101 protein-coding genes and 6 pseudogenes (1 of these 107 only partly in view) are annotated in these 115,343 nt (G+C 47.4%); 43 read left to right on the forward strand and 64 right to left on the reverse strand.

Features of this window, described 5'->3' with window-relative positions:
* Window positions 1–5: 5 nt before the first annotated feature.
* The 3 genes and pseudogenes from AYY17_RS00290 to AYY17_RS00300 all read right to left on the reverse strand — a co-directional run bounded on the left by AYY17_RS00290 (window position 6) and on the right by AYY17_RS00300 (window position 2,834).
* Window positions 6–317 carry a cupin domain-containing protein gene (locus tag AYY17_RS00290; protein WP_067420366.1) on the reverse strand — a complete coding sequence of 104 codons (312 nt, stop codon included), beginning with the start codon at window positions 315–317 and terminating at the stop codon, window positions 6–8.
* Window positions 318–392: 75 nt separating this feature from the next.
* Window positions 393–1,299: pseudogene (locus AYY17_RS00295) on the reverse strand (DMT family transporter).
* Window positions 1,300–1,497: 198 nt separating this feature from the next.
* Window positions 1,498–2,834, reverse strand: a pseudogene (locus AYY17_RS00300) (aminotransferase-like domain-containing protein).
* An 88-nt stretch (window positions 2,835–2,922) separates the two neighbouring features.
* Between AYY17_RS00300 and AYY17_RS00305 the strand changes: the two are divergent.
* Entirely contained in the window at window positions 2,923–3,804 is an 882-nt protein-coding gene (locus AYY17_RS00305) for a DMT family transporter (RefSeq protein WP_067420368.1), read from the forward strand.
* A gap of 7 nt (window positions 3,805–3,811) precedes the next feature.
* Here AYY17_RS00305 and AYY17_RS00310 read toward each other — a convergent pair whose 3' ends face one another.
* The 6 genes from AYY17_RS00310 to AYY17_RS00335 form a co-directional block, all read right to left on the reverse strand.
* On the reverse strand, window positions 3,812–4,567 hold the full coding sequence (locus AYY17_RS00310) for an MFS transporter (RefSeq protein ID WP_235845221.1): 756 nt from the start codon (window positions 4,565–4,567) through the stop codon (window positions 3,812–3,814).
* Window positions 4,568–5,099: 532 nt separating this feature from the next.
* Entirely contained in the window at window positions 5,100–5,879 is a 780-nt protein-coding gene (locus AYY17_RS00315) for an aKG-HExxH-type peptide beta-hydroxylase (protein WP_067420370.1), read from the reverse strand.
* 467 nt (window positions 5,880–6,346) lie between these two features.
* Window positions 6,347–7,372 (reverse strand): threonine aldolase family protein, encoded by a 1,026-nt coding sequence (locus AYY17_RS00320; RefSeq protein WP_067420372.1) that lies wholly within the window; start codon window positions 7,370–7,372, stop codon window positions 6,347–6,349.
* A 30-nt stretch (window positions 7,373–7,402) separates the two neighbouring features.
* The gene (locus tag AYY17_RS00325; RefSeq protein ID WP_235843644.1) at window positions 7,403–8,062 is read right to left on the reverse strand and encodes a Crp/Fnr family transcriptional regulator; all 660 of its coding nucleotides are present in this window, start codon (window positions 8,060–8,062) and stop codon (window positions 7,403–7,405) included.
* Window positions 8,063–8,226: 164 nt separating this feature from the next.
* A complete protein-coding gene (locus tag AYY17_RS00330) occupies window positions 8,227–9,474 on the reverse strand; it encodes an adenosylhomocysteinase (RefSeq protein ID WP_067420378.1) in 1,248 nt (415 codons plus the stop codon).
* 121 nt (window positions 9,475–9,595) lie between these two features.
* Entirely contained in the window at window positions 9,596–10,060 is a 465-nt protein-coding gene (locus tag AYY17_RS00335; RefSeq protein ID WP_067420380.1) for an NUDIX hydrolase, read from the reverse strand.
* A gap of 462 nt (window positions 10,061–10,522) precedes the next feature.
* Between AYY17_RS00335 and AYY17_RS00340 the strand changes: the two genes are divergently transcribed.
* The 3 genes from AYY17_RS00340 to AYY17_RS00350 are packed head-to-tail and all read left to right on the forward strand — an operon-like array spanning window position 10,523 to window position 12,811.
* Entirely contained in the window at window positions 10,523–11,326 is an 804-nt protein-coding gene (locus AYY17_RS00340; RefSeq protein ID WP_067420382.1) for a class I SAM-dependent DNA methyltransferase, read from the forward strand.
* Window positions 11,310–12,455, forward strand: a complete 1,146-nt coding sequence (locus AYY17_RS00345) for a peptidogalycan biosysnthesis protein (protein WP_067420387.1) — start codon at window positions 11,310–11,312, stop codon at window positions 12,453–12,455. Before AYY17_RS00340 ends, AYY17_RS00345 begins: the two co-directional genes overlap by 17 nt.
* Window positions 12,456–12,466: 11 nt before the next feature.
* The gene (locus tag AYY17_RS00350) at window positions 12,467–12,811 is read left to right on the forward strand and encodes a hypothetical protein (RefSeq protein WP_067420389.1); all 345 of its coding nucleotides are present in this window, start codon (window positions 12,467–12,469) and stop codon (window positions 12,809–12,811) included.
* Here the strand turns inward: AYY17_RS00350 and AYY17_RS00355 are convergent.
* Window positions 12,795–13,709, reverse strand: coding sequence for an AEC family transporter (locus AYY17_RS00355; RefSeq protein ID WP_067420390.1), 915 nt, complete (start codon window positions 13,707–13,709; stop codon window positions 12,795–12,797). The genes AYY17_RS00350 and AYY17_RS00355 overlap by 17 nt on opposite strands.
* Before the next feature lie 103 nt (window positions 13,710–13,812).
* Window positions 13,813–14,841 (reverse strand): Mal regulon transcriptional regulator MalI, encoded by a 1,029-nt coding sequence (gene malI, locus AYY17_RS00360; protein ID WP_067420392.1) that lies wholly within the window; start codon window positions 14,839–14,841, stop codon window positions 13,813–13,815.
* Between the two features lie 196 nt (window positions 14,842–15,037).
* On the opposite strand from malI, the gene malX reads away from it, so the two are divergent.
* Complete coding sequence (gene malX, locus AYY17_RS00365) at window positions 15,038–16,660, forward strand: maltose/glucose-specific PTS transporter subunit IIBC (protein ID WP_067420396.1); 1,623 nt, start codon at window positions 15,038–15,040, stop codon at window positions 16,658–16,660.
* A 127-nt stretch (window positions 16,661–16,787) separates the two neighbouring features.
* Window positions 16,788–17,962 (forward strand): annotated as a pseudogene (locus AYY17_RS00370) (MalY/PatB family protein).
* A gap of 53 nt (window positions 17,963–18,015) precedes the next feature.
* Here the strand turns inward: AYY17_RS00370 and AYY17_RS21785 are convergent.
* From AYY17_RS21785 to AYY17_RS00380, 3 genes are all read right to left on the reverse strand, one after another.
* On the reverse strand, window positions 18,016–18,189 hold the full coding sequence (locus AYY17_RS21785; protein WP_202906364.1) for a hypothetical protein: 174 nt from the start codon (window positions 18,187–18,189) through the stop codon (window positions 18,016–18,018).
* A 1-nt stretch (window position 18,190) separates the two neighbouring features.
* Entirely contained in the window at window positions 18,191–18,982 is a 792-nt protein-coding gene (locus AYY17_RS00375; protein ID WP_067420398.1) for a PadR family transcriptional regulator, read from the reverse strand.
* Between the two features lie 322 nt (window positions 18,983–19,304).
* Complete coding sequence (locus AYY17_RS00380; protein WP_067420400.1) at window positions 19,305–20,315, reverse strand: NAD(P)H-quinone oxidoreductase; 1,011 nt, start codon at window positions 20,313–20,315, stop codon at window positions 19,305–19,307.
* Window positions 20,316–20,844: 529 nt separating this feature from the next.
* Between AYY17_RS00380 and fnr the strand changes: the two genes are divergently transcribed.
* Window positions 20,845–21,603 carry a fumarate/nitrate reduction transcriptional regulator Fnr gene (fnr, locus tag AYY17_RS00385; protein WP_067362491.1) on the forward strand — a complete coding sequence of 253 codons (759 nt, stop codon included), beginning with the start codon at window positions 20,845–20,847 and terminating at the stop codon, window positions 21,601–21,603.
* Between the two features lie 146 nt (window positions 21,604–21,749).
* Window positions 21,750–22,691: a universal stress protein UspE gene (gene uspE / locus AYY17_RS00390; protein WP_067420402.1), complete on the forward strand. Its 942-nt coding sequence runs from the start codon at window positions 21,750–21,752 to the stop codon at window positions 22,689–22,691.
* 102 nt (window positions 22,692–22,793) lie between these two features.
* On the opposite strand, the gene pntB is transcribed toward uspE, so the two are convergent.
* Together pntB and pntA are read right to left on the reverse strand one after the other, a co-directional pair.
* Window positions 22,794–24,185 carry a Re/Si-specific NAD(P)(+) transhydrogenase subunit beta gene (gene pntB, locus AYY17_RS00395; protein ID WP_067399818.1) on the reverse strand — a complete coding sequence of 464 codons (1,392 nt, stop codon included), beginning with the start codon at window positions 24,183–24,185 and terminating at the stop codon, window positions 22,794–22,796.
* A gap of 5 nt (window positions 24,186–24,190) precedes the next feature.
* Window positions 24,191–25,720, reverse strand: coding sequence for a Re/Si-specific NAD(P)(+) transhydrogenase subunit alpha (gene pntA / locus AYY17_RS00400; protein WP_067420404.1), 1,530 nt, complete (start codon window positions 25,718–25,720; stop codon window positions 24,191–24,193).
* A 466-nt stretch (window positions 25,721–26,186) separates the two neighbouring features.
* On the opposite strand from pntA, the gene ydgH reads away from it, so the two are divergent.
* Together ydgH and AYY17_RS00410 are read left to right on the forward strand one after the other, a co-directional pair.
* Window positions 26,187–27,143: a DUF1471 family protein YdgH gene (gene ydgH / locus AYY17_RS00405; protein ID WP_067420405.1), complete on the forward strand. Its 957-nt coding sequence runs from the start codon at window positions 26,187–26,189 to the stop codon at window positions 27,141–27,143.
* A gap of 268 nt (window positions 27,144–27,411) precedes the next feature.
* Complete coding sequence (locus tag AYY17_RS00410) at window positions 27,412–28,803, forward strand: basic amino acid/polyamine antiporter (RefSeq protein WP_067420406.1); 1,392 nt, start codon at window positions 27,412–27,414, stop codon at window positions 28,801–28,803.
* Window positions 28,804–29,113: 310 nt separating this feature from the next.
* Here AYY17_RS00410 and AYY17_RS00415 read toward each other — a convergent pair whose 3' ends face one another.
* From AYY17_RS00415 to hrpA, 7 genes are all read right to left on the reverse strand, one after another.
* Window positions 29,114–31,603: a tetratricopeptide repeat protein gene (locus tag AYY17_RS00415; protein ID WP_162271083.1), complete on the reverse strand. Its 2,490-nt coding sequence runs from the start codon at window positions 31,601–31,603 to the stop codon at window positions 29,114–29,116.
* Between the two features lie 89 nt (window positions 31,604–31,692).
* Window positions 31,693–33,159: a tetratricopeptide repeat protein gene (locus AYY17_RS00420; RefSeq protein WP_067420411.1), complete on the reverse strand. Its 1,467-nt coding sequence runs from the start codon at window positions 33,157–33,159 to the stop codon at window positions 31,693–31,695.
* Window positions 33,160–33,433: 274 nt separating this feature from the next.
* A complete protein-coding gene (locus AYY17_RS00425; protein ID WP_067420412.1) occupies window positions 33,434–34,960 on the reverse strand; it encodes an SEL1-like repeat protein in 1,527 nt (508 codons plus the stop codon).
* A 15-nt stretch (window positions 34,961–34,975) separates the two neighbouring features.
* The gene (locus tag AYY17_RS00430) at window positions 34,976–35,599 is read right to left on the reverse strand and encodes a hypothetical protein (RefSeq protein ID WP_156656599.1); all 624 of its coding nucleotides are present in this window, start codon (window positions 35,597–35,599) and stop codon (window positions 34,976–34,978) included.
* A 185-nt stretch (window positions 35,600–35,784) separates the two neighbouring features.
* Entirely contained in the window at window positions 35,785–36,048 is a 264-nt protein-coding gene (locus tag AYY17_RS00435; RefSeq protein WP_067420415.1) for a bacteriocin immunity protein, read from the reverse strand.
* 3 nt (window positions 36,049–36,051) lie between these two features.
* Window positions 36,052–37,797 (reverse strand): colicin-like bacteriocin tRNase domain-containing protein, encoded by a 1,746-nt coding sequence (locus AYY17_RS00440; RefSeq protein ID WP_067420417.1) that lies wholly within the window; start codon window positions 37,795–37,797, stop codon window positions 36,052–36,054.
* A gap of 258 nt (window positions 37,798–38,055) precedes the next feature.
* Window positions 38,056–41,949, reverse strand: coding sequence for an ATP-dependent RNA helicase HrpA (hrpA, locus tag AYY17_RS00445; RefSeq protein WP_067420418.1), 3,894 nt, complete (start codon window positions 41,947–41,949; stop codon window positions 38,056–38,058).
* Between the two features lie 211 nt (window positions 41,950–42,160).
* Between hrpA and AYY17_RS00450 the strand changes: the two genes are divergently transcribed.
* Window positions 42,161–42,766: an FMN-dependent NADH-azoreductase gene (locus AYY17_RS00450; protein WP_067399692.1), complete on the forward strand. Its 606-nt coding sequence runs from the start codon at window positions 42,161–42,163 to the stop codon at window positions 42,764–42,766.
* A gap of 81 nt (window positions 42,767–42,847) precedes the next feature.
* Here AYY17_RS00450 and AYY17_RS00455 read toward each other — a convergent pair whose 3' ends face one another.
* The 3 genes from AYY17_RS00455 to AYY17_RS00465 are packed head-to-tail and all read right to left on the reverse strand — an operon-like array spanning window position 42,848 to window position 46,025.
* The gene (locus AYY17_RS00455; protein ID WP_067420419.1) at window positions 42,848–43,198 is read right to left on the reverse strand and encodes a YdbL family probable chaperone protein; all 351 of its coding nucleotides are present in this window, start codon (window positions 43,196–43,198) and stop codon (window positions 42,848–42,850) included.
* Between the two features lie 8 nt (window positions 43,199–43,206).
* Window positions 43,207–43,398, reverse strand: a complete 192-nt coding sequence (locus AYY17_RS00460; RefSeq protein WP_067399696.1) for a YnbE family lipoprotein — start codon at window positions 43,396–43,398, stop codon at window positions 43,207–43,209.
* 17 nt (window positions 43,399–43,415) lie between these two features.
* Window positions 43,416–46,025, reverse strand: coding sequence for a YdbH family protein (locus AYY17_RS00465; RefSeq protein ID WP_067420423.1), 2,610 nt, complete (start codon window positions 46,023–46,025; stop codon window positions 43,416–43,418).
* A 191-nt stretch (window positions 46,026–46,216) separates the two neighbouring features.
* On the opposite strand from AYY17_RS00465, the gene AYY17_RS00470 reads away from it, so the two are divergent.
* The 3 genes from AYY17_RS00470 (at window position 46,217) to AYY17_RS00480 (ending at window position 48,754) form a co-directional block, all read left to right on the forward strand.
* The gene (locus AYY17_RS00470) at window positions 46,217–47,221 is read left to right on the forward strand and encodes a 2-hydroxyacid dehydrogenase (RefSeq protein WP_067420425.1); all 1,005 of its coding nucleotides are present in this window, start codon (window positions 46,217–46,219) and stop codon (window positions 47,219–47,221) included.
* A 593-nt stretch (window positions 47,222–47,814) separates the two neighbouring features.
* Window positions 47,815–48,078, forward strand: a complete 264-nt coding sequence (locus tag AYY17_RS00475) for a hypothetical protein (protein ID WP_235845222.1) — start codon at window positions 47,815–47,817, stop codon at window positions 48,076–48,078.
* A gap of 385 nt (window positions 48,079–48,463) precedes the next feature.
* On the forward strand, window positions 48,464–48,754 hold the full coding sequence (locus AYY17_RS00480) for a hypothetical protein (RefSeq protein WP_067420427.1): 291 nt from the start codon (window positions 48,464–48,466) through the stop codon (window positions 48,752–48,754).
* A 71-nt stretch (window positions 48,755–48,825) separates the two neighbouring features.
* Here the strand turns inward: AYY17_RS00480 and ytfE are convergent, their stop codons facing one another.
* The 3 genes from ytfE to norV are packed head-to-tail and all read right to left on the reverse strand — an operon-like array spanning window position 48,826 to window position 52,190.
* The gene (gene ytfE, locus AYY17_RS00485) at window positions 48,826–49,488 is read right to left on the reverse strand and encodes an iron-sulfur cluster repair protein YtfE (protein WP_067420428.1); all 663 of its coding nucleotides are present in this window, start codon (window positions 49,486–49,488) and stop codon (window positions 48,826–48,828) included.
* Between the two features lie 45 nt (window positions 49,489–49,533).
* Complete coding sequence (norW, locus tag AYY17_RS00490) at window positions 49,534–50,670, reverse strand: NADH:flavorubredoxin reductase NorW (RefSeq protein ID WP_067420432.1); 1,137 nt, start codon at window positions 50,668–50,670, stop codon at window positions 49,534–49,536.
* Window positions 50,667–52,190 (reverse strand): anaerobic nitric oxide reductase flavorubredoxin, encoded by a 1,524-nt coding sequence (norV, locus tag AYY17_RS00495; protein ID WP_067420433.1) that lies wholly within the window; start codon window positions 52,188–52,190, stop codon window positions 50,667–50,669. The genes norW and norV overlap by 4 nt, the downstream gene beginning before the upstream one ends.
* Window positions 52,191–52,369: 179 nt before the next feature.
* Between norV and norR the strand changes: the two genes are divergently transcribed.
* A complete protein-coding gene (gene norR / locus AYY17_RS00500) occupies window positions 52,370–53,890 on the forward strand; it encodes a nitric oxide reductase transcriptional regulator NorR (protein WP_067420434.1) in 1,521 nt (506 codons plus the stop codon).
* A gap of 241 nt (window positions 53,891–54,131) precedes the next feature.
* The gene (locus AYY17_RS00505) at window positions 54,132–56,180 is read left to right on the forward strand and encodes a TonB-dependent receptor family protein (RefSeq protein WP_067420436.1); all 2,049 of its coding nucleotides are present in this window, start codon (window positions 54,132–54,134) and stop codon (window positions 56,178–56,180) included.
* Window positions 56,181–56,343: 163 nt separating this feature from the next.
* On the opposite strand, the gene AYY17_RS00510 is transcribed toward AYY17_RS00505, so the two are convergent.
* Window positions 56,344–57,060, reverse strand: a complete 717-nt coding sequence (locus AYY17_RS00510; RefSeq protein ID WP_067420440.1) for a Crp/Fnr family transcriptional regulator — start codon at window positions 57,058–57,060, stop codon at window positions 56,344–56,346.
* A 99-nt stretch (window positions 57,061–57,159) separates the two neighbouring features.
* On the opposite strand from AYY17_RS00510, the gene AYY17_RS00515 reads away from it, so the two are divergent.
* From AYY17_RS00515 to AYY17_RS00535, 5 genes are all read left to right on the forward strand, one after another.
* Window positions 57,160–58,248, forward strand: coding sequence for an ABC transporter substrate-binding protein (locus AYY17_RS00515; RefSeq protein WP_067420442.1), 1,089 nt, complete (start codon window positions 57,160–57,162; stop codon window positions 58,246–58,248).
* Window positions 58,241–59,251 carry a FecCD family ABC transporter permease gene (locus tag AYY17_RS00520; protein ID WP_067420444.1) on the forward strand — a complete coding sequence of 337 codons (1,011 nt, stop codon included), beginning with the start codon at window positions 58,241–58,243 and terminating at the stop codon, window positions 59,249–59,251. The genes AYY17_RS00515 and AYY17_RS00520 overlap by 8 nt, the downstream gene beginning before the upstream one ends.
* Window positions 59,248–59,988 (forward strand): ABC transporter ATP-binding protein, encoded by a 741-nt coding sequence (locus AYY17_RS00525; protein ID WP_067420446.1) that lies wholly within the window; start codon window positions 59,248–59,250, stop codon window positions 59,986–59,988. Before AYY17_RS00520 ends, AYY17_RS00525 begins: the two co-directional genes overlap by 4 nt.
* Before the next feature lie 217 nt (window positions 59,989–60,205).
* Window positions 60,206–60,547 carry a cupin domain-containing protein gene (locus tag AYY17_RS00530; protein WP_067362542.1) on the forward strand — a complete coding sequence of 114 codons (342 nt, stop codon included), beginning with the start codon at window positions 60,206–60,208 and terminating at the stop codon, window positions 60,545–60,547.
* A gap of 9 nt (window positions 60,548–60,556) precedes the next feature.
* Window positions 60,557–61,327 carry a class I SAM-dependent methyltransferase gene (locus AYY17_RS00535; protein WP_067420448.1) on the forward strand — a complete coding sequence of 257 codons (771 nt, stop codon included), beginning with the start codon at window positions 60,557–60,559 and terminating at the stop codon, window positions 61,325–61,327.
* 101 nt (window positions 61,328–61,428) lie between these two features.
* On the opposite strand, the gene AYY17_RS00540 is transcribed toward AYY17_RS00535, so the two are convergent.
* The 5 genes from AYY17_RS00540 to hxsD are packed head-to-tail and all read right to left on the reverse strand — an operon-like array spanning window position 61,429 to window position 65,062.
* On the reverse strand, window positions 61,429–61,728 hold the full coding sequence (locus AYY17_RS00540) for a hypothetical protein (protein ID WP_067421264.1): 300 nt from the start codon (window positions 61,726–61,728) through the stop codon (window positions 61,429–61,431).
* Window positions 61,729–61,757: 29 nt separating this feature from the next.
* Window positions 61,758–62,312: a His-Xaa-Ser repeat protein HxsA gene (gene hxsA / locus AYY17_RS00545; protein ID WP_067420450.1), complete on the reverse strand. Its 555-nt coding sequence runs from the start codon at window positions 62,310–62,312 to the stop codon at window positions 61,758–61,760.
* Window positions 62,309–63,412, reverse strand: a complete 1,104-nt coding sequence (hxsC, locus tag AYY17_RS00550) for a His-Xaa-Ser system radical SAM maturase HxsC (protein ID WP_067420451.1) — start codon at window positions 63,410–63,412, stop codon at window positions 62,309–62,311. The genes hxsA and hxsC overlap by 4 nt, the downstream gene beginning before the upstream one ends.
* Window positions 63,405–64,796 carry a His-Xaa-Ser system radical SAM maturase HxsB gene (gene hxsB, locus AYY17_RS00555; RefSeq protein WP_067420453.1) on the reverse strand — a complete coding sequence of 464 codons (1,392 nt, stop codon included), beginning with the start codon at window positions 64,794–64,796 and terminating at the stop codon, window positions 63,405–63,407. Before hxsB ends, hxsC begins: the two co-directional genes overlap by 8 nt.
* Window positions 64,793–65,062, reverse strand: a complete 270-nt coding sequence (hxsD, locus tag AYY17_RS00560; RefSeq protein WP_067420455.1) for a His-Xaa-Ser system protein HxsD — start codon at window positions 65,060–65,062, stop codon at window positions 64,793–64,795. Before hxsD ends, hxsB begins: the two co-directional genes overlap by 4 nt.
* Window positions 65,063–65,514: 452 nt before the next feature.
* On the opposite strand from hxsD, the gene AYY17_RS00565 reads away from it, so the two are divergent.
* Complete coding sequence (locus AYY17_RS00565) at window positions 65,515–66,243, forward strand: ATP-grasp domain-containing protein (RefSeq protein ID WP_235845223.1); 729 nt, start codon at window positions 65,515–65,517, stop codon at window positions 66,241–66,243.
* A 79-nt stretch (window positions 66,244–66,322) separates the two neighbouring features.
* On the forward strand, window positions 66,323–66,745 hold the full coding sequence (locus AYY17_RS00570) for a hypothetical protein (RefSeq protein ID WP_235845224.1): 423 nt from the start codon (window positions 66,323–66,325) through the stop codon (window positions 66,743–66,745).
* A 68-nt stretch (window positions 66,746–66,813) separates the two neighbouring features.
* Here the strand turns inward: AYY17_RS00570 and AYY17_RS00575 are convergent, their stop codons facing one another.
* From AYY17_RS00575 to AYY17_RS00590, 4 genes are read right to left on the reverse strand one after another with little or no spacing between them, the layout of a single operon-like run.
* Window positions 66,814–67,260, reverse strand: coding sequence for a YcgN family cysteine cluster protein (locus tag AYY17_RS00575; protein ID WP_067399847.1), 447 nt, complete (start codon window positions 67,258–67,260; stop codon window positions 66,814–66,816).
* Window positions 67,261–67,312: 52 nt separating this feature from the next.
* Window positions 67,313–67,969 carry a fumarylacetoacetate hydrolase family protein gene (locus AYY17_RS00580; protein ID WP_067420459.1) on the reverse strand — a complete coding sequence of 219 codons (657 nt, stop codon included), beginning with the start codon at window positions 67,967–67,969 and terminating at the stop codon, window positions 67,313–67,315.
* A gap of 24 nt (window positions 67,970–67,993) precedes the next feature.
* Window positions 67,994–69,088 carry a lytic murein transglycosylase gene (locus tag AYY17_RS00585; RefSeq protein ID WP_067420461.1) on the reverse strand — a complete coding sequence of 365 codons (1,095 nt, stop codon included), beginning with the start codon at window positions 69,086–69,088 and terminating at the stop codon, window positions 67,994–67,996.
* A 34-nt stretch (window positions 69,089–69,122) separates the two neighbouring features.
* A complete protein-coding gene (locus AYY17_RS00590; RefSeq protein ID WP_067399855.1) occupies window positions 69,123–69,410 on the reverse strand; it encodes a YcgL domain-containing protein in 288 nt (95 codons plus the stop codon).
* A 160-nt stretch (window positions 69,411–69,570) separates the two neighbouring features.
* Between AYY17_RS00590 and minC the strand changes: the two genes are divergently transcribed.
* Genes minC through minE form a run of 3 tightly spaced genes read left to right on the forward strand, consistent with a single transcriptional unit; the run spans window position 69,571 to window position 71,392 of the window.
* Complete coding sequence (gene minC, locus AYY17_RS00595) at window positions 69,571–70,278, forward strand: septum site-determining protein MinC (RefSeq protein ID WP_067420463.1); 708 nt, start codon at window positions 69,571–69,573, stop codon at window positions 70,276–70,278.
* Window positions 70,279–70,300: 22 nt separating this feature from the next.
* On the forward strand, window positions 70,301–71,113 hold the full coding sequence (minD, locus tag AYY17_RS00600) for a septum site-determining protein MinD (protein ID WP_067399861.1): 813 nt from the start codon (window positions 70,301–70,303) through the stop codon (window positions 71,111–71,113).
* A gap of 3 nt (window positions 71,114–71,116) precedes the next feature.
* Complete coding sequence (minE, locus tag AYY17_RS00605) at window positions 71,117–71,392, forward strand: cell division topological specificity factor MinE (RefSeq protein WP_067399864.1); 276 nt, start codon at window positions 71,117–71,119, stop codon at window positions 71,390–71,392.
* A gap of 71 nt (window positions 71,393–71,463) precedes the next feature.
* Here the strand turns inward: minE and rnd are convergent, their stop codons facing one another.
* The 5 genes from rnd to AYY17_RS00630 form a co-directional block, all read right to left on the reverse strand.
* Window positions 71,464–72,615, reverse strand: coding sequence for a ribonuclease D (rnd, locus tag AYY17_RS00610; RefSeq protein ID WP_067420465.1), 1,152 nt, complete (start codon window positions 72,613–72,615; stop codon window positions 71,464–71,466).
* 261 nt (window positions 72,616–72,876) lie between these two features.
* Complete coding sequence (gene fadD, locus AYY17_RS00615) at window positions 72,877–74,568, reverse strand: long-chain-fatty-acid--CoA ligase FadD (protein ID WP_067420467.1); 1,692 nt, start codon at window positions 74,566–74,568, stop codon at window positions 72,877–72,879.
* A gap of 287 nt (window positions 74,569–74,855) precedes the next feature.
* On the reverse strand, window positions 74,856–75,455 hold the full coding sequence (locus AYY17_RS00620; RefSeq protein WP_235845259.1) for a Slp family lipoprotein: 600 nt from the start codon (window positions 75,453–75,455) through the stop codon (window positions 74,856–74,858).
* 89 nt (window positions 75,456–75,544) lie between these two features.
* Entirely contained in the window at window positions 75,545–76,246 is a 702-nt protein-coding gene (gene tsaB, locus AYY17_RS00625; RefSeq protein ID WP_067420471.1) for a tRNA (adenosine(37)-N6)-threonylcarbamoyltransferase complex dimerization subunit type 1 TsaB, read from the reverse strand.
* A gap of 99 nt (window positions 76,247–76,345) precedes the next feature.
* Window positions 76,346–78,274, reverse strand: coding sequence for an ATP-dependent DNA helicase (locus AYY17_RS00630; RefSeq protein ID WP_067420473.1), 1,929 nt, complete (start codon window positions 78,272–78,274; stop codon window positions 76,346–76,348).
* Between the two features lie 100 nt (window positions 78,275–78,374).
* On the opposite strand from AYY17_RS00630, the gene AYY17_RS00635 reads away from it, so the two are divergent.
* On the forward strand, window positions 78,375–78,719 hold the full coding sequence (locus AYY17_RS00635) for a RidA family protein (RefSeq protein WP_067399879.1): 345 nt from the start codon (window positions 78,375–78,377) through the stop codon (window positions 78,717–78,719).
* A gap of 73 nt (window positions 78,720–78,792) precedes the next feature.
* Here AYY17_RS00635 and AYY17_RS00640 read toward each other — a convergent pair whose 3' ends face one another.
* From AYY17_RS00640 to lsrR, 4 genes are all read right to left on the reverse strand, one after another.
* On the reverse strand, window positions 78,793–80,049 hold the full coding sequence (locus tag AYY17_RS00640) for a type II toxin-antitoxin system HipA family toxin (protein WP_067420475.1): 1,257 nt from the start codon (window positions 80,047–80,049) through the stop codon (window positions 78,793–78,795).
* A complete protein-coding gene (locus AYY17_RS00645) occupies window positions 80,046–80,360 on the reverse strand; it encodes a helix-turn-helix domain-containing protein (RefSeq protein WP_067420477.1) in 315 nt (104 codons plus the stop codon). The genes AYY17_RS00640 and AYY17_RS00645 overlap by 4 nt, the downstream gene beginning before the upstream one ends.
* Window positions 80,361–80,669: 309 nt before the next feature.
* Window positions 80,670–82,262 carry an autoinducer-2 kinase gene (gene lsrK / locus AYY17_RS00650; protein ID WP_067420479.1) on the reverse strand — a complete coding sequence of 531 codons (1,593 nt, stop codon included), beginning with the start codon at window positions 82,260–82,262 and terminating at the stop codon, window positions 80,670–80,672.
* Window positions 82,263–82,365: 103 nt separating this feature from the next.
* The gene (gene lsrR, locus AYY17_RS00655) at window positions 82,366–83,316 is read right to left on the reverse strand and encodes a transcriptional regulator LsrR (protein WP_067399885.1); all 951 of its coding nucleotides are present in this window, start codon (window positions 83,314–83,316) and stop codon (window positions 82,366–82,368) included.
* Window positions 83,317–83,624: 308 nt separating this feature from the next.
* On the opposite strand from lsrR, the pseudogene lsrA reads away from it, so the two are divergent.
* The 8 genes and pseudogenes from lsrA to AYY17_RS00695 all read left to right on the forward strand — a co-directional run bounded on the left by lsrA (window position 83,625) and on the right by AYY17_RS00695 (window position 91,362).
* Window positions 83,625–85,215: pseudogene (lsrA, locus tag AYY17_RS00660) on the forward strand (autoinducer 2 ABC transporter ATP-binding protein LsrA).
* A complete protein-coding gene (lsrC, locus tag AYY17_RS00665; protein ID WP_067420481.1) occupies window positions 85,209–86,213 on the forward strand; it encodes an autoinducer 2 ABC transporter permease LsrC in 1,005 nt (334 codons plus the stop codon). The pseudogene lsrA and the gene lsrC overlap by 7 nt, the downstream one beginning before the upstream one ends.
* Window positions 86,210–87,214, forward strand: coding sequence for an autoinducer 2 ABC transporter permease LsrD (gene lsrD, locus AYY17_RS00670; protein WP_067420483.1), 1,005 nt, complete (start codon window positions 86,210–86,212; stop codon window positions 87,212–87,214). Before lsrC ends, lsrD begins: the two co-directional genes overlap by 4 nt.
* 41 nt (window positions 87,215–87,255) lie before the next feature.
* Window positions 87,256–88,272, forward strand: coding sequence for an autoinducer 2 ABC transporter substrate-binding protein LsrB (gene lsrB, locus AYY17_RS00675; protein WP_156656600.1), 1,017 nt, complete (start codon window positions 87,256–87,258; stop codon window positions 88,270–88,272).
* Between the two features lie 65 nt (window positions 88,273–88,337).
* A complete protein-coding gene (gene lsrF / locus AYY17_RS00680; RefSeq protein ID WP_067399897.1) occupies window positions 88,338–89,219 on the forward strand; it encodes a 3-hydroxy-5-phosphonooxypentane-2,4-dione thiolase in 882 nt (293 codons plus the stop codon).
* Between the two features lie 3 nt (window positions 89,220–89,222).
* A complete protein-coding gene (gene lsrG, locus AYY17_RS00685) occupies window positions 89,223–89,522 on the forward strand; it encodes a (4S)-4-hydroxy-5-phosphonooxypentane-2,3-dione isomerase (protein WP_067420487.1) in 300 nt (99 codons plus the stop codon).
* Window positions 89,523–89,644: 122 nt separating this feature from the next.
* Complete coding sequence (locus tag AYY17_RS00690) at window positions 89,645–90,502, forward strand: hypothetical protein (protein ID WP_067420488.1); 858 nt, start codon at window positions 89,645–89,647, stop codon at window positions 90,500–90,502.
* Window positions 90,502–91,362: a hypothetical protein gene (locus tag AYY17_RS00695; protein WP_067420489.1), complete on the forward strand. Its 861-nt coding sequence runs from the start codon at window positions 90,502–90,504 to the stop codon at window positions 91,360–91,362. The genes AYY17_RS00690 and AYY17_RS00695 overlap by 1 nt, the downstream gene beginning before the upstream one ends.
* A gap of 66 nt (window positions 91,363–91,428) precedes the next feature.
* Here the strand turns inward: AYY17_RS00695 and mdtI are convergent, their stop codons facing one another.
* From mdtI to zwf, 3 genes are all read right to left on the reverse strand, one after another.
* Window positions 91,429–91,761 carry a multidrug/spermidine efflux SMR transporter subunit MdtI gene (gene mdtI / locus AYY17_RS00700; RefSeq protein WP_067399918.1) on the reverse strand — a complete coding sequence of 111 codons (333 nt, stop codon included), beginning with the start codon at window positions 91,759–91,761 and terminating at the stop codon, window positions 91,429–91,431.
* 1 nt (window position 91,762) lies between these two features.
* A complete protein-coding gene (gene mdtJ, locus AYY17_RS00705; protein ID WP_067362637.1) occupies window positions 91,763–92,155 on the reverse strand; it encodes a multidrug/spermidine efflux SMR transporter subunit MdtJ in 393 nt (130 codons plus the stop codon).
* 507 nt (window positions 92,156–92,662) lie between these two features.
* Window positions 92,663–94,138: a glucose-6-phosphate dehydrogenase gene (zwf, locus tag AYY17_RS00710; RefSeq protein ID WP_067420490.1), complete on the reverse strand. Its 1,476-nt coding sequence runs from the start codon at window positions 94,136–94,138 to the stop codon at window positions 92,663–92,665.
* Window positions 94,139–94,490: 352 nt separating this feature from the next.
* Here zwf and AYY17_RS00715 point away from each other — a divergent pair, with 352 nt between their 5' ends.
* Complete coding sequence (locus tag AYY17_RS00715; protein WP_067399925.1) at window positions 94,491–95,339, forward strand: MurR/RpiR family transcriptional regulator; 849 nt, start codon at window positions 94,491–94,493, stop codon at window positions 95,337–95,339.
* A gap of 256 nt (window positions 95,340–95,595) precedes the next feature.
* Window positions 95,596–97,038: a pyruvate kinase gene (gene pyk, locus AYY17_RS00720; protein ID WP_067420491.1), complete on the forward strand. Its 1,443-nt coding sequence runs from the start codon at window positions 95,596–95,598 to the stop codon at window positions 97,036–97,038.
* Between the two features lie 72 nt (window positions 97,039–97,110).
* Here the strand turns inward: pyk and lpxM are convergent, their stop codons facing one another.
* The 3 genes from lpxM to znuA form a co-directional block, all read right to left on the reverse strand.
* Window positions 97,111–98,091, reverse strand: a complete 981-nt coding sequence (gene lpxM, locus AYY17_RS00725) for a lauroyl-Kdo(2)-lipid IV(A) myristoyltransferase (protein WP_067420493.1) — start codon at window positions 98,089–98,091, stop codon at window positions 97,111–97,113.
* Window positions 98,092–98,281: 190 nt separating this feature from the next.
* Window positions 98,282–99,640 carry a murein DD-endopeptidase MepM gene (mepM, locus tag AYY17_RS00730; RefSeq protein ID WP_067421268.1) on the reverse strand — a complete coding sequence of 453 codons (1,359 nt, stop codon included), beginning with the start codon at window positions 99,638–99,640 and terminating at the stop codon, window positions 98,282–98,284.
* A 22-nt stretch (window positions 99,641–99,662) separates the two neighbouring features.
* Window positions 99,663–100,577 (reverse strand): zinc ABC transporter substrate-binding protein ZnuA, encoded by a 915-nt coding sequence (znuA, locus tag AYY17_RS00735; protein ID WP_067420494.1) that lies wholly within the window; start codon window positions 100,575–100,577, stop codon window positions 99,663–99,665.
* Window positions 100,578–100,653: 76 nt separating this feature from the next.
* Between znuA and znuC the strand changes: the two genes are divergently transcribed.
* On the forward strand, window positions 100,654–101,463 hold the full coding sequence (gene znuC / locus AYY17_RS00740) for a zinc ABC transporter ATP-binding protein ZnuC (protein WP_067420495.1): 810 nt from the start codon (window positions 100,654–100,656) through the stop codon (window positions 101,461–101,463).
* A complete protein-coding gene (znuB, locus tag AYY17_RS00745) occupies window positions 101,456–102,241 on the forward strand; it encodes a zinc ABC transporter permease subunit ZnuB (RefSeq protein WP_067399938.1) in 786 nt (261 codons plus the stop codon). The genes znuC and znuB overlap by 8 nt, the downstream gene beginning before the upstream one ends.
* A 238-nt stretch (window positions 102,242–102,479) precedes the next feature.
* Here the strand turns inward: znuB and AYY17_RS00750 are convergent.
* The 7 genes and pseudogenes from AYY17_RS00750 to aspS form a co-directional block, all read right to left on the reverse strand.
* Window positions 102,480–103,202, reverse strand: a pseudogene (locus tag AYY17_RS00750) (type 1 glutamine amidotransferase); the annotation flags it as partial.
* 215 nt (window positions 103,203–103,417) lie between these two features.
* Window positions 103,418–104,428 carry a Holliday junction branch migration DNA helicase RuvB gene (ruvB, locus tag AYY17_RS00755; RefSeq protein WP_067420496.1) on the reverse strand — a complete coding sequence of 337 codons (1,011 nt, stop codon included), beginning with the start codon at window positions 104,426–104,428 and terminating at the stop codon, window positions 103,418–103,420.
* Window positions 104,429–104,470: 42 nt separating this feature from the next.
* Window positions 104,471–105,085 carry a Holliday junction branch migration protein RuvA gene (gene ruvA, locus AYY17_RS00760; protein ID WP_067420498.1) on the reverse strand — a complete coding sequence of 205 codons (615 nt, stop codon included), beginning with the start codon at window positions 105,083–105,085 and terminating at the stop codon, window positions 104,471–104,473.
* A gap of 108 nt (window positions 105,086–105,193) precedes the next feature.
* Window positions 105,194–105,718, reverse strand: coding sequence for a crossover junction endodeoxyribonuclease RuvC (gene ruvC, locus AYY17_RS00765; RefSeq protein WP_067364693.1), 525 nt, complete (start codon window positions 105,716–105,718; stop codon window positions 105,194–105,196).
* 72 nt (window positions 105,719–105,790) lie between these two features.
* Window positions 105,791–106,534, reverse strand: a complete 744-nt coding sequence (locus AYY17_RS00770) for a YebC/PmpR family DNA-binding transcriptional regulator (RefSeq protein ID WP_067420500.1) — start codon at window positions 106,532–106,534, stop codon at window positions 105,791–105,793.
* Between the two features lie 65 nt (window positions 106,535–106,599).
* On the reverse strand, window positions 106,600–107,064 hold the full coding sequence (nudB, locus tag AYY17_RS00775; protein ID WP_067420502.1) for a dihydroneopterin triphosphate diphosphatase: 465 nt from the start codon (window positions 107,062–107,064) through the stop codon (window positions 106,600–106,602).
* 4 nt (window positions 107,065–107,068) lie between these two features.
* Entirely contained in the window at window positions 107,069–108,838 is a 1,770-nt protein-coding gene (gene aspS / locus AYY17_RS00780) for an aspartate--tRNA ligase (RefSeq protein ID WP_067420504.1), read from the reverse strand.
* Between the two features lie 332 nt (window positions 108,839–109,170).
* Here aspS and AYY17_RS00785 point away from each other — a divergent pair, with 332 nt between their 5' ends.
* The 3 genes from AYY17_RS00785 to cmoB all read left to right on the forward strand — a co-directional run bounded on the left by AYY17_RS00785 (window position 109,171) and on the right by cmoB (window position 111,387).
* On the forward strand, window positions 109,171–109,569 hold the full coding sequence (locus tag AYY17_RS00785; RefSeq protein WP_067420506.1) for an MAPEG family protein: 399 nt from the start codon (window positions 109,171–109,173) through the stop codon (window positions 109,567–109,569).
* An 83-nt stretch (window positions 109,570–109,652) separates the two neighbouring features.
* Window positions 109,653–110,408: a carboxy-S-adenosyl-L-methionine synthase CmoA gene (cmoA, locus tag AYY17_RS00790; RefSeq protein WP_067421270.1), complete on the forward strand. Its 756-nt coding sequence runs from the start codon at window positions 109,653–109,655 to the stop codon at window positions 110,406–110,408.
* A 1-nt stretch (window position 110,409) separates the two neighbouring features.
* On the forward strand, window positions 110,410–111,387 hold the full coding sequence (gene cmoB / locus AYY17_RS00795) for a tRNA 5-methoxyuridine(34)/uridine 5-oxyacetic acid(34) synthase CmoB (RefSeq protein ID WP_067420507.1): 978 nt from the start codon (window positions 110,410–110,412) through the stop codon (window positions 111,385–111,387).
* Window positions 111,388–111,536: 149 nt separating this feature from the next.
* On the opposite strand, the gene cutC is transcribed toward cmoB, so the two are convergent.
* Both cutC and AYY17_RS00805 read right to left on the reverse strand, forming a co-directional pair.
* Window positions 111,537–112,289, reverse strand: a complete 753-nt coding sequence (cutC, locus tag AYY17_RS00800) for a copper homeostasis protein CutC (protein WP_067420510.1) — start codon at window positions 112,287–112,289, stop codon at window positions 111,537–111,539.
* A 161-nt stretch (window positions 112,290–112,450) separates the two neighbouring features.
* A complete protein-coding gene (locus tag AYY17_RS00805) occupies window positions 112,451–113,005 on the reverse strand; it encodes a VOC family protein (protein ID WP_067420512.1) in 555 nt (184 codons plus the stop codon).
* A 172-nt stretch (window positions 113,006–113,177) separates the two neighbouring features.
* Between AYY17_RS00805 and argS the strand changes: the two are divergent.
* Window positions 113,178–114,909 (forward strand): annotated as a pseudogene (argS, locus tag AYY17_RS00810) (arginine--tRNA ligase).
* Window positions 114,910–114,970: 61 nt separating this feature from the next.
* Here argS and AYY17_RS00815 read toward each other — a convergent pair.
* Window positions 114,971–115,343, reverse strand: the 3' portion of a protein-coding gene (locus AYY17_RS00815) for a DmsC/YnfH family molybdoenzyme membrane anchor subunit (RefSeq protein WP_067420513.1). The gene runs 488 nt beyond the window's last position; 373 of the gene's 861 nt are visible here — the last part of the coding sequence; the start codon falls outside the window, past its right edge; the stop codon is at window positions 114,971–114,973.

Below are 115,343 nucleotides of genomic sequence, written 5' to 3' on the forward strand. Positions count from 1 at the left end.
CCTCCCTAAACCGAGCCCTCTTTTTCAATCACCAGTATCCTGGCTTCACCCACCGGATGTGCAACATGTTCACAGCCGATACCGGCATAAAAAATATCACCGGCATTTAAGATAACTTTCTTTGTTTCGCCATTCTCTTTGTAATGCATTTCTACCGTGCCATCCATGACGGCAAAAACTTCTTGTCCGTCATTAACGTGCCACTTGTATGCTTTATCTGTCCAGTGCAACCGTACTGTTGTGCCGTCAAAATTAGCGATATCTAATGCCTGCCACGCTTTGTCTGCGGTGAAGTCTTTGCTTTTGTATGTTTTCATTTTGTGATTTTTTAATTATCAATCGATTATTTAATATTTGCAGTTTTTCAAATCGGAATCAATAATTTTCCTATTCTATTTCCTGGTCGTCGAACAAAAGTAAATACCGGAAATGATCAGAACCGCACTTAACAAATGAAAACTTTGCAGTGCGTCATTTAAAAATATCACGCCAAAAAAAACCGCCGCTCAGTGGGATAAGATGAGAAAAAATTTCGCCTCTGGTTGCACCTATTGTTAATATCCCCTTGTTCCATAACAGGTAAGATAGCCATGACGGAAAAATAACTAAATAAGCAAGCCCGGCCAGAAAGAATAATGAAATATAATGACCAGCATCTATAGCATTATAATCAGAAGCAGAGCCTGATGTGTACAGATGATATATTAAAATTGGCAATAAAATAAGGCTACCTATCACTGAACTCACTGCGACAAAGGCATTACCGTTAACAGTACGGGGTTTTAATCTCAGGAATGCACAATATAATGCCCAACTGACAGCAGAGCAAATTGCCCATAAATCACCTTTATTTAGGTTGTCAGTCACACTATTCAAGTCTAAATTACCTCTGAATACCAGATAGATAACACCTAATGTACTGAGAAATACGCCAAAATAATTCCGTTTGTTTATTTTCTCTTTAAAAACAACGGCATTGATAAGTAATACAATAGATGGTGTGGCTGACATATAAATAGCGGCATTCAATGAACTGGTATATTGCAAGCCAATATACAGTGTTACCGGGAATAAAACCTGACCGCATAATGAAAGGAAAAGGATAATACCCTTTGCTTCCTTCATTGATGCCCACTGTTGTTTTACCTGTTTAAAATAAAGCGACATGAGCAATATGGCAGTCACTAACCAGCGTAATTGAGACAATATTATGGGGTCTGCATCAGAGACTAAAAGGTGGCCGATAACATAATTTCCTCCCCAAAAACAGGCTGCTAATGCTAAGAATAAGTATGGCATAAATCCTCACATTTCTGCGTAGTGTGCTCATATCTTAACTGCCACATTATTTATGTTATTGTCCCGTATCAAAAAACAACACTTACTTTAAACTAATTGTTGTATTTTTAAAATAAATCAGGAGCCATATCCTTTTTTATTCTGACAATACGATGATAATAATCAGTATACGCCGATAGATTGAATTTTATTTTCAGATTAAAAATCAATGAAATAGATTATTGTTTGTTTTATTGTTTGCAGTACTGTTTCCAGCTCGTCATACGTCAGTGAACTAATTGCAACACGAATAGCTTGCGGAATATCCCGGGTGACGGCATAAGATTCAGCGGAACTGACGGCAATATTGGCTTCCCGCAGACGGCTGATAACGGCATCGCAACGCACTCCCGCAGGTAATGGGATCCATAAAAAATAACTGCATGGATGGGCAATATAGGGAAAATCAGTAAAAATTCTGCGGACAATCTCCTGTCGGTTTTTTGCATCACGGCGTTTTCTCTGCTCCAGTTTTTCCGCATCCCCCTGCTCTAACCATTCACTGATAATCGCTGTTGTCAGTGCCGGTGTGTTCCAGGTCGTAATACGGATAATGCGCTCAAGATTGGCAATATGTTCCGGTGGTGCAACAACCAATCCCACTCGCAAGCCGCTCGCAATATTTTTAGAAAAGCCGGTCACATAGAATGTGATATCCGGAGCGAGTTCAGCCAGTGGCGGTGGTGATGTTTTTTGCAGAAATGAATATGAACCATCTTCTATCAGCCAGAATTGATATTTTCTTGCAAGGTTAATCAACGCCTTGCGGGATGCTAAATCCATCACCCAGCCCAGTGGGTTATGCAATGTCGGCATGGTGAAATAACCACGGATCTTCCGGTGTTCGCATATTTTCGCAAATGCCGTTAAATCAGGGCCGGATTCTGTAACAGGAATTGCTACTAAATCAATATGATACATTTGTGCCAGTGCCTTGAAACCAGGGTATGTCAGTGCATCTGTTGCAATAACATCCCCCGGCTGAACATGCCCAGCACAATGGTGGCAAGACCATGTTGTGCGCCGCTCACCATAACGACCGTTTCCGGATTAACGGATGAAAAACCGCGTAATCTCAGGTGTTGTGCCGCTATCATGCGTTCATGACGTCGTCCGGTGTGAGGCTGATAATGTAACAGACTGTCCAGATCACCTCTCATGGATAACTGACGCAATGAACGGCGCAGCAGTGTTTCCTGTCCTGTAATTTCCGGATAAATAAAATTAAGATCATACATTTCCGGCATGACATCCCGCTCAATACTAAATGTTGGCAACAAACTGATATCGCGCACAAATGTTCCGCGTCCTGTTTCTCCTCTGACCAATCCGAGATTGATTAATTCCTTATATATTCGTGACGCTGTCACTAATGAAATTTTCTCATCAGCGGCAAACTTTCTGTGTGCGGGTAATTTAGTCCCGGGAGGCAACTCACCACTCAGGATACGGGCTGCGATTGTATCGACGTAGCATTTATAACGTGGTGCGACCATCTGAAGTGTATCCATGACAATTTTTTGATTGTCATGATTATCAGTATTAGGCTCTGGTATCACAAGACGTTATTAACCGGAATATGATATGAATGATGAAATAAGACCCGCTTCCCGTTCGGCGCGCGGCTGGATCAACGGGTTTATTGGTGTCCTGATTTTCAGCGGCTCTTTACCCGCCACAAAAGCGGGTATTACCGGATTTGCACCTGATTTTCTGACCGTGGCACGGGCGGCAATAGCAGGTATTTTTGCACTGGTAATTTTAGTGGTTATGCGCCAGCGCCTGCCGGCTGCAAAATATGTCCCGTCATTACTGTTAGTGGCCGCCGGTGTGGTAGTTGGTTTTCCGTTGCTGACCGCCCTTGCCCTGCAATATGTCAGTTCTGCTCATTCTATTGTCTATCTCGGATTATTACCTCTGGCGACGGCATTGTTTGGTGTTTTGCGCAGCAATGAACGTCCGAAACCTGCCTTTTGGTTTTTTTCAGTCCTCGGCAGTGTATTTGTTATGGGATTTGCATTGTTTCAGGGGGGGGAAAGTACACTGACAGGTGATTTCTGTATGCTGGCGGCCGTATTACTTTGCGGGCTCGGGTATGCCGAAGGCGCAGCCCTTTCCCGTCATATCGGCAGTTGGCAGGTGATTTGCCAGGCGTTAGTTATTTCTCTGCCGGTGATGTTAATTTTGTGTATTGCATTTTGGCCGGAAACATTCCGTGGTATACCGGCGCAGGCATGGAGCGGATTAATCTATGTTGCGTTATTCAGCATGCTGATTGGTTTTTTCTTTTGGTATCGCGGGCTGGCTGAGGGCGGTATTGCCGGCGTCAGTCAGTTGCAGCTGTTACAGCCATTCTTCGGATTGGTTCTTTCTGCGTTGCTACTCAATGAAACGGTTAGTGTTGTTATGATTGCATCAACCGTTGGTGTTATTGCCTGCGTGGCAGGTTCAAAGCGATTTTCCTGACAGGTTATTATGTGGGGGATTTATTTTTTGACTGAATATTGAAAACGATGGTTAACATAAACAGTGTTATTACCAACGGCATAAACATAACCGAATCACCATAGATAACCGCCGCTATTGCGGCACCAATGGCAAGTGCCACACCGGAAATACCATCCAGTATGGCAATATTCCGGTCGCTGTCCACTGATGTAATCATCGTATCAATGCCTGCTCCGTAAAACATTTCCAGGAATGTTACACCAATGACAATTAACAGCAGCCCCGGTAATGCTGTCAGTTGAAAAAACCAGGGAACAAACAGAAGGATACAAAGTCCGGTTGCCATCAGTATCGCATTCACTATGCCCCACTTTTCTGTGAAATACCGGTAGACCGGGATCTGTCCGAGAATTATCACACCGGTGTTGAATAACATCACCGGCCCAATGAGTGATTTGTTATCTGATTGCACTAACTCCAGTGGAACAATGACTTCAAAGGTGTAGTACAGCATAGAGAAAAGAATACTGATAACTGAAATAATCGCGACATCTTTATTTACCAGATCTGAAACAGTGATAGCACTACGTGGCTGATGTGGTTTTCCGGGGCAATTTTTTAACCCGGTTGAGAATAAGATACCGATGATAAGGAACAAAATTATCATCAGAAGTGCAAAGGTAAATGTCACAGAAAAAAAGACAAACGCACTGATCATCATAGGTGAAATGGCCGCACCTGTATTATTGAGTGTCATCCGTACAGAGAAGATTTCACTCATATTTTCTGCTGTGGCTTTAATATAATATTTTGATGCAACTGAAAAAAAAAGATGTGGCAATACCGTTTGTCAGCATAACAATCAGACAAAGATAAAAGGATTGGTCATAAAATAGCAGTGACAGTGATATTAATTTAAATATCAGCGAAAAAATAATGACTTTTTTACTGTCAAACCGTACTGCTGACGGGATCACTATAAAGTAAGCCAGTGAATATGACCAAAACTTTACTGTTCCTAAATAAAGGATCTCTTTAGCACTGAGATGTGTACCGACAAGGTATAACAGTGCCAGAGGCATCAGTAACCCGGATCCCATCGCATTAAGCAAAAAACAGAGGTTAATAGACCGGTTGTTTTTTTCAAAAATGGCCCGGTATGTCCCCATCAGATAATATCCCAACGCTGGCATATTTCAGAAAAAATCGCCCTTCCGGTATCGGTAAATACAGCATGTTGTTTGACAATATCTGCTGTATTGCGTAATTTCTTCAGGCTCTCCGTAAACCGTTCGTTATACTCACGGGTACATTCACCGGTATTTTTTTTTAATAATTGCATCAAATACATAGCAAATACGGGAAAGAACAAATAGCGCATGAAAGATACCGATCATCGGCCTGTCATCATCACGTAATGGAGCGGTAAAGACATCATCGGGTGAATTCAATACCAGTTGATCCTGTGCATTCAGTATATTCAGTGCGGTATGTCCACACTCATGGGCCAGAATATCAATGTAATACGCCACAGAATGCGACGGATGAATATAGGTAAATAACATGCCCCACATATAAAAATTAGTCCCTGATCGCATAAAACGGGAGCCATCTTTTGTTTCCTGAGTCAGGTAGATCTGATGAATAAATTGATTGATCTCCTTTCCGGTATCAGGGACATAACGATAAATGACGGCAAGCGCCTCCTTAATTTTTACCGTTTCATCCGCCGCCAGTTGGTTGTCATCACAATAGCCGAAACCAAGCTGTTTATCGTCCCTGATTATCTTTAAAATTATATGTGCTGCAAATGAACAATCATCAGAACTCAGTGGTGATATTGTAAGTTGTTGCTGGCTACCTTCTCTTTTTAATTGATTAAGATAGGTTATCGCAGTTGAGTGCTCTTCGTGTTCAGCATATATACCGGCTATATAGTGGATAGCACAGGTTTCCCATGATAACGGCAATGAGGGTTGTATTTCAGGTAATTGATAAAAACTCAATAGATAATTCAGTGATGTATAAATCTCGTGTGAAAAATAGTGATAAGCCTGCTGGTGCGAATAATCAGGGAAAGTCAGATTAAACATACTATCATGCTCCATTTATTATATATAGTAACGTCCGTAAGAGGGTCATGCCTGTAATAAACAGGCATGACGTGCAACCATTATTAAATAGCGAGCATATTATTTGCTAAATGACCAACCAGATAACGGAGATTTTATCTTCAGTAACTTACTGGTATCTAATTTTTTCATTATTTTAATTCCTTATAAATAATAACAAATGGAGTTAAATTGATTATTACTGTGTTTGAATAACCAATAAATCGTAAATTAAAAACAAAAAATAAAAAAAACATTTTTTCGTGATACATGTAATTTCTTAGATGGCAGTCACAAAAAAACAATTCTTTAAATTAAAGTTAATCAGAGGTGTGTTTATTAATTAAATATTCATTAATTAATGTAGGAATTAATAATTTATTTGCTATCAGATAAAAAATACCGCCCGGCGTTATCTGCCGGGCGGTATCAATAAGAGGCTGAGTGGCTTATATCAAAGATAAAAATGTCTTTTTAAAGTCATCGATATCATGTTGTGTCGTCGCCCATGAGGTACACAGGCGTAAACAGGATTTACCAGGTTCAGCAAGCAAGGTTTCATGGAATACAAACTGTTTTTTCAGTTTTTCGGCCAGTGTCGCAGGCAGGATCACAAACACCTGATTGGATTCAGGTGGTGCCAGAAAGGTGAAACCCTGTTCTGTAAAGAATGCAGATAACTGCCCTGCCATATTATTCAGATGGCGGCCCAATGTGAAATAAAGGTCATCGGTAAACAGTGCAAGGAATTGCGCTCCAAGCAACCAGCCTTTTGCCTGTAAGCCACCCTTTTGCTTGATACTAAAGCGGAAATCGTCTTTCAGTGCCGGATTGTTAATCACCAGCGCTTCTGCGGCGATGGCTCCGATTTTAGTACCACCGATGTAAAATGCGTCTGTCAGTGCGGCAATATTTTCAATCGTGAGATCGCTCACGTCAGACATCAGACCGGATGCCAGACGTGCTCCGTCTAAATATAGCCATAAACCGTGCTCATCACAGAATTGGCGCAGCACCTGTAGCTCCGCTTTACGGTAAACCGTACCGATTTCGGTGGAGTTCGTGATATAGACCAGTTTTGGCTGCACCCAGTGCTCATCATTGTGTTGAGCAACAATCGGTTTCAGATGATCGGGTGTCAGTTTTCCGTCAGGGGAAAAGACAGTGATAACTTTGTGCCCTGTTGCTTCAATCGCGCCGGTTTCATGTGTCGCAATGTGCCCTGTGCTGACAGAGATAACCGCCTGATGCGGACGCAGAAAGTGAGAGAGAGCCGTCAGGTTTGTGATGGTGCCGCCGTTGAAAAAATGCACGTCAGCCTGAGGACGACCAATCCGCTGTTTAATCAATTCAGCCGCCCGACTGCACAGTGAATCCATTCCGTAGCCGTCGTGACGGTGCCCCGCGGTGTCAATTATTTCTTTTAAAACAGCCGGATGGGCTACTTCATTATAATCATTCTGAAAACGGTACATATATTCCTCCAATTATGTTTTCCTGAAAAATCAGGTCGTGCTTACCAACCCGATCACGCCCTCATCCAGGGTGATTTTTCCCTGAGTTTTCAGGCGCAGCAGGACTTTGTCAGCATGGCGCCGGGAGGTTCCCAGGATACTGGCGAGCATATCCCGGGGAAGACGGATTTGGTGACCACTGATTTGTGTCAGCATATAAAGTAAGTTATTTTCAATAGAATCAACGGCATTCATCAGGCGCTGCTCGCCGTTAATCAGACAACGTTTTGCCAGTTGACGATTAAGCAGCAGTGACAAGCGGTGATCCTGAGCAAGCCAGGTCAGAAATGCCGTTGCCGGCATGCGCAGAACACGACAATCTGATAATGCAATAACATCATACCGGTAGGACTGCCGGCAGATGGCTTCCATTTCACCCAGGAACTCTCCGCGATAACAAAAAGTTAATCCGACTTGCTTGCCATTTTCCGCTTGTTTATTAACGATAAATTCACCGTCCAGGATAACATAAACCGCCTGGTTAGGGTCACCCTGACAGATAAGGTTTTGTCCGTTACGGATATGCAGTGTGGTAACGGTATTTCTGATGAGATCAGGGGCATCACGGAACAAGCCGTCTGCTCCGGGCAAAAGCTCTTCTTCACTGAATTTCAGCCATAGTTCACGAAACGGGGTATCGTTTTGCATCATCGTTATTAATTGGTCGGACTGAGATATTTGTCGTGAAAATACGGTAACACGGTTAATCGTGTGTTTGAATAGATTGTGGCGGGTTATTTTTTGTTACGGTGTAACAGTCTGTATCAACCGCAGGCGTGTGTTTCCTGCGGTTGATGTATATGCAGTGAATTGTATTAATTCAGTTCATAACCATTCAGGTATTTTTGTTGTTTTGTACTCAGATTGTCCAGCGAAACGCCCATGTCTTTCAGTTTCAGCGCGGCAACATTGCGATCGATTTCATCACTGACATCATAGACTTTGGCTTCCAGGCTGTGTTTGAGCAGGTATTCAGCACTCAGTGCCTGAAGCGCAAAACTCATGTCCATAATTTCTGCCGGATGACCATCCGCACACGCGATATTGACCAGCGCACCGCGACCTAATAAATAGAGAGTGTGTCCGTTTTTCAGAGTACAGCCCTCGATATTATCACGGACTGTCGTGATAGTGTCGCTGAGCTGTTTCAGGTCAGTCAGGTTAATTTCATCTTCAAAATGACCGGTATTGCTGATTATCGCACCCTCTTTCATCAGACTGAAATGCTCCGCTGTCAGTACATCACAGCAGCCGGTGGCGGTAATAAAGATATCTCCCCGCTCTGCCGCCGCGTTCATGGTCATAACGGCAAAGCCGTCCATTTTCGCTTCCAGTGCTTTGATAGGATCAACTTCTGTCACAATGACTTCAGCACCCAATCCTTTGGCCCGCATTGCACAGCCTTTACCACACCAGCCGTAACCGGCAACGACAACCGTTTTCCCGGCAATGACCAGGTTGGTCGTGCGCATAATGCCGTCAAAAGTGGATTGCCCTGTACCGTAACGGTTATCAAACAAGTGTTTGGATTGTGCGCCGTTAATGGATAACACCGGGAAATTAAGTGCCTGATTTTTTTCACGGGCAATCGCGCGTAAAACACCGGTGGTGGTTTCTTCACAGGCGCCGATAGTGTGTTTTGCATATTCAGGATAGATACTGTGCAATTCATGAACCAGGTCGCCGCCGTCATCAATCACAATGTGCGGCTCACAGGCCAGTGTCTGTTTTACAAATTCCTGATATGCCTGCGAATCAGCCCCGTGAATAGCAAAGGTACTGATCCCGCTGACAATCAGAGCAGCGACAATATCATCTTTTGTGGACATCGGATTACTGCCGGTGACTGACACCTGTGCGCCGCCTGCCGCCAGAACCCGTGCCAGATAGGCGGTTTTGGCTTCCAGGTGAATAGAGAGCGCAATACGTTTTCCGGCAAAGGGTTGCTCTTGTATAAACCGTTGTTCCAGTGCCCGTAGCAGTGGCATGTGGGCACGGACCCAGGTGATTTTTTGCTCGCCCTGAGGGGCTAGTGAGAGATCTTTATAGATACCGGTGACCATAGCAACTCCTGTGTACGTCTTCAATAACGGGGAATTTCGTCACAGTAACGGAGTGCATTATATCTCTCCAGGGCAATTGCCCTGAAACCGGCAAAAAGGTTAACCGGATGATATTTTGTGATCAGAGCCGGGACTGAATCATGGCTATCAACCCGCAAACATCCTGCGGGACATTATCCAGCGTACTGATTTCATCGGGTGTCAGCCAGTGAAATTCCGGATGTACGGCGACATCCTCACGTAACGGTCGGCACCAGTACACCATATCAATGTGCCGGTGTTCACCGGTTTTTTTATCACGGATAAATTCTTTCAGAATGGCCATCGGCAGCGGGAGTACATCCACTTCCGGCAGTGGTGTGATGTGTTGTTGTGCCTGTGTATCCCAGCTGATTACCCGGCAATCCAGTCCGGTTTCTTCATGGATTTCGCGCAGCACCGCATCCTGTGGCTCTTCATTTTCTTCAATGTGCCCGCCCGGCGGCAGCCAGATCCCGAGCTTGGGGTGCAGATGCAACAGAAAATGCCCCCGGTTGTCACTGATAAGCCCGGATGCGGTGAAATGTTTGATAACAGATGATGTCATATTTTCTCTGTGTATTTATCTTTTAGTTAATGGTTCAGGTAATTATCGTCATGATTACCGGTAGTGTCTACGCTAATGCAAAGGAATTTTTATATAACTTAAATAATGCATATTAATAATAAATAAACTTAGCAACGATAAAATTAAAAAAAATGAAATTAGGAATTAAATAAAAATGCCATTAAATATAAAGCAATCATCGCAATGAATGTAACGAAATACTTAATGACAGCAATTAAAAACTAATAACCAACCAATCCGTTAATAACTCATGGCATTTTTATATATTAACTCATTTATAAAAATATTAACTTAATCAACTTGCTTATTACGCGCATCTTATATTATATGTTGGCATATCAACAAGACTAACTTAGTTTATATTTTTTTTCTGCCTTGTGTAAAAGGTGAGAAAACAATCTGTTAATTAATCATGTTATTGTGAGAAAGTGGAGATACGTTATGCTTCTTACACCATTTTCAGGCACTTCATCCGCCAAGGAAAATCAGGCAAATTTATCTAAATTTAATCCTGCAACCTTTGACGAGTACGCCGAACTCTATGAAAAGATGTTTTCTTGGCCGTACCGTAAGAAATTAGAGCTTCCAACGTTAGAACAATTAATGGGGGATCTCTCTGGTTTAAATGTGTTGGACTTTGGCTGCGGGCCGGGTGTAATCACGCGTTGGTTAAATGAGCTGGGAGCAAAAGGCATTATCGGACATGATATTTCTGAAGGTATGCTTAATTATGCCCGCCGACGTGAGGAAAAAGAACAGCGTGGAATTCTTTATCTTTCAAATATTGATGAAAAATACAATGAGTATTTCGATATCGTCCTTGCCGTTTATGTCATGCCCTATGCGACTCACCACAAAGACTTACTGGAAATGAGCCAAACCATGGCCAGGATATTAAAACCGGGAGGGAGATTACTCACATTACCTATTCATCCTGATTTCAATGCAAATCCAGAATATTATCGCCCCTTTGGCCTGCGTCTGATTGAAGAACAGCCCCGTATGGACGGCAGTCCGGTTCGGTTTCATATCTGTCAACCACCTTACGATATCAATATACAAGCCTATTATTGGTCACGCCAGACATTAGAAAATACGTTATATCAGGTGGGGTTTCAGACTGTGAGCTGGAAACCATTAAATGTACTGGCCAATATTCTGCCAGCATATCTTTCCCACTACGATCAATGTCCGCATGCGGCCATTATTGAATGCATTAAGGAAAAATATGTTAAGCCATTTTAGCCAACCCGTTGATCCCCGTTTATGTTCCAACATTGAACATATTGACCAGCATGAATGGGATGCTCTGGTCACTAGTCATAATTTCTTTAATAGCCACGGCTGGTTAGCTGCACTGGATTACTCTCTGGGGGAGGGAGAGGTTTTTACTTTGTACGACAGTGCCGGGTTATTGGGTGGCTGCCCACTTTGGGATGGCGAAGATCAACCCGGGTTGTTCTATCTATCAGACTACTTTCCCGGTTTGGAAGGTCCCTGGCAGCAGCCATTCTTATGGGGTGGTGCCCGCCGTTCCACACATAATGAAATCCCCTGTGTGCAAGGACGGCGGCGTGGTGCAGCATTGTCTGCCATTGCTAAAAGGTTGGCCCAATTGGCTAAACGCCGGGGATATTACGCAGCAGTTATCCCTTATATGCCACTTCGCCAGGCTGTGGAAGTTGCTCAATACTATCCTCATGCCCGGGTAGTGATGCATTCAGCAGAAGCATCTCTGACTGTACCCGAAGGTGGACTTGATTCTCAATTACGGCAACTACGACGTAATTTCCGGAATAGAGTCCGTGCAGAAATGGCTGCTTTTTCTCAGGTAGGTAACACCGTCGAATGGTGTTACCCGGACGAGCCCCTACTAAAACAAGCAGCAGAATTGATTGCTGAAAATCGAAAAAAATACGGTAGCCATCAAGGGGCTGACTGGATGAGGCGTATATTTGATGGACAAAAAAGATCTTCGATTATCAGCACAGCTATCGCTGCCGTCGCCAGGCGCGATAATCAAATAGTAGGTATAACCATTTTTTACCGTTTTGGTTACAGCCTTCATGCCCGCTATTACGGTTCAGATTATCAGACAGAAGATAAAGACTACCGTTATTTCGTTCTGAACTATTACCACTCTTTAGATTACGCAGCAAAAAATGGCATTAGTGAATGTCGGTTTTCTATTTCTGCCCTCAGAGCTAAGGCTCAACGTGGTGCAAAAATAGAGCCACTGGCAGCGCTATTGCTGTTTGACAATGCTTCTCCCCTGTCAATTAGCGAGTGTGAAGACTATAACCGCCTTTTTTATCAACGTTACAAACAGCAATACGACAGACATCTTACGTCCGACTGGACACTGCTAAACTAAAGGAAAACCTTATGCTTCATCTGATGTATTTATTGAAACCGACACATAAAGCTCATCTGGATATGGTCGCCTTTTGGCATTGGGTGGAAAAACGTGACAAATGGTTCTACCATTCACTGGATATGGCGGGAGAACGCCGTTGGTATATCCGCACTATCGGCGATAATGTTCATTGTCTGGAACATTACGTTGCATTCGCCGATGAAGCCGCCTGGGGGCAATATCGCAGAGCAGTGTCAAAACTCTGCACAGATCCTGCATGGGAAAAAACCCGCATCGAACAAGATCTGTGGTGGGATATCCTCGATTCAAGTTTGCTGAATGATGCACCTTTTATCGTCAACCTAAGGAGTTAACCATTGTTATGATGACCGGTAGTGTCAGCACAGCAACCATTGTCTGAAATGTAATGATACCCGCCATTAACTGACTGTCACCACCGAGCTGGCGCGATAAAATATAGGCGGTCGGTGCGGTCGGGATAGCAAAGAAAATCACAAACAGATGATATTCAAGATCATTCAGCCCCGTTACAGCGGCAACAGCAATTGCCAGAAGCGGCATAAGACATAAGCGGATAACACTGTTAAATCCGATTTTCAGTGCCGAATAACGAATAGTTGCAACCTGTAATGCAGCCCCCACACACAGCAACCCGAGCGGCAGACTGGCACCGGCAAGTAATTTAGCAAACTGATGGGTATTATACGGCAGCCCGATACCGGAGATATTCAGTAACATCCCGATAATACAGGATATTATTAACGGATTGGTCAGAACGGGAACCAGCAGACGGCGCAGCGACAGTTGCTGAAATTCTGACAGGGAAATCACGGAAATAATGTTACACAGAGGTACTAATACCGCGAGGATCACCGCGGCAACAGCAACACCGGAAGGACCATAAAAATCATTGACGATAGATAACCCGAGGTAGGTATTAAAGCGGATCGCGCCCTGGATAAGCACACCAAATTCAGCAACCGGCATTGCACGAAACCGTTTTGCGATCACAAAACCGATTGTCGCCAGGCCGAGCATGATAACCAGAGAAAGCGCGAGTTTCGGCAGTTGCGGATTATCCAGCGGCGCGGTCGCGAGGCTGCTTATCAGCAGTGCGGGAAACAGAATATAATAATTGAGTTTTTCCGCACCATTCCAGAACCCCGCATCAAATACCGGACGCCGTTTTAATACGCAACCCAATAAAATTAAAGCAAATAACGGCCACAATGTCATTAATATAGCAAACATCAGCGGACTTCCGGCAAGACAGATATGTCCGCATCATAACAGGAACATTGTACAGCGCGAGTATCTTGCCCTGTTTTGTATTTCTGATCGCATTTTTATACCCTTATCCGTTCAACTGCGCAAAACCAGGTGACAGTGTCACGCTTACCGGCGGAGTATCATCACCCCGGATGCGGCGCAATAACCGGGTGGCGGCGCTACTTCCCACTGCACGTGACGGCTGGGTGATAAAGGCGACCGGGATGTCATACAGCGCTTCGCTGCCGATATCATCAAACCCGACCAATGCAATTTCCCTGGTATAATAACTTTCGTTATCACCTTGTTTTACTGCATTCCCGGTGCTCAGTGCCGCAAAATAAGCGCCGAGCGCAGTGCCGGTGTTATGACAGACAATGGCACTGACATTGGGGTACTGATACAAAAATTCAGACACCATGCGGATAATATTTTGCTGCTTATTATCAGTCTCAACAATCCATTCGGTCCGGAACGGCAGCCCGTATTGTACTAAGGTGGAGCAGTAACCGCCGATCCGCTCTGCGCGGGTCAGTGAATCCCCCTCTCCGCCAAAATAGGCAATCTGCCGGTGACCGTTTTTGATGAGGTATTCTGTTGCCAGCCTGGCGGCAACTGCATTATCCGGGCGGACAACATCGATACCCGCGAATTCGCTGGCTCGGGCAGCACATACCAGTGGGATCTGATAATGCTTTACCCGCTCAACGACATCATCCGTCAGGAACTTTCCGCCGCCGGCAATTACACCATCCACACCATAGCGGATCAGGCTGTCCAGCGAGCGGGTAAATCCGTCGGCTGAATTACCGCATTGTGTCAGAAAGACCTGTTTTCCCTGAGTCTCCGCGTATTCACTGACCCCGGCGGCAACTTCAGCATAAAACGGCTCAGTAATATCTTTGACAATCAGCCCGATCACATTTGAAATGTTATCGCGTAATGTTGCTGCCTGCTGGTTGCGGACATAGCCCAGCGACTCAATTGCGGCATTTACTTTTTCCGCGGTTTTACGCGAGATCCGCCCTTTTCCGCTGAGTACCAGCGATACTGTTGTGACCGACACCCCGGCCAGTTGCGCCACATCGACAATCGTGACTTTTCTGAGATTCATAACGCCAGATACTTCCCTTATACATCAGATACCGCAGAGAATTTTACACAATATCCGATAAAACGTTTTATCTATTTATTAAATATGGTTGTCAGGTCATGTTTATTTTTTGTGATCGGGTAAGTATTATATTTTGGTAAAACGTTTTATCTTATTTTACCTTCACAACACCACACTAATAATTACAGGATACGGTATGAGTAGCCAACCAAAACAAAAAGTCACGCTCTGGGAGTTTTTCCAGGGACTTGGCAAAACATTTATGCTGCCTGTCGCACTGCTCTCATTTTGCGGGATCATGCTCGGGATAGGCAGTTCGCTCAGCAGCCGTGATGTTCTCACTCTGCTGCCGTTCCTTGACCACACTGCATTCCAGCTGGTTTTTACCTGGATGAGTAAAGTCGGCTCATTTGCCTTCAGTTTTCTGCCGGTGATGTTTGCTATCGCCATTCCGCTGGGTCTGGCGCGCGAAAACAAAGGTGTCGCCGCATTTGCGGGCTTTGTCGGTTTTGCGGTATTCAACCTTGCCACCAATTTTTATCTGACAGCAACCGGCGTATTACCCACAACTGACCCGTTGATCCTCAAAGCGCATAATATTCAGAATATCATTGGTATTCAGTCAATTGACAGCGGAATTCTGGGTGCGGTGATTGTCGGTATCATTGTTTATATGCTGCATGAGCGCTTTAATACTATCCGCCTGCCGGATGCGCTCGCGTTTTTCGGCGGCACCCGGTTTGTGCCGATTATCACTACTCTGGTACTGGGTTTATGTGGTTTGCTGGTGCCGCTTATCTGGCCGTGGTTCGCGATGGGGATCAACGGATTAGGCAAACTTATTCACAGTGCGGGTGCATTCGGCCCGATGATTTTCGGCTCTGGTGAACGGTTGTTACTGCCTTTCGGGCTGCATCATATTCTTGTCGCACTTATCCGCTTTACTGAAGCCGGCGGTACCATGGATGTGTGCGGTAATACCGTTAACGGCGCGCTGACTATCTTCCAGGCACAACTTTCCTGTCCGGATACCCAGGGTTTTGCAGCAAGTGCCACTCAGTTCCTTTCTCAGGGAAAAATGCCCGCTTTCCTCGGCGGTCTGCCTGGTGCGGCGTTAGCTATGTACCACTGCGCACATCCTGAAAATCGTCATAAAATTAAAGGATTGCTTATCTCCGGTGTGGTTGCCTGTGTGATTGGCGGCACGACAGAACCACTGGAATTCCTGTTCCTGTTTGTCGCACCGTTCCTGTATCTGATCCATGCGATTCTGACCGGTCTTGGTTTCACTGTGATGGCAATCACCGGGGTGACTATTGGTAATACAGACGGTAACCTGATTGATTTTGTGGTCTTCGGGATCCTGCACGGTATTCAGACTAAGTGGTATATGGTACCGGTTGTCGCCTTTATCTGGTTCGCCGCTTACTACGGGATTTTCCGTTTCGCCATCACCCGCTTTAATATCAAAACCCCGGGCCGCGATACAGATACTAAAACGGGTGATAAAACCCCTGCTGTCACCGGCTCAGCGGGTAAATCCGGTTATAATGTCCCTGCGATCCTTCAGGCTCTCGGCGGTAAAGAGAATATTATCTCACTGGATAACTGTATCACCCGTCTGCGGATGTCAGTGAATGATATGAGCAAGGTCGATGATGCACAGCTCAAAGCGCTGCGGGCAATCGGGGTTGTTCATCTTAATGACCATAATTTACAGGTTGTTATTGGTCCGCAGGTTCAGTCGGTCAAAGATGAACTGGATCAACTGATGAAATCTGCGCCTGACAGCGCACAGCCTGTTGTTCAAAATATCTGATCGTTCAAAATACCTGATCGTTCAAAACGCCTGATATTCCTCACCGCACTGTTTATCAGTGCGGTTTTTTTCCGGAGAAACTATGTCGCCAGAAACTATGTCGCCAGAAGCTATGTCATCAGAAACTATGTCATCTTCATTATTTTCTGTTCCGGTCGATCGCCACGGAACCTATTGTACGCAATGGGATTTTGTACAGGATCGCTTTGGTCAGGCCGATTTACTGCCGTTTACTATCTCTGATATGGATTTTGCCACCGCTCCGGCTATTTTGCAGGCAATCACTGACCGCACCACTCATGGCGTATTTGGTTACAGCCGCTGGCAGCATGAGGATTTTCTCAGTGCCGTTGCGCACTGGTTTTCATCCCGCTTTCAGGCGGAAATCGATACACAATCATTGGTTTATGGTCCGTCTGTTATTTATATGGTCAGTCAGATGATCCGGCTGTGGTCGCAACCCGGGGACGGGGTTCTGGTTCACACCCCGGCGTATGACGCTTTTTATAAAACAATCACCGGAAACGGACGCAATATAGTCGCGTGCCCGCTGGAGAAAACAGCGGATGGCTGGTGGTGTGATATGGAAAAACTGGAGGCACGACTGGCACGACCGGATACCCGTATTATGCTGTTGTGCAGCCCGCATAATCCGACCGGTAAAGTCTGGACCCGCACAGAGCTGGAGACAATGGCACAACTGTGTGAGCGCTATAATGTAAAAGTGATCAGTGATGAAATCCATATGGATTTGTGCTGGTCGCCGCATCAACACACGCCCTGGTCTGAAGTCGGGCGTCAGGAATGGGCACTGTTCACCTCAGCATCGAAGTCGTTTAATGTACCGGCACTGACCGGTGCTTACGGGCTCATTAATAATATGGCATCCCGTGAAGCGTATTTTCATCGCCTGAAAGCCTGTGACGGGCTATCTTCTCCCGCGGTTCTGGCCGTTATTGCCCATATTGCCGCATACCGGAACAGTGCGCCGTGGCTTGATGAACTGCGTGATTATCTGTTTGCTAACTTACAGTATGTGAAACAGCGGTTGGATGATGCGTTTCCTGAGCTTAACTGGCAAATACCGCAATCGACCTATCTTGCCTGGATAGATCTCAATCCGCTGAATATTGATGACAATATACTGCAGGATACACTGATTAACCGGGAAAAGGTGGCGATCATGCCGGGATATACCTACGGAGAAGAAGGTCGCGGTTTTTTACGTCTTAATGCCGGATGCCCGCGGGAAAAACTTGCCGCAGGATGGATAAATTGATTAGTGCGCTGAAAACACGCTGACACATACTCTAAAATAAATACTTTTTACGGGCCGGGATATTACAGCATCCCGGTCATTCATGTTTGCCGACCTTATTGCGTAAAGCCCGGCGTAAATAAGAAAACGGTAAACCCGGACATATTTTGTCATCCGGCCTGCCGGTCTTCACCGCTTCCTGTTTTTCATCCTTTACCGGCGCTGTCTGCGTTTGCGGTTGGATTTTACCGGAGGTGGTGTTATCCGCCATTTTATTCCCCTTCTTTACTGAGTGCGTCGTTAACCGCTTCTATTTTTTGTACGGCGTCATTAAGAATATCTGCGATTTTGCTGAGCTTACCGGCATCCAGCTCGCTGGTAACCAGTTTGTGGCGCAGCAATGCGCGTAAATTACCGAGAGCCTGTTCGATTTCATCAGATAACAAAGAACCCCGGCGGAAAGAGTCTGTTTCTTTCAGGCGCAGTGCGATTTGCTCCAGAACCCCGGCATTTTCATCCAGATGCAGCTTCCCTTCCGGCGTCAGGCTGTAACTCTTACGTCCGTTTCCGGTGTCTTCAGCAACAATCAGCAACTGGTCTTCAAGCAGTGTCAGTGTCGGATAAATCACACCCGGGCTTGGTGTATACAGACCTGATGTTAACTGACTGATTGATTTAATTAATTCATAACCATGACTTGGTTTCTGATTAAGGTTCGCCAGCATCATAATGCGCAGGTCGCCATGATCTAACAAACGACGCAGACCTTTGCCCCGTCCGCCACGGCGCTGACCGTGTTCACCGCGACCATGATGTTCGCCGTGCTCGTGATGGTCACCATGACAACCGTGTTCACCGCGGCCATGATGCTCACCGTGTTCGTGGTGGTCGCCATGACAGCCATGTTCACCGCGACCATGATGTTCGCCGTGTTCATGATGATCGCCATGACAGCAGCGTTTGCTTTGTCCGTGGTGTTCGTCGTGATGGCTGCCATGCCCGCCGTGACGTTGACGCCCTTCCTGTGCATCGCAGGTGCGATGACGTAAAGCATGTAAAAACATAGAGTAATTCCTTTTGTAATTAATAATTTTAATCAGCGACGGATATTAGATATATCTGTTTCGCTTCGTGGATAACTATAGCCACTCCATAACCAAAGGTCAATTTAGATATATCTAAAATAGCACGATTTGCGCTTAACGGGAATGATAACCACTCTCATATTGTAGCGTGCAGGCAGGATGCACTATCAACAAATAATGCGGATATACCCTTATTCATTCAAACTGCTGGTTCGTTGGCAGCAGAAAGGCAGCCGGGGTATGCTCCCCGGCTGCCTTTCTGCATTCTGAATGATGTTGGGTATAGTGCAAAAAAGAAGGATCAGAAGTCAGGATTGGTCAGAATGATTTTGCCGGTCAGATCCCCGGACTCCATCAATTGATGAGCTTTCACCACATCCGCCAGTTCAAAAGTATGGCTTATCAGCGGTTTTATTTTACCCGCCCGTAATAACGGCCAGACTTTTTGTGCAAGGTCACGGGCAATAATGGCTTTTTCTTCCGGTGTCCGCGCCCGCAGGGTTGATCCTGTGTGAGTCAGACGCTTTACCATCAGCGGCATCATATTCAGGTTCTGCGGATTGCCGCGCATCAGCCCTATCTGGATTATCCGGCCTGCTTTTGCGGCAACTTCATAGTTTTTCTGAATATAATCGCCACCGATAATATCCACAACCATATTGACACCCTGCCCGCCGGTCAGGTCAGGAATGACCTGTGCGAAATCGGCTTCCCGGTAATTAATCACATGGTCTGCGCCAAGCTGGCGGGCAATATCGGCTTTTTCTGCAGAGCCGACAGTGGTGTATACGGTTGCACCAAATGCTTTCGCCAGCATGATTGCCACGCTGCCGATACCGGATGTACCGCCATGAATAAGAACGCTCTCTTCACTTTGTAACTTACCGATCTGAAAGACATTCGCCCAGACCGTAAAGAAATTTTCAGGAATACCGGCGGCATCTGTATAACTCAGATTTTCCAGCGGCAGAGCGATGCTGTCATGGACGAGGCAGTATTGCGCATATCCGCCGCCTGCCACAAGTGCACAAATTTTATCTCCCACCTGCCAGCGTTTACAATCTTCACCAACAGCGACCACCTCACCCGCAATTTCAAGCCCCGGCACAGGAGATGCATCCGGTGGCGGCGGGTAACTGCCCATCCGCTGAAACACATCAGGCCGGTTAACTCCGGCAGCCGCGACTTTAACCAGCAGGTATTCTCCCTGTACCTTAGGTAATGGCATTTCAATTACCTGTAATACCTCAGGTCCGCCGGGCCGGGTAATATCGATTGCCATCATTGATTCGGGTAATGTATGTGAAATCATTACGTTTCCTTAAACAGTCCTGGATATATAATATAAGTCGTTATATGACTACTTTAAAATTCCGGATGAATTATTGTCCGTATCATACCGCTGCTTATAAAAGATAGCATAGCAAGATGACGAAAATATAATATCTGAGACGTCTTCTTTTATATTAACCATATTAAAAGCATGGTTATTTTTTATGCTCCGGCTATGTCTGTTCGTGCCATTGAAAAAGCACGATTTAATTTAACCTGACACACTGTTTTACAACGAATAATGAACGCCTTATTCACATTCGGGTATATTATTAACATGCTGATATGTAATAAATTGACCTGAAAATGACTCATCTGTTGTTCCCGGGTGGATTAATGAGACGTTAATCAAAAAAATTACATTACGACATCACGAAAAAAGCATAGTATGTCAATATTATGCGCCTGTTTTTAGCCGGGTATAACTATATTTAAACTCAGACCACTTACCACTTTTGGTAGTCTGTGATAAAATTGATTCAAATCAATATTATTTCAAGAGCAAGCCTATGATCCCGGAAAAACGTGTAGTACGTAGAATTCAATCAGGCGGCTGTGCGATCCATTGTCAGGATTGCAGCATCAGCCAGCTGTGTATCCCTTTTACGCTTAATGAGCATGAGCTGGATCAGCTTGATAATATCATTGAGCGCAAAAAGCCTATCCAGAAAGGTCAGGCGCTGTTCAAAGCCGGAGATGAACTGAAATCTCTGTATGCTATCCGCTCCGGAACCATCAAGAGTTATACCATTACCGAAGAAGGTGATGAGCAAATCACCGGTTTTCATCTGGCGGGTGACCTGGTGGGTTTTGACGCTATTATCAATACCGAACATCCGAGCTTCGCACAGGCACTGGAAACCTCGATGGTCTGTGAAATTCCGTATGAAACCCTGGACGACCTCTCAGGGAAGATGCCGAATTTACGCCAGCAAATGATGCGTCTGATGAGCGGCGAAATTAAAGGCGACCAGGAAATGATCCTGTTGTTGTCTAAAAAGAACGCAGAAGAACGCTTAGCGGCATTTATTTATAATTTATCACGCCGTTTTGCACAGCGTGGTTTCTCTCCGCGTGAATTCCGCCTGACCATGACCCGTGGTGATATCGGTAACTACCTCGGTCTGACTGTCGAAACAATCAGTCGTTTACTGGGGCGTTTCCAGAAAAGCGGCATGCTGGCCGTAAAAGGTAAGTACATTACCATTGAAGATATGGATCAGCTGGCAGCCCTCGCCGGTAAAGTACCTGCTCTGCCACAGGACTGATTAATAAAGATACCGGGACTGCATTTCTCTGCGCTGTGATCTGCACCAGACCGAATTATTTCGGTTTGGTGCTAATATTTCCTACATTCCTGCTCCGGTTTGGTTTATCTTTACAGATACGAATCCCGTTCCGCGAGGAGAGATGAATGTCTGACTATCAAAACCTCTTAGTTGCAATAGACCCCAATCAGGATGATCAGCCGGCATTACGGCGTGCGGTATATATCGTGCAACGCAATGGCGGACGAATTAAGGCTTTCTTACCTATCTATGACCTCTCTTATGACATGACAACCCTGCTCTCCCCTGAAGAGCGGGATGCGATGCGCAAAGGTGTTATTGCTCAGCGCAGTGCATGGATTAAACAGCAGGCGCGTTATTATCTGGAAGCCGGCATCGACATTGAAGTAAAAGTCGTGTGGCATAACCGTCCTTATGAGGCCATTATCAAAGAAGTGATCAGCGGCGGTCATGACCTGATGCTGAAAATGGCGCATCAGAATGATAAGTTTGAATCATTGATATTCACCCCGCTTGACTGGCATCTGCTGCGCAAATGTCCGTGTCCGGTCTGGATGGTGAAAGATAAAGTCTGGCCGGAACAAGGTTCTGTGGTGGTCGGCGTGAATCTGTCAAATGAAGAGTCTTATCACGATGCACTGAATCTGAAGCTGGTGGCTATCACACAAGAGCTCGCCAAACGGATAGTCAAAGATCCCGCTATTCATCTGGTCAGCGCGTACCCGGTTGCCCCTATTAATATCGCGATTGAATTGCCGGACTTCGACCCGAACACCTACAATAATGCCCTGCGCGGACAGCACCTTATCGCAATGAAAGAGCTGCGCCAGCAGTTCTCTATCGGTGAGGAATACACGCATGTGTATGAGGGATTGCCGGAGAAAGTCATTCCTGAAGTGACTGCTGAACTGAATGCCGGGGTGGTTGTACTGGGAATTATCGGGCGGACCGGGATTTCAGCGGCGTTCCTCGGTAATACGGCGGAGCATGTCGTTGATCATCTCAAATGTGACCTTCTGGCGGTAAAACCGGATGGTTTTGTGTGCCCGATTGATGATGATGATTAATTACTGATTAGTTTCTCGGCTATATAAAAAACGCATAAAAAAGCGGGTGATTATGATTAATCACCCGTTTTTTGTTTTAACTACTGATGTTAATAACCGGTTTTACAGTGAACGCAGAATCGCTTCACAGCTGGCTTTGGCGTCGCCAAATAACATCTGGGTGTTTTCTTTAAAGAACAGCGGGTTCTGAACCCCGGCGTAACCGGTATTCATCGAACGTTTGAATACAATCACGTTCTGCGCTTTCCAGACTTCCAGTACCGGCATTCCTGCAATCGGGCTGTTCGGGTCATCCAGCGCCGCCGGGTTAACCGTATCATTTGCGCCGATCACCAGAACCACATCGGTATCTTTGAAATCATCATTGATTTCATCCATTTCCAGCACGATGTCATACGGCACTTTTGCTTCAGCCAGCAACACATTCATGTGACCCGGCAGACGTCCTGCCACAGGATGGATACCAAAACGTACCTTGACGCCTTTATCGCGCAGCTTCTGCGTAATATCGTGCACCGGATACTGTGCCTGGGCAACCGCCATACCATAGCCCGGAGTGATGATAACGGATGTGGCATTTTTCAGCATATCCGCCACTTCTTCCGCGTTGATTTCACGATGCTCACCGACTTCTTCATCACCGGAGCTTGCTGTTCCGTCAGTTCCGAAGCCGCCTGCAATAACACTGAAGAAGGAGCGGTTCATTGCCTTACACATAATATAAGACAGAATCGCACCGGACGAACCGACCAGAGCACCGGTAACAATCAGAAGGTCATTACTCAGCATGAAACCGGCTGCCGCTGCTGCCCATCCTGAATAGGAGTTGAGCATAGATACCACGACCGGCATGTCTGCACCGCCGATAGAGGCAACAAGGTGCCAGCCGAATGCCAGGGCAATCACTGCCATCACGATTAAGGTGAGAACCTGTAACCCTGCGCTGTCTGTTTTAACAAAGGTCCACAACAGCAGGAAAGAGACAACCAGTGCCGCCAGGTTCAGTTTGTGACGGTTCGGCAGCATCAGCGGTTTTGAGGATAACTTACCGCATAATTTGCCGTAGGCAACAATTGAGCCGGTGAATGTTATCGCACCAATGAATATGCCAAGGAACACTTCAGTCAGGTGAATATTGTTCATCACCGAAGACGTCAGCGCCTGGTTGTGATCCATATAACTATTGAAACCGACCAGAACCGCAGCCAGACCCACAAAGCTGTGTAAAATCGCAACCAGCTCCGGCATTTCAGTCATTTCGACTTTACGCGCCAGACGAATACCAATCACAGCACCAATCACCATGGCAACAATGATCCAGCCGATATTGGATGAATATGGTCCGAAAATGGTGGCAGCCAGTGCGATAGCCATCCCGATAACACCCAGCAGATTACCGCGCTGAGAGGTTTCGTGGCGGGATAACCCGGCAAGACTGAAGATAAATAAGATTGCGGCAACAATATATGCCGCTGTAACGACTCCGCCAGACATATTCATTACCCCTTACGAAACATTTTAAGCATACGCTGAGTGACGGTAAAACCGCCGAAGATATTGATACTGGCAATCAGCACCGCAATAAAGGAGAAAAACGTTACCCAGCCACCGCTGCCGATTTGCAGAAGTGCGCCGACAACAATAATGCCCGAAATTGCATTGGTTACCGCCATCAGTGGCGTGTGCAGTGCATGGCTGACATTCCATACCACGTAGTAACCAACCACACAGGAGAGCGCAAAAACAGTAAAGTGGGATAAAAATTCCGCCGGAGCCACATTGGCGAGCCAGGCAAACAGAACAAACGCCAGCGCCATCAGTCCGTATTTCAGCCACGGAGACATTGGTTTTGCCGGTTTCTTTTCAGCTTTTACCGCAGCAGGTTTTGCCTGCGGCTGAGCTGAAACCTGGATTGGTGGTGCCGGCCAGGTGATTTCACCGGCTTTCACCACAGTCAGACCACGGATGACCACATCATCAAAATCAATATTGATTTCGCCGTTTTTCTCTTTGCACATCAGCTTCATCAGGTTCACCAGGTTGGTGCCGTAAAGCTGAGAAGACTGAGTTGCCAGACGCGCGGCGAGATCGGTATAACCAATGATTTTCACCCCGTTTTCGGTGGTGTGAATCTCACCCGGCACTGTCAGTTCGCAGTTACCGCCGTTTTGCGCGGCTAAATCGACAATCACACTGCCCGCTTTCATCGACCCGACCATGTCTTTTGTGATGAGTTTTGGTGCCGGACGTCCCGGGATCAGTGCGGTAGTCACAATGATATCAACGTCTTTTGCCTGTTCAGCAAACAGCGCCATTTCTGCCTTAATAAAGGCTTCTGACATCACTTTTGCATAGCCGTCACCGCTGCCTGCGGCTTCCTCGAAATGCAGTTCGAGGAAATCAGCGCCCATGCTGTTGACCTGCTCTTTTACTTCAGGGCGGGTATCGAATGCGCGGACTATCGCACCCAGGCTGCCTGCGGCACCAATGGCGGCAAGACCGGCAACACCAGCTCCGATAACCAGCACTTTTGCCGGCGGAATTTTACCGGCGGCAGTGATTTGTCCGGTGAAAAAACGACCGAATGCATTGGCGGCTTCAACAATTGCACGGTAACCGGCAATATTGGCCATCGAACTGAGCGCATCCAGTGACTGTGCACGGGAAATACGCGGAACCGAGTCCATTGCAAACACGTTAACGCCCTGCGCAGACAATTTTTCAAGCAGCTGCGGGTTCTGGGCAGGCCAGATAAAGCTGACCAGAGAACTGCCTGCTTTCATCAGCGGGATTTCACTGTCAAGCGGTGCGTTTACCTTAAAAATAAGGTCAGACTGCCAGACATCCTGTGTGCCGGCGATATCTGCCCCGGCTTCACGGTAAGCGTTGTCATCAAAACTGGCAAGATGACCGGCTCCTGTTTCAACAACCACATCAAACCCGAGTTTTTTCAGTTGTACAATGGTAGCCGGCGTGGCGGCGACCCGGGTTTCACTGGACTGTCGCTCTTTTGGTACACCAATACGCATAATGTTCCCTTATATGTACCCTTATTCATTCAACCTGCAGGTTCGTTGGCTGCGGTCAGCCTGCCTGTGCGCTGAATGACGTTGGGTAATAAGCTCAAGTGTTTTACGGACATGCTGGTCAGACTTGTGCATAAAAAAACAGCCATCTGCACGAAATCAGATCAAACACACCCTTTTATCTGAAATGTCCTAATAACCTACTGAAAAATGTGATATCGATCCATCTAATTTATTCGTTAATTCATACTAAACAGTATTTCCCCGGACAGAAAATTATTTTGCCGATAAATGACTATGATTGCATAAATTTGTGGTAAAAATTGCTGTATGATTAACAGTCTCAAACCGGCACGATAAATTAAAGCGACAACAAGCACAAATACATGTCATAATCGTGCGGCCAGGATATAAAATTACAGGTTCAGCACGTTATGAATATTAATTGCGCAAGGCGGAAGGATTTTGTATGAAGCTGAAAACAACGGTCATCGCATCTGCGATGTTTTTTTCATTTACGAGTTTGCTGCCGGTTCACGCAGCACAGGAATTAACGCCGGAGCAAGCGGCTCAATACCAACCTTTTGAGCGCATTGCCGTTACAGGCCGTTTCAATGCAATTTACGAAGCTGCTGCCGCCGTTTCCCGTAAAGCAGACAAAATGGGTGCCGATGCTTTCTATATCCAGAGCCTCGATGATCTGAACAGTAACGGAAACATGCGTGTGGTTGCTGATGTTTACCACAAAGATGCTGCACCGGCTGAAAAGAAAAACTACCGGTCATTCCGCGGTATCAATGAATTACCTGAAAAAGAAGCCATTGGTCTCCAGCCTTTCGACACAGTGACGGTAAACGGGTATTTCGCCAACAGTCCTGATCTGAATGATGCTATTGCCAAAGAAGCCATCAAAAAAGGCGCAGCCTCTTTCTTTATCGTCCGTAATATCTTTACCAATGACGGCGGTAATCAGCTGGCAACAGCCTATGTTTATAAAGCCGATGCACCTAAGCGTATTCTTCAGACCGATGAAGCGCTGATCCCTGCTGATTCAGATGCCGGCCGTGCCGCACTGGCAGCCGGTGGTGAAGCGGCAAAACAGGTTGAAATTCCGGGCGTTGCCTCTTCAACAGATACTGCCGGTAACAGCGTAGGTCGTTTCTTTGAAACTCAGGCGTCACGTGGCGGGCGTTACACTGTTACTTTGCCTGACGGTACTAAAGTAGAAGAGCTGAATAAAGCCTCTGCCGCTGTTATGGCACCATTTGACAGCGTAACCTTCACCGGTTATTACACAACCTCTCCGGAAGTGTCTTATCAGGTGGCGAAACGTGCAGCAGCCAAAGGCGCAAAATTTTACCACATTACCCGCCAATGGCAGGCCAGTGGCGGTAACGTGACCATCAGCGCGGATTTCTATAAGTAATCCATTCCTGCGGTCAATAAAAAGCGTATCGTCTGATACGCTTTTTTTATACCTTTAATTCAGTACGTTTACCTTATCCTCACAATCTGCTGCAAATGCATTAAGTAACAGTAAATATGCATAATATAATGCAATTAATGCATGATTAAACATTGCATATCCCCCCGACTCTCCGTACAATCAGCGCCAATTTTTGCGTATTCAGTCAAATTGATTGCATGAATACCCTGCACTTATATTACTGCTGCAGACTTACCGGGATGGTACTTTGGATAAAAAACTCAGTTTAACCGCGCTTACGGCATTAGTGCTCAGCTCAATGGTGGGCGCCGGTGTTTTCAGCCTGCCGCAAAATATGGCAGAAGTCGCCAGCCCGGCAGCACTAATCATCGGCTGGTCAATTACCGGCGTCGGTATTCTCTTTCTCGCTTTTGCATTACTGCTTCTTTCCCGTCTGCGTCCTGATCTTGATGGCGGCATCTTTACCTATGCCAAAGACGGATTCGGCGAGCTGATAGGTTTCTGCTCGGCATGGGGATATTGGCTGTGCGCCGTGATTGCCAATGTGTCTTATCTGGTTATCGTGTTTGCTGCATTCAGTTTTTTTACTGATACACCTGAGCATATTGTTTTTGGTGATGGTAATACCTGGCAATCACTGATTGGTGAATCTGTTCTGCTGTGGATTGTTCATTGCCTGGTTCTGCGCGGTGTTCAGACTGCCGCAGGTATTAATAAACTCGCCACATTTGCCAAGCTGGTGCCTCTCGGTCTGTTTATTGTGCTTGCGGTGATCGCCTTCCGCTGGGATACATTTCATCTCGATTTTACCGGTGTTGAGCTGGGTGTTCCGGTCTGGCAACAGGTAAAAGACACTATGCTTATCACATTGTGGGTTTTTATCGGTATTGAAGGTGCAGTTGTTGTCTCTGCCCGCGCACGGCGGCGCAAAGATGTCGGACTGGCAACCATGTTTGCCGTGATATCAGCATTAAGTATCTATATCTGTGTAACGCTGCTCTCTCTCGGGGTTGTTGCCCGTCCGGAACTGGCTGAAATGCGTAATCCGTCGATGGCCACACTGATGGTGAATCTGATTGGCGGCAGCGGCGAAATTATCATTGCTGCGGGGCTGATAGTCTCTGTCTGCGGCGCGTATCTGAGCTGGACAATTATGGCAGCGGAAGTCCCGTTTATTGCCGCACTTCACGGATCTTTTCCGTCTCCGTTCAAAAAGCAGAATGCAAACAATACACCATCGACATCATTATGGATGACAAACTGTGCGGTGCAGCTTGCGCTGGTGCTGATCTGGCTGAGTGGCAGCAATTATAATACGTTGCTGACGATTGCGTCTGAAATGATTCTGGTGCCCTATTTTCTGGTCGGCGCTTTCCTGGTGAAAACTGCGTTGAGACTAAAAAAACCGGCACTGCTGGGCGTGGGAATGGTCGCGGCACTGTACGGATTATGGCTGATTTATGCCTCCGGTTTGCTCAATCTGCTGCTTTCCGTAGTGCTTTACGCGCCGGGAATCCTGGTTTTTCTGTACGCGCTGAAAAATCGTGAAATAAAAACCACCCTGCACTTTGTTGAGTGGACCATTATTGCCCTCCTGCTGGCAGGAGCGGTTCCTGCGCTCTGGTATTTAATCCGATAGTTATCTGAGCGTAGCGGGCCAACGCGGCCCGCTACGCTCAGATAATCCCTACACCAGAAGTGCCCCGCCTTTTTATCCCTGTTATGCTAATCAGACACGATAGTTTATCGGGTCTGATTTTAAATAAAGAAAAATTGTATGTTGTAACTAATTAACGTATAGAATACTGTTCTAAAACATCAGCCACCTACCGATGTATCCAGATTAAAGCTCTCAACCAAACCGGAGAGAGCTAATCATATTGCTTTATTTACTACTGTTTTTTTGTACGCTTGCTTTAATGGACTCTTTTTCTTCTGGTGAGAGTTGCTCAAACAATGTGATATCCGTCGTGTTTTTTTTGCAGAACTAATGCATAGTAGTAAGCTTGTTTAGCATCTTGCTTAATGAGATAAGCCTCATATATATTTTCTGCTGCGTGGTAAGGATGATTTTCCAATGATATTAGATACCAGCCGATGGCTTTATCTACATTTTTGGGAATGCCGCACTCTCCATTAAAATAGTAATCCCCTAAACTTTTACTTTCCTGGGCATAAGCATTAGGGCGATATATTTTCTCCATCTCTGGTGCCCCAGATAAGGTTAACCACGCTTTTAAGTATTGATCGGTTTTCGTCATATCCATATTTTTATTGGAGCAGTTTTTATAGGGATAGTAGGCACGGAAAAGTTTATACGTTGCTTTTTTAGGCTCTATTTTAGCGGCTTTCTCAAGATAGCTGATGGCCTTATTAAAATCACTATCTCTGTAATATAAATATAAATCATATAACGCACTGATACGGGTATCCGATTGTTGCTCAAGTAATGCGACATATTTCTCGGCGGATTTCTCTCTAATCAACTGCTTATTACTTGTTATACCATCACCATAGAGTTCTTTAAGTTGAGAATAAGCGCTATATTTATAGTCTTCATCATTACTGTGCAAATTGCTTTCAAGGGCGGTGATAACAGCTTGATACTCTTTTGAATCAGTCACCACTTCGGGTGATGAAATAATTAACTGAGCAAATCTATCAATAGAAAAAAGATCACCCTTCCCGGCACCTGATTGCAATAATTTTTTCTCTTCCTCTGTATCGAGATCACTATTTACGATAAGTGGTTTGATAGCCTCGATATTGCCAGCTTGGTAGCTAGCATTAAACCATGGCAATGCTTCAGTGATATTCGACTCTCTAACGTACCAATAACCAAGTTCGAGCGCTTTATCGGCATCACCATTTCGAGCCGGAAGAATCGTTGAGTGATAAAATATAAGGTCATCTTTAGCCGATGCATTATCCGGGATTTTTTTGAGCCACAAAACAGCTTCGTCCCAATTCGATAGTACAAGTGTTGATTCGGTTCTTCTATCTACAATACCTGTTTTCAGTAACTCCGCATAAGCTAATAAACCATCTTCATCACCTTTTTTAGCAGCTTGATGGTAATAATCTTTTGCTTTGATGATATCAAATGGAACGCCATTACCATAAAAATAAGCGTTACCTATTTCATATAAGGCATGTGGGTTATTATCTTTTTGACTAAAAAGAGCATCAAATTGCTTCATTTTATCGGCGTTTTCTTGCCCGGTAGATCCTGATTTCCCATAGAGTTCTTTCGCTTTATTTCGGTTGACTGAAACGAATGAACTCCCATAGAAATAATGGTTAGCAAGTTTATAAGTAAGAGACGAGTTATTAACCTCTACGGCTTTCAGATAATAATTGAGTAATTTTTGATGATCTTTTTGTTGCAATGAATCAGTGTCGTAATAACGAATTATCTCTGCCAGAGCAGCTTGATTACCTAACATTGCACTGCGGTCCAGGTACTCAAGCCATTTATCGTTATCAATAAGTTGCCCGAACTTACCATTTTTATAAGCATTGGCAACGATAAGATTAGCATAATCATCACCATCAGCTGCTTTGGTTTTATGTTCATTGAATTCCGCCAGTACTTTTTTGATGGCATCAATGTGTGACTGAGCCTGAACATACTGATTTTTTTCGGTGATGATCTGCTGGTAATAACTTAATGCTCTTTGATAATTAACCGGGTTTTTATAGCGACCCATTTCAAAAATATTCCCAAGTTGATACCAGCATTCGTTTTCTCCTAGGTTGGCACATTTTTCAAGCCAGGAGATTAACGAATCTTCTTGCAACTTAGTAATTATGCTAAATCGTTTAGAGAAATAGGGCCATCTTCCAATGTATTCATAACCCTGAATATTTTTGGCAATATATAAATTAGCATCTGAACTACCCAAGTCTGCCGCTTTAAATATTAAGTCATAATAAGATTTTAGTTGTTCATCAGAAACTTCATCAATATTGTTGATTTTTTTCAGCTGCTCTATCGCATATTGAAAGGTGATATCGGGGTCTTTACCAATTAATGGAAGTACATACTCTTCGGCTTTTGGATACGATTTATTGACTGCTAATGTCAGTAATAATTTCTTAGCCACAGAATTATTCAGACCATACTCCATCAATATTTCGTAGGCGGCATTAAGCTCTTTATCCGATAACGTATCTTTGTACTGTTTATCGTTGAAGACTTCATCAATGAGGGATATAGCTTGGGATTGTTGATTTTCCTTATATTTAATTAAAGCGATAGCATAATGAATTTTAGCATTTAAATTATATTTGTTATATTTATCATAAAGTTCAAAGGCTTGCTGATTGTTTTTCTTGGCATCAGTACGCAGCAGATAGTCGGCATAATGATGTGCTTGCAAGTAATAATTTTTATTATTCATGTCGTCGAGAATGTACTCAATAACAATTTTTTTCATCGAGATAAGGCGTAAGGTCATATGTATAAAATAATTCTGTAAGATAACGGTTTGCGCGGGTATCTTCAGGGAATTTAATGATATTTTCATTATACAACTGAACTGCTTTTTTTTATATTTTGCGCAGTACCAATACCATAGGCATATTTTTCAGCTAAATTGAGACGAAGATAACTTTCAGGTGAGATATCAAAAGCTTTTTGCGTTAACTCAAAGGCTTTGCCTGGATCATAAATTTCACTGTGTTCAGTGTAATAAGCATAGCTGGCATAGGTCAGTGCCATTGGGTCATTGGGATAATCAGCCAATAGCTTATTGGCATAATACGTTACTTGTTGATTAAGCTGAGTGTTTGGGTAATCACTGTCTTCAAGTAGGTTCTTGATAAGAGATGACATCGCCCCTTTGTTACCTAACTCTGCTGCTTGGCGAAGATATTTTTCGGCAAGTTCAGAGGAAAATTTAAAATTGTTATCCTCTATATAGACGGAATAAACACGGTACAAATAAAATGCTGCTGGAGCATATCCACTATCCGCGATAGTAATGACATCATCTGGATTTTTGTGTGTTATGGTATAACGAAGATAGAGCGCTTTGGGATCTTTTTTATCAATTAATGGTTTAAGATAATCAACAGCTTTAGATTTATTTTCAATGACACCATCACCTAGATTATAGAGTTCAACAAGTTGATAAATCGCGACACTATCACCTTTTTTTGCTAATGACTCGAGTTCGGATAATTTATTAGCTCGTTCAGTTGGATTCAACACACTGAACATTGATATTGGCAGAAGCGGAGGATTAAATATATCTTCATTACCACACTTGAGCAGCTCATTGAATATATCGGAGTATTGCCTGGCGAGTTGAGGATTTTTCTCAACGCCATTTTTACCTTCTTCATAAATAGCAGACAATGGATACGCTGCCAGTAAGAAGCCATCATTAATTAATGAAGTCAGGATTTTAACAGCTTCTTGGCTATTCTGGTCCTCCCGCTCCAGTATTCCCGAATAGACATATAATCCAAATGGTTCATTCTGTTTTGCCGCTAATGTAATGTATTGACGTGCTTTCTTTAAATCTTCAGGAAGAATTTTTTTATCATCAAGATAGTAGCGAATACCAATAAAAACCTGAGCCCGACTGTTACCAAGGTCAGCGGCTTTTTCAAGTGAACGATATCCGAATGGGTCATCCGGAGTATCTGCAAGTAATTGCAGATAACGAAAAACCCCCAAATTATACAGAGCATTTGGGTTCCCCGCATCGGCAGATTTGATTAACCACTCTTTCGCTTGCAGACGATCCTGCGGCTGACCTCTTCCATCCCAGTACGCCATGGCGAGATTAAAGGCATCTTGACTATTCTTAGGACCAGACTTGGAAGTGTGGGCGAATTTCTGCACATCATCATTATGGAAGTTATATTCAGTGTTTTTTTCAGAAGGATGCTTGAAATGAAAAATACCTAGAACAATTAATACAGAAATAAATAATAAGCAGATAATCAACCATACTCGATGCGGAATACTAATTTTTGCAGACACTTTATCGCCCTCGCCTTATCTGGAGAAATTTAAGTTAAGTCTATTCCATTGATAGAATGACTTCATCCTTTTATTCATAAAATAGCGGCAATGGATATAAAATAAGGTAAAAGAAAGCTCTAAAAAGTGGCAGCATTAGTCAGTTCCGAAAAATGGTCAGTTAAACGCTCCTACGCGTATACGACAACAGCCCCATCAATTCTCTGATGGGGCTTTTTTATTCTTTCTGCCTGGCTCGATGATATACAGCCCCAGGCTAAACACGCTGTTGAATCTACCTTTTTTTCTTTTGATCTTTAAAGGTGATTAATTCTTTCTCTAATAAATCAACTGGTTTGCCATTAACTAACGCAGAAGCAGATTCTATGTTAAATTGTGACATAGAATAGTCGCAGCCTTTTTTATCATAAATTGGCACCAGTCTGGAGCCTTCATATTCTATTTTTTTGCCGTCACTGTCATGCTCGTAGAGGCTATTAAACCCGAAAGGTTTAAACGCTACTACTTGGATTTGTTCAAATAGCCCCTCACTATCTCTATCTTTAGTGGTGATTTTCAGCCCAACACGTAAGTTTTCAACAGGGATCCTATTATTGCTCTCAACTCCAAAATATAACTCACATTCCACTCCTGAATCACTGTTACCCGAAAAGGTTGATATCCGCTTTATGGTTAATTTTGGTAAATCACTGCTAAATTCATTACGTCGTTTTTTATCTGATTCGCATAACTGGATATATTTTGTACGCGTGAGCGTCTCACTAAAACCGCTGGTACTATTTTCATATAAATTAGCGGATTTTTGGCAATCAACTTTTACACCGTTACCATTGTAATACATTAAGCTTAAATATTTTTCAGCTTCTCGCCGGCTATAATCGCTTGATTGATTGAATAGTTGCAATGCTTTGGGGTAATTAACCTCAATGATTTCACCTTCATAATAGATCGTAGCTAACTTTAATATGGCATTATTATCACCAGACTCCGCTGCTTTGCTATACCACTCCATGGCTTTCGCAGGATCTTGATGTATTCCCCAATCACCTTTTTCATATAACTGACCTAAAATATTTTGCGATGCAGGTTCACCTTTATCAGCAGCTTTTCTGAACCATTTCAGTGCCTCCAAGTCTTTTTCTTCAGGTGCTAAAGAGGAATAACCAAAATTATAAAAATGGCCAACCTTAAAAAGGAGTTCGCCATCCCCATCTGATGCCCATAGTTTTGCAAGGTGCAGTGTATCTTGTTTACTGAACCCTATTCGCGTCAACATATCTTGCGTGGATTGATCACCTGACGTCAAATACCTTGATATGTAATCAATCAATTGATAGCGGATTTTTTTATCCGTCTCAGCTTCCGATTTAGCATCAAAAAGCGTAATACTTAGATCATTAGCATTATTTACATCAATACCTTCTTTATTTACTTTCTCGACAAACTGCTGTGCTTTCGTTTTATTTTTCTCAACACCAATACCATATTGATAGAAATACCACGCATTACCACAGCCATAGTCTCCGCCAAGATCACAAGCCTGCTGATAATAATCTATCGCTTTTAGTACATCTTTAGGTGTATTAATTCCATGCTCATAAATAAAACCGAGAGTACTTAATGCATGTGGGTCTCGTTCCTTCGCAAGCAAATTAAGTTCAGCAATTGCATTAAGAGAACCATCTTCATGATCCGTCAATAAACGTTCGATTTCCTTATTTGAATCAGCAAATGCTACACCGGATAATAAGAGAAAAACGATTGGTAATCGAAATTTTGAAATAAAGTTACGTTTGCTCATTTTGAATCCATTTTATTAATTGATGACTACCCACACATCATTTCGCAACCTTACCATTTTTGTATTTTCTTCTTTGGGGCTTAACTGCTGCTGTAACAATGGAAATGTCTCTTTAATCACCTTATTGTTAACCCAAGGTGATATATTGATGGCATTGTAGGTAAATGTGACCTCAACTTCCTTGAAGGCATTTTCAATCGGTGGGTTTATTTTAACAATGTTTGTGACCTGATAATTACCAGCGCAAATATAGAGACTTGAATCATTTTGCAGATATTTTTTACCTTCCAATGTCGGAGCATAACGATAACCCGTTATCTCTCCTTCACTGTTTGTCATCCCCTCTTTATCTAACAAACCAACGGATTTAAATGCATCAAAAGATTTAATGTCATTTTTGAAATTCGTTTCCGTCTCTTTTTCTGAAATAAATAGCCCTGATGGCCCTTTTTTTACCTGAACGGGAAAAGGTTTTGCGCCATTATGGGGAGCAGGAGATGGCACAATACAAAAATTTTGATAGTATTTATCGATAGCCTTAGTCAGATTGTCAGGTGTGAGTTCATTATTTTCATCCTTACAACCAACTAACACAACTATACTAATAGACAGGTATTTCAATAGGTTAATTTTTTTCATATTGGTTGTTAGGCTATCTGCCACGTCATAAAAGGAACAATCAGTATAAGTAATATACTCCAGATAATGAAGTAACTTATCTAATATTTTCCCTTGCAGCTTTACTGGTAAACCATCAAGCCTTATATGAGTTACCGGAATACCGCAGATATCACAGCATTCCAGTAACTCGTCACTTTATCTATTCAATCTTTTTTAAACCCCTGCTTACCCTGACTAGCCCGCCATTCTTTAATTATTTTAGTAATCGCCTCAGGTGTGCTATCAGCATCTGACTTAGCGAAGTAAATTAAATCAGTACCATCAGGATGCTCTGTGATTTTTTCAAAGTGACTGAGTAAGATATCTAATTGTTCATCTGTCTCCGCTATATTTTCCTTATAAATCTCCTTCATCAGACCCAAAAATTCACTTTCAGTATAATCAGTTATGCTATTTTTTAATTTCATTACTCAGTTACCTCTGTGAATATCAATATGACGTTTCGGTGTAGTAACACGGAGATTACCCATATCATAAACTTCCCCGCCCCGGCTAATAAGTTTATCGTGATGGATTTCAAATGAATTTCGTTTCCCTACAACCCCATCTTTCGGCGTTTTAGGCGCCTTGCCAATCTGCATACGATCCCGGTTTCCCTTGATAAACTGCTTTGATAACTCAGGGTCTTTAGAAACCTCTATCCAAAATTGCTTCCGAAAATCATCAAAGCTGCTAAATTTCTTACCCCGTAATTTATCAGCAATACGATCAGGGATCTGTGCTCCGGCTTCTTTTCCTGCATCCTCCAGCCATTTATCACCAACCGTTTTGCCTTTGCCTGTGGCGATTCCCAGTTGATTGCGTTTTTTCTCTTTATTTAGTTTATCTTCAGCGGATTTTTTCTTTTCTTCTGCTTTTTTACGACTTTCCAGTGCAACGGAAAGCGCTTTTTCTGCTTGTTCATGCTGATTAATTGCTCTATTAATGTTTGTTAGTGCATTTAAAATAGCTGTAACCGGGTGGTCACTAAGAGTAAGAAGCCCTCCTGACAGATAACGACTAACTTTAATATGCAGTTCTGCAACTTTTGCCTGACTTTCAGGAATATTAACCTTTAATGTTTCAAATTTTATTTGAGCATTCAGAACTCGGTCACTAGCAGATTTCAGTTCATTATTCGCTGCGTCAAACTGCTCCTGAGCCGCCTCTACCGGATGCCGCGCCACCCAGTCTTTTTTCGCCTGCTCAATTATTTTTTTCTCTTCTTCCGGTTTTGGTTTTTCCGTAACAGAAATATAAATCGGTGCATGATCGCCACCAAAATCAATCATGGCATGATATGAATGGTCGGTTTCTATAGAAGGGATATACTGATGCATGGCAGGAGCTGTATTTGGCTTTGCCGATTTTGATCTTCGTCGCTTGTTTTTATAGATCTCAATACGCATCGGCGTCATGCCGGGAACAACAGCCGCAGTATAGACATTCGGTTTATTTGTCTTTTGGGCTTTTACAACTGAAACAGGTGTCGGTGTAACGGGGGTTATCGCCACCCGTCGTGAGTTAGTCAGGTCATCAATCACCGCCTGAGCAATGACTCCAGCCGGAACTGCATCATATTTGTGAATTTCGTTCACAGGTACAGATGTGACAAGGTTAGCCGGCAGTGTTGTAATGCCATAGATTTTTTGCTTATTAAAATCCACATCCTTGATATTAAAATGCATTTTTGGTTCTGTTGCTATGGTTGCCGGATATAGCAAACCAAAAACACCCATTACGCGAACACCCCAAGGACCATATTTACTCAGAATACCTGAGAAATATTCACCCAACTCAACAACCGCTGCATAAACAGATTCAGTAAACGCAGTTTCTGCTAAAGTAGCGCCGAAAACACCTTGTTTATTAGTGACTGATAATGCCGTTACACCTATAACACCTAAATCGATTGACGTTACTGATTCAGGATTTGAATCTATATTTACACGTCCATTGGCTGATTCGCTATTACCACTGCGGGAGCCTCCGAATTTGTCCGGATCGAAGTGATGGATATCTCCGTAGGGCGTATTACTTGTCCCCCATCCACTACCACTGCCGGAACCGCCACTTGATGAACCACCGTTACCACCAATCCCTGTCGGTCCGCCGTTGATATTGCCCCCGGTATCATGGGCACCACTGTTGTAACCATTTCCATCACCACCACTCATGATTGTGTCCTTTTATAAAATTAGCAATATGCTGGTTTTATACACAGCGATAACTAACCCTACTCCTGAATCATGAGTTTAATCAGTATAAAAAACGTCAGAATACAATGAATTAAACAACGTTTATTTTTTATTTATCACACCACAAATTTTACATTTCACGTTATTTCAGTACAAAAAAACGGGCACTTCTGTGCCCGCTAATGGGTAAAAAACCAATTACTGTATAAAAACACAGTACCCCGTAAAAACGGCACTTTACCCGCTGATTTGTGCCATTGCCTGGATAATCCGTTTATCTGATACAGGATATGGCGTACCTAATTGTTGGGCAAACAGACTGATCCGCAGCTCTTCAATCATCCAGCGCACTGCTTCAGCTTCCGGTTTACGTTTATCCACCGGTGACAATTTACCTTGCCATTGCTTCCAAAGGTTCTGAATATGCTCAATTTTATTCATATTGGCTCTGTCGCGGTTCACATCCGCCATCAGTTTTTCAATACGTCGCTCTATTCCCTGCAAATAACGCAGAACATCCGGCAGACGCTGCCAGCCATGTGATGTCACAAAGCCCGGGAAAACCAGGCCTGACATCTGCGCTTTGATGTCAGAGAGCGCAAAGGCCAATTGCATATCAATCCGCCCTTTCAGACGTTTGTTAATGGCAAATGTGGTTGTCAGGATCTGCTCCACCAGCCGGGCAATGCCGACCACGGTTTCATTCAGTTCCGCACGGACAAATTCCTGTAATTGCGCAAATTTCTCTTCCTGCCGGACTACCCCGCCAAACTGAGCAACCAGTTTATCGATACCGCAGGCAATACAGTCATCAATCAGCTCCAGCACCTTACCGTACGGGTTAAAATACAGACCCAGTTTGGCTTTATTCGGCAGTTTTTCATGGAGATATTTAACCGGAGACGGGATATTGAGCAACAACAGACGCCGCGTTCCCGCCAGCATGGCCAGTTGTTGCTCAAATTCGGTTTCGAACACTTTAATCCCGACACTCTGCTTTTCATCGATCAGCGCAGGATAGGCTTTTACGGCATATCCGCCCCGTTTCTGTTCATAGCAATCAGGAATATCGCCGAAACGCCAGATGTGCGCACCGCTTTGTTCGATACCATCATCCACCACATCAGACAATGTCTGCTGAACCTGCGCTTTCAGGCTGACCTTCAGAGCATCCAGGTCATATCCTTCCGCGAGTTTTTTCTGTTTATCGCCCACAACACGGAAAGTCATTTTGAGGTGAGACGGCACCTGCTCCGGCTGCCAGGATTCACGGTCAATTGTCACACCTGTCATACGGCGCAGTTCGCGCTCCAGCGTATCCAGCAGCCCGCCCTGCGGCTCAGGAACCCGCTGCATGAAAGCGCCCGCATAGTTAGGTGCAGGAACAAAATTACGGCGCACCGGTTTCGGCAGTGATTTTATCCATGCCATAATCAGCTCTTCCCGCAATCCCGGAATTTGCCAGTCAAAGCCGTCCGGGCTGACCTGGTTGAGAACCGGCAGCGGAATATGTACTGTCACGCCATCGGCTTCGGTTCCGGGTTCAAACTGATAACTCAGACGGAATTTTAAGTCCCCCTGATACCAGTAGTTCGGATAGTCCTGTGCTGTTACCTGATCCGCATCAGAGCGGATCAGCATATTTTTCTCATAACTGAGAAAATCCGGTTTTTGCAGCCGTTCCTTTTTCCACCAGTTATCAAAGTGTTGAGATGAAACTATCTCCGGTGGCAGACGCGTATCATAGAAACTGAACAGGGTTTCGTCATCGACCAGAATATCGCGGCGTCGCGATTTGTGTTCCAGCTCTTCCACTTCATTACGTAACTTCTGATTGTCGCGGAAAAACGTATGCCGCGTCAGCCAGTCGCCTTCGACCAGGGCATTACGAATAAACAACTCACGACACAGCGCCGGGTCAATGTTACCGTAATTAACCGGACGCGCCGCCACAACCGGCAGACCATAGAGAGTGACTTTTTCTGTCGCCATCACCGCGCCCTGTGATTTCTCCCAGTGCGGCTCGCTGTAATGATATTTAACCAGATGCTGCGCTAATGGCTCTATCCAGTCCGGCTCAATCTTCGCGGCAATGCGTCCCCATAAGCGGCTGGTTTCCACCAGCTCTGCCACCATCGCCCATTTTGGCGGCTTTTTAAACAGCCCGGAGCCGGGAAATATTGAGAAACGTGCATTACGCGCACCGGTAAACTCCTGCTTCTCAACATCTTTTTGTCCGATATGAGAAAGCAGCCCGCTCAGCAGTGACAGATGAATGCTCCGGTGGTCCGCCGGTTCGCTGTTCACCGCAATACCTTGCTCTTTTACCACCTGGCGCAACTGAGTATAAACATCCTGCCATTCACGGATCCGCAGATAGTTGAGAAACTCCTGGCGACACTGTTTACGCAGTTGTGAATTGGATAAGACTTTTTGTTGTTCTTTCAGGTAGTTCCACAGGTTCACAAATGAAACAAAGTCAGATTCTTTATCCACAAAGCGCCGGTGTTTTTCGTCAGACGCCTGCTGTTTTTCCATCGGCCGTTCACGCGGATCCTGAATCGACAGTGCCGCAGCGATGATCATTGTTTCACGGACAGCGCCGTGATTACGGGCTTCGAGCACCATTCGTGCCAGACGCGGGTCAATCGGCAGTTTTGCCAGTTGGCGGCCGGTTTGTGTCAGTTGATAGTGATTTTCCTGCGAGGCCTTAGTATCAATCGCGCCAAGTTCTTCCAGCAGTTTTACACCATCCTGGATATTGCGTTTGTCCGGCGCTTCGACAAACGGAAACGCAGCAATATCGCCCAGCCCGATAGCCGTCATCTGCAAAATAACGGAGGCGAGATTGGTGCGCAGAATTTCCGGGTCGGTAAATTCCGGGCGGGTCAGGAAATCATCTTCTGAATAGAGACGGATACAGATCCCGTCTGAAACACGCCCGCAGCGCCCTTTGCGCTGATTGGCAGAGGCTTGTGAAATCGGCTCGACCGGCAGACGCTGGACTTTTGTGCGGTAGCTGTAGCGGCTGATACGGGCAAAGCCGGTATCAATAACATATTTGATACCGGGCACCGTCAGGGAGGTTTCTGCAACGTTGGTCGCCAGAACAATCCGCCGCCCGGTATGTGGCTGGAAGATCCTGTTCTGTTCACTGTTGGATAGCCGCGCAAATAACGGCAGAACGTCTGTAAAGCGCAGATCGGCTTTATTGAGGGCATCAGCGGTTTCACGGATCTCCCGCTCGCCGCTCATAAAGATAAGGATATCACCGGCGCTTTCACGTCCGAGTTCATGGACCGCATCCAGAATGCCCTGAGTCAGGTCGCGATCCGCGTCATTATCATCGCCCATCACCGGCCGGTAACGTACCTCTACCGGGTAGGTACGCCCGGAGACTTCGATGATCGGCGCATTACTGAAATGACGTGAAAACCGTTCCGGGTCGATCGTCGCGGAGGTGATGATCACTTTCAGATCCGGGCGTTTCGGCAGAAGCTGGCGCAGATAGCCAAGAATGAAGTCAATATTCAGGCTGCGTTCGTGTGCTTCATCAATAATGATCGTGTCATATTGCAGCAGCAGTTTGTCCTGTTGCAGTTCTGCCAGCAAGATCCCGTCAGTCATCAGTTTAACCAGTGAATTATCACCGACCTGATCACTGAAGCGGACTTTATACCCGACCGCCGCACCCAGCGGTACTTTCAGCTCTTCCGCAATACGGGAGCCGACGGTGCGGGCCGCCAAGCGCCGGGGTTGTGTATGGCCGATAAACCCGGTGATACCGCGTCCCAGCTCAAGACAAATTTTCGGGATCTGCGTGGTTTTTCCTGATCCGGTTTCCCCGGCGATGATCACCACCTGATGGTCGCGGATCGCGTTATAAATAACGTCACGCATCTGCGATACCGGCAGATTATCCGGATAGGTTATTTCCGGGCGGCTTGCTATCCGCTGCTCTGTCCGGGTAATGCCGTGCAGTATCTCATCCTGCAATGCGCTGAGCACTTTTTTCTGTGATTCCGGATTATGTATTTTCGCAACACCGGAAAGCCGCTTGCGCAATTGCCATTGATCCCGCAGCGATAAATGGGGGAGCAGTTGTTTTAATTCATTGAGAAGGGAATTCACCTTGCTGTCCTTCTGATAGATGGTCTGTAGCCTGTTGTCGCCTGTCCGGCGTAGCTTTTTGTGCGGCGGTTTTTTACCGTATCGTTATTATCCCGTTTTCGGTGTAACACATGCCGCATTATTTTCAGTAAACTTGCACTTTATGGCGGATGGATCCCTTCATTGTCATGTTTTTATTACATAAGCTGAATCACATATAACAAGGTTTACTATGCAAAAAATTCTCGTGCTCAAATCCAGCATTCTTGCAGGTCACTCTCATACCAACAAAATGGCGGATTATTTTATCGGACAATGGCAGAAAAATCATGCCGGTGATGCAATTACTGTCCGTGATCTCAGCGCAAACCCGGTTCCGGTGCTGGATAATGAAATCATTTCCGGCATGAATGTACCGGCGGGCGGAGCCTTAACAGCACATCAGTTATCTGCCAATGCATTACAGAAGGAACTGATTGATGAGCTCTTTGCTCATGATGTCATTGTATTCACAGCGCCAATGTATAACTTCACCATCCCCACTCAACTGAAAACCTGGCTGGATTTTATCGCCTCTGCCGGTAAAACGTTCCGCTATACCGAAAACGGTGCCGAAGGTTTAGTGCTGGGTAAGCGCGCTATTGTACTGACTGCACGCGGTGGTTTCCACCGTGATCAGACATCAGACCTGATTGTGCCGTTTATGAAGCAGTTCCTGGGCTTTATCGGGATCAATGAGGTTGAATTCATTTTTGCCGAAGGTGTGGCAATGGGGGAAGAGTCAGCGGATAAAGCACAGTGTGATGCCCGTTTGTGTGTTGAGCAGCTCTCTGCCTGATAACTGATTAATATAAGAACCAATACAGCAGCGAACTGTTTACCGAACTGTTTACAACGTTTTGCTGCTGTATCTTATCTGCTATTTCTTAAGCCACTGCCCGTTAATGCCGAGGACATACTCCCCTTTTGCTGCCCGGGTAACCAGTTTTTGTCCGGCAATTTTTGCCACTTCATCCGCTTTCATCCGGTTGCCCTGTGCCAGTTCACTGTATTTTTGTGATCGGGCCACATTAATCTCTTTTACCAGTTTTTTGACATCATCCCGTGAGGCCGCACTTTCAACCGGTGCAATATAGCCGCTGAAGGTTTCACCCGCCAGCCCCTGTTGCTTTGCTTCATCCAGTGTCAGCGCAAATGCTGAGCTGCTGACCATCAGTGTCAGTGCTGCCACGCCCGTGCGGAATTTCCCTGCTTTAAATAATGTGCTCATTATTCACCTCAAAAAATAGCTGAATTACTCTTCAGCAGATCTTCTACCTGACGGTCAATTTTGACATTAATTTCATGCTCTATTTTGACATTCATATTGATATCAATAGGTTTATCAGGCGTTGCAACTTCGACCCGCAAACATCCGCCCAGTGATATAATTATTAGCGGCAATACTGCCCCTGCCATCCAGTTTTTCATTCTTACTCCGTCGGATTTTACTCTTGCTGCTGTGAAATTGTTTTTTCCAGCCAGGCTTCCAGATTGCTGCCAAAACTCAGACTGCGCCATAACTGAAACACATTTTCTTCGTGATTGTAATTAAGATTCACCACCCGCCGGGCATCCAGTACCGGATTGTAGCCGGAGATAACCGAGCTCATAGTCAGTACCCCTAAATTTGTCAGATTGATATCGGTACGCACCCGTTTCATCACCAGATAATCCAGCCAGCTGATAGCCGTGCCTGCAGAGAGGTTGTTCTCACTGACTGACGAGACAAACTGATTATCCAGATTCAGTGTCAGCGGGTCATCATTCTCAACCCAGCCGTTACGGACAATCCACTGCGGGTTATCAATATAAAACGGCAGTTCGCCACTGATACTGCCTTCCAGAGCAAACTGTGTCACCTTAAGAGTATTAATCAGCGGTCCGGTGGACAGTTTATCCAGGCGTATCACCGCGGCCTCTTTCTGCGGCACAGATAATGATGCCATCGTCACCTGCCCGCCCAGCAAATCCAGACTGATACCTGACAACACCAGCGGATAACGATCACTGTACGGATAATAGCCCTGTAAATCTGCTTTAATATCGGTGACTTCAAATAAATTATTCACCCGCGCAATACGCAGCGTGACCGGTGTTTTGCTGCCAAGCTGCCAGCGGCTGTCAGCCAGACGCCACGGCAGTACAAAATCCACGCCCTCAACTTCACCGTCTTTCAGCCACATACTGCCTTGTTTTACCACCCAGTGACCACCGGCGACAAATCCCTGATCCGGCGCGGCAGAGAATGCCGCCTGCGCATAAAATTCCCCGTTGCGCAGCGTTATCCCTGAATCAGACGGAATGAGCGTCTGAAAGGCGCGCAGATCCTGCTCCGGCCAGCGCGCTTCCCCCCGCAGGCGGGTACCGTCCCAGCGGGTCCAATACTGTATCGGCCCGACATTTTTTCCGGCTGATAATGTGCCTTTGACAGAAAAATCATGCGGGTCACGCCCGGTCACCCGCATCACAAAAGTGGCGGAAGGCAGATAGCTCTGGTCAATTTTGATTTTTTTTGTCGTCAGCTGAAATTGCCCGCTCAGTACTGAGTTCTCAGCATCCCGCTGCCAGACAACCGGCGATAACAGTGTCAGCGCAGGAGATTCCATCGACATCATGCCGTAACGTATCCCCTTAAATCCCGTATCCAGCCGCCTTACCCTGATTTCATTCTCTATCCAGGACCCGGCACCGGAAAATGTCCAGTCCGCACTCAGTGGTTTAACATTACCATTACCCCAAACCTGCCAGTACCAGTGTCCGCTGTCGGGTAAAAATTCCCGCGCCTGACCTTTCATCTGAAAACGGTAGCGCCCCAGCTCAGGGTTATTAATAGTTACAATCGCATCCAGCGGGCCGGAAATTCCTGCCTGCGAAAGCCGCGTTCCCGCCAGCGGCAGGCGCAGTTCCTCCACCTGCAACGTCGGGCTGAGTTGCCCGCGGGCGCGGATCAGGGCACCGGAGCTGATGCGCACCACCGGATCAGACAGCGTACCGGTCAGTACGGCCGGAAGCCGTCCCGCCGCCCACATATCCTGACTGTTTACCTGGCCGGCAAGTTCAAACGGGATCTCAAACCCGGTCAGTGACAACCCGGTCTCCGGTAATTGCAATACAACGGTGCCTTTGCCGCGCTTTCCCTGAGTGACCACGGAAATCCGCGCAGTAAGGCGCATATCCGTTATCGTTTTCTGCCAGTTGCTCAGGGTCGCACTCAGCGTTCCCCGCAACGGTTGTTCTGCTTTATCCCAGCGCCATTCGCCATCTGTGATAGTGACAGTTTCCCCCGTTGCCGCCCAGGGAAGACTCAGCAACAGCGTTTCATTATCTGTTTCGCGCAGGGTCAGAGTTCCCTGTTTTCCCTGCCAGTCAAACGTCAGCGACAGCGGTTGTGTCCGGGACGGGCTGACAATACCCGCCTGCAATTGCCCTTGTTCCGGTAATGTTACTGTGTTGCCCGGTAATGTCAGACTGCCGGTGAGAGACAACTTATCCTCACCTGCGGCGACACTTAATTGTGACACCGTCACGCTTTGATCAGGGTTAACAGTAATCTCTGTCTGAATATTCTTGCCCTGATACGACAGATGCTGCCCCGCAGCCCGGGACGTGGTCAGGCTCAGCCGGCCCTGATAATCAGGCACAGAAGTAATAAGCACATTATCTATTGTCAGTGTGGCAGAAGGCAGTTGTGACAGCAGTGCAGCAATATTGACAGGTTCACTTTCCGGCTGATCCACAGATGCAGGCAGAGTCTGAAGACATTCGGTGTCACTTGTCAGCCCGGACGCATCAATCTGCCAAAGCCCTGTGCGGCTGTAGCGGACAGAAAGATTATGTCCGTCTGCCAGTGTGCAATTGGTTCCCTTTAGTGCCCAGTCAGTAATGTGGATCCCCCGTCCGCGAAGCTCAGGCTGAGAAAGTGACAGCGTCACGCCGTCCGGCAGATAGGATTTTACGACCACCGGGAGCCAGCGGGGTAATGTCAGCCAGACAACAGGTATCATCATCAACAACAAGACAGATAATACCACCAGCATTTTCAGTAATTTTCTCATGCGCCTTACCGGGTTAATTATGTGGTTTTTCCCTGTGTTAAGCGGAAAACCACATTGGCTGCGTACAGTTACGCGGGTTAGCGTTATACTGTACCGCAACAGATTCAATTATTTCTGAACTAAGGAACTGCCCTATTTTGTCAGGGCTATCAGGTTTAGTGTAGCGATTTATTTTAGCGGAGGAGTCCCGGATGAAAATTGTCAGTTACAGTACCAAACATTACGACCGCAAACACATGGATTTGGTGAATCAGGATCCGCGTTTTCAGTATGATATCGAATATTTTGATTTTCCGCTGACACAACAAACAGCCAAGAACGCCGTAGGTGCGGATGCGGTCTGTATTTTTGTCAATGATGACGCTAACCGCGATGTATTACAGGAACTGGCTGATCTTGATATTCGCATCCTGGCGCTGCGCTGCGCCGGGTTTAATAATGTAGACCTTGCCGCCGCACAGGAACTGGGCATACAGGTTGTCCGTGTACCGGCCTATTCACCGGAGGCGGTTGCTGAGCATGCGGTTGGTATGATGCTGAGCCTGAACCGCCGTATTCACCGTGCGTACCAACGCACCCGGGATGCTAACTTTTCACTCGAAGGTCTGACCGGCTTTAATATGCATAACCGCACCGCCGGTATTATAGGCACAGGTAAGATTGGTCTTGCGCTGCTGCGGATTTTAAAAGGGTTCGGTATGCGCCTGCTGGTGTCAGACCCTTATCCTAACCAGGCCGCGCTGGATTTGGGTGCGGAGTATGTGGATCTGAATACCTTGTTTGCCAACTCTGATGTTATCTCACTTCACTGCCCGCTGACCCCGGAAAATCATCACCTGCTGGATGCGCATGCCTTTAATAAGATGAAAAATGGCGTGATGATAATCAATACCAGCCGTGGTGCGCTGATTGACTCGGCGGCAGCAATTGATGCACTCAAGCAGCAGAAAATCGGTGCGCTGGGTATGGATGTTTATGAGAATGAGCGTGATTTATTCTTTGAAGATAAGTCAAATGACGTCATCCAGGATGATATCTTCCGGCGTCTCTCCTCCTGCCATAATGTGTTATTTACCGGTCACCAGGCATTTTTGACTGAAGAAGCGCTCCTGAGTATCAGTGAAACTACGCTGAACAATATTGCTCAGCTATATAATAATGAAACATGCTGTAATATTGTGTTACAAAATCAGTAAACATTACACATTTTCTTACAATTTAACCCGGAGTTTTCATCTCCGTCTCCGGGTCTTTACTTATAAAGTAAATTAATAAACATAAACTTAGCTTAACTACATAGGTTTTATCTTAATTTTGCCCGTACTCATTTTTGGTGCTAATATCTTTCCCGTTGTCACAGAGTTCTTACATATACTCAGTGATAACATCCAGAGCATCTGTATTGAAATGATCATGTGAATCTCAATTTAGCCTGTCAATATGAGGGGTGGTTGATTTTATATAAAAAAAAAGCCCCGAAACGGGGCGGACAGGATATAAATATTGAGTAATGTATTTTTGTTTTTATGATTGCATTATAAATCACGCTTAATAAACCAATCCTAAATAAAACAGTGACAAACAGAAGATTACTTTTTCTGTCGTATATCTTTATTTGTTATGTTTTCGTTTATATTTATTGATGTATTATCTCCGCCATAAAGTAAGACGCAGTAACCAGATATCGTAATTAACTTTAAATACCATTCGTGATGTTATTAAACGAAGAGTATCTCATTAACTAAAAAGAGAACCTTCGGTTAGTATCGAATAATAGAGAGTAAAAAATATGTCTAAGTTAACCCGTTTAGTTTTAGTGGCAGGCATTGCACTGTCTTTTGTTGCACACAGCGAAACACAAGACCACCAGGGTGGTACCATCTCATTCCAGGGCGCACTGGTTGAATCACCTTGTTCTTATAATATTTCAGGTGACAACATTAATACCGAATGTCACCGCTCAGGTCAGTCTGAACCCTATAATGGTAAGATGCAGGCCGGAAATAATTTCAAAGGTACATTACTTCCGGATCACATTGGTGAAGCCAGGTAATGCCATTGCCGACAGATCCTGATAAATACATCGTTACACTGAGCTATCGTTAATACCGGCAAAGATATACACAACAGCAAATACAATAATAATATTATAATTTTAGTTCCATATATAATTACGCCGTTCTACCCTTATAATAATAAATAAAGTAATACAGATATTCACTACAGACACCTTCGGGTGTCTTTTTTTTTTATGGTGTGATGCTTCCTGCTTGCAGGGCATTAAATTAGTATACCTGAAGATAACCACAGACAGTCAGATTTCACCTGATGGTCTGCCTTCAGGTAACATGATACAGTCATATATGGTTAAATATACTTAACCATATGCAACAATATTAATGAAAACAGGATATTTACAATAAGGGATTATACCGACAATGACAGATACCCAGGCGACATTATTACAGCGGTTACAAACTGCCGCAGAGAAGACGGATACCGGCTTTTCGCCGGTGTCATTTACCCGCGAAGAATTAATACAATTAGTGCATGCCCTGTCCGTTACCGCAGCCGCGCCGGTTGCTGCGTTGCTTATCACAACCTGTGAGTCCGGTGCTGTCAGCCACGCTATTCATTATGACTGGAATGCGGATGACAAACAGCTGACTGAGCAACAAGGCGGGCACTATATAGCCCTGTACCGCCATGACACACCATCTGACTTATGATCTGTTTCGCTGATTTTTATAAAAAAATCCCGGCAGACAGGGATCCTTCTGCCGGGAAATAATGTGATTAATTATTCACCTGCCAGCGCACGCGGGAACAATAAATTATTTTCCAGGCTGAGGTGTTCCATTAAATCATCGATAAACGTGTTGATCCCGTTATACAGTACCCGCCAGGTTGTGCAGGCATCTTCCGGTGGCGTAACATTTTTAGTGATAAATTTAATCACTTCCACGATATCGCCTGCATCATCATGCTCCGCTTCCATCACCTGAATCGGACCACCGGCCTGTTGTCCCATCCCGTTACAAATCAGCGGAAACAAAATCTGCTCCTCTTTCATCATATGACTGGTCAGTTCTTCATGCAGTGCGGTCAGTTGCCGGGTCAGTCCTTTTGGTACACTGGCTTTTGCGGCATGCACCCGCTCCACTTTCTCCGCCTGTAAAATAAGCTCCGGCAGTTGTGCGCGGTGGCGGTCGTGATAACGGCTGACGATAAACGCAATAATGTCGCTCAGTGGTGCGGCCCGCCAATCCTGAACCAGTGCGTCATCTTTCAGGGCAAGCAATGCCTGCTCTATTTCATCAATATTTAATGCTTTCTTTTCTGCGGATTTTTCCAGCGTACGTTTACCTCCGCAGCAAAAATCCAGGTCATAACGGCGGAAAACTGCTGATGCGCCATTAATTGAGAGTGCGAGTTCGCCTAATGTTTTTTCACGTAATGTCATTTTTTACCCCGAAATTCAGTTTGTATTAATCAGTGATGCCATAATTTACGGCTGCGGTAACTGACGCAGTAAGGTAAACGCATCAGTCAGCCGGGATTCCGTTACTGCAAATGCATGCAGATTTCCGGTGGAATCGTGCCCTTTTGCTGTCATTCCTGTGCTGCTGATATCAATCGTCCATTGCAGATCCGGATGATGGAAATTTCCTGCCAGCTGAACCGGCATGTCCGGGGTCTTTATCCGGATAAGCATCGGCGGCAGAACCAGTGTTCCCTGCTCTCCCGTCAGATTTTTTGCCAACCGGACGGCACTTAGCATAATGGGTTGCAGAAATTGCAGTACCTGTCCGTCGATTTCGGCACAATCCCCCAGCGCGTAAATATCCGGATGTGAGGTCTGCAATGTCCGGTCAACCACAATACCGCGCCGGGTATTCAGTCCCGCCATGTTTGCCAGGCTGATATTCGGTTGCAGGCCGGTGGCGGCGATCACCACATCAGCACGGGTCGCACAGTCATGGTCAAATACAGCGCAAATTCCGTCCGTTTCTGATGTCAGTGACTGTAATTGTGCCCGGTTCAGCACCCGGACCCCGGCCTGCGCCAGTGAGTGCTGTAAACGGCTGCTGAGCTCCGCCGGCATCAGGGATGATAAAATACTGCCCGCCATATCTGCCAGGGTAACGGTTTTACCGGCACGGCAGAAATCCATCGCCAGTTCAGTGCCGACAAGCCCGCTGCCCAAAATCAGCACCCGCTGTGCCTGTCTGATCTGAGCCTCATGCGCCTGATACTCTTCACGGCTGTTCAGTGTCAGCATCAGAGAGGAACCTGTAACCGGCGGACGGTAAGGTGTTGCGCCGGTCGCCAGTACCAGTTTGTCATAGTTCCATTGCTGATTATGGCTGCTGACACTATGTTGCTGTGCATCAATTCCGCTGATCCTGGTATGCGGAAACAGCTGTACATTAAATTGCTGCGCAAATTCATCCGCTGACTGGCGGGTGAGATCGGCTGCGCTCTGGTTCTGACTTATCACATGGCTCAAATCCGGTTTGTTATATTCATCAATACTGTCCGCTGAAATAACCGTGAGCGGCACCTGAGTATCAGATTTGCGGATATTTTTCACCAGCTGGCGGGCAGCAAAGCCCCCGCCGATAATCACAATCCCTGCGCTCATGCCGCCTCCGATGCCAGTACATCAAACACATCTTTACCGAGAGAACATTCAGGACACAGGAAGCCGTCCGGCACACAAGACCATGGTGTACCCGGTTCAACCCCCTGTAACGGCTCACCTTTCAGCGGATCGTATATCCACTGACAGACACTGCACTGCATGCACGGACCCAAATTTTGTTCCGCCGGTTTAGCGACAGAATTAGTGACAGCGTCACTTGTAATTTTATTGCCTGTATCATTATCTGTATCATTTACAGCCGGTTCAGTTACTGCAACCGGTGACGGTTTTGCTGCTGCCGGTCTTGTCACCGCAGGTAATGCGTCAACTGCCCACTGTCGTGCTACGTCCCGCCCATACTGACGGCAAACTTCCAGCGTATCCATATCCGGACGCCATTTGGCTTTCAGCGCAATAGTCGTTTCAAACCCGGCATCCATCAGGCGGGTTTGTACACGGTCAACCGCACCGCCGTTCCAGCCGTAACTGCCGAATGCCGCCGCTTTTTTGTTACGAAAGCGCAGCCCGGTCAGTTCTTCCAGAATTGCCGCCACTTTCGGCATCATCACATTATTCATGGTGGATGAGCCCGCCAGCACCCCTTTTGAACGGAACACATTGGTAATAATGTCGTTTTTATCACTGCGGGCGACATTAAAGATTTTCACCATCACATTGGGGTCAGTTTCATTAATGCCCTGTGCGATAGCATCCGCCATCATCCGGGTATTGTTGGACATAGTGTCGTAAAAAATAGTGATGCGATCTTCCTGATAATCCGCCGCCCATTTCAGATACCACTCCACAATTTGTGTCGGATTATCACGCCAGACCACGCCGTGCGACGTAGCAATCATATCTACCGGCAGATTAAATCCCAGAATTTCAGTGATTTTCGGCGTAACCAGGCGGCTGAACGGTGTCAGAATATTGGCATAATAGCGCTGGCACTGTTCAAACAGCTCAGTCTGATCCACTTCATCATTAAACAGTCGCTCATCACAATAGTGCTGACCAAAAGCATCGTTACTGAATAAGATCGCGTCGCCGGTCAGATAAGACATCATGCTGTCCGGCCAGTGCAGCATCGGGGTTTCCACAAAAATCAGCTGCTTGCCATTACCGATATCCAGCGTGTCTCCGGTTTTTACCACATTGAAATTCCATTCAGGATGGTGATGATGCCCGTTAATGGAATCAATCGCATTTTCAGTACAGTAAATCGGTGTGTCCGGGATGTGACCCATAAGCTCAGTCAGCGCACCGGCGTGATCTTCTTCTGCATGGTTAATCACAATGTAATCAATATCATTGAGGTCAATTTGTGTTTGCAGATGCTGCACAAACTCCCGGCTGAATTTATGATCGACCGTATCAATCAGCACATTTTTTTCTTCACGGATGAGGTAGCTGTTATAGCTGCTGCCCAGCAATGTTTTATATTCTGTCCCGTGAAAATCACGCACTTCCCAGTCACGTTGTCCGACCCAGTGAACATTGTTTTTTACATGAATAGCCATTTGATTTTTACCTTCTGTTTTTATGCTTCGTTGTACAGAGATAATCAATTTGCGTGCCAACTTTTACTCTGTTGATTTTAAACAAATTATAATTTTAACATAAAAAATCACTGTCAAAATGACTGTTCATTTCATTGTCAATATGACATTGTGTTGTCATATTGACAGCGGAGGAATGCATGGGATTTTCAGTTGAGGTACTAACCGGTATTGCGATTGCACTGCAACGGGATATTGGTCACCGCGATCGTTTTCAGCGGCTGATCACCACGCTGCGTCAGGTGCTCAAATGTGATGCCGCCGCCCTGTTGCGTTATGAGCCGCATCAGTTTATCCCTCTGGCGATAGACGGATTGTCTCCGGATGTTTTAGGCCGCCGCTTTGCCCTGGATGCACATCCCCGCCTGGAAGCCATTGCCCGCGCCGGGGATATTGTTCGTTTCCCGGCAGACAGCCATTTGCCCGATCCCTATGACGGGCTTATCCCTGATCATATTCATCTGAAAGTCCATGCCTGTGTCGGGCTGCCGCTGTTTGCCGGACAAAATCTTATCGGCGCGCTGACCCTTGACGGCCTGCAACCGGATCAGTTTGATGCGTTCAGTGACGAGGAATTACGCCTGATCGCCGCGCTTACCGCCGGGGCATTAAATAATGCCTTGCTGATTGGTCAGCTGGAGAGCCAGCAACTTGCATTCAGTCCGTCTGCCGGTATCGCCACAGGAACACAAACCGGAAAAACCGATATTATCGGACTTTCTGACTGCATGTTGCAGTTAAAGAAAGAAATTGCCATTGTCGCGAGCGCTGAAATGAATGTCCTGATCAGCGGCGAAACCGGGACCGGGAAAGAGCTGGTGGTGCAGTCCATCCATGAATTATCTTCCCGCCGGGAAAACCCGCTGGTCTATCTCAACTGTGCTGCACTGCCGGAAACAGTTGCGGAAAGTGAACTGTTCGGTCACGTAAAAGGCGCATTTACCGGCGCTATCAGTAACCGCAGCGGAAAATTTGAAATGGCGGATAACGGCACACTGTTTTTGGATGAAATCGGCGAGCTCTCCCCTGCATTACAGGCAAAATTACTGCGGGTATTGCAGTACGGTGATATTCAGCGCGTGGGTGACGATCGCCCGCTGCGGGTAAATGTGCGCGTACTGGCAGCAACCAACCGCGATTTACGCGCAGAAGTTGCCGCCGGAAATTTCCGCGCTGATCTGTTTCACCGGCTGAGTATTTTCCCGCTTCAGGTGCCGCCGCTGCGTGACCGGGAAGAGGATGTTCTGTTACTGACCGGCTATTTCTGTGAGCGCTACCGCCTGACATTTAATCTGCCACAGGTGGTGATAAGCCCGGCGCTGCGCTGCGCACTACTGCATTACCGCTGGCCGGGCAATGTCCGCGAGCTGGAGCATGCCATTCACCGCGCTATTGTACTCGCCCGTGCGACCGGCAACAGTGATGAAATCCTTCTGTTGCCTCATCATTTTGAATCGGGAAATGCACCACAAGCGCCGGAGCCTGAGACAATCCCTGATATTACAGAGCAGGATCTGCGCAGTGCAACCGATACCTTTCAGACTGCGCTTATCCGCGACACACTTATCCGCTGTGATAACAGCTGGGCGGCAACCGCCCGCGCGCTGGGAATTGATGCCGGAAATCTTCACCGGCTGGCGCGCCGCCTGAAGTTGAAATAACCCTTATAAGGGTACATACCCAACGTCATTCAAGATACAGGAAGGCGGCCAGGGAAGACAGACGGGGAGCATACATCAGTATGTGACCCGGCTGACTGAGCGCAGCCAACACACCTGTAGTTTGAATGAATAAGGGTATATCCGCCATTTTTGACAAATGTCATAGGATGATACCCACCCCCTGCACTATGTTATGCCTCAAATAAAAATGAGAATCATTTCCATAACGAGGTCAGGGATAATGCAGATAATAAAAAACCGCCGCAGGCTGACACACTGTCTTGCGCTTACACTCAGTACCGCCGCACCGGCAACCGTTGTTCATGCTGCTGCCACAGACACGGACACGCTTATCGTCACCGCTCCGCGCCAGAGCACGACGGCTCCCGGCGTTCAACAGGAAAAAGAGAAACTGGAGAGTGTCGCGGGCGGCACCAATCTGGTGATAGTTGAAAAAGATACGCGCCTTGCCACCTTGCATGATGCGCTGGATTATCAGCCCGGCGTGCTGGTGCAAAACTTCTTCGGCGGTATTGATCAGCCCCGCCTGAATATCCGTGGCTCCGGTGTGCAGAGTGCTCCGCTGGCACGCGGTATTTTACTGATGCAGGACGGACTGCCGGTGACAGATGCCGACGGCAGTTTCCATATCAGTACCCTGGAAATGCGGGATGCCCGGATGATCAGTGTCCGGCGCGGCGCAAACAGCCTTAACCCGCAAAGTAATACCCTGGGCGGCGAGCTGGATCTGCTCTCTTATACCGGACGTGACGAACAGGGACGGCTGCGCTATGAATATGGCTCTCACGGACGTGAAGGTCTGCAAACCGCTTTTGGTGGTGTCTCTGATGACGGAAAATTCGACGGACGCATCAATTTCACTTATGACCACTTTGACGGTTACCGCAAGCATTCATCTTCACAGCGCAAAACGGTGCGCACTAATTTCGGTTATGTCGGGGATAATGTTGAAAACCGAACCTGGCTGAGCTGGACTGATCTGCGCTTTGATGTGGCGGGCCCGGTTTCTGAAGCTGTACTGGACAGTGACCCGACTGAAGTTTATCCGATGGTCTGGCTGCGCGATCCGCACCGCAATGTTGAACAACTCCGGGTTGCCAACCGCACAGACTGGCAGGCTGATAATCAGCACATCAGTGCCGGGGTCTGGTATATCCGCACACATGATAATTTTACCACCCCGGCTTACTACCGATTCAGTCAGAGCCACAGTGAAGGTGCGCAGCTAACCTGGCAGATGGAAACCGATCCTGTGACCTGGCGCGCAGCACTGGCGGCAGATCATATGGGGCTGGATACCAATCTGATGCAGAACCGGCGTGGTACGCCGATGGATAAAACCCCTATCGGAAAATTTGACGGGCTCGCAGACAATATTTATGCCTCCGCCGGTACCGGTATTCATCTGACCCCGGAACTGACACTGAACCTGGATCTCAAAGCCACTCACGCCCGCCGTGATGTTGAGAAACGCAGCGGCACCGATACGCTGGACCAAAACTGGACATTCTGGACACCAAAAGCCGGTGTTATCTGGCATCCTGCTGATAATCAGCGCTGGTTTGCGAACATCAGCGCCAGTCAGGAGCCCGCAACCTTCCATGAAATTATCAATTCATCAGACGGCAAGCTGACAAAACTCGATCCGCAGAAAGGCATCACATTTGAAATCGGCGGTGACGGTGACTTCACAGAACAACTGAAATGGAATGTGGCGCTGTACCGCAGCATGATCAAAGATGAATACATCACAACCTATGATACCGAAGGCAATATCACCGGCGTCTTTAACTATGCCGCCAAAACCCGCCATCAGGGACTGGAAGCCGGGCTGAGCGGCGTTATTGCGGCCGGACCCGGTGATGTGGAATATAAACTCGCCTGGACATGGAATGATTTCCGCTTTATGGGCGGCGAATACAACGGCAATTATATTGCGGGGATCCCGCGTAATATGGTGTCAGCCGAAGTGATGTACCGCACCGGCAACTGGCGTTTCGGTCCGAATATTCACTGGGCGCCGACTGATATGGCTGTCGATCACGAAAACCATCTTGATATTCAGAAACGCAAACATTATGCCGTTCTGGGTCTGAGAGGCAGCTATCAGCCTGAGGACAACTGGTCACTCTATATGTCGCTGGATAACCTGACCAATGAGCACTACGCGACGACATCTGTGGCAAACCGCTCTGTTACCGCCAAAGACAGTACGCTTTTCCCGGGCATGGGGTTTAGTGTAAATGGTGGGGTTACCTATAACTTTTAATTTATACTCGTCATACTTCAGGATGCCCGGGTGTTGACTGCACTCAGCCCGCCGGGTCACATACTGATGTATGCTCCCCGGCGGTCTTCGTTTGTCGCCTACAGGCATCCCGAATTATTTAGAGTATATAGTTTTTGATTATCCGCGCTTCTGCCAAAAAATATCAGAACGGGCGCTGTGATGGCGTTGCCAGCTCCGTCAGATAGGGTTCATTCGTTATCCGCACTGCATCTTTATCGATCCCGATAAAAGCCTTCTGCCGCCAGCCGGAAAATAACCGGCTCAGGGTTTCATAACGCACCCCCAGTTTTGTGGCAAGCTGCCCGCGTGATAACGGCAAAATAACACAATCAGATTGCTGACACCGTTTCAGATCTAAAAGATATGCCGCCAGCCGCTGCTCTGCCGAACTGGATGTCAGCCAGTCAATATGATTGATATTTTCATACAGTTTAAGACTGAAACGGGAGAGTAACTGCGCCATGATCGCAGGACAGGCGTGACACAGTTGCAAAATGGCGGATTTATCCAGTAACAGCGCTTCGCCGTCTGTCCGCGCCCGCAGACTCATCGGAAACCGGTTATGCGGCATAAATATCGCCGCAATCGCCACCAGCTCACCCGCCGTAAACATGCCGAATACTTTCTCTTCACCGGACCAGGTATGACGGAATACATCTATTTGCCCTGAAATAATAAGCGGGCACGCCTTTACCCACTCACCTTCACGGTTAATCAATTCCCCTGCCGTAAACGAAAGGTAACTGCTGTTTGCCAGCACCAGCGGCAGGGATCCATCCGCAACTGCCTGAAATAGCGGGCACGATCGGAGGATCGCCATTTGCCGCGCTGGGTAAACGGTATTTTTGACAAATGTCATAGGGCTTTCCTCTCAGTGCCGCCTAGAATAGATGCGATTATAAATGATAATAAATCGCATTATCAATTTAATTATTAAAAATAAACCCCGGATAACCTTATGATCACTAATGTTTTTAAGCTGACACCTGCTCTGTTACTTATCTGCACCACGGCATATGCCACCCCTGAAGGCGCAGTCATCTTTACGGATATGTCACAGCAACCCATTCAGTTAGCTGCACCGGCAGAGCGTATTGTTGTGATCCCGATCCCCGCCGCCTCCATGCTCGCAGGGGTGGATGAAAGCAGCCGTAAGCTGGTCGGTATGCATCCGTTTGCCGGTGTTGCCGCCCGTGAAGGTATGCTCGGTGTGATGTTTCCGGATGTATTATCTGTGCGCAGTGATATGGTCGGTAATGATTTTGCACCTAACGTTGAAGCCCTGCTCTCTGTTCAGCCGGATTTAGTCTGGCAATGGGGACACCGGGGTGACGATATTATTGCACCGATGCGTAACGCCGGCCTGACAGTTGCAACACTGGATTACGGCAAAGAAGCCTATACACAGGAATGGCTGACGCTGATGGGTAAAACCCTCGGCAAAAATGACAAAGTCGCCGGGCTTATAACCTGGCGTAATCAGGTTATCGCACAACTGAAAAACAGTGTTGCCGCCATCCCGGAATCAGAACAACCCCGCGTGCTCTATCTCTCTCACTTTAAACAAAGTATTCAGACCTTTGGCGCGGCATCACATAACAATGCGGATTTTGCCCTCGCCGGGGGCATCAGCCTCAACCGCGACCTGACCGGTCCCCGCACCCTGAATATTGAGCAGATCCTGGTATGGGATCCGCAAATCATTCTGTTGGGTAACTTTGAAGCCGGACTTGCACCATCTGATATCTATAACAACCCGATGCTCAGTGACGTTACCGCGGTCAAAAATAAACGCGTCTACAAACTGCCGATCGGCGGTTTTATCTGGGATGCTCCCAATCAGGAAACCCCGCTTTACTGGCAGTGGCTGGCTCAGATATTCCACCCTGAATCCGCCGCATTTCCGTTACGTGATGAGATCCGCCTGCGCTATCAGCAGCTTTATAATTACACACTCAGTGAACAAGAGATCGACCGCATCTTGCACCTTGATCTGAACCGATCCGGACGCGATTATCTGACACTGATGGGGAAATCTGATGCGTAATCATTGGATCCTGCTCACCATCCTGTTGCTTGCCACGGTACTTACCGCCCTCTGTGCCGGGCGCTATTATGTCTCTTTCACTACCGTTTTGCAGATCGTGTCCGACACCCTGACCGGACACAATACCACCGGTGATTACAACCGTACCGCCGAAAACGTAGTGTTGTATGTCCGCCTGCCGCGCATCCTGATAGCGGGGCTTGCCGGAGCGGGACTGGCTGTCGCCGGAGCAGCATTACAAGGGATCTTCCGTAACCCGCTGGTCGGCCCGCAGATAATCGGGGTATCCTCCGGGGCCGCACTCGGCGGCGCGCTGGCACTGCTGCTCTTTTCATCCCTCTTTATTACGATCAGTTTTGCCTTTCTCGGCGGTCTGCTCGCCATTGTGCTGGTGTTTCTGCTGGGATTAAACCGCCACGGCAGCAGCCTGCTGATGCTTATCCTCGCAGGCGTTATTATTAATGCCTTTTTTGCCGCCCTTATTTCACTTATTACCTACTTTGCCGATCCGAATAATACCCTGCAAACTATTGTCTTCTGGCTGATGGGCAGTTTCGCGACCGCCACATACCTGAAAGTCAGTGTGTTACTTCCCGTGGTCATTATCGCGGGAGGAATTATTTTTGCCCTGCGTTTTCGCATCAACGTGCTCTCTCTCGGTGAAGAGAACGCACAAGCGCTGGGATTACCGGTCACCGCGACCCGCTGGACGGTGTTGATTTGTGTGACATTAATTACCAGTGCCACTGTTGCGGTTTCCGGCACTATCGGCTGGGTCGGTCTGATTATTCCGCATATCGCACGGCTGATAAGCGGGCACGATCACCGCGTGCTTCTGCCTGCCAGTGCACTGACCGGCGCGATTTATCTGATTGCCGTCGATACCCTCGCCCGCAGCATGACCAGCGCGGAAATTCCGCTGAGTGTGATAACCGCCCTGATCGGCGCACCTATTTTTGCCCTGCTTATTCACTCCATGAATAAAAAGGTGGCTGATTTATGATCCGCGTTAATCAGCTCAGTTATCACACCGGCCAGCGCCCGTTGTTTGACAAATTAACATTTAGTCAGCCGCAGGGCTCTGTCGCGGCGGTTCTCGGCCCGAACGGGCGCGGAAAAACCACACTACTGCGCCTGCTGCTGTCACTGCAAAAAGGAGCGACCGGCAAGGTAAAACTGAATGCGCCGGCAGCTTATGTGCCGCAACTCAGTGGCGCACTGTTTAACTATTCTGTCCGTACTATGGTCAGCCTGGGGCGCGTGCGACACCTTTCCTGGTATGCCTCACCTTCCCGCCGTGACCATGACATCACCGATCAGGCCATGGCCGATCTCGGACTGACTCTGTTTGCAGATAAACCGTTCAATCTGCTCAGCGGCGGTGAAAAACAGATGGTGATGATTGCCCGCGCACTGGCAGGAGAACCGGAAATTCTGATCCTCGACGAACCAACCTCTGCCCTTGATTTAGCCAATCAGGACACCGTGCTGTCCGTGCTGAAGATGCTGGCGGCAGAGCGCGGAAAAACGATTTTATTCACCAGCCATTATCCGCAGCATGCCCTGCATATTGCTGATTATTCATTGCTTTTGTTCAGCGGCACACATGCACAGTTCGGCGACAGCAACAGTATGCTTACCGCTGAAAATCTTGAAAAACTGTACCAAATCCCTGTGGCAGTCACCCCCGTGACGTCTCAGAACCGGCAGACCTGCGGGGTTATCCCGCTGTTCCGCTGACGACAACCATTATATTTAACCATACCCAACGTCATTCAGAATGCAGCCAACGAACCTGCAGTTTGAATGAATAAGGGTATACCCAACGTCATTCAAGTTGCGGGAAGGCGGCAAGGGAAGACTGACGGGGAGCATACATCAGTATGTGACCCGGCGGGCTGAGCGTAGCCAACGAACCTGCAGTTTGAATGAATAAGGGTATATAAGGACACTTATTATGAGCGACAACACCATCACCCCGGCACAAGCCCTGATTATCGCCGATCTCGTGAACTACACTGAACAAGGGATTTCCAGCCGTGTGCTGGCAAAAAACGGCGGCGGCAACATTACGCTGTTTGCCTTCGATAAGGGTCAGGCGCTGTCTGAACACAGCGCACCGTTCGATGCCATTGTTATGGTGGCTGAAGGCAGCCTTACCCTGACTATCGCAGGTGTTCCGGTGACAGCCAAGCCGGGTGAAATCATCCGCATGCCTGCCAATATTCCTCATGCGGTGGATGCACCGGAGCAGGCAAAAATGCTGCTGGTGATGTTACGCGAACCAGAAACCAAATAGGATAAACTGATGGAAAGCACACACACAGGTCATGAAGCCGGGCACAAATTTCTGGCTCGGTTAGGTAAAAAGCGCCTGCGCCCCGGCGGACGGATTGCCACCGAATGGTTACTGTCACACAGCGGCCTGCAATCTGACAGCCGTGTACTGGAAATTGCCTGCAATATGGGCACAACAGCCATTGAAATTGCACAGCGCTTTCAGTGTCATATCACCGGTATTGATATGGATAAACAGGCACTTGCCAATGCGCGGAAAAATATTCTGCAAAACGGATTATCCCACCTGGTGACTGTGCAGGAAGCCGATGCCTCCAAACTGCCGTTTCCGGATAACCATTTTGATGTGGTCATTAATGAAGCGATGCTGACTATGTATGCAGATAAAGCCAAAACGCGTCTGGTGCAGGAATATTTACGGGTACTGAAACCGGGCGGACGTCTGTTAACCCATGATATCGCCCTGACCACCCCGCGTGAGGAAGAGTGCGTCACACAGGAGATGCAGGCAGCAATCCATGTAAAAGCACAACCAATGCTCAGTGATGACTGGCTTGCACTGTTCCGTGATGCAGGGTTTTGCAATGTTTCCCGCTCTGAAGGCGCGATGACCCTGATGACGCCGAAAGGCATGCTGCACGACGAAGGTATTGCCGGGACACTGAAGATAATCCGCAACGCGCTGAAAAAAGAGAACCGCCCGCAGTTTTTACAGATGTTCCGCCACTTCCGCGCGAACCGCGACCGCCTGCGGTATATTGCGGTGGTTAGTACGAAGTAATATATAATCTATTTATCTTATGAAAACAAAACGCGCCGGGCAACCGGCGCATTTACCATAAATAGTTTTATTCAAAAATAAGCCGGTGTATATTATCCCGATCACTCAACTTCCGGGTCGTAGCTATTTCCATCCTCATCTTCTGCAACAAGAACACCATAACCATCCCACCGGACATCAACATCAACGTCGTCACCCTCTGTATTCGTAATAACACCGGTTCCGTACCGGCCACGAATATCAATATTTCCTTCAATAGTGTCCCCGTTATCATCAGTTCCGGAAACATCGTAGTTATAACCGTAGGGTGAACCATCATACCGGTAGTTATACAGATATTCATCTGCAAAAACCTCTCCGGAAATCAGTATTAATGCGGTACAAAAAATAATAATTTTCATATAACTCAGTTTATTATTCAGATTAAAAATCAATTTGTTGCATATAAGCTTAATGAATTGAGCAAATCAACATCAATATATACACCGCCCGGCAAATTACTTACCTCTCTATAACGGCTGATGGCATCACGTGTTTGAGGTCCCATAACACCATCGATGGTTCCTGTGAAAAAGTGGCGTTCAAATAAGGCATACTGCACCCGCATAATCAATCGTTTACGCTGCTCACCAGTATTTGCCGTCTGATTAAGGTTCTGCGAAATATCGCGGTTCCTGTTTGTACTTTGTGATGTTTCTGTCCGGGCCGGAGCCGAATAAACCGGGGATGAATCAACCGGTGCGGCACGATAATATCCTCCGCCGGAAGATGAACGGTGCGAACTGTGACTGCTGTGGCTACGGTGCGAACTATGACTGCGGTGACCGGCAATATAAAATGGTGTTTCTGTATTCAGCGGTGAAAATATCAGATCGTCAGGCAGGAGTGAGGTGATATTTTCCGGTGCAACCGCCGGGCCGGCTGTCGCCTGGCTATTCAGCATAAGAAAACCGGGCAACAACGCAGCAAGATTCCATTTTTTCATAATATAGCCCTCGGTAACTGGTGATATCGTCCGTAAGAGGAACTGAAATAACCGCCGCATGCATTTATTTTCCGGCAATTTGTACATTCCGGCGGATAATAATTTTTCCAGTCTGAAATAGATTGGATACTGTACGGCCATAGCGCTTCAGGAAGATGGCATAACGGATAATTAAACAACACTATCTGTAATTGACATCTTTCCGCAGTCCGGATGGCGGCTGAAAGGTATTGTTGGTAATTTTTAGGTTCCTCATACAATTGTAGCCAGTTTTTACGCGCCCATCCTTCAGCTTCCGGGTTCATCACTGAAATCTGACTAATATTAGAAAAAACCCGTCCGGCCATTTCTGTCACCGCAGGAAGATCCTGATAATTGGATTTTACCGGAATAAACCTCAGTTCAATCGGTATACCGCTGTTACCTGCGTTGATAATTCCGCTGACCGTCTCCCTGAAGGCACCTGTACTGCCGACAAGATAATCGTGCCGGGCTGCGCAAGCCGAATATAAAGGAATACCAAATGAAACAGATAAGCCTTTTAACACATCAACTATTTCAGCAGTAAATGCCAGTTCATTAAACGCCCTGCCATTCGTCAGAATATGCAACGGCGTTGCGGGACTGTTCGCTTGAATAAATTGCAAAAATTCAACAAACTGCCTGCCATACAGTAAGGGTTCTCCGCCACTTATGCCCATAAGTTTATCGGATTTAAATGCAGCAATCGCCCGGGCGGCAACATCAAGCAGCCAGTCATCATTCATATTTTTAGGCGGCTGAGAACAGAAAAGGCACAAATTATTACAACGCTCTGTCACCAGTAGCGTGTTATGGTTTGCTTTGCCTGAGAGTATCACTCTTAATTTCTGGTGTGTTACTGAGGCGATATCACCATTATCAATCGCCGCATAGAGTTCCGGGTCAGTAATACAACTAACAGCACCCGTCATATCACAAATATCATTTTTATCTTGTATTACAATGATATTGTCAAAATAAAATTCAGGGGCTGCCAGTTTATGTTTATAGAGTTGATAATATCCGGGTAATACCGTTTCATTCAGATCAAACGTATCCAGCCTCTGTACCTCAGACATATGACCATCCTTTCAGAATTTCTATTTCTGCATCATCTGAATTTTGATTCATTTTTTGAATAAGCAGACTGAACAGACCTTTATGATAAGCACAAAAACGTGACATGCTTTTATTTCCGACCGGTTCGCCAAACCGGCTGATATTCTGGCACGGATCTACACCACAAAATGGTTGATATGCACAGGTATTACATGCCGTCTGAGTAATATTAAAAGAGTTTGACAGTATATGTTGATATATCGGATTAGCTGAAAACGATAAATTATTAATATCCCCCACAGAGAAATCAATCTCAGGATGTACCTTTTGCAGCATTCTGGACTCATCGCTGCCATACAGTTTTCCGTCATAATTAAACAGCAGGCTGTTAAAAATCACACCACCGGGAGATTTTAAATCCGCATAACCGCAAAACATTGGATTATTCAATCTTTTTATATGTATAGCCGCTGAATGCTCAACAAAACATATTCCGTTTTTATTGTAGTCAATAATTAAGTCAAGCAGCTCCCGGTAAAAATGCATGTATTCATCTATTGAGTATTCATCTTTTTTCTTGGCAAAACCATACGGACTTATTGGTCTGATAAAAATATCAGTAATTCCGAGCTCGTTATGTACATCAAGCAGTGCGCCGGGCTGTGACAACAGTGCTTTTGTTACCGTCGTAATCGTTGATACACGATCGCGCCCGATACTATCCTGCAATCTTTTTATATTGTCAGTTGCCAGTTTAAATGAGTTGCCATCAGGCAATAGCCTGTTTTTATTATGAATAAATTCATTTCCATCCAATGATACTGAATAATAAACCGGTTTATTCTCTGACCAGGTAATCATGTGGTCATTCAGTAGTGATAAACTTGTTGCAATAATTAGCTCAAAACTGCCTTCACCTAACTGCAGGACAGCTTCCTGATAGATATACTCAATCAAATCAAAGCGAATAAGAGGTTCTCCACCCTGTATTTCAATTTTAAATGGCTTTGATGAGAGTTTTTTTATTACTGAAATAATCTGCGGGACAGCACTTTCCGGCAGGTCATTATCCGCAGAATTAAGCGATGCTCTGCTGACCTGGCAATATTTACAGGTATGGTCACAGCGCAAGGTCGGTACAATCATAAAAATAGGGCCGAATTTCATTTCTGCCGATAATTTTTTTCCTAATGCTGAAGCATGCATTTTTTCAGCTGTAAAAACATCGTCACTGATAAAAAATTTACTTTCCAGCTCAGCATTGACAAGTGCATCCTGTGTTTTTCCATCACTGACTAAATCATTCAGGTCGTTGTCGTTTATAACCATAGAAAAACCGGCAGGATTACTGATAAATATATACTTATCATCAATCCTGTTGAAATTAAATGGCAATAATGTCATTTCGACAGCCTCGCATCCAGACTCAGTAACACTTTATTTATTATTGATTCACGTATATTTTTGGTCTTAGCATCAATTTGCTCCCTTAAAATATAATCGTTAAGTAATTGTTGGAAATGAAATAAAGTCTCATCATCTATCAGAGTGACTTCAAATGTCATCGCCTCTTCGGATAAAGACCATTTTGTTTCTGCTGACAGCCAATATAATGCCTGCCTGATAACATTCTCAGAATATCGGTTTTTATTGAGTGATATGACTGCCATTTCAGATCGCCTTTAAATAAAAACGAATATAACTTATCTGAATTTCTCATTCAATCCTGAATAAATACATCGGTATATATACCTGGCTAAAGCAATCCACCCGAATTTTATCAATCTGGCTGGATTCAACCAACACACGGTCACCGGTTTTGACGATATTATGCCTCAGACGCGATCTGTTGTTCTGCAGTCAGTTCTGTTTTAATGAGATGGTTCATGCTCATCAGGCGTTATAAAATCAAGTATCTTCATTGCTCACAGGTATACATCAAATAGTTAATATTTGATGTATTTATTGTTCATATGGATTAATGTTATTTTTAATATTTGTTTACACTTCATTAAGTATGTTTCCGATATAACATGGCTATTCTTTTTTATCATTAACTGTATGAAATAAAATGCAAATAATATACCCTGGTAACTATTCAAATCCTGATCTTCCGGATGACATGTTTGAGGCGGAGTATTATTTCGCTCAAAAGAAAAAAATTCCCTGCCTGTTACTTCATCCGGAAAGCACGGTAACGGGAAAATATCAATTCTCCGGTACATTCAATCCTGATATCCCTGTTATCTGGCGAGGGTGGATGCTGAATACTAAAGAGTATCAGCAATTACACCGGGCGATTGCATTGCTCGGCAGTACCATGCTGAGTTCCGCTGATGATTACATCAGAAATCATCATATCACCGGCTGGTATGAGTGCTGCCGGGAGTTTACACCGGAAACCGTTATCACATCAGTTGATGCAGACTTTGAGGAAGTGACCCGAAATCTCCGATGGCCGGCATACTTTGTTAAAGATTATGTAAAGTCACTGACAACAAACCGGGGATCCATCGCCAAAAATGCAGATGAGATACGTGAAATAATTAAACTCATTGCACATTATCGCGGAGAAATTGAAGGTGGCATCTGTCTGCGTCATATTGAATATTTTATTGAAAACACTGAGCGCCGGTATTTTGTCCTTAATAAAATAATATATTCAGCGGATGATAACATCCCGCCCATTGTGTATGACATTGCCGATAAAATAAACACACCTTTTTTCTCTGTTGATATCACAGAAAATACAGCAGGTGAACTACGTTTGATTGAAATTGGTGACGGTCAGGTTTCAGATATTAAAGAGTGGGATATTGCGAGATTTATTTTAATGCTGAATAATCAGTAAAAATAATATGTTAGTATTCAGGTTATTGACTAAATTATCTCTGTCAAAAGAGAGTCTACCGCGGTTAACAGGATGTTTAATGAGCAGAAATGGCAGCCGGTATACAAAAGAAAACCGACGAAAACAACTGATTCTCAAAAGAAAAAAATCACATCCTGTACGGGTATTTCTCCGGAGCCGTGATTTTTTAGCTAAATCGATACTCAGCATCATTATATTCGGTATGATTATTTACTCACATAGTAAAGAAACAAGTAACCTGACGCTCATTATTTACATAGCTATATCTATGCTTTTATTTCCATTTGCAAAAAAAGCGAGCGATGATTTAATACGCCATCATTTCTCAGAGAAGACATTTAAAATTATTAATGAGAGCAGGATAACCAGCCATGGTTCTTTTTACTTGGTAATCATCATGATAATTACCATTCCTCTTGCCACAGGCTATTTTATATATTACGCAATAGATTATTATAATAAATTTAAAGATGATAATTAAAAAACCAGCATAGCCAAAGTCCCGCGCTAACATAACGCAGGACTTCGGAAATAACGTTTTTTGACTGATTACAACCCACCCTCGGGCTTATTCAGGATATGATCTTCCCAGTTCTGAACCACACTTTCCGGCACTGCAATATGGCGCACGGTAATACCGTTTTGGTGCATCAGGGATTTTGATCCGCTGATTAACGGATGCCAGGGTAATAATGAATTCCCTTCCGAAATTCGGCGGTAGGCGCAGGTTAACGGCAGCCAGGCGTCAAATGTCAGCAGATTTTCCCGTGTCAGTTTTATACAATCAGGCTCATAACGGAACCGGTCTTCATAATGGCGGCACTTGCAACTTTTAATATCCAGCTGGTTGCAGGCAACATCAGTGAAATAAATTTCATCGGTGTCTGCGTCCATCAATTTCTGCAAACAACACTGTCCGCAGCCATCACACAATGATTCCCACTCTTCATCACTCATTTCATCGAGGGTTTTCACCGTCCAGAATGGTTGAGACATTTTATATTTCCTTCTTATAACTTTTATTTTTTATCTTTTACCGTGACAACCATCAGATTACCCGGGTTGTCAGCATATAATCATTAACTGCTATTTTCAGCATATCGCCGGAGACCAGCGGCCCGACACCTTCAGGAGTTCCCGTCAGAATAATATCACCGGGGCGCAGGGTGAAATAACGGGACATATAGCTTATCAGCGGGACAATCGGCGTCAGCATATCGCGGGTATTGCCCTGCTGACGTAATTCACCATTGACGGTCAGGCTGAGCGTGACATTTTGCGGGTCAGGAAATTCATTAACCGGAATAAAACCGGATACCGGCGCTGAACCATCAAAGGCTTTGCTCTTTTCCCACGGCTGTCCGGCTGCTTTCAGTTTACTCTGAACATCCCGCAGGGTTAAATCAAGCGCGATACCAAACCCGGCGATGGCACGGGCGCAGCGATCTTCATTTGCCTGTTTCAGCGGTGCGCCAATCAGCACTGCCAGCTCAGTCTCATGATGTACCTCACCAAACTCTTTCGGGATGGCGACGGGCTGGCGTAAATCACACAGTGCCGTTTCCGGTTTAATAAAAAGAAGAGGTTCAGCGGCTGTCTGAGATTTCATCTCTGCGACATGTTTCGCATAATTAAGCCCCACACAGACCACTTTACCTGCCGGGAAGTCGAGGAGAGCGCCCTGCCAGTCACGATGCTGATACATAGTTTTACCCCTTAATTTATTATATTACCGGATACGTGCACCGATATTATCAGCCATCAGCGATACACTGAGCGCAAAGAAATACGAGCGGTTCCAGTGCATGATAGTGATAAAGTTCTGTGTAACCAGATACACCCGTCCCTGATTATCGTCCGGCACAACCAGCCACAACGGAATATTATCAGGAAGATTTGCCTGTGCCGGAAGGCTAACTCCCAGCGCTTGCCACTGTGCCAATGTTTTACTCTGTGCAGCCTTTGTGCCTTCAATTGAGCGGTCAAACTCTGCCGGTAATGTAATTTCATAACCCCACGGCAGCCCTTTTACCCAGCCCTCTGTGGCGAGGTAATTCGCTGTGGAGGCAAAAACATCGGCTTTATTTTTCCAGATATCAACAATGCCGTCGCCGTCACCATCAACGGCATAAGTCAGGTAGCTGGTCGGCATAAACTGGTTCTGCCCCATTGCACCCGCCCAGGAGCCTTTCAGTTGCTGGTCAGCCGGAATATGCCCGTCATCAATAATCTGCAATGCCGCGATAAACTGTTTTACAAACATCTCTTCGCGGCGGCCTTCATAGGCCAGTGTCGCCAGCGCAGAAATCACATCTTCTTTGCCCTGATAACGACCAAAACCACTTTCCAGACCCCACAACGCCACAATGTATTCCTGCGGCACACCATAACGCTGGCTGATACGGTCGAGGATTTCAGTATTCGCATCATATTGTTTCACTGCGGTACTGACAGCACCACTGGTGACACGACGGTTCAGATAATCATCGAGTGTGACTTTCTTTTCCGGCTGGTTTTTATCGGATGTTATAACACGTTCGATAAAATGAAAATTCTCAAAAGCACGGGTTAGTGTCGCTTCTTTAATGCCTTCCTGACGCGCCATCTCTTTTAATTGTTCCGCATAAGCCGGAAATTGCTCTGCAGTTCTGGAATCCGCCGGGAAATCACGCTGCAAATCGCTGACAGTCAGGCGTGGCACAGCCTGTTTTACAGCCGGTGCTGAAGCAACCAATCCTTTGGACGGCAATACCGGCGGCTGAGATGCGCTGCATGCAGTAAGAGATACAGCAATAATAACGGAAGACAATAATGTCAGGCGCATAACGATATCCTTTCTTTCTGTTTGGCAGACATAATTATTCAGATTTATCCTGAATATTCAGTAAATCCCGGTATTCCGTTAATAAATTTTCCGCCGGTGGCGGGAATTGCAGATAATAACCCGATTCGGTTAATGCCTGTTTTACTTTTTCAATATCCGCATTTGCCAGTTTGTCGCGATTTGCCAGGTTAATCAGCATGCTGAATGCCGGTGTGCCAAAGCTTTTCATTAACTCTTCAGGCACGCGTGAGAAATCATCTCTTTTTTCAATATAGAGATAGGTATGATCGCGGTTAGGACTTCTGTAAATTGCACACAACATTGGAATTATCCCGTATAAATCAAATCGTGACTTGCCAGAAAATGGCAGTAACTATAACATGCTATTGTTTTTGATAATATCGTCACCCGGCATTGTGTCACAGCCGTGTCATTTGTGTATGGCTGAATACCGGGCCGTTTAATTACATTGAGTCGGACAGATGTCATCATCGCCAATTGAGTTAAAAGGCAGTAACTTTACGCTTTCGGTTCTTCATTTAAATAATGAGGATCCTCAGATTATTGAACAGGCAGTCCGCGAGAAAGTCGGGCAGGCGCCCGCTTTTTTCCAAAATGCGCCTGTTGTCCTGAATGTCAGTCAGATTTCATCCGGTGTAAACCTGAAAATCATCTGCCGGGCAGTGGCTGAGGCCGGTCTGTCTGTTGTCGGGATCAGCGGCTGTCAGAATGAAAAAATGCGCAAAGCGGCTATCCGCAGCGGATTTCCGCTTCTCAGTGAAGGGAAAAGCGCCAGACCTGTTACGGCTGAGCCGGATGTGTCAGAGCAGGCCACCGCAACGGTATCTTCACCGGATACGCAAAAAACCAAACTGATTACCGTCCCTGTCCGTTCCGGGCAACGAATTTATGCACCTAACAGTGACCTGATTGTGACCGCCAATGTCAGCGCAGGCGCTGAGCTTATCGCAGACGGCAATATACATATTTATGGCCTGATGCGCGGACGTGTGCTGGCTGGCGCTGCCGGTGATACAGAGTGTCTTGTTTTCTGTTCTCACCTGCATGCGGAACTGATTTCTATTGCCGGACAATATTGGCTGAGCGATCAAATCCCGGCGGAATTTACCGGGAAAGCCGTCAAATTAAGTCTGGTTAATAATGAACTCACTATCAACAATCTAATATAGACCTTTAACAAGGAATAATTCCATGGCACGCATTTTAGTTGTTACTTCAGGTAAAGGTGGCGTAGGCAAAACCACTTCCAGCGCGGCCATAGCGACCGGCCTTGCCCAGAAAGGAAATAAAACCGTTGTTATCGATTTTGATATCGGTTTACGTAACCTTGATTTAATCATGGGCTGCGAGCGTCGTGTTGTATATGACTTCGTGAACGTGATTCAGGGCGATGCCACACTGAATCAGGCACTGATTAAAGATAAACGGACAGATAATTTATTTATTCTGCCCGCGTCACAAACCCGTGACAAAGATGCGCTGACCCGCGAAGGGGTCGAGAAAGTACTGAACGAATTAGGTGAGATGGACTTTGATTTTATTATCTGCGACTCACCGGCAGGGATTGAAAGCGGCGCACTGATGGCGCTGTATTTCGCTGATGAAGCCATTATTACCACCAATCCTGAAGTTTCATCTGTCCGCGACTCTGACCGTATTCTCGGGATTTTATCCTCTAAATCCCGTCGTGCGGAAAAAGGTCAGGATCCTATCAAAGAACATCTGCTTCTGACCCGCTACAACCCGGGTCGTGTCAGCCGTGGTGATATGCTGAGTATGGAAGATGTCCTGGAAATCCTGTGTATTCCGCTTATCGGGGTTATTCCGGAAGATCAGTCTGTTCTGCGTGCATCCAACCAGGGTGAGCCGGTTATTCTGGATCAGGAATCAGATGCGGGGAAAGCTTATGACGATGCGGTTGCCCGGATTTTAGGTGAAGATCGTCCATTCCGATTTATTGAGGAAGAGAAGAAAAGTTTCTTAAAACGCTTATTCGGGGGGTAAACCATGGCGCTGTTAGACTTCTTCCTGTCGAGAAAAAAACCGACAGCAAATATTGCAAAAGAACGATTGCAAATCATTGTTGCAGAGCGTCGCCGCGGTGAATCTGAACCGAATTACCTTCCGGAACTGAAACGTGATTTACTGGCTGTTATCTGTAAATATGTTCAGGTGGATCCTGAAATGTTATCAGTGCAATTTGAGCAGAAAGGTGATGATATTTCAGTTCTTGAACTGAATGTCACACTGCCCGAAGGTGACGAAACAGCGAAAAAAGAGTAGCACTGCCGTCATTACAACGGCGTGATACTAACTGACTGCACAGCGGGGTAACTCACTGTGCTTTTTCTGTTTTATGCATCCGGCGTACGGGCTGTTCCTGACTGAATTTCATCAACTGTTTCTGCCAGCAAATCTTCAAGCAGCGGTTTACGCCAGCCACTGAGCAGCTCCGGCTCGCCCTGCTGTGCTTTACAATCCCATACCTTATTCAGGTATTGATTTATCTGACGGCGTGATGCCAATAGTTCTGGGCTAAATTGTTCCGTTTCACTCAGCGCCGTTACCCGGGCTTTGATCGCCTTAAATGTTTTGCGGTATAACGGATGATCGGACACATTTTCCACCGCCGGAGGACATTCACTGTCACTCAGATTACGGCACTCATCAACAATAGCCAGCACGCGTTTACCGTGACAGCGGATCTCCTGCCCGGTCAAATCTAATCCGTCCAGCTCACCCAGCGATGTCGGCATATAACGCGCCACTTTCCACAGATGCTCTTCCCTGACAACAAAATTAACCGCCATATCCCGCTCGCGCGCCTGCTCAAGACGCCACTGCGCCAGTTTCTGTAAACAGGCCAACTGTTGTGAACGCAATAAGCCTGCCCCGCTGAACTCTTTATAGACCTCAGCCGGATCTGCCTGTTTAATTCGTCGTTGCACCATCAGGGCACACTCTTCCTGTGCCGCCTGCGTACAGCCCGCTTCCTGCACTTTTTCTGTCAGTATTTCTGCCAATGGCAGCAAATAGTACACATCTGCGGCTGCGTATTCACACTGTCTTGCTGTCAACGGCCGCGCCAGCCAGTCTGTGCGGGACTCACTTTTATCCAGAGTTGTACCCAGATAGGTTTCCACCAGTGAGGCAAACCCACAGGACAGCGGATGTCCGACAAACGCCGCCAGAACCTGGGTATCCACCATCGGGTGCGGTACACAGTTCAGACTGTTGAGGAAAACTTCAATATCTTCGCTGCCGGCATGCAGATATTTCACCATATCCGGTGCGGTCAGCAATTGTTGCAATGGCGCCCAGTCAGTAATACCCAGCGGATCGACAAGTGCAAGGTGTTCCCCGTCGTAAAGCTGAACCAGACCGAGATGCGGATAGTATGTCCGGATACGGATAAATTCGGTATCCAGTGCAAGAAATGGCTTGCCTGCAACCTGTTCACAAAATGCAGCAAGCTGTGTATCGCTGGTAATCAACTGATGATTCAAAACAACTTCTCTTAGTCTTAAACGACGTGATTAATAAATAATTATACTCGTCATACTTCAGGATGCCCGGGTGTTGACTACGCTCAGCCCGCCGGGTCACATAGTTTACCTATGCTCCCCGCCGGACTGAGCTTGTCGCCTACATGCATACTGAATTATTTAGAGTATAGAAACAGAATAACTCAAAAAATTATACTAATTCAATAAACAGCAATAACGCCGGTAACTACCGACGTTATTATTTTGCAACCGGACGGGGTGTCATGCAACCGGCTGAGTCTGTGTTTTTTGTTTTTCTTCGTTACGTAATTCACGGCGTAAAATTTTGCCGACATTGGATTTCGGTAATTCATCACGAAATTCAATGATTTTCGGCACTTTATAACCGGTCAGATAACGACGGCAATGTGAACGCAGCTCATCCTCTGTCAGTGAGGGATCTTTGCGCACAATAAATACTTTAACCGTTTCACCCGAACTTTCGCTTTCAACACCAATGGCGGCACATTCCAGTACGCCCGGATGCAACACAACCGCCTCTTCAACTTCATTCGGGTAAACGTTAAACCCCGATACCAGGATCATATCTTTCTTGCGATCAACAATATGCAGAAAGCCGTTTTCATCAAACTGTGCAATATCCCCGGTTGCCACCCAGCCATCTTTTAACACTTCTGCCGTGGCATCCGGCCGGTTCCAGTACCCTCTCATAACCTGCGGACCACTTACCCACATTTCACCCGGCTGGCCTTCCGGCATATCATTACCGTCATCATCAACCAGACGAATATCTGTGGACGGCACAGGAAAACCAATGCTGCCGCTGTAACTTTTCAGATTATGCGGATTACCGGCAACCAGCGGCGAGCACTCAGTCAGCCCGTAACCTTCCAGCAGGTGTTTACCGGTCAGCGCTTCCCAGCGCTCAGCCACTGCTTTTTGTACCGGCATTCCCCCGCCGACGGAGAGATTCAGTGTGGAAAAATCCAGTTTACGAAACTCAGGATCATTAACCCAGACATTAAATAATGTATTTACCCCGGTTATCGCGGTGAACGGGTATTTGCCCAGTTCTTTTATGGTGCCGCTGACATCACGCGGGTTCGTAATTAACAGGTTGCGTCCGCCTATTTCAAGAAATAACAGGCAGTTTACTGTCAGGGCAAAAACATGATACAGCGGCAGCGCCGTCACAATCAGCTCTTTTCCGACACTCAGCTCAGGAATGTAAGCGGCGCGCGCCTGCTCCAGATTCGCCAGCATATTACGGTGTGTCAGCATCGCGCCTTTGGCAACCCCGGTTGTTCCGCCGGTGTATTGTAAAAAAGCAAGGTCCTCCCGGTGAATGTCCGGTTTGACATACTGCATGCGGTAGCCCTGATAGATAGCGCGGCGAAAAGAGATGGCATCCGGCAGGTTATATTTCGGCACCAGCCGCTTGATGTATTTGACAACAAAGTCCACCAGCGTCGCTTTGGGACGCGAGAGCTGATCTCCCATGCGGGTCAGGATAACGTGGCGGATTTGTGTGTTAAATACAATTTTCTCAAGCGTTTGTGCAAAATTGGAGACAATGACGATTGCAGCACAGCCGCTGTCATTTAACTGATGTTCTAACTCTCTTGGTGTATAGAGCGGGTTCACATTGACAACAACCATTCCTGCCCGCAAAACCCCGAACATCGCGATAGGGTATTGCAGTAAGTTTGGCATCATCAGAGCGACCCTGTCTCCTTTTTTCAGCCCCAGTCCGTTTTGCAGATAGGCAGCAAAAGCACGACTGCGCTCTTCCAGTTTCCGGAACGTCATCACCTCGCCCATATTAATGAACGCAGGCTGATCCGCAAAGCGGGATACCGCATTTTCCAGCATCTCTGCCATTGAGGCATAGGTGTCAGGATTGATATCCGCCGGGACGTCTTCCGGATAGTGTTTAAGCCAGACTCTTTCCAAGATTTTACTCCTAATGATTGCTGCTTATCTCAGCCCCTGCCGGTATTAACAAAGTATTTACATAACCGGCGATTTCAGACAATTAATCTGTTTCAGGTTGAGAGACACATCACTAATTTATTTTACAAATACAGATAATAATTGAGGCGGCAAATGCCGCCTCTTAATTTATTCATATTAAACAGACAATAATGATAACGTCTGCTTATAAAAACGTATGTGATTGTACACCCAAATCCGCATTTATGCTGAATTTTAAGGTGTTGCCATCCGTAAATTACTCCTGATTATGGTACCAGGTAATCCTGTACCACAGCAGGTCCCGGCGGATAATACCAGCCGCCGCCATAGTAGCCGCCACCGTAATATCCGTCATGCCAGCGCCATGGATCCGGTCCGTAAACCGGCGGCGGCATCATCACCTGTTGTGATTTATGCCAGCGCTGATAACCGGTAACATCAATCACCGGGAACGTGTATTCCACTTCCCCGATTTTTCCCTGTTTTGTTCCGTTCAATGTCCCTATAACCGTAACATACTGGTCACGGAAATTGCTGGGCTCATGGAAGCCGTTTATCCGGGCATACATCCTGCCGACCGACGCCGATCCCAGGAACGGCGCACCGGAGCTGTTAAGCGGCATAACGGCTATCTCTAACTGTGTGGTATCCGGCTGGTTCAGTACATTCAGTACCCGTCCGCCGAAACGTGCTTCCATGCCTTTATATGCCTGCGGGGCTTTTTGCGCCGCAGAAAAATCCGTAACCAGGGACGGACCGGTGCCTTTGATAGCATCCGGTACCGTAGCGCAGCCTGTCAGCGCCAGTGTGGTAATCACAACACAATATTTCAGGCTACTCTTCAGGCGACTATGTAAGCGATTCATCATAACAGTGACCTCTTGTGACAGACCCGATATCTCTATTGTGGCTTATGTCCGGCGATTCAACAATTGATGCCGTCTATATTTTTGCACTATTCCCTGCCCGGTAATTTCTTCCAGGTCACTTCATTGCGCAGATAAACCGGCTCTGCGGCTTCTGCCGGAACCGTTTCACCCTGCTGCAGCGCAATGACCGCCAGCGGCAACATATCTTGCGCATGAGGCAGTGTAATGTCCGTCATCTGTGTTTGTGTGCTGATGGCGCCCTGCATATCCGGATACGCAGCCCAGCCTGTACCGGCGAGACCCCATTCACCGGAAAGCCCGGCACAGCGGGTAATGAAATCGGCTGGTTTCAGCACAGCTTCCGCTGATTGTGCATGAAATACACCCTGCTCATCACGCGTATAGGCGGCGCAGTAGATTTCATCCATTCGGGCATCAATAGCAATCAGCGCACGGGTAAGCCCGGTGGTGCGGAAAACCCCTTCAGCCATGGTTTTCAGCGACGAAATGCCTATCATCGGCAGCTCTGCGCCAAGCGCCAGCCCCTGAGCTGTTCCGACACCAATACGCACGCCGGTAAAACTTCCCGGCCCCTGACCAAACGCCAGTGCATCAAGATCCTGTAACCTGATATTCTGCTGCGCCAGCACGGCCTGCACCATCGGCAGAATGCGCTGTGTGTGCTCACGGGGAGTCTCAGCAAAATCAGCAGTGATTTCGCCGTTATTATAAAGCGCAACAGAACAGGCTTCGGTTGCAGTATCTAACGCTAAAATTCGGGTGGACATGCCATAACTCCGGCAAAAAAAAAGTAAGGTTTATGGTAGCAAAAAAAATCATCATGACGTTGGGTAATATACCCTGATATGTGATGATTCTTGCGGTTATCAATCAGTTGATTGCCCGCGCTGAGCGTGCCGTGCTGCCAGAAATTCGGCGGCTTTTGCCAGCGAACGCGTACGGGGTGAAGGCGGCAGACTTTTCAGAAAAATTTCACCATAAGGGCGCATGACGATCCGGTTGTCACAGATAACAATCACGCCGTAATCTTCTGTATCACGAATCAGCCGCCCGACGCCCTGTTTAAGGCTTATGACGGCATCCGGGATTTGCACATCACGGAACGGGTCGCCGCCCCGCACCGCGCAATCTTCCATCCGGGCTTTCAGCAGCGGGTCATCCGGTGCGGTAAACGGCAGTTTGTCGATAATGACACAGGTCAGTGCATCACCGCGCACATCAACGCCTTCCCAGAAACTGCTGGTTGCAACCAGCAATGCATTTCCCGATGAGACAAAATCACTGAGTAACTGGCTTTTACTGGTTTCGCCCTGAACCAGCACCGGCAGTGTCAGTGACTGACGAAATTCTGATGCGAGATCGCGCATCATCTGATGTGAAGTGCATAAAAAGAAGCAGCGCCCGCGATTGTGATTGATAAGCGGTCTGAGTTGTTCCGCCAGTTGTTTTGCCGCGCCGTACTGATTCGGCACCGGCAGAAAACGCGGGACACACAGTAACGTTTGCTCCTGAAAATTAAACGGACTCGGCAAAATAAGGGTTTCCGCACTGTCCAGTCCCAGGCGACGGGTAAAATGATGAAGATCGTCATTGACGGACAGAGTAGCTGATGTAAACACCCAGGCGATATTCGCACTGCTCATCATTTCACGGAATTTATCTTCCACCGTGAGCGGCGTCAGTGCCAGCAGGAAGTGACGTCCGTAACTTTCAAACCAGTAACTGTAGCCCGGAATGGAAACATCTTTCAGGCGTTTCAGCCGGTTACGGTAAACCGTTGCCCGCTCAAAAGCCGCATCCAGCATAGCTGAGCGCCCGAGAGACAGTTTCATCACGTCGTAACAGAGTTCCAGCGTATCATCGAGGCGGGTTATCGCCTGCTGAATATGCGGCTTTGCCAGTAATTCACGCAGATTACCGCGATAACCGGTATCCCCCAGCGCCAGACGAAAATCCTGTGTACACATGGTCAGGCGATCAGCACATTTTTGTAACTGAGCCTGGTCGCGCAGCTCTGTCCGGTAAGCCATAATGATATCGCGCGTGAGATCAAATAACTGACGGCTGCTGAGCTGCTGACCGAAATACTGGCTGGCGATATCAGGGATCTGATGCGCTTCATCAAAAATAATGACTTCAGCTTCCGGAATTAACTCCCCGAAACCCGTGTCTTTCACCACGCGATCAGCCATAAACAAATGATGGTTTACCACCACCACGTCCGCATCCAGTGCCTTGCGCCTGGCTTTCAGAACAAAGCAGTCCTTATATTGCGGGCAGTCACTGCCGAGGCAGTTATCATTGGTGCTGGTAATCAGCGGCCAGACCGGGCTGTCTTCCGGGATATCATGGCAGGTGCTGATATCACCCAGCTCAGTCACGCTTGCCCAGCGCCGCGCGGCGACTATCCGGCTCAGCGTTTCATGATCTGTATTGATATCACCGAGCGCCTGCTGGTCCAGCCGCTCAAGGCAAAGGTAATTTGAGCGCCCTTTCAGCAGCGCGACTTTGCCGTCATAGTCCAGCGCCTGAACAATGGTCGGGAGGTCGCGGTTATAGAGCTGATCCTGCAACGCTTTCGAGCCGGTGGAGATAATCGTCTTCTTTCCGGCGCGCAGGGCGGGCACCAGATAGGCGTAAGTTTTCCCGGTCCCGGTGCCGGCTTCCGCCACCAACTGACCTTGTGTTTCAATCGCCCGGCTGATGGCGGCGGACATGGTCACCTGTGCTTCCCGTGGTTGGAAACCCGGGATCACCTGAGCTAACCGGCCATTTTTTGCAAAATCGTCTGACACGCGCGTTCTCTTCTGACAAAATAGACCGCAATTATGCCAAGGGTTGAGCGATAGCACCACCTTGCTGTGTAAGAAACTGGATATATTTACAGGAGAGAGAATGACAATTCAGCGAATTGACCCGGAAGACCGCTGGTCTGAAGCCGTTGTGCACAATAACACTGTTTATTACACCAGTGTCCCGGAAGATCTGAGCGGCGATATTACCGCGCAGACAACCAGTGCGCTGCACGCGATTGATAAAATACTTGCCCGCGCCGGTTCAGATAAAACCAAAATCCTGGATGCGACGATTTTCCTGGCGGATAAAGCCAATTTTGCCGGAATGAATGCGGCATGGGATGCCTGGGTTGCTCACGGCAGTGCGCCGGTGCGCTGTACTGTTGAAGCAGCACTGATGAATCCTGATTATAAAGTTGAAATCAAGATTATTGCTGCGGTGTAAATTGTTGTGATAATACCCGCGCCACGGATGGCACGGTTGAATTTATATAATCAGCTACTGAAATTATGCCTGCTCACAGAATTTTAAAATCATCTGCCAGCGCCGCCCAGTGTGATCGCAATTTTTCCTTATGCTCATCCAGCATTGGCAGCTCATGCAATAATTGCGGCCACTGACTCCGTGCCTTGTTTATCACATCCAGCAAATGTGGCTTAACCGCAATCCAGGGAACGCCAACCTTCCCTGACCAAGTCTCAAAATGTTTTAGCGAGATATTATACCACTGCTTTGTTCCTGCCATATTCAAGGCAAGATTGTCGTGTTTAATATAGGGCGCAGTAAACACCACATCATAGAGTGGTGATAAACCGGCAGAAAGGCGGTCACGATAGATTATCGTCCAGTTTTTCAGGTGAGCATCGCCATTACCCAGTAAAATATTGATAAGCAATCTGCGGGCCATTTGCTGAATATTTTTTAATCGTTCAGTGCATGATTGATAAAGTACCGTTCCGATATTTTCATAATTGGTTTTTTGATATTTATCAGAAGGATAAAGTCCGAATATCTGAGCAAAATCCTCAGTATGAATACGACCGTCACCGCCGCGGTCAAAACGCTTAATACCATAAGCATATAATTCATCCGGTAACCGTATATCAGGTAAACCGTCCAGTTTTGACAATTCAATCAGCCGGATTTCAGGCACATCAGCACCTGCAACACCGGCCAGCGTCATACAGGTATATTCATTAACAGGAACACCTTTATGAATTGTTGATGGTGTTTTAATTATCCACATATCCTGTGAAATCGCCTGATCTATATGATAACGCCCGTCAATATGAGATGACGAAAATTTGACCTGGACACCGGCAAGAGAAAATTTAGTATCTGCATGCTTAACATCAATTTGCCGGGGCTCAACAGATAAACGATGCTCAAGTGCCCATTCAGGAACGTCTCCCGCTTTTATCGGTATGGCTGACACCGCCCCCGGCAGATGAAATCCGGAATACGCCAAAATTGAAAATTCATTATCCGGATGGCACTGAAGCATTTCTGCCATCTGCTCTCTTAAGATCCCTTCCGGTAATAAATTTGAAAGTACAGGCGCAAGCTTTTGTGTTCTTATGAGGGGATGAGTTAAATATTCAGCGTCCGATAGCTGCCTGAGTGTAAAAACCGGGCGGATATCAACCGGCATAGCGATAAACGCCGGATCAAAGGTGAGTATATTTTTACCTCCGGCGTAATGAACAACAACAGCAACATCAATGTCATATATTTTAATCCGGAGACCTTCCACCTTCTCCGTAAGCATACTCATGCGTTTTCCTTTGTATCAAACCAAAAGCCAAGATCATCAGAATCATCATTTAAATCATTTTTAGTATTATCAGGTCTGGCCACATCCGTTAAACCGATAATGTGACTGTCCTTACGGGGGGTGATAACCAGCTCAAGCTCAAGCCCTTCCAGAATCCGGAGCAATGTTGATAATTTTATATCATTACCGGCTTCCACACGCTGGTATTGCTGCTGCTTCATGCCAATGCGCATATACATATCTTTCTGTTCAATACCCAATGCTTTGCGCTGCTGAGTGATTATTTTTGCAAAATTTTTGATATCTTTCATTGTGCTGCCCCTACTATGCCGGCATCATCGCTCCAAAAAACAACTTCTACGTTGTTAATAATATCACATACAATCTTGGTGTTGTAAAGAATGCAATAAACAACTGCTATGTTGTAAATTGAAGATAAACAACGTTAGGGTTGTTTATTGCTGGAGGAAAACGCGGGAAAAGTATTTGTGTCTATCCGTAAATCCGGATAACACATAAGGGAATGTATTCGTACTACTGAAAAAATAAAACCGGGCGTTTTAATTGTTCCTGATGGTTTTTCCATGACGAACAGATTAAATCACCCGGTTCAGCGCCGGTTATTTAAGGCCCGGCGCTTTCCACATTGATGTGGTCAGACCGGAATCCACCAGCGTCAGTTGATCTGCATAGACTTTTTGCCAGTTTTGTTTCGCTTTGTCATAGACGTCGCGATGAGCCGGGTTTGGCTGGTATTCATGCTGCCACTGCACCAGACGCTCACCGGCAGATGCCATATCATCATATAACCCGACACCGGCACCGGCGGCAATCGCACAACCCAGCGCGGTCGCTTCTTTCACGACCGGCACACGAACCGGTACACCGGTGACATCAGCCAGAATCTGGCTCCAGAGTTTACCTTTCGAACCGCCTCCGGCAAACACCAGAGAATCCGCTTTTACGCCACTGAATTGTGCAATTAAATCCAGATTCAGCGCTGAAACAATCGCGGCGTTCTCTTCCAGTGCGCGGAACAAAGAAGCCTTATTGCTCTTTTCTGCATCAATCGACAGATTGATAAAAGAGGGTGCGGCGTGATACCAGGATTTAAAGCGCATCACATCAGAGAAAATCGGCATGATACCGTGAGAGCCTGCCGGAACACGGGCGGCCATATCTTCCAGTAAGGAATACGTATCCACCCCAAGCCGTTCGGCGATCAGTTTTTCTTCTGCACAGAACGCATCACGGAACCAGCGCATGGTAAGCCCGGTAAAGAAACTGATCGATTCCGCCTGCACCATTCCCGGGATAACATGCGGGTTAATGCGGGTATTCATATCAGGATCCGTCACCGGCTGCGGCAGGTTAACTACCTGTTGCCAGAAGGTTCCGCCGAGTACTGCTGTTTGTCCGGGTTTGACAACGCCGAGACCCAGGCAGCCAAGCTGAACATCTCCGCCGCCCATAACAACCGGCGTACCTTTTGCCAGCCCGGATTCTTCCGCCGCTTTCGCCGTAATATATCCCAGTACCGTACCGGTTTCTTTTACCGGCGAGAGAATATCCGCACGCAACCCCGCCATTTCCAGCAAACCGGGACGCCAGTCACGTGTAACTAAATCGAGCATACCGGTAGTTCCGGCATTGGAGGGATCGACTGCCAGTTCGCCGCTCAGTTTGCAGGCGAGCCAGTCGCTTATCATCGTCAGGGTTCCCGCCTGCCGGTAGATATCCGGGCGGTGATGTGCCAGCCATAACAGGCGCGGCATCGCACCCAGCGCCAGGGTCTGCCCGGAGCACTGATAAACATCATATTCAAAGGTATTGTTGTACAGCTCTTTTAATTCGCTGACTTCGCGGCTTGAGCGCGCATCCACATTCGCACATGCCCAGATAGGTTCCCCGCTGCGATCATAGAGAACAATTCCCTCACGCATAGAGCAGGCAGACACTCCGGCAATCGCGGAGGCCGGTAATCCGGCATTTTTCAGTGCCAGCTTAATGCAGTGACATGCCAGCTGCCAGTTGGTGTGCAGGTCAAATTCCATCGAGCCCGGAACATCCGGCAGTTCATTATGACGCCACTCCGCCTGTCCGGCGGCAATCTGGTTGCCGTGAAGATCAAAAATTACGGCTCTGATACTGCCTGTTCCCGCATCCAGTGCCATCAGGTACTTTGATGACTGGCTGCCTGTGCTCTGATCCATGTCGCCATCCTCACAAAATTAATTGGATTGATACCGGTACATCATGAAATACAGCGTATATTCAGCGACGGCTGTCAGCCACAGAGCACAGACAGTCAGCGCATCAGGTTAATAATGTCAGCATTACCCGTGCCGTTTGTTCATCCGTGACCAGCGCATTGATATACCCACCCAGCAGTGCTGCCACTATTACCTCAGCTTTCTCTTCTCCGCCCGCCACACCCACAACAGTCGGAATGTTTTTCAGCTCCGCCGGTGTGATACCGATAAGTTCGCGGTGCATTTCCACATCGTCGGTCATTTCACCTTCGCGGCCGATAAAATAGCCGAGAATGTCACCGACTGCGCCGCGTCGTCCCAGCATCAGCTGTTCACCGCTGCTGATGTAGCCGGAGCGCATAATGGTCGCATCCTGCTTCTGATTAACCGCACCCAGCCCGACCACCGCAATATCTGCCGCGCAGGCTGCCATAAGGACATCCTGCACACTGCGCTCGCGGCGGAATGTCGCGGCAACCGTCGCGTTGGATGCCCGCAGCGGTGCAGGAATGATACTGACCGGGCAATTGGCATCGAGCTGCCCGATGCCGGTCATGTATTGCCCGACCCCGCCGGACAATGTCACCAGCCTGATTTGTTGTGATGACACAAACCCGCTCAGGTGCTGCAATGTCGCCATTGCCGCTTCACCAAAGCCGACCGCCAGTAATTGCCCGGGTGTAAGCTGAGACATCAGTAAATGTGCACCGGCAACACCGAGCCGGCTGTGAAGCTCAGGTCCGTTCAGTGAAGGCAGGATGCGAATTTGTTTTAACGAGAATCTTTTTTTCAGAATATCTTCAAGCTCCAGACATCCTTCAAACCGGGAATTTATCTGTACGCGGATAACACCGGACTGACGTCCTTTTTCGAGTAAACGCGACACTTTCAGTCGTGTCAGGCCGAGCAGATCCCCGATGTCTCCCTGTGTGAGGCCATCATGGTAATAAAACCAGGCAATACGGGCCAATAACTCTTCTTCATTCATACTCAGTCCTGAGGCGTCATAGTCCATCGAAGAAACGGGGCTTACCGGGGCTGCTTTTGTATTTTTAGATACTGTCGACATGTGAACTTTTGTTTTCCATTTTTACAGATAAGCACCTTTTTGCAGATTTCGCCAGAGGTGCAAGCCAAAATTTTGAACAGATTCTAACGCAGATCTAATTTTTTTCACAAAATGTGGTGAAATTATTGTCATATTTCATTTTTATGGCTTACATTTATGAACAAATGTGTTTATAAATTATAAATGTTCATTTTTGATGTTTTCTTCATCACATAACATCCGAGCACAATACCCATAACATCAGAGGTGCCGTTATGTCCGGAAAGCAACACCCTGTTCAGCCACTGCTGACTGCCCGCGGAATCGCCAAGCAATTTTCCGGCGTGGTAGTGCTGAAACACATCGACTTCACACTGTTACCGGGACAGGTTCATGCCCTGCTCGGCGGAAACGGCGCGGGTAAATCCACTCTGATGAAAATCATTGCAGGTATTGAGCAGCCGGATAGCGGCACACTGACACTTGAAGGTCAGGAAATTTCGCACCTGACACCGGCAAAAGCGCATCAGCTCGGGCTGTATCTGGTTCCGCAGGAGCCGCTGCTGTTCCCCAATCTGACTGTGCAGGAAAATATTCTCTTTCGTCTGCCGAAACATCAGGCGGGCAAAGCCAAATTACAGCAGATGCTCAGCGCTCTGCGCTGTAATTTTGACCTGAGTGCCCGTGCGGGCAGCCTGAATGTGGCTGACCAGCAGTTAGTTGAGATAATGCGGGGGCTGATGCGGGACTCACGCATCCTTATTCTGGACGAACCGACCGCCTCGCTGACACCGGCTGAAACACACCGCCTGTTTGAACGCATCAGGGAGTTACAGCAAAAAGGGGTCGGGATTGTCTTTATCTCCCATAAAATTCCGGAAATTCATGCGATTGCTGATTATCTGAGTGTGATGCGTGACGGCAATATTGCTCTGACCGGACCGGCAAAACAGTTTTCAACAGATGAAATCATTCAGGCGATCACGCCGGAAGCCAAGAAAAAACCGTTATCAGAGACTCAGAAGTTGTGGCTGGATCTCGCCTCTGCCCGCAATAATCCGCAATCCGGTGAGCCGGTGCTGGATGTCCGTAATGCCTGTGGCGAAGGGTTCCGCCACATCAGTTTTGTTGTCAACCCCGGGGAAGTGGTCGGACTGGCCGGCGTCGTTGGCGCCGGCCGGACTGAACTCGCGGAGACATTATATGGCTGCGCCCGCTGATCGCCGGTGACATTCACCTCAACGGTGAGAATTTACGCGGCATCAGTACAGAAAAACGCCTTACCCGCGGGCTGGTCTGTTTGCCGGAAGATCGCCAGGCATCCGGCTTTTCCTTGATGCGCCGCTGACATGGAATATAGGCGCGCTGGTGCATAACCACCGGGGGCTGCTGGTCCGCCGTGCTTATGATGACGCAGTGCTGGAGCGCTACCGCCGCGCACTGAATATCAAATTCAATGACGGTCAGCAACTGGTGCGCACCCTTTCCGGCGGAAATCAGCAAAAAATCCTGATTGCCAAGTGTCTGGAAGCCAATCCTTCCCTGCTGATTATTGATGAACCGACACGCGGCGTGGATGTCGGGGCGCGAAATGATATTTATCAGCTTATACAAAGCATTGCACAGCAAAATGTGGCGATTTTACTGATTTCATCGGATCTGGATGAAGTTGTGGCACTGGCTGACCGCGTGCTGGTCATGCATCAGGGCGAATTTGTCGGTGAACTGCAACAGGATGAAATGAATGTCGATACCATTATGCACATGGCATTTGGTGAGCAGCGCCGCAACACTGACACGAAAAGTACCGGAACAAAAAGCACAGAAACAGAAAGCAGTTCATCACAGGAGGCGGCATCATGCTGAAATATATACAAAATAACCGTGAAATGACCGCGCTGCTTGCGATCCTCTGCCTGTTCGTATTACTGGGCACAATGGAAACCCGCTATTTTAGTTTTCAGACCGCCACCATGATTTTCGGCAGTGCACAAATCCAGATGCTGCTGGCGATTGGTGCCACCCTGGTGATGCTGACGCGCAATATTGATGTCTCGGTCGGCTCCACCACCGGGCTGTGTGCGGTGATTATCGGCATTTCACTGAATGCCGGACTCCCCCTGACAGTCGCTATTCTGCTGACCGTTGCCACCGGTCTGCTTGCCGGGTTATTTAACGGTATCCTGGTAACCTGGTTCAAAATACCGGCGATTGTTGCCACCCTCGGCACGCTCGGGCTGTATCGCGGCATTATGTTATTACTGACCGGCGGCAAATGGATCGAAGGCTTACCCGCAGAGCTGAAAGCCCTGTCTCAGCCGGTATTCCTCGGATTATCACCGATTGGCTGGTTCATTATCCTGCTGATTATTCTGATGACACTGTTTTTAGCGCGCACGACTGCCGGACGCGGTTTTTATGCCACCGGCGATAACTTACAGGGCGCGCGTCAGTTAGGTGTTCCGGTAGACAGAACACGTATTATTGCCTTTTCAGTCAATGGCATGATGGCAGCACTTGCCGGTATCGTCTTTGCCTCCCAAATCGGGTTTATTCCGAACCAGACCGGCAACGGGCTGGAAATGAAAGCTATCGCCGCCTGTGTATTGGGCGGAATAAGCCTGCTCGGCGGCACCGGTACTATCGCCGGGGCGATTCTGGGCGCTTATTTTATGACTCAGATTGACAGCGTGCTGGTGCTGCTGAAATTACCGGCCTGGTGGAATGATTTTATCGCCGGTTTTGTGTTACTCGCCGTCTTAGTCTTTGATGGTCGTCTGCGCGTGGCACTGGAGAAAAACCTCCGCGCCCAGCGTTATGCACGGTTCCTCAATCCGTCCCCGCAGCAGGAGACAAAAAAATGACTGGTATCAAACGTTACGGCTGGGAAATTTCACTGTTGCTGCTGCTGGTGGCAGAGATCCTGTTATTCGGGATGGGCAACCCGCGCATGCTGGATGCCAATGTGCTGCTGTTCAGTACCAGTGACTTTATCTGTATCGGGCTGGTGGCGCTGCCGCTCACCCTGGTGATTGTCAGCGGCGGAATGGATATCTCTTTCGGTGCCACTATCGGCTTGTCGTCTATTGTGCTCGGAATTCTTAACCAGGCGGGCGTGCCGATGATTGCCGCTATCCCCCTGACATTACTGACCGGTGCTCTGTGCGGGCTGATTAATGCCCTGCTTATCTTATTTACCGGTATAAACCCGCTGGTTATTACCCTCGGTACTATGTATCTGTTCGGCGGCTGCGCCCTGCTGCTCTCCGGGCTTTCCGGTGCCAGCGGCTTTGAGGGGATCGGCGGCTTTCCGATGGCCTTTACTGATTTTGCCAATCTGGACTTGTACGGTATTCCGCTTCCGCTGATTATTTTTGCTCTCTGTGTGATTGTGTTCTGGTTTTATCTGCACCGCACACATCCGGGACGTAATGTCTTTCTGATCGGACAAAATGCCCGGGTCGCGCGTTACAGTGCCTTTCCGGTGACACGCACAATTTGTCTGCTTTATGCGATGGTCGGTGTCTCCGCCGCGCTCGCTGCCATTATTTTAGTCTCCTATTTCGGCTCTGCCCGTGCCGATCTCGGTGCGTCATTCCTGATGCCGGCAATCACGGCGGTTGTATTAGGCGGCGCAAATATTTACGGCGGATCCGGCTCTGTGTTAGGGACGGCACTCGCTGTACTGCTGGTTGGTTTCTTACAGCAGGGGCTGCAAATGGTAGGTGTACCAAATCAGGTTTCCAGTGCACTTTCGGGTGCGCTGCTTATTGTTGCCGTTGTTGGTCGTTCCGTTTCTTTACACCGACATCACATCCTCGGATGGTGGGCGCGTAAACGCAACAGGCAATTCGTATCAGAGTAAAACACGTTTCTTATCACAGATTTGACGAAATGGAGAAAACCATGAAACCCATCATGAAAAAACTGGCGCTCGCCACTGCATTAAGTCTCGCATGTGTTTCCTGGGCGAATGCAGCACAAAAAGTCGCCTTTATTCCTAAACTTGTCGGTGTCGGATTCTTTACCAGCGGCGGTCAGGGTGCAGTAGAAGCCGGGAAAAAACTCGGTATCGATGTCACGTATGACGGACCGACTGAGCCGAGTGTTTCCGGTCAGGTTCAGCTTATCAATAACTTTGTCAATCGTGGTTATGACGCGGTTATTGTCTCCGCCGTATCACCGGACGGTTTATGCCCTGCTCTTAAACGCGCCATGCAGCGCGGTGTGAAAGTGCTGACATGGGACTCTGATACCAATCCGGAATGCCGCTCTATTTATATCGACCAGGGCACGCCGAAGCAACTCGGCGGGATCCTTGTGGATATGGCCGCGGATCAGGTGAAAAAAGAGAAAGCAAAAGTCGCATTCTTCTATTCCAGCCCGACCGTGACCGACCAGAACCAGTGGGTGAAAGAGGCGAAAGCAAAAATCGCTGCTGAACATCCGGGCTGGGAAGTGGTTACCACACAGTATGGCTATAACGATGCGACAAAATCATTACAGACAGCCGAAGGGATCATGAATGCCTGGAGCGACCTGGATGTGATTATTGCACCGGATGCCAATGCCTTACCGGCAGCGGCTCAGGCAAAAGAAAACCTGAAACGTAATAATGTTGCGGTCGTCGGTTTCAGCACCCCGAATGTTATGCGCCCGTATGTGGAGCGCGGCACTGTTGACCAGTTCGCTTTATGGGATGTGGTGAAACAGGGTGAAATTTCTGTTGCTGTGGCAGATGCACTGATGAAAAAAGGTGAATTGAATGTCGGCGACAAAATTATGGTCGACGGCGTGGGTGAAGTCGAAGTTTCCCCGAACAGTATCCAGGGGTATGACTACGAAGCAAAAGGCAACGGCGTTGTTGTTCTTCCTGAGCGCGTAATCTTCACCAAAAAGAACATTAACAACTACAATTTCTGATGTGGTTGCTGATTTATTCATTGGCGCAGTTGTTAACTGCGCCAGTTTAACCAAGGGAGAATTCCATGGCTGATTTAGATGATATCCGTGACGGTAAAGATTTCGGGCTGAACACCCCGCAGAAAAACACCCTTTATACCCTTAAAGGCTGTGGCTCGCTGGATTGGGGAATGCAATCGCGCCTTGCCCGCATTTTTAATCCGCAAGATAACAGAACTGTGATGCTGGCCTTTGACCACGGCTATTTCCAGGGACCGACCACCGGTCTTGAGCGCATAGATATTAATATCGCCCCGCTCTTTGAACATACCGATGTTCTGATGTGTACCCGCGGGATCCTGCGCTCACAAGTGCCGGTCGCCACCAACAAACCGGTTGTTCTGCGCGCATCCGGCGCCAACTCCATTCTGACCGAGCTTTCCAATGAAGCCGTCGCGGTGGCAATGGATGATGCGGTGCGCCTGAATGTGGCAGCAGTTGCGGCACAGGTGTATATCGGGACAGAGCATGAGCATCAGTCCATCAAAAACATCATCAGTATGGTGGATGCGGGAATGCGTGTCGGTATGCCGGTGATGGCGGTAACAGGTGTCGGTAAAGATATGGCGCGTGATCAGCGTTATTTCTCACTTGCCAGCCGTATCGCCGCCGAGATGGGCGCGCAGATAATCAAAACCTATTTTGTTGAAGAAGGTTTCGAGCGCATTACTGCCGGGTGTCCGGTGCCGATTGTTATCGCCGGCGGGAAAAAACTGCCGGAAGATGAAGCACTCGATATGTGTTTCCGCGCCATAGACCAGGGCGCTTCAGGTGTGGACATGGGACGCAATATCTTCCAGTCCGAAGACCCGGTTGCCATGATGAAAGCGGTTCATGCCGTGGTTCATGGCGGCGAGAGCGCAAAACAGGCTTATGCATTGTTCCTGAGTGAAAAGAATAAGGGGTAAATTTTGAACGTAACATTAGTTGAAATTAATGTAAAAGCGGACAAGGTGGATGAATTTATTGCGGTATTCCGTGAAAATCATCTGGGTTCGGTAAAAGAACCCGGCAACCTGCGATTTGATGTGTTGCAGGATCCGGACGTTCAGACCCGTTTTTATATCTATGAAGCCTATACGGATGATGCCGCCGTTGCCGCACATAAGAAAACACCGCACTATTTGCAGTGTGTTGAAAAACTGGAAGCCCTGATGACCGGCCCGCGTAAGAAAACCGCGTTTATCGGTTTAATGCCTGAAATCAGGTAAGTACAGGCGATATTCTGAAAAACCTGCTGCGGCAGGTTTTTTATTGTCCTGACGCGGCAAACCGCCTACTATCGGACTCATTCGTTCTGTATGTTAAGTGCTGTTATCAGCCGGGGTACTCCGTGAAAAAAATACACCTCTGTGGTTCACTGCTGTTGTTGTCTGTCTCAGCCGTACCGGCTTATGCCGCTGATGACTGTAAACCCGTGTCCGCGCAAACGCAGCTCAACCATTACCGCCTGATGGGAATACCCTACCTGCGCGGTCCGGTTAAATCTGTCTCGATGACCACGGAAAGAAATCCGCAAAGTGATATCCGCCTCTCCTCATTCAACCGGATACACCTGAGCCCCTGCGGAGACATCATCAGTTATGATTTTATGCGCAAAAGTCAGGAATACGGCATGCTGACAACCACAACCGTCACCGCTGCCGAAGATGATGCCGCTATTAATCTGGAATACACCTACTCAACCGGTTATATCACACAGAAAAAGCCACGCCCGATGGTGTCCCGCATAACACTGACGAAAGACGCGCAGAAAATCATCACCGGTTACCGGACAGAGAATTTTATTAAAGGAAACAGTACTATCCTGTCCGAAACAGGGGAACTGAATTACCGCAGCGGTGATATCGATAACATTGTGATTAACAGCCAATTGTTCGCACAAACCTACAGCATGAAATATAACTATAATGATAACGGTGATATCTCGCGGATTTATACAGACACATCCCCCATGCTCGAATACACCTTTACATACAATGATAAAGGCGGGCTTGTCACCGGCTCAGACAAAACGGATATCGCCGGGATCACTGTCACCAACCACGTTGAATGTACTCAATGGGATGCATGGCAAAACTGTACATCGGGGATCTGGACAAAAACAAACAGTAACAACCAGCCCGGCATGACAGATGTTCAGGGGCAGACGGTTTTCCATACCGTTTATGATTATTACGGTGACAAATAATGGCAAACCTGTTCCTTTATACAACGATCATCACGCTACTCACCGGTAGTTCTGCATTATATGCAGCTGAAAAGAGTCACTGCACACAAGAAAATCTGCAAACAATACAAAATAACCGCACTATTCTCGGGGTACCCTATATCAGAGGTCCCGTAAAATCACTCAGGGCGCAATCAGCTCCGGATCCTGATGATTTCCGTGAGTTTACCATTACAACAGAAATTGATTTTGATCCCTGCGGACTCATAACGCACTTTAAATCCCTGCGCAGCGATATCGCCGGCAGGATAAAAAAGACCCGTATTCTGTCAGCATCCGAAACCGGTAATAATGCAAATTATACGTTTAAAAACTACCGTCACCGCACGGGGAGAACCGATCGTTACCCGATGGTGATCAGTACAGAATTTACCAAAGATGAAAAACAGCAGATAGTCGGCGGTAAAGCAAAAATGTATGTTGAAAATAACGACACCACCATGCACGGCGATATACAAGTGCAACTACAGAACGGACAGCTTTCCGGTCTTATTACACACTGGCCGGATTTATATCTCGATCAGAACTTTAAAATAGGCTACGACGATGCGGGGCGTATTATATCCATAGCGACTGACGGTGATACACCACTCACTCAGACATTTACTTATACACCGGAAGGTTATAGCGCCACGCAGGAAGATCTTTATGAGGGCGGCGTCCTTACCAACCGCTATTTTACAGAGTGTCAGAGATGGGATACTCACGGCAACTGTACGCAGGAACGTGTTTCTTTGCAGTATATCCACGGTGATAAAAAGACCGGACTCAGAGAAAATACAGCCACAATAGTCACTAAAGTGATTGAGTATTACCCATAAAAATTCCCCTGATGCCGGAGTCCGGTATCAGGGGAAATTTTTCAGTCTTGTGCATAATCACAATAATTACGCGAACTTAATCATCACCATCCCCAGCAGAAGCAGCACAATACCGCCCCAGCCTTTGTAATTGAGGCGCTGATTAAACAAGATCCAGCCAGCGGCAACCGTTGCCACAATCCCGAATGCACCCCAGAGTGCATACGCCACAGATAACTCAATACCGCGGACCGCCAGTGCCAGGCAACTGAATGCACCTAATACTGCCAGCAGTGATAATATCCCCAGCCACAGGCGTTTAAAGCCGTTTGACATCTTCAGCAGGATATTAGCCATAATCTCCAGCACCACAGCCAGCAGTAAAAATGCCCCGTGCCACCATTCAAATGTCGACAACATATTACGCCCCTTTCATCATCTCGTTCAGTGGCGCGTAAGACGGTTTTGCAACAGGCTGTTTTTTCTGTACTGCTTTTTTGGTGCCGTATTTAATCAGGGTGATCCCTGCAATTAACAGAGCCAGACCGCCCAGTTTCATTGGTGAAAGTGATTCCTGGAACCACATCACACTGAATGTGGTGATGATGAGGATCCCGATCCCTTCCCACAGCGCGTATGCCACGCCGAGAGCCACTTTTTTAACCGCCATGGACAGTAAAATATAAGATGCAGCGATCATGATATACATCACAACCATACCTGCGGTGTCACCGGAAACACTTGCGTATTTCATCGACAACGTTCCGATAACCTCGGTCACAATGGCTAAGCCTAAAAACATCCAGTAAATCATAGTTATTTTTCCTGATGTGCAACGCATACAGGTTTACGACACACCATAAAGCAGGTGCGTAACCAGTCGCGTTTAACGCTAAACGAAAATGTTAAATATAACAGTGCAACCAAAAGCGCAGCGGCGTTTGGCTCGTCAGACGGAAAGAGAAATAGCTATAATTCGCTGTACCAATAGTGCTCGCTTGATACGATAGCGGAAAGGAAAAGTACGTGGGTAGAACGTCGGATTTTAATCCTGCTACTACTGTCGCTTTGCATGATGTCTTTATTCTTTTGTTTGTACCCGGTCGGGTCACAACAATGAAAGAATCCTCCGGTTATTAATATTGATACCATTTTTAACACAACTAATAGCGTTCAGCAATGCCGGCACTCATTATTTTTTAGTAAATAATTTTATTTTTTTAGTCAGTTACAAAAATGGCCACCTTCTTATTCAGAAGATGGCCATATTTAAGCAGCTCAAACCCACCGTTCACGGGTTTTTATGCGCCGGACTGTATAATTATTCCAGTTCGTTCCAGGAGTGCCCGTCACGGGCCATCATCGCAATAGAGGCGATAGGTCCCCAACTTCCCGCCTGATAAGGCTTAGGCGGTTCATTATCCAGTGACCACGCGTGCATAATGGAATCCACCCACTTCCAGGCTTCCTCCACTTCGTCACGACGGACAAACAGCGCCTGAATGCCGCGCATAGCTTCCAGCAGCAAACGCTCGTATGCATCAGCAATATGGGTCTGGTTAAAGGTTTCCGAGAAACTCAGATCCAGTTTTGTTGTCTGCAGACGATGCTTGTGATCCAGCCCCGGTGCTTTGTTCAGCACTTCAATATCGATACCTTCATCGGGCTGTAAACGAATAGTCAGTTTATTCGGCGGCAGATGCTGGTATGTCTCATTAAAGATATTCAGGGACGGCTGTTTGAAATACACCACCACTTCAGAGCATTTTGACGGCATACGTTTGCCGGTACGCAGGTAGAACGGCACACCGGACCAGCGCCAGTCATCGATATCCGCGCGGATCGCCACAAAGGTTTCTGTCTGACTGACGGTATTCGCACCCTCTTCATCCAGATAGCCAGGCACTTTTGTGCCATGAACAAACCCGCCCGTATACTGCCCGCGAACGGTTTTCTCCCGGACATTACTGATATCAATGGTTCGCAGCGAGCGCAGAACTTTCACTTTTTCATCGCGGATGCGGTCACTGCTCAGGTCATCCGGCGGCGACATCGCAATCATGGTCAGAATTTGCAGCAAATGGCTCTGCACCATATCGCGCATCTGACCCGCTTTATCAAAATAGCCCCAGCGCCCTTCAATACCCACTTCTTCCGCCACTGTTATCTGGACATGATCGATAGTCCGGTTATCCCAGTTATTCACAAACAGTGAGTTGGCAAAGCGCAGCGCCAGCAGATTCAGTACCGTTTCTTTTCCGAGATAATGGTCGATACGGTAAATCTGACTCTCTTTAAAGTATTTCGCCACTTCGGTATTGATGGCCTGAGAAGACTCAAGATCATTACCCAGTGGTTTTTCCATCACCACACGGCTTGGTTCTTTATTCAGATGCGCTTCACCCAGCCCTTTGCACATCGCACTGAATGTGCTTGGTGGCATGGCGAAATAATAAACAGCGGTATTTTTATTTTCCGCAATAATATTTGCCAGACTTTTGAAATGGGATAAATCATTCACATCAAGATTGCAGAATTCCAGACGGGCACTGAAGCGCGCCCACAGTTGCGGGTCCAGAGGTTCATTCAGGAAGGTATTAAAAGCATCTTCCACGAACTGCTGATATTCCTCACGGGACCATTCAGCACGACCGGCACCGATAATCCGGGTTTCGGCGTGGATATTGCCTGCTTTTTCAAGCTGGTATAAGGATGGAAGTAACTTGCGGCGTGCAAGATCGCCTTTGGTGCCGAAAATGACTAAATCACAAGCGGGAGCCGTTGCTGTCAACGCCATAAAAAACCTCTCCTCGTGGCATGGAATTGTAATTTTGTTACAGAGATAATGAATAATGTACCCGTTTGCGCCCGGTCAGTAAACATAAATGCGAGCCACCGCACATTCCGGCAGCCTTACGGGACAGTAGTAAATTGGAGACCTGCCACTATCTGATTTTCAGTAATATGTAATAAAATTACTTTTTTGATGCAAATTTACCGGAATGAAAGTCAGACACAGCTCAAACTTTCAAAAAAAAGCCGTATTTTCTGCCGGTTATCCGCGCCTCTGTCCCGGTTTACGTAGTATATTTTCAGAAAATAATGACAGCCTGTCGTGTCACACAGATCAATATAAAAGGCAAAGTGGTATGAATATTTTAGACCGGCTGCGTAACAGTCTGGATTATCTGAGTAAATCTGAAAAAAAAGTGGCGGAGACTATCCTGGGTGCGCCACAGATAGCCATCCATTCCAGCATTGCCACTCTCGCCAAAATGGCGGATGTCAGCGAGCCTACCGTGAATCGTTTCTGCCGCCGTCTGGATACCAAAGGATTTCCGGACTTCAAACTGCTGCTGGCACAAAGTCTGGCTAACGGCACGCCCTATGTCAGCCGCAATGTCGATGAAAATGACTCTGTTGACGCCTATACCGGTAAAATATTTGAATCCGCCATGGCGGGGTTGGATGCCGTCAGAAGCACGCTGGATATGCTGACTATCAACCGCGCCGTGGATTGCCTGACCCAGGCACGGAAAATCGCCTTTTTTGGCCTGGGCGCGTCAGCGGCCGTTGCCCATGATGCCATGAATAAATTTTTCCGTTTTAACATCCCGGTGATTTATTCTGATGATGTTGTTATACAACGCATGAGTTGCATCAATAGCACAGAAGGTGATGTCGTCGTACTGATTTCCCATACCGGCCGCACCAAAAACCTGGTTGAAATAGCCCGCATCGCCCGTGAAAATGATGCCACCGTGCTGGCAATCACATCAGAAAATTCACCGCTTGCCGCCGAAGCCTCTGTCACTATCATACTGAATGTCCCGGAAGACACGGATATTTATATGCCGATGGTGTCACGCCTGGCACAACTGACCATTATTGATGTTCTCGCCACCGGTTTTACCCTGCGCCGTGGTCCGAAATTCCGGGATAACCTGAAACGGGTCAAAGACGCACTGAAAGACTCCCGCATTGACAAACTCTGTTAATTCTTAATCATTTGTGTCGTTTTGACACATTTACTGCCGCTGACTGCAATTAATGTCACGAATTAGTAACATGGTGAATGATACGATATACCTGAATCACTGTTTTACGTTTGCTGACTCGATTTTTATTTTAATTACGCGATAATCAAACAGGAGTGAATCGATTTTACACTCACTATCCGGTGAATGATCCTCCGGGTGGAAGAGTGTTTTTATTAACACCATTTTTACCTTATTCAGGTCAACGGAGAAATGTATGTCAACACGTCTCAGAAGAACAAAAATTGTGACGACCCTGGGTCCGGCTACGGATCGTGATAATAATCTCGAAAAAATCATTCAGGCAGGCGCGAACGTTGTTCGCATGAACTTCTCTCACGGCAGCCCGGAAGATCACGTTGAACGAGCGGTGAAAGTCCGTGAAATTGCTGCACGCCTCGGTGTTCAGGTCGCTATTCTTGGCGATCTTCAGGGCCCGAAAATCCGCGTATCCACCTTTAAAGATAATAAAATCCTGCTGAATGTGGGTGATAAGTTCACCCTTGATGCTGAGCTGGGTAAAGGTGAAGGCACCAATGAGCACGTCGGTATTGATTACAAAAAATTGCCGGAAGATGTGGTTCCCGGCGATATTCTGTTACTTGATGATGGCCGCGTTCAGCTTAAAGTACTGGATGTTAAAGGCACAAAAATCATCACTGAAGTGACTGTTGGTGGTTTACTTTCTAATAATAAAGGCATTAATAAACAAGGCGGCGGACTGTCTGCAGATGCACTGACTGAAAAAGACAAGGAAGACATCAAAACAGCTGCCAGAATCAATGTTGATTACCTTGCCGTCTCCTTCCCGCGCAGTGCGGAAGATTTACATTATGCACGCCGCCTCGCGCGTGATGCCGGTTGTGAAGCACAGATTGTCTCCAAAGTGGAGCGCGCAGAAGCCGTTGCCACAGATCAGATAATGGATGAGATTATCCTTGCTTCTGATGTGGTGATGGTTGCCCGTGGTGATCTCGGCGTGGAAATCGGTGATCCGGAACTTGTCGGCGTCCAGAAAAAGCTCATTCGCCGCAGCCGTCAACTGAATCGTGTCGTTATCACGGCAACTCAGATGATGGAATCAATGATAACAAATCCGATGCCGACCCGCGCAGAAGTCATGGATGTCGCCAATGCTGTTCTTGATGGTACGGATGCCGTAATGCTTTCTGCTGAAACAGCAGCAGGTCAGTATCCTGCTGAAACAGTTGAAGCAATGGCACGCGTCTGCCTGGGCGCAGAGAAAATGCCTAACGTCAATATCTCCAAACACCGCATGGACATGACATTCGACAATCCGGAAGAAGCGATTGCGATGTCAACTATGTATGCGGCGAACCATCTCAATGGCGTGAAAGCCATTATCGCCATGACAGAATCCGGCCGTACTGCCCGTATGATGTCCCGCATCAGTTCCGGTCTGCCTATCTTTGCGATGTCGCGCCATGAAAAAACCCTGAACCAGACAGCACTTTACCGTGGCGTAACCCCGGTATTTTGCAGCACTCACACTGACGGCCTTGCCGCAGTAACTGAAGCGGTCAGTCGTTTGCGTGAAAAAGGCTATCTCTTACAGGGCGATCTGGTAATGGTCACCCAGGGGGATCAGATGGGTCTGGTCGGCAGCACCAATACCAGCCGTATTCTTGAAGTGAAATAATCACCTGAAGTTACAAACAAAACCGCCGGTCAGATGACCGGCGGTTTTTTTATGATTTGATAAACCACTCCGTCAGGGCAATTCTTTTCGCTTAAACCGCTGATACGGTTCTTCTTCACCATCACGGCGTGTCTTCAGCAGTTTCAGAATCCAGGTGTACTGCTCAATATTCGGGCGTACAAGTGCTTCCACTTCTTCATTCATGCGCCTTGCGATATACGGATCATCCTGCCCGTCAATATCATCCATCGGCGGACGCACATGAATATGAAACTGGTGATTTTTATGATCGTACACCGGAAACAGCGGAACAATTGCCGCTTTGCAGACTTTCATCAGCCGTCCGATAGCCGGCAGTGTTGCTTTGTAAGTACTGAAGAAGGGTACAAACTCACTGTGCTCCTCACCATGATCCTGATCCGGCAGATAATAACCACTGTAACCACTACGGACACTGGCAATAAACGGCTTAATTCCGGCTTCCCGTGAATGCAGACGTCCGCCGAAATGCACCCGCGCTTTGTTCCATAAATAGTCCGCCACCGGGTTTTTCTGATGATGGAACATGCCGGCGACTTTATTTCCCTGCGCAGCAAATAACATTGCCGGTAAGTCAATCGCCCAACCGTGCGGCACCATAAAAATAATATTACGCCCCTGCGCCTGCAGGCTATCAATAATATCCTGTCCGTGGACCTGTGTGCGGGAGATAACCCGCTGAGGATTACGCAGACAGAGCTCTGCCAGCATTACAAATGCATGAGGCGCACTGGCAAACATGTTATCCGCCAATGCCTCCCGCTCTGCTGCAGACATATCAGGAAAGCAGTAATAAAGATTAATCAGTGCCCTGCGGCGGGCACTTTTGGCTAAGCGTCCGGCAGCTTTACCAATACCGGCCAGCATAGGATCACGCAATTTAACCGGCAAAAACGTCAGCCCCGCCAGAGCGCCTGCCGCCGCCCACATTCCCCAGTATTTCGGGTGCAGATAGTGGCGGTGAAATGTCGGGATATATCCCGCTTTGCTGTCTGTATCGGTTTCTTTATTCACAGATGGACACCAATATTGAATTAAACATATATATCATGGCGTTATAACTATTTTAACGTATCATTATTAATTATTTATGATCAGATGTATACCCTTATGTATTCAAATGACACCGGGGATACATTAAGATTCGCTACAGCGGATGAACAGAACGCGGATACCTGAGTACCCGCGTTCACAAAAGGAGATATTAATTGAAGGTCAGTTGCGGGCGCTGCTGTTTAACCACAGACAGGTAATTCGCACGATCTTTACCGGACAATCCACCGGAGCGTGGTAATTTAGCCGTTAACGGGTTCACTGCCTGCTGTCCGTTCCAGACTTCAAAATGCAGGTGCGGACCGGTTGAACGCCCGGTGTTGCCGGATAATCCGACTTTGTCACCCCGTTTCACTTTCTGACCGGGTTTGACTAATAATTTACGCATGTGCATGTAGCGGGTCGTAAACTGGCGCCCGTGGCGGATTGCCACAAAGTTTCCTGCCGCACCGCTGAATTTTGCCACAACGACTTCACCGTCACCAACTGCCAGCACCGGTGTGCCGACCGGCATCGCAAAATCAACGCCTTTATGCGGCGCAACACGCCCGGTTACCGGGTTTACACGGCGCGGATTAAAGTGAGAAGAGACACGGAACTGTTTGCCTGTCGGGAACCGCAGAAAACCACGCTCCAGGCCATCACCTTTGGCATCATAAAAACGGCCGTCTTCTGCACGGAAGGCATAATAATCACGTCCGTTAGTATGCAGACGGATAGCCATCATCTGGCTCTGTTCCTGTTTACCGTCCAGCATTTCGCGCGACGTTAACACCGTAAAACTGTCGCCGTTTTTCACCCGGCGCACATCCACCTGCCATTGCAATGCTTTAGCGATATCCCGCACTTCGCTGCGGGTTAAACCGGCTTTACTGACACTGGCATTCAGGCTGCCGCTGACTTTTCCGGTGATGCGTTTTGTCTGCCACTCACCTTCACGGGTTTCTTTGGTTTCTTTAAATCCGTTATCACTGCGGACGTAGGTCCGGGTTTCACGACGGTTAACCGTCCAGCTCAGGGATTTCAGCTCACCGTCTTCGTTCAGTTCCCAGGCAAGAGTCTGCCCGATCTGAAGATTACGCAACCCTTTGTATTTGTTTGATAACAGTGCCACATCAGATGAATCGATGCCGTATTGCGTCAGAATGGCGGACAAACTGTCGCCGTTTGCAACGGTATATTCCAGCGATGTCGGAATGACAGTATCAGTCGGTGATGATTCATCGACATCATCAGACTCTTTTGCCAGACCTTCATCCGGTAACTGGTCGCTGCTGTCAGTAATGATATCATCGGTATCAGCATCGGCCTGAATAGTGCTGAGATCCGCAGGCGGCGCAAAATCTGATTCAATATACTGTTCGTTATCGGAGGTCCGCTCGTGATATACAGCAAACGGGTGCCAGACAGCGACACCCAGAGTTGCGGCAGTTAACATTCCCAGCATCATACGATGCGCTTTCGGTAACTGGTTGTATACCAGAACGGCGGATTTTGCCATTTGCTGCAATTGCACGCGTTCTGTTCCTTATTTATTTCTCCAGGCAGGATGCGTACTGCGTCGATAACCGGGACAGGAACTCGGTATAACCGTCCCTGCCCACTGCAATTGCGCTGCCCAGCGGGTCCAGTACGCCCATCTTCGCGTTCGTACCTTTGGCTACCGCTGTAATCACTGCCGGCCTGAATTGTGGCTCAGCAAACACACATAATGCGTCTTGCTCAGCCAGCTTTAATTTGATGTTGCTGAGTGTCTGAGCTCCCGGCGAAATCTCAGGATTGATCGTAAAATGCCCTGAAGGCGACAGATCGAAGCGTTTTTCAAAATAACCGTAAGCATCATGAAAAACAAAATATCCCTTATTTTTTACCGGTGCCAGTTGCTGAGTAATATTCTTCTCAGTTTCAGTAAGTTGTCCATTGAATTTACGCAGGTTTACGTCCAACGCAGATTTTTTATCCGGATAACTCTCAAGGAGTTTATTATAGACAACCTGAGCTGTTTGCCGCGCAATATCCGGCGATAACCACAGGTGCATATTATATACTCCGTGGTGATGATGTTCGTCGTCATCGTGGTCATCATCTTCATTGTTTTTCAGCAAAAACGGCCTGACTTGCTCAAGCTCACTGATAACAATCTGTTTTTGCGCCGGAACAGCCGCTAACGGCTTTTGCAAAAAGGTTTCCAGCTCAGGCCCGACCCATATAACCAAATCCGCCGACCGGATTTTTTTCAGATCAGAGGGTTTTAGTGCATAATCATGGGGCGACGCGCCATCAGGCAATAAAATCTGTGTGTCCGTTACGCCATCAGCGATAGCGGCTGCGATTAATCCGACAGGACGTAATGATGTTAACACATCCGCACTGGCGGTTTGTGCGCTTAAACTCAAAAAAGTGGCAATAAACACCGTTTTTATACCGCGCCGTGACTGATGTAACATAATTTAAACTCCGTGACATGATTTTAGTAATGTTATATTATAACGTTTCACTCATTCTGCAAGATAACAATTTCCCATGTCAACACTTATCGCAGTAAATGATGTATCCGTTACTTTCGGCAGCAATACCGTGCTGAACGATATTTCATTTGCATTAACACCGGGCAAAATCATCACCCTTCTCGGCCCCAATGGTGCGGGAAAATCCACGATCGTCCGTGTTGTTCTCGGGCTTATCGCGCCGTCATCTGGCTCGGTGACGCGTGCACCCGGGTTAACCGTCGGCTATGTTCCGCAAAAACTGTATCTTGACCCGACCATGCCCCTGACCGTTGCCCGCTTTCTGCATCTCAAACGCGGTGTCAGCAAAACAGATTGCCTGACAGCACTCGGACGGGTAAATGCCGCGCATCTGACAGACAAACCCATGCAACGCCTCTCGGGTGGTGAAATGCAGCGCGTACTGCTGGCACGGGCACTGTTAGCCCGTCCTCAGTTGCTGGTTCTGGATGAACCTACCCAGGGTGTGGATGTGAATGGTCAGGTGGTATTGTATGATTTAATCACTCAACTGCGTGATGAACTAAACTGTGCCGTATTAATGGTTTCCCACGATCTGCATCTGGTGATGGCAAAAACAGATACCGTGCTCTGCATTAACCGCCATATCTGCTGCTCCGGTGAGCCGGATATTGTTGCGGCACATCCGGAATTTACAGCGATGTTCGGCACACGTGCCGCCACACAAATCGGCGTTTACCGTCATCATCATAACCACAGTCATGAAAATGGCGCAGCCGTTTTATCCCCTTCTGCGCCCTGCTGCGGTAATCATTCACCTGTAAGCGGATCACCGGACAGTGCCGCGGAGTGCCGCCATGATTGAGTTACTGTTACCCGGCTGGCTCGCCGGTATGTTACTGGCCATTGCCGCCGGTCCGCTCGGCTCATTTGTGGTCTGGCGCCGGATGTCCTACTTCGGGGATACTCTGGCACATGCGTCACTGCTGGGCGTCGCTTTTGGTTTATTGCTCAATGTCAGTCCGTTTTATGCGGTGATAGCAGTTACGCTGATCCTGGCGCTGCTGCTCGCCTGGCTGGAGCGCCGCCCGCAACTGGCGGTTGATACCCTGCTGGGGATTATGGCACACAGTGCGCTGTCACTCGGTCTGGTGGTGGTCAGCCTGATGTCGGATGTCCGGGTGGATTTGATGGCTTATCTGTTCGGTGATTTGCTGTCAGTCACTTATGAAGATTTGCTGCCGATAGCCGTTGGTGTGATGATTGTCACCGGTTTACTGTTATGGCAGTGGCGAAATTTATTGTCAGTGACGATAAGTCCTGAACTGGCGTTTGTTGATGGTATACAACCCGGTCGCCTGCGGATGATGCTGATGTTAGTCACAGCGCTGACTATCGGGCTGGCAATGAAATTTGTCGGTGCACTGATTATCACATCATTACTGATAATTCCTGCCGCTGCTGCCCGTCGCTTTGCGCGGACACCGGAGCAGATGGCAGCCGGTGCGGTAATTACCGGCATGATTGCGATTACCGGCGGATTAGCGTTTTCTGCCTTTTATGACACACCTGCCGGTCCGTCAGTTGTGCTGTGTGCAGCATGCTGCTTTATTCTGAGCCTGCTGGTTAAACCTAAAAACTAAAACACTGTATACCCTTATTCATTCAAACTGCAGGTTCGTTGGCCGCACTCAGCCCGCCTGCAGCCTGAATGACGTTGGGTATATATAAATAAAAACCCCCGTCAGTACACACTGCGGGGGTTTTTGTTAATAACCGGCGGGATGATTACAGGCCGGTAACCGGATGGATTGACCGGCGTTTTTTCGTCTTCGCCATCGGACGATGAACTTTTTTCTCTTCTGTTTTTTCTGTTTTGTTGCTGCGGCTGACCGTGTAGCCCTGAGCTAACTTATCAAGGAATTCAATAAGTTTCTCATTCATTTCGCTGTAACTGTGGCGGCGGATAGCACTCGGTGTATCAACAAAGCGGTAGTTTGACGCGGATTTCAGGTCATCTTCACTGTTAAGGATCAGGTATTCAACCACATCGCGGGTGAATTCCATGTGACACTGAAAACCAAACACCTGATTACTGTAAGCGACAATCTGTCGCGGGCATCCGGCACTGAACGCAATAATTTGTGCATTTTCAGTGAGTCCCGGCATATCGTTGTGCCAGTGACCAACCCCCAGAGAATCCCCGAAATTCGAGAAAAGCTGGCTTCGTTTTCCGGCATTGGTGATATGCATCGTAAACTTGCCTATCTCTTTGTCAGGGCTTTGTTCATACGGCGCCCCTAATGCTTCACCGATAAGCTGTGCGCCGAGACAGACACCAATAACGGCTTTATTTGCCGCAATAGCGCTTGCAATAAAGGCCTGCTCTTTTTTCGAATCGAAATAAGAGCATTCAGCCGTTGTTGTTGCCGGGCTTTGCGGGCCCCCCATCACAATCAGAAAATCAATACCGCTGACACTGTCAGGCAGCTTATCACCTTCATAAAGACGGGTGAATGTGACGTTGAATTTGTTCTTCCGTGCCCAATATTCGTAAGCGCCCGGCGCTTCAAAATAGTCATGAATGATAAAATGAACGCGCATAGTCAGTTCCTTTTCAACTATATAGAAATTATCCTTTCTACAATACAGGGTTACGACTATGCATGCCAATTTTTAAATATCGAATAATCACCAATTACAGCGAATTACTCCCGGAATAATCCCCGGAAAAAACATTTAATTATCATGAGTACAAAAAGATAAGCATATAATGTTTAATTGACTGATTATTGGTCAGCTGAATTTCATTATTCCGCTTATTGGTTTCCGTGATGTTCAATCCCGAAATGGCGATAAGCGTGTATTGTCGCCAGTCGTCCGCGCGGTGTCCTCTGAATAAACCCCTGCTGAATTAAGAACGGCTCAATCACATCTTCGATAGTTTCCCGCTCTTCACCAATAGCTGCTGCGAGGTTATCCAGCCCGACCGGGCCGCCCATAAATTTATCAATAATAGTAACTAATAACTTACGGTCGAGATAATCAAACCCGGCGGCATCCACACTCAGCATATCCAGCGCCAGCCCGGCGATAGATTCATCTATCGACCCGTCACCTTTCACCTGGGCAAAATCCCGCACCCTGCGTAACAGGCGGTTGGTGATACGCGGTGTCCCTCGTGAGCGCATCGCTATCTGGCGGGCACCTTCAGCAGACATATCCACGCCCATAAAATGGGCGCTGCGGCTGACAATATGTTGTAAATCATCCACATTATAAAACTCAAGCCGCTGGACAATACCAAAACGATCACGCAGCGGAGAGGTCAGAGAGCCGGCCCGGGTTGTCGCGCCAATCAGGGTAAACGGCGGCAAATCAATTTTAATCGAGCGGGCAGCCGGACCTTCGCCGATCATAATATCCAGTTGGTAATCTTCCATTGCCGGATACAAAATTTCTTCGACTACCGGCGATAAGCGGTGAATTTCATCAATAAATAAGACATCGTGAGGTTCGAGGTTCGTCAGCATGGCGGCCAGATCACCGGCTTTTTCCAGTACCGGGCCTGATGTTGTACGCAGATTAACACCCATTTCATTGGCAACAATGTTTGCCAGTGTGGTTTTTCCGAGCCCGGGCGGGCCGAAAATCAACAGATGATCAAGCGCATCTCCGCGCTGACGTGCCGCTTCGATAAAAATTTCCATCTGTGAACAGACCTGCGGCTGACCCACATATTCCGCCAGTAATTTCGGACGGATTGCGCGATCCACCACTTCATCATCCGGTAATATTTCTGCCGTAATCAGTCTGTCTGCTTCAATCATGACCTGTCACTCCGTTCTGCCATCATCGTCTTGTCGTTATATTTACAGCGCAGCGCGCAGTGCTTCGCGGATCAGTGTTTCACTGTCAGCACCCGGTTTGGTTACTTTCGCAATCATCCGGCTGGCTTCCTGTGGTTTATAGCCCAGGGAGATCAGTGCCTCAACAGCTTCAGATTCCGCATCTGCCTGCGTATTACCTGCCTGCTGACTTGCCGGCAGTGACATTTCCGCATCACGGAACAGGTCGCCGTTAAGCCCTTTAAAGCGGTCTTTCATTTCAACAACCAGGCGCTCGGCAATTTTTTTACCGACACCCGGTAATTTAACCAGCTGAGCTACCGCGCCCTGCTCAATCGCCGCAACAAATTGTTGAGCGGACATTCCGGAGAGGATAGCCAGCGCCAGTTTGGGTCCGACGCCGTTGACTTTGATTAATTCACGGAACAGCGCACGTTCCTGTTTATCATTAAACCCGTACAGCAACTGTGCATCTTCACGCACAATAAACTGGGTGAACAGAATGGCTTCCAGTCCCACATCCGGCAGTTCATAAAAGCAGGTCATCGGCATATGGACTTCATAACCCACACCATTCGTTTCTAATAATACGATAGGTGGCTGTTTTTCCAGCACAATACCTCTTAATCGTCCGATCACGCGCGTTTCCTTTATAATTACCGGCAGTGCCCGTTTATAACATAAAAAAAGCTGGACGTATATCCAGCTGTCAGAAAATTCAGTTTACCACGCACAGATAACGGGAGGTTACTCTTTCAGCCGCCCGCGCGCCATCACCAGGCGAGGTTGCCCCATCTGTATTAAATTCTGATTGAAATGACAGTGAGTAATAGCAATCGCCAGCGCATCGGCGGCATCAGCCTGCGGCGCGGCCGAGAGTTTGAGGATAGAGCGCACCATGTGCTGCACCTGCGCTTTCTCTGCGGCACCCGTGCCGGTAACTGATTGTTTGACCTGACGGGCGGCATATTCAAATACCGGAATACTGTTATTAACCGCAGCGAGAATAGCCACGCCACGCGCCTGCCCGAGTTTCAGGGCTGAATCGGCATTTTTAGCCATAAAGACCTGTTCGATGGCAAAATTGTCCGGCTGATATTGTGTGATGATTTCGCTGACACCGGCGTAAATTTTTCCGAGCCGGGACGGAAGATCTGCGACCTGAGTGCGGATACAGCCGCTGCCGATATACAGCAACCGGCGGCCCTGCTGGCGGATAACACCATAACCGGTCACCCGGGAGCCGGGATCAATACCCAGAATAATGGACATAGGAGAACCGCGTATTAGCAGAAAGATGACAGAGAGATACACCATGTGCATCTCTCTGTAAAGGGAAGACGATTACAGCAGTGCTGCGATTTCGTCAGAGATTTCGCCGTTGTGGTAGACTTCCTGAACATCGTCAGAGTCTTCCAGCATATCAATCAGGCGCATCAGTTTTGGTGCTGTTTCTTCATCAAGATCCGCTTTGGTGGATGGGATCATAGACACTTCAGCTGATTCCGCGGTAAACCCGGCGGCATCCATCGCATCCTTCACATCACCAAGCGATTCCCATGCGGTATACACATCAATAGCACCGTCATCAAAGGCTTCAACGTCTTCCGCACCAGATTCCAGAGCGGCTTCCATCACAGCATCTTCATCCAGACCCGGTGCATAAGAAATTACACCTTTACGGGTGAAGAGATAGGCTACAGAGCCGTCAGTACCTAAGTTACCGCCGGTTTTGGTGAACGCGTGGCGCACATCAGAAACCGTGCGTTTACGGTTGTCAGTCAGGCATTCCACCATTACCGCAGTACCACCCGGGCCGTAACCTTCGTACACAATGGATTCCATGTTATCGTTTTCATCGTTACCCGCCCCGCGTGCAATCGCACGGTTCAGGGTATCGCGGGTCATATTATTTGATAACGCTTTATCCACTGCCGCGCGCAGACGTGGGTTAGATGCAGGATCAGGACCACCAATGCGGGACGCCGTGACTAATTCACGAATGATTTTCGTGAAAATTTTACCGCGCTTAGAATCCTGAGCTGCTTTGCGGTGTTTGGTGTTGGCCCATTTACTATGACCTGCCATTCTCTAATCTCCAAATTAAGTCTTTACGACGTTCATTCATATTGATCCGCTGCCATTGCGGGAGGTTACACTGTGTGTACCCCGCCCGTCCCTGACTGACAGACGAATTCTTCAATTGCATCCCCGTTACTGGGTGAAATGGTTTTCCCGGCGGCATCTTCCGCCGGCAGCCATTCATACGCCAGATGTTCCGTCAAAGGGATCGCCCTCGGCGCGGGTAAGCGTAACATAAACCAATGTTCCGTATTGTGCGTCACCTCAGGTGCGTAGCGATGACGAAAATGCGGAAAAATAGTATAAATAACGGTGCGCTGACAATCCGTCAGTTGCAACCGCTCGGTCATTATATCAATACCGGTTTCTTCTTTTACTTCCCGGACTGCGGCCTGCCGGGGAGTTTCTGCCGCTTCCAGACTGCCGGTGACTGACTGCCAGAATGCAGGGTCATCACGGCGCTGTAACATCAGAACACGCCCCGTTTCCTGCTCATAAATTACCACCAGCACGGATTCAGGGCGCTTATAAGCCATCAGATCAGTCGCTTTCTTTCTGCGTAACGGCAATCGCCAGTTCTTTCAGCGAATCAGGCGCAGCAAAACTCGGGGCATCCGTCATCAGACAGGCTGCTGCCGTAGTTTTAGGGAACGCGATGACATCACGGATATTTTCAGTCCCGGTCAGCAACATCACCAGGCGATCAAGACCAAAGGCCAGACCTGCGTGCGGTGGTGTGCCGTATTGCAGTGCATCCAGCAGGAAGCCGAACTTCTGGCGCTGCTCTTCCTGAGTGATCCCCAGAATGCCGAATACAACCTGCTGCATTTCATTGCGGTGAATACGCACTGAACCACCACCCACTTCATAGCCGTTAATGACCATGTCGTATGCGTTGGCAATTGCGTCTTCCGGCGCATCTTTCAGCTCTTGTGCTGACATATCACGCGGGGATGTAAACGGATGGTGCATCGCGGTCAGACCGCCTTCGCCGGTTTCTTCAAACATCGGGAAGTCAATCACCCACAGCGGACGCCAGCTGTTCAGGTCAGTGATACCAAGGTCGCGGCCGGTTTTCAGGCGCAGCGCACCCATTGCATCCGTCACCATCGATTTGGCACCGGCACCGAAGAAAATAATATCGCCGGACTGTGCATCAGTGCGTTCCAGAATAGCTTCAGCCGTTTCTGCTGTCAGGAATTTGGCAACCGGAGACTGAACGCCTTCAAGACCGAGTGAGCGGTCGTTGACTTTCATCCACGCCAGGCCTTTCGCGCCATAAATCCCGACAAATTTGCCGTATTCATCAATCTGCTTACGGGTCATTTCTGCCCCGCCGGTGACACACAGTGCCACAACGCGACCTTTCGGATTGTTGGCTGCATCGGCAAAAACAGAGAATTCAGACTCTTTGACCAGATCCGCAATATCGGTTAACTCTAACGGGTTACGTAAATCCGGCTTATCAGAACCGAAACGACGCATTGCTTCCCCGAATGTCATGACCGGGAAATCACCGAGGTCGACATTAATAATGTCATTCCACAATTCGCGGATCATTTTTTCCATGACGCCACGGACCTGATCTGCGCTCATAAAGGAAGTTTCGACATCGATCTGGGTAAATTCAGGCTGGCGGTCAGCACGTAAATCTTCATCGCGGAAACATTTCACAATCTGATAATAACGGTCAAAACCGGACATCATCAGTAATTGTTTGAAAAGCTGCGGAGACTGCGGCAACGCATAGAATTTGCCTTTATGCACGCGGCTCGGCACCAGATAGTCACGCGCACCTTCCGGTGTCGCTTTGGTCAGCATCGGGGTTTCGATATCGAGGAACCCTTCGCCATCCATAAACCGGCGGACAAACCCGGTTACCCGCGCACGGGTTTTCAGGCGGGTTGCCATTTCAGTGCGGCGCAGATCCAGATAACGGTATTTCAGACGCATCTCTTCGGTATTGGTCTGATTGCTGTCGAGCGGTAACGGCTCTGACTTATTAAAAATGGTCAGACCATCTGCATGCACTTCCACACTGCCGGTCGCCATCTCTTTATTAATTTGATTTTCAGGCCGCGCGCGGACAATACCGGTAATCTGAATACAGAATTCATTACGTAATTCTGATGCCGCGGCAAATGCGTCTTTTTGCTCAGGATCGAAAAAAACCTGAACGATGCCTTCGCGGTCACGCATATCGATAAAAATCAAACCCCCGAGATCACGACGACGGTTTACCCAACCACTAAGGGTTACTTTTTGACCGATGTGAGCACTGTTGAGCTGCCCGCAATAATTAGTACGCATACGATATCCTTTTGTCCGCTATTGTGCGTTTCTGCAAAATTTTGGCATGGTTCTTTTATGAAGAAATGTCAAAAAGGCCACCATTATAGTGGAAAACTCCTGATGAGATAAGAGCAAACCGCACATCTGCGGCAGAGAATTCTCTCACTAATTGATAATTTTCAAATAATTCAGTTTACACCCGACGTCATTCAGAATGCAGGCAGGCTTTACTCCGCCAACGAATCTGTGGTTTGAATGGATAAGGGTATAGATTAATATTATTTATTGTGACCTTATCTGCTTTGAGGTTTATCATTGTTTTGCTGTTTCAATTGACCATGAGGGGAAAAATGGTTAGTTCTCTTTACATTATACTGGGTGCGCTGCTGATTATTAAGCTGTCACTCGATGTTATAAAGTTACGGACACTTTACCGCGTTGCCTATGGCGACGGCGGGTTTTATGAATTACAGACTGCGATTCGCGTACAGGGCAATGCGATTGAATACATCCCCATTGCTCTGCTGCTGTTACTGGTGATGGAACAAAATGGCGCACAGGTCTGGATGGTGCATGTCTGCGGTATCATCCTGATCCTCGGACGTCTTTTTCATTCATACGGACTAAAGCACCGTGAGTACCGCTGGCGGCGCTCCGGAATGATCGCCACTTTTACCTCAATGATACTGATGGTTCTGGCAAATATCTGGTATCTGCCCTGGCAGCAGATTTTTTCACCCTATATGTGAGTGGCCCGCACGGACATAACACTTTCTGCACCGGGGCGGCTCTGTTAGAATACGCGCATCTTTTTGTACTGCAGACCCGAGTTATGTCCAAAGAAATTCCGGATTTACCGCAGGATATGTTATTTGCGGCCCCTATTGCCCAGCTTGGTGACTGGACGTTTGATGAAAAAGTTGCGGATGTTTTCCCCGACATGATCAAACGCTCAATTCCCGGGTATTCCAATATTATTGCGATGATCGGTATGCTTGCCGGTCGTTTTGTCACGCCCGGCTCTCAGGTGTATGACCTTGGTTGCTCGCGGGCTGCAGCCACCCTGTCCGTCCGCCGTAATATCACAGATAAAACCGGCTGTCGTATCATCGCCGTGGATAACTCCGCGCCGATGGTTGAACACGCCCGCCGCCATATCGAAGGCTATAAATCCCCTGTCCCGGTTGAGGTGATTGAAGGGGATATCCGTGATATTGCCATTGAAAATGCCTCAATGGTGGTACTCAATTTTACCCTGCAATTTCTCGCCCCGGCGGATCGCCAAACGCTTCTGCATAAAATTTATCAGGGATTATTGCCCGGCGGTGTACTCGTACTGTCCGAGAAATTCAGCTTTGAAGATACTCAGATTGGCGGATTGCTGTTCAGCATGCACCATGATTTTAAACGGGCCAACGGCTACAGTGAGCTGGAAATCAGTCAGAAACGCACCATGCTGGAAGATGTCATGCTGACCGACAGCGTGGAAACCCATAAAACACGGCTGAAACAGGCAGGATTTGAACATTGTGAAGTCTGGTTCCAGTGCTTTAATTTCGGGTCGCTGCTGGCGGTAAAAGAGAAATAACATGATTGATTTCAGTGATTTTTATCAGTTAATTGCAAAAAATGAACGTCTGAGCTGCTGGCTGGAAACCCTCCCCGCACAGTTGGCTCAGTGGCAGCGGGAATCTCTGCACGGCTACTATCCGGGCTGGGTCAAATCTATTGAGAACCTGCCGGATATGACCCCGCACACACTTGATCTCAAAAACAGTGTCACCGCAACGCGGGTGCCTGAACTAACTGACGGTGAAACCCGGCGGATAACAAATATCCTGCGTAACCTGATGCCGTGGCGCAAAGGCCCGTTCTCTCTCTATGGCGTTGATATTGATACCGAATGGCGCTCGGATTGGAAGTGGGAACGTGTGCTGCCGCATCTCTCTCCGCTGGCGGGACGCACTGTGCTGGATGTCGGCTGCGGTAGTGGTTATCACATGTGGCGAATGGTCGGTGTTGGCGCGGAACTGGTGGTCGGTGTCGATCCGACACAGCTTTTCCTCTGTCAGTTTGAAGCGGTGCGCAAGCTGCTCGGCAATGATCAGCGCGCACATCTTCTGCCGCTGGGTATTCAGGAGCTTCCTGCCCTGAAAGCCTTTGATACTGTTTTCTCCATGGGCGTTCTGTATCACCGCCGTTCCCCGCTCGACCACCTCTGGCAGTTGAAAGATCAGTTGGTCAGCGGCGGCGAACTGGTGCTGGAAAGCATTGTCATTGAAGGTGATGAACACCAGTGTCTGATCCCGGGTGACCGCTACGCACAAATGAGTAATGTGTACTTTATTCCGTCCGCGAAAATGCTCGCCGTCTGGCTGGAAAAATGCGGTTTTGTGAATGTGCGGATTGTTGATGAATCAACTACCTCCACAGATGAACAGCGCCGGACTGAGTGGATGATCAATGAATCACTGGCGGACTATCTTGATCCTGAGAATAAGCTGCTGACCGTCGAAGGTTATCCGGCTCCCCGCCGGGCGGTTCTGATTGCACAAAAGCCGGAATAATCCGCCACATACTGTTAACGTAATATTGCCGGGCAGACAGAATATCAATACATTATTTTGATTTACCTGTTTCTGAGTAAAAATACCTAACCAGCTAAAAATGACCTCACTATAGTAACGCAATACTGAGGTCATTTTACTGCCGCCTGTCAGTGCATCACCACACTGTGCAGATCAAGAACACCTTTCATGGCTTCCACGGTATCCCCGTCCACGCAGGTGTGTGAAAACTCATCCGTTTCACTGTCACTGCCCATTGCCACCCCGACTTTACGGTAACGCATGGTGGAGGGTTTAATTTTGGATGCGGAGCTGTGTACTTCCTGCAAACCAATGTCCAGAAATTTCTGTATATTTGCCAGTCTTACACCGGCACCCGCCATAATCAGCGGTCCCTGACTGGCTTTTTGCAACTCTTTCAGCAGCGGCAAACCCAGTTCTGCGCTCAGTTGCTGTCCGGATGTCAGGATCCGGCTGACCCCGAGGTCGGTAAGCTGTTGCAGTGCCAGTAACGGGTTAGCACACATATCAAAGGCCCTGTGGAAAGTGACTGCCATACCTCCCGCCAATTTACACAGCATCTTCATCCGTGGCAGATCCACATGTCCGTCTTCATCCAGCAGTCCGGTCACCACGCCCGGAAAACCCAGATCCCTGATCTTGGCAATGTCATTTTTCATCACAGCAAATTCAGATGCGGTATAACAAAAATCCCCGCTGCGCGGGCGGACAATCGGGTGAACAGGGATCCGCAGACGATCAATAGTTTGTTTTAACATTCCCCAACTGGGTGTCAGTCCTCCTTCTGAGGGCGCTGCACACAATTCAATCCGGTCTGCACCGGCTTTTTCCGCAGTGAGGGCACATTCCACGCTGTAGCAACAAATTTCCAGTTTAGCCATTGATTAGCCTCATTACATAGTTACGCAGGTAAATATCGGTTTAAAACGATTCAGTTATCTTGCGATACACTATTACACGCAATATAGATTAATGAATTGTTAAATATCACAAGATGCAAAATATCCGGAAGATAATCGCCCGCAAATGTCAGAATTGTCGGTCAACGCTCACTTTCTACAATTTCCTGCAACGTAAACGGATGAAATTTAATTGTTATGTTATCCCTGCTGACCGCCAGTGTCGGGTTTGGTAACCGCTCATTCTCTCCCCGCGGATGACTCTCTTTAATTATCACCCCGGACGGCAGAGGAGACGGGAGTAATGCCGCCGCGCGTTCCGTCAGTGTGTCAGGCCCGCCGGGCAGCACCAGTTCCACATGTTCCCACCCCTGATGTGCATACTGCTTACCTTTCGGAAACGGCAGTTCAATAACCGGAATGTGCCAGTGCAACAGTGCCAGAGGCTGATGCAGCAAAAACAGGTATACCGGGCGTCCGTTAATATGATTATCCGATAATACCGTTGCACACTGACGAAATCCTGCCACCCAGTGTTCTGCCAGTTCGGTATCATGTGTGCGCAGTGAGATATGGTCTGCCTTATACGCACGCAGATCCAACTGCAAATCATCAGCAAACTGCTGTAGTTTGCCGGCAAAAACCGGCAGTTCCGCCACCAGCCCGGCAAGTGCCGCAATTTGTTCTGGGCTTTTCATCATGATCCCCTGTGAGAATTTACCACCCCGGAAAGGCGCTGATGGTAGCATGAGACCCCCTTTTTATGGTATAAAACCTCCCAAATTTCCCGACAACATCCCGCCCGGACGAGCGTGTTCATCCTCCGCTGTATCCGGTGTGTCATGTTGTTTTCTATATTAAGGTAAACCGGTGAATATTCAGGCAATTCTTTCCGATAAGATCCAACAGGCTCTTATCAGCGCGGGCGCACCACTTGATTGTGATGCCATCGTTAAGCAGTCTGCCAAAGTGCAGTTTGGTGACTACCAGGCCAATGGTGTCATGGCTGCGGCGAAAAAAATGGGTATGCAGCCCCGACAGCTCGCTGAGAAAGTAGTTGAACTGCTGGATCTGAACGGTATTGCCGACAAAACAGAAATCGCCGGACCCGGATTTATCAATATTTTTCTCTCTCCGGCCTGGCTCTTAGCTCAGCTTGAGGTTGCACTGGCTGATGAAAAACTGGGTCTGACCCCTGTTGAGCCGATGACCATTGCTATCGACTACTCAGCCCCGAACGTTGCCAAACAGATGCACGTCGGTCACCTGCGCTCCACCATTATCGGTGACGCTGCGGCCCGCACCCAGGAATACCTGGGTCATAATGTGATCCGTTGTAACCACGTCGGGGACTGGGGTACGCAGTTTGGTATGCTCATCGCTTACCTGGAAAAAATGCAGAATGAAGATGCTGCGGATATGGCGCTGGCTGATCTGGAAGTTTTTTTACCGCGAAGCAAAAAAATATTACGACGAAGATGAAGACTTTGCCGTGCGCGCCCGTGGTTATGTGGTGAAATTACAGGGCGGCGATGAATATTGCCGTACTATGTGGCGCAAGCTGGTGGATATCACCATGCAGCAGAACCAGGAAACCTACAACCGTCTGAATGTCACCCTGACAGAAGATGATGTGATGGGTGAAAGTCTCTATAACGATATGCTGCCGGGCATCGTCAGTGACCTGATGGCACGCAAAATCGCGCAGGAAAGCGAAGGCGCGGTTGTCGTTTATCTTGATGAATTCAAAAATAAAGAAGGCGACCCGATGGGGGTTATTATCCGCAAGAAAGACGGCGGATACCTCTACACCACCACCGATATTGCCTGCGCAAAATACCGTCACGATGTGCTGCATGCGGATCGCGTTCTCTATTATATTGACTCCCGCCAGCACCAGCACCTGATGCAGGCGTGGACAATTGTCCGCAAAGCCGGTTATATCCCGGAGAGCATGACACTGGAACACCACATGTTCGGGATGATGCTCGGCAAAGACGGCAAGCCGTTCAAAACCCGTGCCGGCGGCACTATCCGTCTGTCTGATCTGCTGGATGAAGCGGTTGAACGCGCCGGAAAACTGATCCGTGAAAAGAACAGTGATATGGCGGAAAATGAACTGAAACAGCTGGCAGAAGTTGTCGGTATTGGTGCGGTGAAATACGCTGACCTGTCAAAAAGCCGGACCACGGACTACATTTTTGACTGGGATAACATGCTCGCCTTTGAAGGCAATACCGCGCCTTATATGCAATATGCGTATACCCGCGTGGCATCTGTCTTTAAACGTGCCGGTATTGACAGTGCCTCACTGACGCTGCCGATAATCCTCAATGATGACCGCGAGCGCCAGCTTGCTGCCCGCCTGCTGCAATTTGAGGAAACCATTACCTCTGTTGCGCGTGAAGGTATGCCGCACATGATGTGCAGCTACCTGTATGAACTGGCGTGTCTGTTCTCCGGTTTCTACGAGCACTGCCCGATTTTGGCAGCGGAAACCGAAGAACTGCGTCAGAGCCGCCTGAAACTGGCACTTCTGACCCAGAAAACCCTGAAAGCCGGATTGGATACACTGGGTATCGGTACTGTCGAGAAGATGTAATAATTCTCGCCTGAGGACAAAAACCGGTTATCTGTGATAACCGGTTTTTTTGTTTCCGTTATTAGCCGGCAACCGCCATGCCGACAGTCATATGCATGCCATAGAACAACCCTCTGCCGGTAAACTCACCAAGGAAAACCAGGACAAACGCGATCAGCATAATGATCACTGAGGGATTTCTCAATTTAGCCACAGAGATCCCCCATAACCCCAGTCCGGCGAAAATCATCACAAAACGCAGCCCGCTGAGCAACGGATAATCCGGAACCAGCTCTGACGCGCGCTGCACAGAACTGTGGATAGTTCCCAGCTCAAACCCCTGTGCGATTGCAACAATGCAACCGGCAATAGCGGCAAGCAGGCTGATCAGTACCAGAATACGGCAACCGGTAAGGTCAGACCCGGCTGAGCGCAGCAGCAATGCAGCCAGTACA

The organism is Morganella psychrotolerans, from assembly GCF_001676055.1.
GTDB lineage: Bacteria > Pseudomonadota > Gammaproteobacteria > Enterobacterales > Enterobacteriaceae > Morganella > Morganella psychrotolerans_B.

What these genes read in the sequence shown, in the direction of transcription:
- lsrC (WP_067420481.1), top strand. Translation starts at nt 85,209, where the DNA reads ATGCTGAAATATATACAAAATAACCGTGAAATGACCGCGCTGCTTGCG.
- AYY17_RS00585 (WP_067420461.1), bottom strand. Translation starts at nt 69,088, where the DNA reads ATGCGCCTGACATTATTGTCTTCCGTTATTATTGCTGTATCTCTTACT.
- AYY17_RS00770 (WP_067420500.1), bottom strand. Translation starts at nt 106,534, where the DNA reads ATGGCAGGTCATAGTAAATGGGCCAACACCAAACACCGCAAAGCAGCT.
- AYY17_RS00805 (WP_067420512.1), bottom strand. Translation starts at nt 113,005, where the DNA reads ATGAAAAGCCCAGAACAAATTGCGGCACTTGCCGGGCTGGTGGCGGAA.
- AYY17_RS00435 (WP_067420415.1), bottom strand. Translation starts at nt 36,048, where the DNA reads ATGAAATTAAAAAATAGCATAACTGATTATACTGAAAGTGAATTTTTG.
- AYY17_RS00350 (WP_067420389.1), top strand. Translation starts at nt 12,467, where the DNA reads ATGCTTCATCTGATGTATTTATTGAAACCGACACATAAAGCTCATCTG.
- AYY17_RS00645 (WP_067420477.1), bottom strand. Translation starts at nt 80,360, where the DNA reads ATGAAAGATATCAAAAATTTTGCAAAAATAATCACTCAGCAGCGCAAA.
- tsaB (WP_067420471.1), bottom strand. Translation starts at nt 76,246, where the DNA reads ATGTCCACCCGAATTTTAGCGTTAGATACTGCAACCGAAGCCTGTTCT.
- AYY17_RS00330 (WP_067420378.1), bottom strand. Translation starts at nt 9,474, where the DNA reads ATGGTCACCGGTATCTATAAAGATCTCTCACTAGCCCCTCAGGGCGAG.
- AYY17_RS00715 (WP_067399925.1), top strand. Translation starts at nt 94,491, where the DNA reads ATGAATATTTTAGACCGGCTGCGTAACAGTCTGGATTATCTGAGTAAA.
- malX (WP_067420396.1), top strand. Translation starts at nt 15,038, where the DNA reads ATGAGTAGCCAACCAAAACAAAAAGTCACGCTCTGGGAGTTTTTCCAG.
- lsrD (WP_067420483.1), top strand. Translation starts at nt 86,210, where the DNA reads ATGACTGGTATCAAACGTTACGGCTGGGAAATTTCACTGTTGCTGCTG.
- AYY17_RS00315 (WP_067420370.1), bottom strand. Translation starts at nt 5,879, where the DNA reads ATGTTTAATCTGACTTTCCCTGATTATTCGCACCAGCAGGCTTATCAC.
- AYY17_RS00310 (WP_235845221.1), bottom strand. Translation starts at nt 4,567, where the DNA reads ATGAGTGAAATCTTCTCTGTACGGATGACACTCAATAATACAGGTGCG.
- ydgH (WP_067420405.1), top strand. Translation starts at nt 26,187, where the DNA reads ATGAAGCTGAAAACAACGGTCATCGCATCTGCGATGTTTTTTTCATTT.
- AYY17_RS00475 (WP_235845222.1), top strand. Translation starts at nt 47,815, where the DNA reads ATGTCTAAGTTAACCCGTTTAGTTTTAGTGGCAGGCATTGCACTGTCT.
- AYY17_RS00635 (WP_067399879.1), top strand. Translation starts at nt 78,375, where the DNA reads ATGACAATTCAGCGAATTGACCCGGAAGACCGCTGGTCTGAAGCCGTT.
- AYY17_RS00375 (WP_067420398.1), bottom strand. Translation starts at nt 18,982, where the DNA reads ATGTTTTTACATGCTTTACGTCATCGCACCTGCGATGCACAGGAAGGG.
- cutC (WP_067420510.1), bottom strand. Translation starts at nt 112,289, where the DNA reads ATGGCTAAACTGGAAATTTGTTGCTACAGCGTGGAATGTGCCCTCACT.
- AYY17_RS00620 (WP_235845259.1), bottom strand. Translation starts at nt 75,455, where the DNA reads ATGAATCGCTTACATAGTCGCCTGAAGAGTAGCCTGAAATATTGTGTT.
- hxsC (WP_067420451.1), bottom strand. Translation starts at nt 63,412, where the DNA reads ATGTCTGAGGTACAGAGGCTGGATACGTTTGATCTGAATGAAACGGTA.
- AYY17_RS00345 (WP_067420387.1), top strand. Translation starts at nt 11,310, where the DNA reads ATGTTAAGCCATTTTAGCCAACCCGTTGATCCCCGTTTATGTTCCAAC.
- pntA (WP_067420404.1), bottom strand. Translation starts at nt 25,720, where the DNA reads ATGCGTATTGGTGTACCAAAAGAGCGACAGTCCAGTGAAACCCGGGTC.
- ruvB (WP_067420496.1), bottom strand. Translation starts at nt 104,428, where the DNA reads ATGATTGAAGCAGACAGACTGATTACGGCAGAAATATTACCGGATGAT.
- AYY17_RS00525 (WP_067420446.1), top strand. Translation starts at nt 59,248, where the DNA reads ATGATCCGCGTTAATCAGCTCAGTTATCACACCGGCCAGCGCCCGTTG.
- minE (WP_067399864.1), top strand. Translation starts at nt 71,117, where the DNA reads ATGGCGCTGTTAGACTTCTTCCTGTCGAGAAAAAAACCGACAGCAAAT.
- aspS (WP_067420504.1), bottom strand. Translation starts at nt 108,838, where the DNA reads ATGCGTACTAATTATTGCGGGCAGCTCAACAGTGCTCACATCGGTCAA.
- mdtI (WP_067399918.1), bottom strand. Translation starts at nt 91,761, where the DNA reads ATGTTGTCGACATTTGAATGGTGGCACGGGGCATTTTTACTGCTGGCT.
- minD (WP_067399861.1), top strand. Translation starts at nt 70,301, where the DNA reads ATGGCACGCATTTTAGTTGTTACTTCAGGTAAAGGTGGCGTAGGCAAA.
- mdtJ (WP_067362637.1), bottom strand. Translation starts at nt 92,155, where the DNA reads ATGATTTACTGGATGTTTTTAGGCTTAGCCATTGTGACCGAGGTTATC.
- uspE (WP_067420402.1), top strand. Translation starts at nt 21,750, where the DNA reads ATGTCTGACTATCAAAACCTCTTAGTTGCAATAGACCCCAATCAGGAT.
- AYY17_RS00785 (WP_067420506.1), top strand. Translation starts at nt 109,171, where the DNA reads ATGGTTAGTTCTCTTTACATTATACTGGGTGCGCTGCTGATTATTAAG.
- AYY17_RS00530 (WP_067362542.1), top strand. Translation starts at nt 60,206, where the DNA reads ATGAGCGACAACACCATCACCCCGGCACAAGCCCTGATTATCGCCGAT.
- AYY17_RS00570 (WP_235845224.1), top strand. Translation starts at nt 66,323, where the DNA reads ATGAGCAGAAATGGCAGCCGGTATACAAAAGAAAACCGACGAAAACAA.
- AYY17_RS00470 (WP_067420425.1), top strand. Translation starts at nt 46,217, where the DNA reads ATGAAAATTGTCAGTTACAGTACCAAACATTACGACCGCAAACACATG.
- AYY17_RS00540 (WP_067421264.1), bottom strand. Translation starts at nt 61,728, where the DNA reads ATGAAAATTATTATTTTTTGTACCGCATTAATACTGATTTCCGGAGAG.
- AYY17_RS00355 (WP_067420390.1), bottom strand. Translation starts at nt 13,709, where the DNA reads ATGTTTGCTATATTAATGACATTGTGGCCGTTATTTGCTTTAATTTTA.
- AYY17_RS00510 (WP_067420440.1), bottom strand. Translation starts at nt 57,060, where the DNA reads ATGACATTTGTCAAAAATACCGTTTACCCAGCGCGGCAAATGGCGATC.
- zwf (WP_067420490.1), bottom strand. Translation starts at nt 94,138, where the DNA reads ATGGCGTTGACAGCAACGGCTCCCGCTTGTGATTTAGTCATTTTCGGC.
- AYY17_RS00480 (WP_067420427.1), top strand. Translation starts at nt 48,464, where the DNA reads ATGACAGATACCCAGGCGACATTATTACAGCGGTTACAAACTGCCGCA.
- lsrR (WP_067399885.1), bottom strand. Translation starts at nt 83,316, where the DNA reads ATGGACTATGACGCCTCAGGACTGAGTATGAATGAAGAAGAGTTATTG.
- hxsD (WP_067420455.1), bottom strand. Translation starts at nt 65,062, where the DNA reads ATGGCAGTCATATCACTCAATAAAAACCGATATTCTGAGAATGTTATC.
- AYY17_RS00640 (WP_067420475.1), bottom strand. Translation starts at nt 80,049, where the DNA reads ATGAGTATGCTTACGGAGAAGGTGGAAGGTCTCCGGATTAAAATATAT.
- fnr (WP_067362491.1), top strand. Translation starts at nt 20,845, where the DNA reads ATGATCCCGGAAAAACGTGTAGTACGTAGAATTCAATCAGGCGGCTGT.
- AYY17_RS00450 (WP_067399692.1), top strand. Translation starts at nt 42,161, where the DNA reads ATGCAAAAAATTCTCGTGCTCAAATCCAGCATTCTTGCAGGTCACTCT.
- cmoB (WP_067420507.1), top strand. Translation starts at nt 110,410, where the DNA reads ATGATTGATTTCAGTGATTTTTATCAGTTAATTGCAAAAAATGAACGT.
- AYY17_RS00425 (WP_067420412.1), bottom strand. Translation starts at nt 34,960, where the DNA reads ATGAGCAAACGTAACTTTATTTCAAAATTTCGATTACCAATCGTTTTT.
- norR (WP_067420434.1), top strand. Translation starts at nt 52,370, where the DNA reads ATGGGATTTTCAGTTGAGGTACTAACCGGTATTGCGATTGCACTGCAA.
- AYY17_RS00580 (WP_067420459.1), bottom strand. Translation starts at nt 67,969, where the DNA reads ATGTATCAGCATCGTGACTGGCAGGGCGCTCTCCTCGACTTCCCGGCA.
- AYY17_RS00455 (WP_067420419.1), bottom strand. Translation starts at nt 43,198, where the DNA reads ATGAGCACATTATTTAAAGCAGGGAAATTCCGCACGGGCGTGGCAGCA.
- AYY17_RS00325 (WP_235843644.1), bottom strand. Translation starts at nt 8,062, where the DNA reads ATGATGCAAAACGATACCCCGTTTCGTGAACTATGGCTGAAATTCAGT.
- minC (WP_067420463.1), top strand. Translation starts at nt 69,571, where the DNA reads ATGTCATCATCGCCAATTGAGTTAAAAGGCAGTAACTTTACGCTTTCG.
- AYY17_RS00320 (WP_067420372.1), bottom strand. Translation starts at nt 7,372, where the DNA reads ATGTACCGTTTTCAGAATGATTATAATGAAGTAGCCCATCCGGCTGTT.
- AYY17_RS00305 (WP_067420368.1), top strand. Translation starts at nt 2,923, where the DNA reads ATGAATGATGAAATAAGACCCGCTTCCCGTTCGGCGCGCGGCTGGATC.
- hxsB (WP_067420453.1), bottom strand. Translation starts at nt 64,796, where the DNA reads ATGACATTATTGCCATTTAATTTCAACAGGATTGATGATAAGTATATA.
- pntB (WP_067399818.1), bottom strand. Translation starts at nt 24,185, where the DNA reads ATGTCTGGCGGAGTCGTTACAGCGGCATATATTGTTGCCGCAATCTTA.
- cmoA (WP_067421270.1), top strand. Translation starts at nt 109,653, where the DNA reads ATGTCCAAAGAAATTCCGGATTTACCGCAGGATATGTTATTTGCGGCC.
- AYY17_RS00520 (WP_067420444.1), top strand. Translation starts at nt 58,241, where the DNA reads ATGCGTAATCATTGGATCCTGCTCACCATCCTGTTGCTTGCCACGGTA.
- AYY17_RS00380 (WP_067420400.1), bottom strand. Translation starts at nt 20,315, where the DNA reads ATGATTTCACATACATTACCCGAATCAATGATGGCAATCGATATTACC.
- AYY17_RS00415 (WP_162271083.1), bottom strand. Translation starts at nt 31,603, where the DNA reads ATGAAAAAAATTGTTATTGAGTACATTCTCGACGACATGAATAATAAA.
- pyk (WP_067420491.1), top strand. Translation starts at nt 95,596, where the DNA reads ATGTCAACACGTCTCAGAAGAACAAAAATTGTGACGACCCTGGGTCCG.
- lsrF (WP_067399897.1), top strand. Translation starts at nt 88,338, where the DNA reads ATGGCTGATTTAGATGATATCCGTGACGGTAAAGATTTCGGGCTGAAC.
- AYY17_RS00440 (WP_067420417.1), bottom strand. Translation starts at nt 37,797, where the DNA reads ATGAGTGGTGGTGATGGAAATGGTTACAACAGTGGTGCCCATGATACC.
- AYY17_RS00590 (WP_067399855.1), bottom strand. Translation starts at nt 69,410, where the DNA reads ATGTTGTGTGCAATTTACAGAAGTCCTAACCGCGATCATACCTATCTC.
- znuA (WP_067420494.1), bottom strand. Translation starts at nt 100,577, where the DNA reads ATGTTACATCAGTCACGGCGCGGTATAAAAACGGTGTTTATTGCCACT.
- AYY17_RS00695 (WP_067420489.1), top strand. Translation starts at nt 90,502, where the DNA reads ATGGCAAACCTGTTCCTTTATACAACGATCATCACGCTACTCACCGGT.
- AYY17_RS00430 (WP_156656599.1), bottom strand. Translation starts at nt 35,599, where the DNA reads ATGAAAAAAATTAACCTATTGAAATACCTGTCTATTAGTATAGTTGTG.
- AYY17_RS00575 (WP_067399847.1), bottom strand. Translation starts at nt 67,260, where the DNA reads ATGTCTCAACCATTCTGGACGGTGAAAACCCTCGATGAAATGAGTGAT.
- znuB (WP_067399938.1), top strand. Translation starts at nt 101,456, where the DNA reads ATGATTGAGTTACTGTTACCCGGCTGGCTCGCCGGTATGTTACTGGCC.
- AYY17_RS00535 (WP_067420448.1), top strand. Translation starts at nt 60,557, where the DNA reads ATGGAAAGCACACACACAGGTCATGAAGCCGGGCACAAATTTCTGGCT.
- AYY17_RS00505 (WP_067420436.1), top strand. Translation starts at nt 54,132, where the DNA reads ATGCAGATAATAAAAAACCGCCGCAGGCTGACACACTGTCTTGCGCTT.
- AYY17_RS00515 (WP_067420442.1), top strand. Translation starts at nt 57,160, where the DNA reads ATGATCACTAATGTTTTTAAGCTGACACCTGCTCTGTTACTTATCTGC.
- AYY17_RS00290 (WP_067420366.1), bottom strand. Translation starts at nt 317, where the DNA reads ATGAAAACATACAAAAGCAAAGACTTCACCGCAGACAAAGCGTGGCAG.
- lsrK (WP_067420479.1), bottom strand. Translation starts at nt 82,262, where the DNA reads ATGGATCAGAGCACAGGCAGCCAGTCATCAAAGTACCTGATGGCACTG.
- norV (WP_067420433.1), bottom strand. Translation starts at nt 52,190, where the DNA reads ATGGCTATTCATGTAAAAAACAATGTTCACTGGGTCGGACAACGTGAC.
- ytfE (WP_067420428.1), bottom strand. Translation starts at nt 49,488, where the DNA reads ATGACATTACGTGAAAAAACATTAGGCGAACTCGCACTCTCAATTAAT.
- lsrB (WP_156656600.1), top strand. Translation starts at nt 87,256, where the DNA reads ATGAAACCCATCATGAAAAAACTGGCGCTCGCCACTGCATTAAGTCTC.
- AYY17_RS21785 (WP_202906364.1), bottom strand. Translation starts at nt 18,189, where the DNA reads ATGGCGGATAACACCACCTCCGGTAAAATCCAACCGCAAACGCAGACA.
- norW (WP_067420432.1), bottom strand. Translation starts at nt 50,670, where the DNA reads ATGAGCGCAGGGATTGTGATTATCGGCGGGGGCTTTGCTGCCCGCCAG.
- AYY17_RS00460 (WP_067399696.1), bottom strand. Translation starts at nt 43,398, where the DNA reads ATGAAAAACTGGATGGCAGGGGCAGTATTGCCGCTAATAATTATATCA.
- hxsA (WP_067420450.1), bottom strand. Translation starts at nt 62,312, where the DNA reads ATGAAAAAATGGAATCTTGCTGCGTTGTTGCCCGGTTTTCTTATGCTG.
- AYY17_RS00340 (WP_067420382.1), top strand. Translation starts at nt 10,523, where the DNA reads ATGCTTCTTACACCATTTTCAGGCACTTCATCCGCCAAGGAAAATCAG.
- AYY17_RS00465 (WP_067420423.1), bottom strand. Translation starts at nt 46,025, where the DNA reads ATGAGAAAATTACTGAAAATGCTGGTGGTATTATCTGTCTTGTTGTTG.
- ruvC (WP_067364693.1), bottom strand. Translation starts at nt 105,718, where the DNA reads ATGTCCATTATTCTGGGTATTGATCCCGGCTCCCGGGTGACCGGTTAT.
- malI (WP_067420392.1), bottom strand. Translation starts at nt 14,841, where the DNA reads ATGAATCTCAGAAAAGTCACGATTGTCGATGTGGCGCAACTGGCCGGG.
- znuC (WP_067420495.1), top strand. Translation starts at nt 100,654, where the DNA reads ATGTCAACACTTATCGCAGTAAATGATGTATCCGTTACTTTCGGCAGC.
- AYY17_RS00335 (WP_067420380.1), bottom strand. Translation starts at nt 10,060, where the DNA reads ATGACATCATCTGTTATCAAACATTTCACCGCATCCGGGCTTATCAGT.
- nudB (WP_067420502.1), bottom strand. Translation starts at nt 107,064, where the DNA reads ATGGCTTATAAGCGCCCTGAATCCGTGCTGGTGGTAATTTATGAGCAG.
- AYY17_RS00565 (WP_235845223.1), top strand. Translation starts at nt 65,515, where the DNA reads ATGTTTGAGGCGGAGTATTATTTCGCTCAAAAGAAAAAAATTCCCTGC.